Raw genomic sequence first — 111,386 nt, 5'->3', positions numbered from 1 at the left:
GGATCGTCCAGCAGGGCCCGCCCGCCGAACTCCTCGCCGACCCCCGCGGGCGCCTGCACGAACTGGTCCGCCGGCAGCTGCGCTGAACGGTGGGCGCGGTGGCATGGTGGAGAGTGAGCAGCACTTCACCGGTCCTGGAGAACGCCATGATCAAGAGGAATGCGCCGTCCCTCCTTTGGCCCCCGGCCCCGGCCGCGCGGCCCCGTGCGCGGGCGGGCGACGCCGATCCGGGCCGGGTGTGACGGCCGTGCACAGCCGCTTCGAGCCCGACCGGCAGCTCACCGCCCGGATGCTGACCACGGTGTTCCTGCTCGGACTGCTGTACGTGGCGTTCGTCGCCGCACTCCTGGTCCTGCTCAAGTCGACGCTGGTGGTCGTCGTGGTGGCCGCCGCCGTCCTGTGGTCGCAGTACTGGTTCTCCGACAAGGTCGCCCTGTACGCGATGCACGGCCGCGTCGTCACCCGCGAGCAGCAGCCCCAACTGCACGGCATCGTCGACCGGTTGTGCGCTACCGCGGACATGCCGAGGCCCCAGGTCGCGGTCTCCGACATCGATCTGCCGAACGCGTTCGCGACCGGCCGCAACGCCGACCACGCGGTCCTGTGCGTCACCACCGGGCTGCTGCGGCGCCTCGAACCGGACGAGCTGGAAGGGGTCCTGGCGCACGAGCTGTCGCACGTCGCCCACCGCGACGTCGCGGTGATCACGGTCGCCTCGTTCCTCGGCGTCATCGCCGGACTCGTCGTCCGCTTCGCCTTCTACTCCCAGCTGTACGGGGGTCGCGGGCGGCGCGACCAGAACACCATGGCCGTCCTGATGGGCGTCATGGCGGTCTCGGCGCTGGTGTACTCGCTGAGCTTCCTCCTCATCCGGGCGCTGTCCCGCTACCGGGAACTGGCCGCCGACCGGGCCGGGGCGCTCCTCACCGGGCGCCCCTCGGCCCTCGCCTCGGCGCTGACCAAGCTCGACGGGGACATCGCCCGCATCCCGAGCAAGGACCTCAGGACGGCGAGCGCGTTCAACGCCTTCTACTTCGTCCCGGCCTTCGGCGCGGGCAGCAGCCTCGCCCGGCTCTTCGCCACCCACCCGAGCCTGGAGCAGCGCCTGGAGCGGCTGGCGAAGATCTCCGCGGATCTTGGCCGACCCGCCTGAGGCGCGGCCACCGACCCTGCCCCCTTTGAACGAGGACGGAGCGCATGGGCTTCCTGGACATCCTGCTCGGGCGCACCCGGCCCGCCCCGCCCGACCTGGACCGGCTGTTCGCCCTGCCGTCGGCGGCGGTCACCCTGGAGGCGGCCGCCGGGTTCACCCCGACCGGCCGGGGCTCGGTGTGCTTCACCACGGTGGAGGGGGCCGCCTTCGCGCGGATCCGCCAGGACGTGACGGACCTGCTGAACGCGGACGCCGAACGCGACGCGTCCTGCGTCGAGTTCAGCCGCGACTCCTACGGGTACTCCTGGCTGCTGTCCCGCCGCTCCCCCGACGACCTGGCGGCGCTCGTCGGCGATCTGCACGCCGTGAACACCGCGCTGGAGGGAGCGGGCTTCGGCCCCCAACTCCTGTGCTCCCTGATCGGGTTCGAGGACGCCGAGGGCCAGGCGTTCGCCCTGGTGTACCTCTACAAGCGGGGCACCTTCTACCCCTTCGCTCCGCTGTCCGGGGAGCGCCGTGACAACGCGCTGGAGCTGCGGATCAGGGCGGTCGTGGCGGACGACCTGCGCGTCGAGGGCGATCTGTCGCGCTGGTTCCCGGTGTGGGGCGCACCGGGCCTGTGAGGCTCCTGAGCCCCAACGGGCCGGCCGGCCCCCTCCGTTGAACGAAGGGCCGCCCGCTGCCGTACTGGAGGACGTCCCTGTCGCGTACCGACCTCCCGCCCGAAGGGCCCGCTGTGAGGCATGCACCCAAGCGCGTCGCGCCCCGCTGGGCGGTGGCGCTGGCGGCCGTGAGCGCCCTCGCGGGCACCGCGGCCGCACGGCCCGCACGGGGGCCCGCGCCGTCCGTGACGGCGGTCGACGACTGCGCCCGGGGCGGGGTGGACGTCACGGCGAGCAACGGGGGTGACGCGCCGTTCACCTTCCAACTGGCGGGAGTCTCGGCCACCGTGGAGCCGGGCCGGTCGCGGACCATCCTGGTCCCGGTCGCCGAGCGGCAGAGCTACCGTTTCACCGTCCTCGGGCCAGGCGGCTTCCGCCAGGACGTGAGCGGCGTACGGGACTGCGCCTCGGCCTCCCCGTCTCCCCCGCCCATCCCGTCGCCCGCCGCCTCCGCGCCGCCGATGACCGGTGCGGACCGGGCCGCCGGGGCCCGGCCCGCTCCCGTCGCGCCCCGCGACCCGGCGGCGGACGGGCGCGGGCTGCGGGGCGCCGCGTTCAGCGACCTCGACTCCCTGATCACCGGGACGGTGCTGGTGCTGCTCGGCGCGATGCTCTTCGTCGTACGGCGGCTCACGCGCTGAGCGCCGCGCGCCGGGCGGCCGGGCTCAGAAGTCGGCCTGGGCCTTCACATCGGCCCGGCCGACGGATTCGAGCCCGTACATCGAGCAGTACAGGTGGCGGATGTACTCGATGTCGGGGTCGTGGGTGCGGGCCTCGCGCTGGGGATAGAGCACGGTGAGTTCGTAGGAGAGCTCGCGGTTGATGCTGCCGGTCTTGTCCCGCCACTGGCCGCGGCCCTGCTGGATGGTCAGTCCGGACGGGAAGCGGGGTGTCACCACGTCGGCGACGAACTTCATGAACTGCTCGTCGGTTATGGGTGGTTCCCCGTTGTGGCGGCCCGTGCCGAAGTAGAGATGGGTGGCCAGGTACGGACTGCCGTGCGTGGCGGTCTCCGGCTGGGTCGCGGCGGCCCTGCCGTAGGCGACTTCGGACACGGGCCCGCCGGTGGCGAAGAGGAGGACGACCGCCACGATGGCGGCGGCCGCGGGCGTGGACACCCTGATGTGAAGCATGTGGTCCCTGTCTGTCGGGTGGTGGTGGGGTGGAACCTGGCTGGTCCTCGCGGGCCGGGCGGCTCCCGGCCGGCCCTAGCGGGAAGGACGTTCCTGGCCGTCGACGTGCCGGGGGACGGATTCCAGAAGGAAGGCCGCCGCGTTCCGCAGGTTCGGGGGCACCGCCGCGCAGCCGCGTAAGCGGTCGGCGGTGCGGGCGAGGGTCTCGGTCGTCCGGACCGAGCCGATGGCCGCGGCGCGCGGGGCGAGGTCCCTGATGAGGTCCTCGGCCTCGCGCCAGGCTCCGGCGCCGGCCAGGGCGTCGAGGAGCTCCGCGGTGAACAGGTGGCGGTACGAGGGGCCGGGCGCGGTGGCGGCTTCGTACAGCAGGGGGACGGCGCGGTCCCAGTCGCCCAGCCTGGCCAGGACCCACCCGTGGTGGCCCGTGAGTTCGGGCTGGTCGATCCACCAGGCCCAGGGCGGGTCGTGGCGCGAGGCGCCGTCCAGGAACCGGCTGCGGGCCCGGGAGATGAGCCGGTCCGCTTCCCGGTCACCGCCCAGCATCGCGGTCGCGTGCGCCCGGCGGACCAGGACGAGGGTGGCGACCAGGGTGGGCAGCGGGCGGGGCCCGGCCACCCGGGCGGCGCTCTCCAGGGCGGCCCCCGGGCGTCCGGCGCGGGCGTGGAGCATGCTGTCGTTGAGCAGCACCAGGCGGGCGATCGCGAGGTCGCCGCAGCGGTGCGCGAGGTCCAGGGCGCGGGCGTTCATCCGGCGGGCCGCGCCGTTCAGGCCCGCGTCGAACAGGATCCAGCCGATCACTTCGCAGAGTTCGGCGAGCGCGGCGAGCAGGTCGCCGTCCGCCCCGGCCGACCGCGCCGGGTCGGCCGACAGCTCCGGGAGGCTCCGCAGCAGCTCGCGGACCTCGGGCACCGCGGCCGTCGCCCCGTGCGCGGCGTCGAGGGCCACGAGGCGCTCGACTTCCGCCCGCGCGAAGGCGGTCAGCCGGTCGCGGCCGGCGCCGTGGCACGGCGGGGGGCACGCCTGGGTCATGAGGCGATTCTGTCGGGCACGCGCACCGCCCGGCCCTGGGTGAGTGCGGTGAACGAGGACGCCACCTGGGTCAGCCACTCCACCTCGTCACGGAAGTCGTCGTACGGCGGCCGTGCCGGGATGTCGGAGGCGTCGGCCTGCTCGTCGCGCTCCTCGGCCGGGCGGTTCAGGACGGCCCGCACCTGGAGCGCCTCGCCGAGCGGCGACGTGGGGTCCTCGGGCAGGCCCAGCGAGCGGGCCACGCGGGAGAAGTCGGCGAGCGAGAGCGAGGTGCGCAGCATCAGCTGGCCGTCGCGTATCTCGATGACGCGCCGGTAGAGGCTGTAGTGCGGGTCGCGCGGCGGGACCAGGTCGCGGGCCCAGGACCGGGGCGGGTCGAGCGCGATGTCCGGCGAGGCCTGGTACAGCGCCCACCACAGGGGTCGCAGCCGCAGGTAGGAGCGGTAGCTGCGCAGCCAGCCCAGGGCGCGGGTGATGTGGATGCCCCAGGACGGGATGGTCCAGCCGGTGATCTGGAGCAGGGCGCCGATGGTGCCGCACGACCACTGGATGGGGTCGAGGGCAGAGGCGTCGTAGTGCAGCCGGGTGCCGGCGATCTGGATGCTGCGGGTGACGCAGTAGACGAGGATCAGGCTGGCGCCGACCGTCACGGTCCGCATGCCGACCTTCAGCCACTGCCGGTTGGCCATCTTGGTGAAGCGCAGCGAGAGCCGGACCGTCTCGAACTGCCCGATACCGCAGATGACGAGGTAGAACGACATGTACAGCGCGTACCGGCCGTCCTGGATGCTGAGCAGGATCGTCGACGTGGCGGTCTTGGCGCTGGCCACCGGACTGACCGCGAGGGAGGCCACCACCAGGACGCACAGGGCGGCCCCGAAGAACAGCACCCGGTGCCTGGCCCGGCGCTGTGCCTCCTCGGGCGGCGACGACCAGTGGACGAGGACGACCTGCTGGGCGGCGGTGAGGACGACGACGGCGACCTGGACGATCAGCGAGGTGATGTTGGGCAGGCCGAACAGGTCGGAGATGTGCACCCGCAGCGCGTCCAGGTCGACCAGGAAGCTGATCCCGGAGCACAGGAAGTAGACGCACAGCGCCCACAGGGCGACGTCGTGCCTTCTGCGCAGCAGGTCCGGCAGCCGGTAGGCGAAGGCGGCGAGGCCGCCGAGGGAGCAGACCCAGGTGAGTATGCCGTTGACCGCGTTCATGACGGGTCCGGGTGGCCGACGCCGTTCTCGATGCGGGCGACGATCTCCGCGGCCTCCTCCGGGACGCCCCAGGCGGGTTCCAGCCACCGCTTGGTGGCGCGGGCCAGGATCAACGAGGCCATCGTCTCGGCTTCCTGCTCCTCGTCGTCGCTGTAGCGCGAGCGCATCAACATGCTCTGCACGACGGCCGGTTCGACATCCGTGAACAACTGACTCGTATCACTGCGGTCGAATTCCACGGACCCGCGATGCGCGAAGGCGATATGCGACAGTTCATGGGCAATGATGTGTTCTTTGTGCGACGGGGAGGCGGCCTTCTCGTAAGCGATGATGTCGAACTCGTCGAGTTTCAGCCACAGCCCGAAGAGATGGCGTTCCGGGAAGGGCATCGGAATCAGATGGATGGGCCGCTGGTTCTGTGTGCTGAGATAGCGGTGGAGTTCATCAATACCGCACCCGTGCTCCATGCCCCAGTCCGCGAGCAGCGCCTCACAGGTTTGACGAACCTTTTTGAGACGGCGCCTGAGCCGACGGTCCTCCGGCGACGGTAACGCAGAGCCAGACACCTTCATCCTTAGCCTTCCACGCCTTCCACGCTGGAGAAGCAGGCCGTTGCAATGCCGATTCGGTGGTGCCGGGGATTCGGGCTGCCGACCCCCGGCGGACAACGCGGCCATGATGCCACACCCTCAACTCACCGAGCGGGTAAGCACCTTTACCAACTCAGCCGAGAAAACTCAGCCGCACCTGCCGGTTGGCATTGTCCTTGTTCGTGTCCACCAGGCACACCGACTGCCAGGTGCCCAGGGCGAGCCGCCCGCCGATGACCGGCAGGGTGGCGTGCGGCGGCACCAGGGCGGGCAGCACGTGGTCGCGGCCGTGGCCGGGACTGCCGTGCCGGTGCTGCCAGCGGTCGTCAGCGGGCAGCAGCGTGTGCAGGGCCGCGAGCAGGTCGTCGTCGCTGCCGGCGCCGGTCTCCAGGACGGCGACGCCGGCCGTGGCGTGCGGCACGAAGACGTTGAGCAGGCCGTCGCGGCCCGCCGCCCGTTGGCGCAGGAACTCCTCGCAGTCCCCGGTCAGATCGGCAACCGTCTCGCGGGAGCCGGTCGCGATGTGCAGGACGTGGGTGCTGAAGACGTCGGACATGCCCCCATCTTCCCGCCCGCGCCCGGGGTTCGCGCGCGGGCGCACCGGGGTGGCGCCCGATGGGCAAGATCGCGCGTCCGAGGGGCGAGACACCGTTGACCTCGTCCGGAACGGGTCGCTACGTTCGCGCCATGTCGCGTACAGCCCTGCTCACCACGCGCGGTCACATCGACCTGCTGCGGGTGGCCTCCGCCGCCTGTTGTCGCGGCCGCTGACGTCGTTTCAGCCGGAGCCGACGCCTCCGTCCGCCTGCCGCGGCCGGATGTCGCACCCCGCGCCTTCGTACGCCTCTCCTTCCTCCTGAGCCTCACCGCCGCCCGCTGACGCGTCCGGCCGGACGGCCACGCCCGCACCACCGCCCCGTGCCCGCGCACACCGGCGTCGTGGTCGCGGCCGCCGTCGTCCCCCGGGCGCGCCGCGGCCGTCCTCCCCTTCGACCATGGAGTCCCCATGACCGTCGACCACGCGCCGCCGGATATATCCGTCGATTCCGGTAGTTCCTCCTCGGCCCCGCCCACCGGTCCCCAGCTCGAACCGGTCGTTCCGCTCGCCTCCCGCCGCGGCCTGGCGGCCTCCGTGCCGCGCTGGGTGCGCCGTACCGCCGGGCCGCTGACGCTGCTCGTGGTGTGGCAAGTCCTCAGCGCCACCGGGGTGTTGAGCCCCGACACGCTGGCCTCGCCCGGCACCGTGGCTCGCGCCGGGGCCGATCTGATCGCGGACGGCACGCTGCCGTCGGCGATGGGCATCTCGCTCCAGCGGGTGGCCGTCGGGCTGCTCATCGGCGGCGCGGCCGGGATCGGCCTCGCCCTCCTGTCCGGTCTCTCACGCCTCGGCGAGGATCTGATCGACGCCACCGTGCAGATGCTGCGCACCGTGCCCTGGGTGGGCCTGATTCCGCTGTTCATCATCTGGCTGGGCATCGGCGAGGCCCCGAAGGTCGCCCTGATCGCGCTCGGCGTGGCCTTCCACCTGTATCTGAACGTGTACGCCGGGATCCGCGGCGTCGATGCCCAACTCGTCGAGGCCGGACAGGCGTTGGGGCTCGGCCGCTGGGGGCTGGTGCGCCACGTGGTGCTGCCGGGCGCGCTGCCCGGCGCCATGACCGGGCTGCGCTACTCGCTCGCCACCGCCTGGCTCGCCCTGGTCTTCGGGGAGTCGATCAACGCGGACGCCGGCATCGGCTTCCTGATGAACCAGGCCCGCGAGTTCTTCCGCACCGACGTGATCGTCGTCTGCCTGGTCGTGTACGCCTTCCTCGGCCTGCTCGCCGACGCCGTCGTCCGCACTCTCGAAAGGCTGCTGCTCCAATGGCGACCGACCTTCACGGGCCAGTGACCACCGCGAACACCGACGCCGTACGGGTCGAGGGGCTGACTCGGTCCTTCGACGGGCGGCCCGTCATCGACGGGCTCGATCTCACGCTGCGGGCGGGCGAGTTCACCGCGCTGCTCGGCCGCAGCGGGTGCGGGAAGTCGACGCTGCTGCGGGTGCTCGCCGGACTCGACCGGGAGATCGAGGGCACGGTGCTCGTGCCCAGGCGGCGGGCCGTCGCCTTTCAGGCACCGCGGCTGATGCCGTGGAAGCGGGTGTGGCGCAACGTCCTGCTCGGGCTGCCGGGCAAGCCCCGACGGGATGTCGCCGAGGCCGCGTTGGAGGAGGTGGGGCTCGGTCACCGGTCGGGAGCGTGGCCCAAAACGCTGTCCGGCGGCGAGGCCCAGCGCGCCTCACTGGCCCGGGCCCTGGTGCGCGAGCCGGATCTCCTGCTGCTCGACGAACCGTTCGGCGCGCTGGACGCGCTGACCCGGATCAAGGCACAGCAGCTGGTCGCCGAGCTGTGGCAGCGGCGCGGGTGCGCGGTCCTGCTCGTCACGCACGACGTGGACGAGGCGCTGCTGCTCGCCGACCGCGTACTGGTGATGCGGGACGGCGCCATCGCCCATGACGCGCCCCTCGGCCTCGACCGCCCCCGCACGGTCGGTGCGCCCGGCTTCGCGGCCCTGCGGTCCCGGCTCCTGGAGGAACTGGGCGTACAGACGCCCGCCGCCGCCTCCGCCTGACCCTTCACGAAGGAAGTACGTACTCGTGCGACGCCACACCCTGCCCTCCCTCCTCCTGCCGATCTCCCTGCTGCTCGCCGCGTGCGGCGGCAACTCCGCCGCCGACGCCAAGAGCGGGCCGGGCGCGGGGTCCGGCGCGATCACGCTCAACGTCGGTGACCAGAAGGGCGGTTCCGAGGCGGTCCTGAAGGCCGCCGGGGAACTCGACCACCTCGACTACACGATCAAGTGGTCCACGTTCACCTCGGGCCCGCCCCTGCTCGAAGCGGTCAACGCCAAGGCCGTCGACATCGGCGCGGTGGGAAACACACCGCCCGTGTTCGCCGCGGGCGCCGACTCGAAGATCAAGGTGGTGGCGGCCAGCCACGGCTCCTCCGCCGGCGAGAGCATCCTGGTCCCCGAGGACTCCCCGCTGAAGCGCCCCTCGGACCTGCGGGGCAAGTCGATCGCCGTGGCCCAGGGAAGCTCCGCCCACTACCAGCTGCTGGCCGCGCTGAAGAAGGCCGGCCTCACCATCGGCGACGTCCGGCTCAGCTATCTCCAGCCCGCCGACGCGCTGGCCGCCTTCAGCCGCGGCAAGGTCGACGCCTGGGCGGTGTGGGACCCGTACACCGCCCAGGTCCTCGGCGCGCACAAGGGGCGGGTCCTGACGACCGGCGAGGGCGTGGTCAACGGCCTGGGGTTCCAGGTCGCGGCGCCCTCCTCGCTCGGCGACCCGGCGAAGGCAAAGGCCATCGGGGACTACCTCCAGCGCCTCAACCGCGCCCAGGACTGGGTCTTCCGGCATCCCGAGGCCTGGGCGAAGGTCTGGTCGAAGGAGACCGGGCTGCCCTACGACGTGGCACTCGACTCGGTGCGGCGCAGCAACGGCACGCGGGTCGCGGTGGCCGTGGACGCCGCGGCCGTCGCCTCCGAGCAGCAGATCGCCGACACCTTCGCCGACCTCAAGCTGATCCCGCGCCGCTTCTCCTTCAAGGACTACGTCGACACCCGCTTCAACGGCTCCCTTCCCGCCTCCACCACCGCCCCCCGCTCGTACGGAAAGGCCTCCTCCTGATGACCGTCCATCTGCACTGGTTCCTGCCCACCGGCGGTGACGGCCGGACCCTGGTCGACCGGCACGCCTACACCGACGGAGGCATCACACGCTCGCGGATCACTCCGACCGGCGGGGTGCGCGCGCCCGACATCGAGTACCTGGCCCAGATCGCCAAGGCGGCCGAGCAGTTGGGCTTCGAAGCGGTCCTGACACCCACGGGCACCTGGTGCGAGGACGCCTGGCTGACGACGGCCGCGCTGGCCCAGCACACCGAGCGGCTCAAGTTCCTCGTCGCCTTCCGGCCGGGCGTCATCTCCCCCGTCCTCGCCGCCCAGATGGCGGCCACCTACCAGCGCATCACCCGGGGCCGACTGCTGCTCAACGTGGTGACGGGCGGCGACTCGACCGAGCAGCGGCGCTTCGGCGACCACCTCGACCACGACCGCCGCTACGCGCGGACCTCGGAGTTCCTGTCCGTGGTGCGCGGGGTGTGGCGCGGGCGGCCCTACGACTTCAATGGCGTGCACTACCAGGTGGAGGGCGGCCTGACCGCGCTGCCGCCGGACCCGCTGCCGGAGATCTTCTTCGGGGGCTCATCGGCGGCGGCCGGGCCGGTGGCCGCCGACCACGCCGATGTGTATCTGACCTGGGGCGAGCCGCCCGCGCAGGTGAAGCAGAAGATCGACTGGATCCGGGGGCTCGCCGAGGAGCGGGGGCGCACGGTCCGGTTCGGCATCCGGCTGCACACCATCTCGCGGGACTCGGCGCACGAGGCGTGGGCGACGGCCGACCGGCTGCTCGGCGACCTCGACGCCGAGACGATCGCGGCGGCCCAGCAGGCGCTCGGCAGGAGCGAGTCGGTGGGCCAGCAGCGGATGCTCGCCCTGCACGGCGGCTCGCGGGACGAGCTGGAGATCTCGCCGAACCTGTGGGCGGGCGTCGGTCTGGTGCGGGGCGGGGCGGGCACGGCCCTGGTCGGCAGCCACGCGGACGTGGCCGACCGGATCGAGGAGTACCACGAGCTCGGGATCGAGCACTTCGTGCTGTCCGGCTATCCGCACCTGGAGGAGGCGTACTGGTTCGGGGAGGGCGTGACCCCCGAGCTCGCCACGCGGGGGCTGCTGCCGCGGATTCCGGCCTCGCCGCTGCTGGGCGTGCCCGCCGCGAACGGCCGCCCGGCCTCCGCGCCGGGCGGGGCCCCGCTCCTGGTGGGGGGCGGGCGCTGACCCCGGGAAGATCCACGCACCCCGCATGGTTGGTAGAACCGTGAACGACTTCGGGGTGCGAGACGTGGACGTGGTGGTCATCGGCGCCGGGCAGGCGGGCCTGTCCGGCGCCTACCACCTGCGGCGGGCGGGCCTGGAGCCCGGTCGTGACTTCGTGGTGCTCGACCACGCGCCGCGGCCGGGCGGCGCCTGGCAGTTCCGCTGGCCCTCGCTCACGTACGGCAAGGTGCACGGCATGCACGCGCTGCCGGGCATGGAGCTGACCGGGGCGCCGGCCGACCGTCCCTCCTCGGAGGTCGTCGGGGCGTACTTCAGTGCCTACGAGGACGCCTTCGACCTGCGGGTGCACCGGCCGGTCGAGGTGCGGGCGGTGCGGGAGGGCGAGGGGGGACGGCTGCTGGTCGAGACCTCGGAGGGCGACTACGCGGCGCGGGCGCTGATCAACGCGACCGGCACCTGGGACCGGCCGTTCTGGCCGCGCTACCCGGGCCAGGAGACGTTCCGGGGGCGGCAGTTGCACACCGCGACCTATCCGGGGCCCGAGGCGTTCGCGGGGCAGCGGGTGGTCGTGGTCGGCGGCGGGGCCTCGGGCACCCAGCATCTGATGGAGATCGCCGAAGTCGCGGCGGAGACGACCTGGGTCACCCGGCGCCCGCCGGTCTTCCGCGAAGGCCCCTTCGACGCGGAGGCCGGCCGCGAGGCCGTGGCGATGGTCGAGGAGCGCGTACGGCTCGGCCTGCCGCCCAGGAGCGTGGTCTCGGTGACGGGGCTGCCCCTGAACGACGCCGTGCGGGCGGCCCGGGCCAAGGGCGTTCTTGACCGGCTGCCGATGTTCGACCGGATCACCGAGCACGGGGTGGCGTGGAAGGACGGGCGCAGTATCGAGGCCGACGTCATCGTCTGGGCCACCGGCTTCCGCCCGGTCGTCGACCATCTCGCCCCGCTGCGGCTGCGCGAGCCGGGCGGCGGCATCCGGCTGGAGGGGACCCGGGCGGCGAGGGACGAGCGGGTGCATCTGGTCGGCTACGGTCCGTCGGCGTCGACGATCGGCGCCAACCGGGCCGGGCGGGCGGCGGTGCGGGAGATCAAGCGGCTGCTCGACCGCGAGCCCGCCCTCGTCTGACCGGCGGGATACGGCGGGCCCGACCGACCGGGCCCGCGGGGCGCGGCGAGTCCGACCGGCCGGTCCCGCAGTTCAGCCCGCTTCGCCCGTCTTCCTCTGGTTCTCGTTGAACTCCCTTACGTTCAGCTGCTGTTGTGCGTAGCTGTCGGTGAAGCGCGTGTCGCCGGGCGCCACCGTCACGAAGTACAGCCAGTTGCCCGGCGTCGGATCGATGGCGGCGTTCAGCGCCTGCTGGCCCGGGTTCGCGATGGGGGTCGGCGGCAGGCCCTTGTGCTCGTAGGTGTTGTACGGGCTGTCGGTCCTGGTGTCGCCCGCGGTGGTGGTCAGCGTGGAGCGGTTGAGCGCGTAGTTCAGCGTCGAGTCCATCTGGAGCGGCATCCCGCGGGCCAGCCGGTTGCGGATGACGCGCGCGACCTTGCCCATGTCGGCCGTGGAGTCGGCCTCGGCCTGCACGATCCCGGCGACGATCACCGTCTGATACACCGTCAGGCCTCCGCGCCGGGCACCCGCGGCGATGCCGTCCTGACCGAAGTGCTTGTTGGCGGTCTCGACCATGTAGGCGAGCAGACCGCCGGGGGTGGTGTCGTCCGTGATCGGATAGGTCGCCGGGAACAGATAGCCCTCGGGGTTGCCCCTGGCCTCGGCCGGGAGCTTGAGCTCCGCCGAGGCGGCGGCCGCCCTGGTGGTGCCGGGCGGCAGGTCGAGGCGCTTGTCGACGGCCGCGTAGACCTGGGTGGCCCGCCAGCCCTCCGGCACGACGAGGGACCTGGTCGGGGCGCCGGTCTCGCGCAGCACCAGAACGAGCACCACACCGGCCACGACGAGCAGCGCGACCAGCAGCAGGATGAGCCGGCCACGGCGGGTGAGCCGGGCCCGTCGACGGTACGAGGTCTCACTCATGGCGGCACGCTACCCCCAGATATGAGGCAAATCAGACATTCAGCAGGGGCCGACACGCACCACGCCCGGCCTTGGGGAACACACGAACAGGGGATCGGTTGTTCGCTGGTACGCGTGATCGTCTCGGCATTCGTTGCTCAACTCCCTTGTGGCGAAGGATGCTTGAGGGGCGCAAGCGACGGGCTGCAGACCGGCGGTGCGCAGTCCCACACGGCATCTGTCCGATGCCCATCGCACAAGGAGAAAGCACCACCATGAACCTCATCACCGACCTGCTCGCCGGCGTCCTCCACTTCATCGGCTGGCTCGTCTGACGATCGTCACGCCCGGCGCCGTCGTTCCCCGTCCCACGGGAGCGGCGGCGTCGCCGTGTGCGCCCCGAGCCGTCACCCGCGGACGGGGGCCGGCTCGGCGTCCCTGCGGACCAGCGCCGCGTACCGGCCGTCCTGGTCGAGCAGTTCCTCGTGGGTGCCCCGCTCGGCTATCAGGCCGCCGTCCAGGACGACGATCTGGTCCGCGTCGCGCACGGTGGAGAGACGGTGGGCGATGGTGATGGTGGTGCGGCCTCGGGAGAGCGCGTCGATGGCCTGCTGGACCGCGTGTTCGGTACGGGTGTCGAGCGCGCTGGTCGCCTCGTCGAGGATGAGGACGGGCGGGTCGCGCAGGATCGTACGGGCGATGGCCAGGCGCTGCTTCTCGCCGCCGGAGAACCGGTAGCCACGCTCGCCGACGAGGGTGTCGTAGCCGTCGGGCAGCGAGGCGATGTGGTCGTGGATCTGGGCGGCGCGGGCGGCCTCTTCGAGCTCCGCGTCGGTGGCTCCCGGCTTGGCGAAGCGGAGGTTCTCGGCGACCGAGGCGTGGAAGAGGTAGGTCTCCTGGGAGACCACGCCGACCGCGCGGGCCAGGCTGTCGAAGTCCAGCTCGCGCACGTCGATCCCGTCCAGGGTGACGCGGCCGCCGGTCACGTCGTACAGCCGCGGCACCAGATAGCTGAGCGTGGACTTGCCGGAACCGGTGGGGCCGACGACGGCGAGGCTGGCGCCCGCGGGCACGGCCAGGTCGATGCCGGCGAGGGTGGGGCGCTCCTGCTGGTCGTCGTACCGGAAGTCGACGTTCTCGAAGCGGATCTCGCCGCGCGCCCTGTCCAGGCGCACCGGCTCGTCGGGCTCGGTGATGTCCACCGGCAGGTCCAGGTATTCGAAGATCCGCTGGAAGAGGGCGAGCGAGGTCTGCATCTCGACGCCCGTGGACAGCAGGCTCACGGCGGGCCGGAACAGGCCCTGCTGGAGCGAGACGAAGGCGACGAGGGTGCCGATGGAGATCGAGGGGCCTCCGGTCTCCAGGGCCAGGCCGGCCGCCCAGTAGATGACGGCGGGCATGGCGGCCATGACGATGCCGATGGTGGACATGCGCCAGCGCCCGGCCATGTTGGAGCGCACTTGCAGGTCGACGAGGCGCTCGGACTCGGCGGCGAAGTTCTTGGTCAGTGAGTCGGCCCGGCCCATGGTGCGGCCAAGCAGGATGCCGCTGACCGAGAGCGACTCGGTGACCTCGGCGGCCATGGCGGCCATCTGCTTCTGGCGCTGGGTGGTGATCTTCTTGCGTTCGCGGCCGACCCTGCGGCTGATCCACACGAAGACCGGCAGCAGGAGCAGGGAGACCGCGGTCAGCCGCCAGTCCAGCGCGAGCATCGCGACCACGGAGGCGACGACGGCGGTGAGATTGGAGACCAGCGAGGTGGCGGTGGACGTGACGGTCGCCTGCATGCCGCCGATGTCGTTGGCGATGCGGGACTGCACCTCGCCGGTGCGGGTGCGGGTGAAGAAGGCGAGCGGCATCCGCTGGAGCTGGGCGTAGATCGCGGTGCGCAGGTCGTGCATGACGCGCTGGCCGACCGTGGTGCTGATGAGCGTCTGCAGTACGCCGAACACGCTGGTCACGACCGCCGTCGCGATCATGCCGAGGGCGAGCAGGCTCAGCAGGCCCGTGCGGTTCTGCGGGATGGCGACGTCGAGGATCTCGCGGAGCAGGAACGGCGAGGCGACCGAGACGAGCGAGGACGCGGCGACCAGCAGGCCGACGACGGCGAGCCTGCCGCGGTAGGGGCGGAACAGGCCGAGGATGCGGCGGATCTGGGCCGGCTCCTGCGGCTCGGTGCCGCGGGGCGGGGGTGTCCAGGTGGAGTGTTCGGGGCGCATGGGCTCCTTCGACAGGGTGTGAGGGCCTCCGCCCGCGGGCGGAACGGCGACGATTTCGCGAGCATAGCTCATTGTTACCTATACTCACAATGAACGGGGTCCTGTTATTGTTCCCGTATGCAGCCACACATTTCCCGGGCCCCGGACGCCGACGGCCTGCTGGCCGAGCAGCTGCTCCGGCTGACCCGCCGCCTGCACCGCATCCAGAAGCAGCACCTGGAGCCGGTCGGCATCACGCCCGCGCAGTCCCGGCTGCTGCGCACCGTCGCCCACTGGAACGAGCCACCGCGCATGGCCGATCTCGCCGCCCGCCTCGAAGTGGTCCCGCGCGCCGTGACCACACTGGTCGACGCGCTGGAGGAGAGCGGCGACGTGCGCAGGGTGCCGGATCCGACCAACCGCCGGGTGATCCGGATCGAGCTGACCGACACGGGCCGCGCCACGCTGCGCGCGCTGCGCGGCGCGCGCCGGGGCGCCGCGGAGGAGATCCTGGCACCGTTGACCGCCGACCAGCGCGAGGTGCTCGGCGGGCTGCTGACTGCTCTGGTGGACGGATCGCCGGAGCGCCGCTGCTGACGGACCCGAGGAGGCCGTGGTCATGCCGCTGCTGGAGCCCGATCCGCGAGCCCTGCGCCCGAAGGGACACCGCGCGCCGTCGCCCGACCGGGTCCCCGGCCCCCTGGCGAAGGGCACCCCGGAGCCGCTGCGTTCGGAGCTGATCGCGCTGCTCGGCGCGGACAAGGTGCTCTGGAAGGTCTCCGACCTCGTGCGGTACGCCTCGGACGCCAGCCCGTACCGCTTCGTCCCGCGGGCCGTGGTCGTCGCCGAGGACATCGACGACGTCTCCGCGATCCTCTCGTACGCCCGCGGCAAGGGCCGCGAAGTCGTCTTCCGGGCGGCGGGCACCAGCCTGAACGGGCAGGCGCAGGGCGAGGACATCCTGGTCGACGTGCGCCGGCACTGGGCGGGGGTCGAGGTGCTCGACGACGGGCTGCGGGCGCGGATCCTTCCGGGGACCACCGTCGTGCGCGCCAACGCCGCGCTCGCCCGGCACGGCCGGGTGCTCGGGCCCGACCCGGCGAGCGCGATCGCCTGCACGGTGGGCGGGGTCGTCGCCAACAACGCCTCGGGCATGACGGCGGGCACCACCCGCAACTCCTACCGGACGCTGTCCTCGCTCACCTTCGTCCTGCCGAGCGGCACGGTCGTGGACACCGCCGACCCGGCGGCCGACGAGGACCTCGTCCACGCCGAACCCCGGCTCTGCGCGGGTCTGTTGGCGCTGAAGGCGGAGATCGAGGCGGACCCGGAGCTGGTCGCCCGGATCCGCGCCAAGTACGAGATCAAGAACACCAACGGCTACCGACTGGACGCGTTCCTCGACGGCTCCACGCCGGTGGAGATCCTGCGGGGCCTCATGGTCGGCTCCGAGGGCACCTTCGGCTTCATCTCCGAGGTCGTCTTCGACACCCTGCCTCTGGACCGGCTGGTCTCCACCGCGCTGCTCTTCTTCCCCTCGCTGCCCGCGGCCGCTGCCGCCGTCCCGCTGTTCAACGAGGCGGGCGCCATCGCCGTGGAGCTGATGGACGGCAACACGCTGCGCGCCTCCGTCAGCGTCAAGGGCGTGCCCGCCGACTGGGCCGGGCTGCCCAAGGACACCACCGCGCTCCTGGTGGAGTTCCGGGCGCCCGACGAGGCCGCGCGGGAGGCGTACGAACGGGCCGCCGACGAGGTGCTCGCCGGGCTCGAACTCGTCGCGCCCGTGGCCTCGGTGACCAACGCCTTCACCCGGGACGCGGCGACGATCGGCGGGTACTGGAAGGCCCGCAAGGCGTTCGTGACCGCGGTCGGCGGCTCCCGCCCTTCCGGTACGACGCTGATCACCGAGGACTTCGCGGTCCCGCCGGCCGGCCTCTCCGAGGCGTGCGCGGCACTGCTGGAACTCCAGGCCCGGCACGGTTTCGACGCGGCGGTCGCCGGCCACGCCGCCCACGGCAACCTGCACTTCCTGCTCGCCTTCGACGCCTCCGAGCCCGCCGACGTGGAGCGGTACGCCGCGTTCATGGCGGAGTTCTGCCGCCTCACCGTGGAGCGCTTCGACGGATCACTCAAGGCCGAGCACGCCACCGGCCGCAACATCGCGCCCTTCCTGGAGCTGGAGTGGGGGCCCAGGGCGACCGAGCTGATGTGGCGCACCAAGCAAGTCATCGACCCGGACGGGGTGTTGGCGCCGCGCATCGTGCTCGACCGCGACCCGAAGGCGCACCTGCGGGGGCTCAAGACCATCCCGAAGGTGGAACCGATCGCCGACCCCTGCATCGAGTGCGGCTTCTGCGAGCCGACGTGCCCCAGTGGCGACCTGACCACCACTCCGCGCCAGCGGATCGTGCTGCGCCGGGAGATGACGCGCCAGCAGGCCGGCTCCCCCGTCGAGTCCGCTCTGCTCGACGCGTACGGGTACGACGCGGTCGACACCTGCGCCGGGGACTCCACCTGCGCCCTCGACTGCCCGGTCGGCATCGACACGGGCGCGCTGATGAAGGAGTTCCGCCATCGGCGGCACAGCCCGCGCGAGGAGCGGGTGGCGGCGCTCGCCGCCCGGAACTTCAAGGCGGTCGAGGCCTCCGCGCGGCTCGCCGTCGCGGCGGCCGACCGGATCAGCGACCGGCTCCTGACGCGGGCCACCGGGCTCGCGCGGCGGGCCGTGCGCCCCGACCTCGTACCGGACTGGCTGCCCCAGATCCCCGGTGCCGCCTCCGCCGCGCTGCCCCGCACACGGCGCGTCGGTGCCTCGGCCGTCTACTACCCGGCCTGCGTCAACCGCATCTTCGGCGAACCTCACGGCTTCCGGGGTCCCTCGCTCCCCCAGGCCATGGCGGCCGTCGCGGAGCGGGCGGGCCGGCCGGTGTGGATCCCGGACGACGTGGCGGGCACGTGCTGCGCCACGATCTGGCACTCCAAGGGGTACGACCGGGGCAACGCCGTGATGGCCAACCGCATCGTGGAGGCCGCCTGGGGCTGGACCGCCGGGGGCCGCCTCCCGCTGGTCGTCGACGCCTCGTCGTGCACGCTCGGCATCGCGCGCGAGGTGGTGCCCCACCTCACCGCCGACAACCGGGAGTTGCACCGCGAGCTGACCGTCGTGGACTCGGTGGTGTGGGCCGCGTCCCTCCTCCCCGACCTCACGGTCCTGCGCACGGCGCGCTCGGCCGTCCTCCATCCGACCTGCTCCATGCGGCACTTGGGCGACGAGGCGGAGCTGCTGGCCGTCGCCTCGGCCTGCGCGGACGAGGTCGTCGTGCCCGACGACGTCCGGTGCTGCGCGTTCGCGGGCGACCGGGGGATGCTGCACCCCGAGCTGACGTCCTCGGCCACGTCCCGGGAGGCGGCGGAGGTCCGTTCGCGCCCGTACGAGGCGCACCTGTCGGCCAACCGGATGTGCGAGGTGGGGCTGGAGCGCGGTACGGGGCGGCGGTACTACTCCGTGATCCTGGAACTTGAGCGGGCGACTCGGCCCGGTCCGGAGTACCTGCGGCGGAGCTAGGCGCGCGGCGGGGCGGGGATCGGTTTCGGCTGCCGACCGGGCGGGGTTCGTCGCGCCGCCGCGTCGGAGCCGCACGCCGTCACTTCCCTTTGACACACCCCGCGGCCAACGGTGGGAGGCGCCGCTCCGGAGCTGCGACACGCGCCTTCGCGCCGCCGCAAAGCGCGGCCGAAAGTTCGCGGGCCGGTATCAAGAGTTTCGGCGGGGCTCTTGCGCGCCACGGGTCTCACCCTTCAAGGTCCTCACCGAGGTTCGGTAAAGGTCGCGCAAACGTCAGCCCATGGAATTCCAGCCGATCACCTGGAGGTTCGATGAACGACGCGGTACCGGAGCAGCACGACGTCAGTCGGCGGTCCGTCCTGTGGACCGCCGGGGCCGCGGGCGCGGGGCTGGGCCTCGGGGCGTTCGGGGCCCAGCCCGCCGCGGCGGAGGAGGCGTCTGCCCAGGAGCCCCGGCGGCAGGGCAGGACCATGATCGGGGTGCCCTTCCAGCGGCGCTCGACGGTACGGGTCGCGTTGATCGGTCTCGGCAATCGGGGCGGCGCGATGATCGACCTGTACCTGGCGCTGCCCGGGGTCGAGGTGGTCGCCCTGTGCGATCCGGTGAAGGCGAAGGCCGAGCGGGCCGCCGCCAAGGTCACGGCGGCCGGGCGGCCCGCACCGGCCGTCTATGTACACGGTGACCACGACTACGAGCAGCTCCTCCAGCGCGGTGACGTCGACTTCGCCCATGTCGCGACCCCCTGGGACTCGCACTTCGAGATCGCCAGATCGGCGCTTCTGAACGGAGTCCACGTCGGCGTGGAGTGCCCGATCGCGCTCCGGCTCGACGAGTTGTGGGAATTGGTGGACCTCTCCGAGCGGACGCGCAGGCACTGCATGCAGCTGGAGAACTGCTGCTACGGCCGCAACGAGATGCGGGTGCTGCGCATGGCGCACGCGGGCAAGTTCGGGGACCTGCTGCACGGCGCGGGCGCCTACCAGCACGATCTGCGCGGCCTGATGTTCGACCCCGCGTACTACGAGGGCCCGTGGCGCAGGCGCTGGCACACGCGGCTGCGCGGCGACCTGTACCCCAACCACGGCTTCGGCCCGGTCGCCAACTACATGGACCTCAACCGCGGCGACCGAGCGGTGAGCATCGTCAGCGTGGGCTCGCCGTCACTCGGCCTGGCCCAGTACCGAGCCGCCAACATGCCTGCCGGGGACCCGAGTTGGAAGGAGACGTACATCGAGAGCGATCGCACGATCAGCCTCGTGCAGACCGCGAAGGGGCGGGTGATCCGGCTGGAGCACGACGTGTCGACGCCCCATCCGTACAGCCGGATCAACAGCCTCGGCGGCACCAAGGGGCTCTTCGAGGACTACCCCGAGCGGATCTACCTGGAGCCGGACCACAAGAACGACGAGTGGGGCGACTTCTCGAAGTACGCGGAGTGGGACCACTGGCTGTGGAAGGAGCACGCCAACCCGCCGGGCGGTCACGGCGGGATGGACTACCTCCTGGTGTTCCGGCTGACGCAGTGCATGCGCCTCGGCCTGGTGCCCGACTTCGACGTGTACGACGCCGCCACGTGGACCTCGCCCGTCCCGCTGAGCGACCTCTCGATCAAGCAGCGGGGCATGCCGCAGCAGATCCCCGACTTCACCCGGGGCGAGTGGAAGAAGCCACGCGCCGGGATGGACTCCGAGAAGCCCGCCGAGGCGTGAGGGCCGGTGCCGGGCCGCGGCGGGCGGCCCGGCACCGGGGGTCTCAGCAGTGCCGGACGTCCTCGGTGAGCGTGCCCTGGACCGTCTTCAGGCTGCGGTCGTAGCAGCCGTCCGATCCGTACAGGCGGTAGCGCTCGGCGGAGGTACCGACCGCGTGGCGCTGGTCGCGGGGCACGTTCATGGTCCAGGAGGCGTCACCCTGATAGGTGTCGTCGAGGTGCGAGAAGGCGGTGGGACGCGCACCGCGCAGGGTGAGGGCGTCGGCGCGGTCGCCGAGGGTGATGACGGTGCGCAGCCGGTTGTCCGTGCCGATGGTGGTGGTGCCGTCCATCGTGTAGGTGCGATTGTCCCGGGCGGTGACCGCCGGGCCCCGGCCGTCCGTCGTCACGCTCTCGTCGTCGTGCCAACTCCCCTTCAGCGCGTCGGTGTTCTCGCCCTCGGTCCAGCGGTGCACCGAGGCGGCGGAGAGCGAGCGGGTCACCGTCGTGGTGACGCGGCCGTGCGAGGTGTTGAGGTATCCGGCCGTGGTGAGCCGGTGGCTGCTGTTGGCGTCGAGCCGCAGCTCGGCCGGACCCGGCTGGTACGTGGTCGAGTCGACCGGAGCCGTCTCGTCGTGGCGGGTCAGTCCGCCGGTGACGACCTTGCTCCCCTTGTCCTGCCAGATGAGCAGGTTGGTGGGGGTGGACCAGCCCGCCTGCCCGGCCGGGACCCCGGCGACCGCGACCTCGACCTGGTGCGGGCGGCCGTCGTTGAGCAGGGCCGCGTACGGCGTGAGGTCGTACTCGACGGGCTTCACGTCGAAGGCGCGGGGAGCGGGGACGACGTACCAGAGGAAGGGGTTGGACCAGCCGCCCGTCCACACGGTCGGGAACGGGGCCGCGATTCCGGCGAGTTGACCGTCGACCTTGATCTGCACCTCGCGGTTCGGCCCGGCCGGCGCCTTGCAGGAGTACGCGGCGGGGTCGGGGACCGCGAGGTACCAGAACTCCTCGCAGCCGCCGCCCGAACCGGTCGCGTACACCTCGGCGACGACGCGCTCGGCGTTGCGCGGCGTGGTCACCCGCGCGGTGTCCAGCGGGAGCACCCGGTCGGGGGTCGCGGCGGGCGCGGTGCGGCCCTCGGCGGCGTAGAAGGTGAGCGTCACCTTGACGTCGATGACTCCCGTGTAGGTGTCGTCGACGGTGTTGCCGATGAGCATCTCGACGGGCTGCGCGGAGCGGAAGGTGTCGCTGTAGCGCGTGACGTCCTTCTCGACGTTCCAGGCGATGCCCTCCACCGAGGGCTCGGGCGTCGACGTGCGCAGCACCTCGACGCCGCCCACGTGGAGATAGCCGAGGCGGTCGTACTGGCGCCCCTTGACCTTGCCGTCGAGGCGGAGCACCACCTTGCTCCAGCGGTCCCCGCAGCCCTTGGGCGGCGTGTAACTCCCCTTGAGCGGCGTGTAGTCGCGGAACTGGGTCTCGGCGAGGGTGACTTGGCAGGACCTGGTGTGCGGGGTGGCCACCGGCGGCGCCGCGGTCAGCGGGTCGTGCCAGTCGGTGCCGAACTCGGGGGGCGGGGTGTCGGCCGCCGCGGCCGGGCCCGCGCCGAGCACCAGGCCCGCGGCCAGGGTGAGGCCGCCGAGCATGGACATGATCCTTCGTCGTCTCATGGGTCAGGAGTGAAGCGCGAGCGCGGCCGCGGCGCCAGACCCGGGACGCGGACCATGGCGGGTTCTGGGCCCCTACGCGGAAAAATCGATTGAAAACCGCACACGGAAAGGGTGAACCTTGCACGGCTTCAGCCATTCGATGCAAGGACCCCGGACGCCATGCAGATTCGCGATCTTCCCTTTACGGATCCAGGCGAACCGGACGTCCGCTCGGGTCCCCGCTTCCTGTACTGGCTGGGCCGCAACCAGCTCGGCGGCCAGCTCAAGTCCCTGGCCTGGGGGCTGCTGCACCAGTGCGGAATCGCCGGGCTGCCGTGGACCGTCGGTCTCGCCGTGCAGGCGGCCGTCGACCGCTCGGGCCACCGGCTCGCGCTGGCCGCCGCCCTCAACGTGCTGCTCGGCGTCGCCATCGCGGTGGGCGACACGATGCTCCACCGCACCGCGGTCACCAATTGGATCACCGCGGCCGCCCGGGTGCAGCAACTGCTCGCGCGCAAGACGGCCGAGCTGGGCTCGGTGCTCACGCGCCGGGTCGCGGCGGGCGAGGTGGTGGCGGTGTCGACGGGCGACGTCGAGAAGATCGGTTGGTTCGTCGAGGCGCTCTCGCGCTTCGCGGCGGCGGCCGCGGCCCTGGTGATCATCTGCGTCGGGCTGCTGGTCTACCAGCCCACGCTCGGCATCGTCGTGGCGATCGGCGTGCCCGTACTGGCCCTGGCCGTCCTGCCGTTGCTGCCGCGGGCCACCCGGCGCGCGGACATCCAGCGCGAGAAGGCGGGCAGGGCGACGGAGTTGGCGTCCGACACGGTCGCGGGCCTGCGGGTGCTGCGCGGCATCGGCGGCGAGGAACTCTTCCTCGGACGCTACCGCGAGGCCTCCCAGGAGGTCCGCCGGGCCGCGGTGCGCAGCGCGCGCATGTGGTCGCTGATCTCGGCGGTCCAGGTACTCCTGCCCGGCCTGCTGCTCATCACGGTCGTCCTGTACGGCGCGCACCTCGCGCTGGCGGGCCGGATCGCGGTGGGTGAACTGGTCACCGTGTACAGCGCGGTGACGCTGATGCTGTACCCGCTTCAGCACTTCGAGGAGATCGCGATGGCGTACTCGTTCTCGCGTCCCTCCGCGAAGCGGGCGGCGCGCGTGCTCGCGCTCCAGCGGGTCACCGATCCGGCCGGGACGGACACGGGGGTGCCGTCCGGGCCGGAGCGGGCCCTGCCGTCCGGTGATCTGTACGACCCGGCGACCGGGCTCCTCGCACCCGAGGGCCGCTTCACGGCCGTGGTGTGCGGGGACCCGGACGCGGCCGGGCGGCTCGCGGACCGGCTCGGCGGACACGCCGCCGACGGAGACGGGCTGCCCTCGGTCCTGCTCGGCGGCGTCGCGCTCGACGGCCTCGCGCTGGACGACGCCCGCACCGTCGTCCTGGTCCAGGACAAGGACCCGGTGCTGCTCTCGGGCACGCTGCGCGAGCTGCTCGACGTGCCGTCGTCGGGGCAGGTCGAGGCGGCGGACGCACTGGCGGCGGCGCAGTGCGGTGACGTACTGGAGGCGCTCGCGCAGGCATCGGTGGACGGCGGGCAGGACCCGATGGCCACTCGCATTACCGAGCGCGGCCGCTCGCTCTCGGGTGGGCAGCGCCAACGCCTCGCCCTGGCGCGGTCGTTGGTGACCGACCCCGAGGTGCTCGTGCTCGACGAGCCGACCTCGGCCGTCGACTCGCACACCGAGGCGCGGGTCGCGGACGGCATCAAGCGGGTGCGGGCGGGCCGGACGACGGTCGTGTTCACGTCGTCGCCGCTGCTGCTCGACCTGGCCGAGCGGGTCGTGTTCGTGCACGACGGCGAGGTCGCGTCCGTGGGGGTGCACCGCGAGCTGGTGCACACCGACGCCCGCTACCGCGCGGTGGTCACGCGCGAGACGGACGAGGAAGATCCGAAGGCGATGCAGAGAGTGGAGGAGTCGGCATGATCGGCGTGGCAGCACCGGAGTACGACCCGGCGGCGCCGCGGTCGGCCACCACCCTGCCGGTGGGAACCCCGGCGACGGTACGGGCGTACGTGAGGGAGCTCTTCGGGCGCCATCGCAGGGCGTTCTCGGTCCTGGTCGGCGTCAACGCCGTCGCCGTGATCGCCTCGATGGTCGGCCCCTACCTCCTCGGCGGCCTCGTCGAGGACCTCTCGACGGGGGTGCGGGACCTCCATCTCGGGCGGACCGCGGCCCTGTTCGCGCTCGCGCTCCTCGTCCAGACGGTCTTCGTCCGGACGGTCCGGCTGCGCGGCGGCATGCTCGGCGAGGAAATGTTGGCCGATCTGCGCGAGGACTTCCTGGTGCGCGCGGTCGGGCTGCCGCCGGGCGTGCTCGAACGGGCGGGGACGGGCGACCTGTTGTCCCGGATCACCACGGACATCGACCGCCTGGCGAACGCGATGCGCGAGGCCGTGCCGCAGCTGGCGATCGGCGTGGTCTGGGCGGCGCTGCTCCTCGGCGCGCTCGGGGTCACCGCCCCGCCGCTGGCGCTCGCCGTGCTGATCGCGCTGCCGGTCCTCGTCGTGGGCTGCCGCTGGTACTTCCGGCGGGCGCCCTCGGCGTACCGCTCGGAGGCTGCCGGGTACGCGGCGGTCGCCTCCGCGCTGACCGAGACGGTCGACGCGGGACGCACCGTCGAGGCGCACCGCCTCGGCGCGCGCCGGATCGCGCTCTCCGACCAGCGGGTCAAGGAGTGGACGGCCTGGGAGCGGTACACGCTGTCCCTGCGGTCCGTGCTCTTCCCCGTGGTCAGCGTCACCCACATGACGATCATGGTGTCGGTGCTCACGATCGGCGGGGTGTTCGTCCTCCAGGACTGGATCACGGTCGGGCAGCTCACCACGGGTGCGCTGCTCGCGCAGATGCTGGTCGAGCCGGTCGGACTCATCCTGCGCTGGTACGACGAGCTCCAGGTGGCCCAGGTCTCGCTCGGGCGGCTGGTCGGCGTGCGCGACATCGAGCCGGAGCCGGGCGACGCGGGCGTGCGTCCCGACGGGCGGCACGTCGACGCGGACGAGGTGCGCTTCGGCTACCGCGAGGGCGTGGACGTCCTGCACGAGGTCTCGCTGTCGGTGGCCCCGGGCACCCGGGTCGCCCTGGTCGGGCCGTCCGGCGCGGGCAAGTCGACGCTGGGGCGGCTGCTCGCCGGGATCTACGCGCCGCGCGAGGGCCGCGTCACGCTGGGCTCGGTCGAGCTGTCGCGGATGCCTGCGGAGCGGGTGCGCGAGCACGTCGCGCTGGTCAACCAGGAACACCACGTGTTCGTGGGCTCGCTGCGGGACAACCTGCTGCTCGCCCGAACCGGCGCGGACGACGCCGAGCTGTGGGCGGCGCTCGGCGCGGTCGACGCGGACGGCTGGGCCCGGGCGCTCGACGACGGCCTCGGTACGGAGGTCGGCTCGGGCGGGCTCTCCCTCACCCCGGCGCAGGCCCAGCAGATCGCGCTGGCCCGTCTGGTCCTGGCGGACCCGCACACGCTGGTCCTGGACGAGGCCACCTCGCTCCTCGACCCGCGCGCGGCCCGCCACCTGGAGCGTTCGCTGGCCCGCGTCCTGGACGGCCGCACGGTCGTGGCGATCGCGCACCGCCTGCACACCGCGCACGACGCGGACGTCATCGCGGTGGTGGAGCAGGGGCGGATCTCGGAGCTGGGCAGCCACGAGGAGCTGGTCGCGGCGGACGGCGCGTACGCGGCGCTGTGGCGCTCCTGGCACGGTTAGCCTGCGGCGCGGTGCGGGGGGGGTGGGGGCGGGGTGAGGTTCGGGCTCCCGGGCCCGAGGCCCGCATCCCCGATGCCTGTCGTCCTGCGGACCGTGCGGATGCCTGTCGGCCTGCGGACCGTGCGGGGGTGCTCGCGCAGTTCCCGGGCCCGGTTCGTCGCTCGGTGCGGGCCGTCTGTGGCCGGTCGCGCAGTTCCCCGCGCCCCTCCCAGCATCCGGGGCCCCGGACCTCAGGCTCGGCGCCCCTCGCCGGAGGCGGAGGAGGGGCGTCAGATGAAGTTCAGTGCGCCCGCCGCGCCCACGCCGCCAAGGACCATGAACGCCGGCATCAGGACCTTCAGCTCGACCCAGCTGCCGGCCCGGAAGCGCATGCCCTTCGGCGGGCCGAGCGGGTGCCAGCGCTTGCGGCCGAGCGGGATCGGCCACAGGATCGGGCAGCCCGAGACGGTCAGGGCGTCGCCGATGTCGTGGACGAGGGCGCCCAGAATGATCGGCAGGCCGAGCCAAAGGTACTCCTGGCCGGGGCCGCTGAAGAGCCAGTCCGAGCCGTTGCCCGGCTTGTCGAGGACGCCCGCCAGGATCCACGCGCTGGTCGCGCCGAGCGCCCACACCAGGACGTCGCTGGAGACCCGGGCGGCCCGCCACAGCAGGCCTTCCACCGCGAGGACCAGGTGCACGAAGAGGATCGCGAGCACCGCCCAGCGCCCGCCGAACAGAGCCGCAGCGGAGGCGCCCGCGCCTATGAGGACGGCCCACAGCCAGGTGTGGGTCAGGGTGCGGTGGCCGCCGTTGCGGCGCGGGTCGCCGGGACCCCGGGTCGCCTTGTACACGGCGTGCGACAGTTCGTCGACGAGGCCGCACAGGCCCCGGGACACCGGCCCGAAGGCGCGCGAGATGGTCGCCGACTTGTGGTCGAGGTCGGGCGCGAGGGCCGCGCCCGCCGTGATCAGGGCGCCCACGACGAGCACCGGCCACGGCATCGGGTGATCGGCCGCGGCCGCCGCCGCACCCACCCCGAGCCAGGCCGCGGCCCCCGACAGTGAGTGCGCAGGTCCCATCATGACGGTGCCCCGCCCCATTTCTCTTGTTCCGTCGCTCAGTTGACGGCCCGTCCGCAGCCGGGCCGAGCTGGCAGCCTACCCGCGATGATCTTCGTGCCGACGGCCGGTTCCCGCTTCCGGCTCCGCGCCAGGCAAGATGGGGGCGTGACCCTTATCGATCAGCTGCCGCCGAGTGCCGACCCCGATGCCCTTTTCGAGGCCTTCTCCACCTGGGCCGAGGACCAGGGCATCACTCTGTACCCGGCCCAGGAGGAGGCGCTGATCGAGGTCGTGTCGGGGGCGAACGTCATCCTGTCCACCCCGACCGGCTCGGGCAAGAGCCTGGTGGCGGCGGGTGCGCACTTCGCGGCGCTCGCCCGGGACGAGGTCACCTTCTACACCGCGCCGATCAAGGCGCTGGTCTCGGAGAAGTTCTTCGACCTGTGCAAGCTGTTCGGCACCGAGAACGTCGGCATGCTGACCGGCGACGCCTCCGTCAACGCCGACGCGCCCGTCATCTGCTGCACCGCCGAGGTGCTCGCCTCCATCGCGCTGCGCGACGGCAAGCACGCCGACATCGGCCAGGTCGTGATGGACGAGTTCCACTTCTACGCCGAGGCCGACCGCGGCTGGGCGTGGCAGATCCCGATCCTGGAGCTCCCCCAGGCCCAGTTCATCCTCATGTCGGCCACGCTCGGCGACGTCTCGATGTTCGAGAAGGACCTGACGCGCCGCACCGGCCGCGAGACCGCCGTGGTCCGCTCGGCCACCCGGCCCGTGCCGCTCTCGTACGAGTACGTCACCACGCCCATCACCGAGACACTGACCGAGCTGCTCGAAACCCGGCAGTCGCCGGTCTACATCGTGCACTTCACGCAGGCGCAGGCGGTCGAGCGCGCGCAGTCGCTCATGTCGATCAACATGTGTACGCGCGAGGAGAAGGACAAGATCGCCGACCTGATCGGCAACTTCCGCTTCACCACCAAGTTCGGCCAGAACCTCTCCCGCTACGTCCGCCACGGCATCGGCGTGCACCACGCGGGGATGCTGCCCAAGTACCGCCGCCTGGTCGAGAAGCTGGCGCAGGCGGGCCTGCTGAAGGTCATCTGCGGCACCGACACCCTGGGCGTCGGCGTCAACGTGCCCATCCGCACCGTGCTGTTCACCGCCCTGACGAAGTACGACGGCAATCGCGTGCGCACCCTGCGTGCCCGCGAGTTCCACCAGATCGCGGGCCGGGCCGGGCGGGCCGGGTTCGACACCGCCGGGTTCGTGGTGGCGCAGGCGCCCGAGCACGTCATCGAGAACGAGAAGGCGCTCGCGAAGGCGGGCGACGACCCGAAGAAGCGCCGCAAGGTGGTCCGCAAGAAGGCTCCCGAGGGCTTCGTGGCCTGGTCGGACACCACCTTCGAGAAGCTGATCGGCTCCGAGCCGGAGCCGCTGACCTCGCGCTTCAGGGTCACCAACATCATGCTGCTCTCGGTGATCGCCCGGCCGGGCAACGCCTTCGAGGCGATGCGGCACCTCCTGGAGGACAACCACGAGCCGCGCAAGGCGCAGCTGCGCCACATCCGCCGGGCCATCGCGATCTACCGCTCGCTGCTCGACGGCGGCGTGGTGGAACAGCTGGACACCCCCGACGCCGAGGGCCGCACGATCCGGCTCACCGTCGACCTCCAGCAGGACTTCGCGCTGAACCAGCCGCTGTCGACGTTCGCCCTCGCCGCCTTCGACCTCCTGGACCCGGAGTCGCCGTCGTACGCGCTCGACATGGTCTCGGTGGTTGAGTCGACCCTGGACGACCCGCGCCAGATCCTCGCCGCGATGCAGAACAAGGCCCGCGGCGAGGCCGTCGGGCAGATGAAGGCGGACGGCGTCGAGTACGAGGAGCGCATGGAGCGGCTCCAGGACATCTCGTACCCGAAGCCGCTGGAAGAGCTGCTGTGGCACGCGTACAACGTCTACAAGAAGTCGCACCCGTGGGTCGGCGACCACCCGGTCTCGCCGAAGTCCGTGATCCGCGACATGTACGAACGGGCGCTCACCTTCACGGAGTTCACCTCCTGGTACGAGCTGGCGCGCACCGAGGGCATCGTGCTCCGCTACCTGGCGAGCGCGTACAAGGCGCTCGACCACACCATCCCGGACGACCTCAAGACCGAGGACCTGGAGGACCTGATCGCCTGGCTGGGCGAGATGGTGCGCCAGGTCGACTCCTCCCTCCTCGACGAGTGGGAGCAGCTCGCCAACCCCGAGGTGCAGACCGCCGAGGAGGCGCAGGAGAAGGCCGACGAGGTCAAGCCGGTCACCGCGAACGCCCGCGCGTTCCGGGTGCTGGTCCGCAACGCGATGTTCCGCCGGGTGGAGCTGGCCGCCCTGGACAACGTCGACGCGCTGGGCGAGCTGGACGCGGAGTCCGGCTGGGACGCGGACGCGTGGGGCGAGGCGATGGACAAGTACTGGGACGAGTACGACGACCTGGGCACCGGCCCCGACGCGCGCGGCCCGAAGCTGCTCGCCATCGAGGAGGACGCGGCGCACGGCCTGTGGCGCGTCCGCCAGACGTTCGCCGACCCCAACGGCGACCATGGCTGGGGCATCAGCGCGGAGGTCGATCTGGCGGCCTCCGACGAAGAGGGCCGCGCGGTGGTGCGCGTCACCGACGTCGGCGAGCTCTGAACCCGCCACCCACTCCGAGAGGACCGCGACGACATGACCAACCCGGCGGAGAGACTCGTCGATCTGCTCGACCTGGAGCAGATCGAGGTCAACATCTTCCGCGGCCGCAGCCCCGAGGAGTCCCTCCAGCGGGTCTTCGGCGGCCAGGTCGCGGGCCAGGCCCTGGTCGCGGCCGGGCGCACCACGGACGGCGAGCGCCCGGTGCACTCGCTGCACGCCTACTTCCTGCGGCCGGGCCGCCCGGGCCTGCCGATCGTCTACCAGGTGGAGCGGGTCCGCGACGGGCGTTCCTTCACCACCCGGCGGGTCACCGCGGTGCAGCAGGGCCGCACGATCTTCAACCTCACCGCGTCCTTCCACCGCCCGGAGCCCGGCAGCATCGAGCACCAGCTGCCGCCGCGCCTCGACTTCCCCGAGCCGGAGTCGCTGCCGACGGTCAGCGACGAGATCCGCGAACACCTGGGGGCGCTGCCGGAGGCGCTGGAGCGGATGGCGCGCCGCCAGCCGTTCGACATCCGGTACGTGGACCGGCTGCGCTGGACGCCCGAGGAGATCAAGGACGCGGACCCGCGCAGCGCGGTGTGGATGCGAGCGGTCGGCCCGCTGGGCGACGATCCGCTGGTGCACACCTGCGCGCTGACCTACGCGAGCGACATGACGCTCCTGGACGCGGTGCGCATCCCGGTCGAGCCGCTGTGGGGGCCGCGCGGCTTCGACATGGCCTCGCTCGACCACGCGATGTGGTTCCACCGCCCGTTCCGCGCCGACGAGTGGTTCCTGTACGACCAGGAGTCCCCGGTCTCGACGGGCGGCCGGGGCCTCGCCCGCGGCCGGATCTACAACCGCGCGGGCGAACTGCTGGTGTCGGTGGTCCAGGAGGGTCTCTTCCGCCCACTGACCACCACCGGCGAATAATCAACTCACCTTTTTCCAGAAGGAGTTACCGATGAGCCTGTACGACATCCCGCTGCGCACCCTGACCGGCGAGCCGACCTCGCTCGCCGACTACGAGGGCCGGGCGGTGCTCCTGGTGAACGTGGCGTCCAAGTGCGGTCTGACCCCGCAGTACGCCGGACTGGAGCGGCTCCAGAAGGAGTACGGCGACCGCGGCCTGACCGTGCTCGGCGTGCCGTGCAACCAGTTCGGCGGCCAGGAGCCCGGCACCGCCGAGGAGATCGGCACGTTCTGCTCGGCGACGTACGGCGTCACCTTCCCGCTCCTGGAGAAGACCGACGTGAACGGCGAGGGCCGCCACCCGCTGTACGCGGAGCTGACGAAGACCGCGGACGCCGACGGCGAGGCCGGGGACATCCAGTGGAACTTCGAGAAGTTCCTGCTCACCCCGCAGGGCGAGGTGGCCGCGCGCATCCGCCCGCGCACCGAGCCGGAGGCCCCCGAGGTCGTGGCGCTCATCGAGGCGAACCTGCCTGCCTGACCGGCTCCGCCGCGCGAGGCGCTCCCCCTCCTGGCGAGGGCGGGGCGCCTCGCGCGCGTCCGCGGTCAGCCCCGCTCGCGGCGGCCCAGCGCCTTCGCGCGGGTATGGGCGTGCCCGCCGACCAGGGCGCCGGTCGCCGCCAGCGCCAGGTGGGCCGTGAGCTGCGCCGGGAAGCCGCCCGGGACCCAGCCGAGGAATCCGGTGTCGTCGTGGTGCACCAGGATCCGGATGGCGCCCTGGACGAAGACGACCATCAGCGCCGCCCCCACGATCTGCAACACGTCGTACTTCATGCGCCTTCACCCGCTCCGTTCCGCTCGGCCAGTGATACGAACGTATCAGCGCCAGCGCTCTGAATAATGGGGCTGAGGAGCCTTACGTCACACTAATTTCACACCTATAGTCGGTGGGGTGCGTGACGAAAAGGAAGGCCGCTGCGGGCTGTGCGGGACCGCCATCGGTGCGGGAGGGCGCGGCAGGCCGGCCGTCTACTGTTCGCGGAGCTGCCAGGCCAGGGCGTACCGCGCCCGCAAGCGGCCGCCGCTGCCGGAGCCCGAACCGCGCGAGCCCGAGGAGCGGGAGGGGCGGCGCCGGGAGATCGCCGGGGCGGTGTGGCGCATCGCGGCCGGGCGGGGGCTGCACGAGGCGAGCATGCGGGAGATCGCGGCGGAGGCGGGCGTCTCGCTGCGCTCGGTCCAGTACCACTTCGGGAGCAAGCACCAACTCCTCGTGGGCGCACTGCGGTTGCTGCACGCGGACAACGAGCGGCGGGCCCGCGAGCGGATCGACTACGACCCGGGCGACCCGCGCGCACTGCTCGGCGCGATCCTCCAGGAGTTCCTGCCGCTCGACGAGGAGCGCCGCCTCGCGCTGCGGGTCCTGGCGGCGTACTACGCGCGCAGCCTCACCGACCCCGCCCTGGCGGCGGTGTTCCTGAGCGCCGAGCATCCGCTGGAGGACCTGGTCGCGGGGATCATCCGGCAGGCGCAGGACGCGGGCGACTGCCGGCCCGGCCTCGACGCGGGGCACGAGGCCGATCTCCTGGTGTCGGGGGCCGTGGGGCTCGGCGGCGACATGCTGCACGGACGGCGCGGGGCGGCCGAGGTGGCGGCCACCCTGGGCTACCACCTCGACCGGATCTTCCAGCCGCGCACCGAGCGCTAGCGGATCGGCATCCCCGACAGGGTGCGGGCGATGACCAGGCGCTGGATCTCGCTCGTCCCTTCAAAAATCGTGTAAATAGCCGCGTCCCGGTGCATGCGCTCCACCGGGTACTCGCGGGTGTACCCGTTGCCGCCGAGGATCTGGATCGCCTGGGCGGTGACCTTCTTCGCGGTCTCGCTCGCGTACAGCTTGGACATCGAGCCCTCGGCCGACTCGAACTTCTTGCCCGTGGTCGCCATCCAGGACGCGCGCCACACCAGCAGGCGCGCCGCGTCGATCTGGGTGCGCATGTCGGCGAGCTGGAAGGCGACGCCCTGGTTGTCGATGATCGGGCGGCCGAACTGCTCACGGGTCTTGGCGTATTCGAGGGCGTAGTCGTACGCGGCCCGCGCGGTGCCGACCGCCATGGCGCCGACGGCCGGGCGGGAGGCCTCGAAGGTGGCCATGGCCGCGTTCTTCAGACGCTCGCCACCGCCCGCCTTCGCCTTCTCGCGGGCCCGGGCGAGACGCTCGTCGAGCTTCTCCTTGCCGCCGAGCAGACAGTGCCCGGGGACCCGCACGTCCTCCAGCACGACCTCGGCGGTGTGCGAGGCGCGGATGCCGTGCTTCTTGAACTTCTGCCCCTGGGTGAGGCCCGGGGTGCCCGGCGGCACGATGAAGGAGGCGTGGCCCTTGGATCCGAGTTCTGGGTCCACGACCGCGACGACGACGTGCACGTTGGCGATGCCGCCGTTGGTCGCCCAGGTCTTGGTGCCGTTCAGGACCCACTCGTCCTTGGCCGCGTCGTACACCGCCCGGGTGCGCATGGAGGCGACGTCGGAACCCGCGTCCGGCTCGGAGGAGCAGAAGGCGGCGACCTTGACGTCGGTCACGTCGCCGTACATCTGGGGAATCCAGGTCCCGATCTGCTCCTCGGTACCGTTGGCCAGGACGCCGACGGCGGCGAGGCCGGTGCCGACGATCGAGAGCGCGATGCCCGCGTCGCCCCAGAACAGCTCCTCCATCGCCACCGGGATGCCGAGACCGGTCGGGTCGAAGAACTGCTGCGCATAGAAGTCGAGGGAGTAGATTCCGACCTTGGCGGCCTCCTGGATCACCGGCCAGGGGGTCTCCTCGCGCTCGTCCCACTCGGCGGCCGCGGGGCGGATCACATCCTTGGCGAAGCCGTGCAGCCAGTCCTGGACCTGCTTCTGGTCGTCGCTGAGATCCATCGTGAACTCGGCCATGTCCCCTCCACCACTCCATGCGTTACTTGCGGTAACCGCAGTCTGTTACCGACGGGTAGCCGATGTCAACCGACCACCGGCCGACCAGCACCACGGACGGGTGGAGTGTTACGTTGCGCAAGGCTTCCGAGCGAGGGAACCCACGGAAGAACGCGGTACGGGCGGGGAGAAGAACCCATGGAGACCACAGAGCAGGCCGAGCAGCAGCGCACGGCGGCCGAGCGCCGGCGGCGCGAACTGCTGGAGGCGGCGGACCGGGTGGTGCTCCGGGACGGCCCGAAGGCCTCGATGAACGCGATCGCGGCGGAGGCGGGCATCACCAAGCCCATCCTCTACCGGCACTTCGGCGACAAGGGCGGCCTCTACCGCGCCCTCGCCAAGCGCCACACCGACGCCCTGCTCTCCGCGCTGCGGGCCGCGCTCGACGCGCCCGCCGAGCGCCGCGAGCGGGTCGAAGCGACCCTGGAGACCTATCTGGCCGCGATCGAGGCGCGGCCGCAGGTGTACCGGTTCCTGATGCACCCCGCCGAGGACACCCCGGCGCCCGAGTCCGAGCAGGGCTTCGACGTGGGCCGGCACTCCGCGCCGCTGCTGCGGCGGATGGGCGAGGACCTGGGAGTGGTCATCGCCGAGCGGATCGACCTCGGCCCCGGCAGCGAGGTGCTCGCCCGGGTCTGGGGGCACGGGATCGTCGGCATGATGCACGCGGCGGGCGACTGGTGGCTGGGTGAACGCCCCTGCTCCCGCGCCGAGTTGGTGCAGGCACTGGCCGACCTGCTGTGGGGCCGGCTGGCCGCCGCGGGCGACCGGGTGGGCGGCCCGGGCTTCTGAGCCCCAGCCCCTTCCCGCAGCGCCACGCGCGGCTCCGCCGCGTGGCCTCCGGGGGCGGGCCGACCTGCTCGATGCGGGTCGGCATGGGCCCTGCCAGGGGCGCGGGGAACCGCGCGCCCAGCCCACGATGACCCGCAGTCGGCCTACCGCTCCCCTGGCAGCGTCGAAGCCGACGAACACCGACAGCTTCAGCCCGTCCGGCAGGTGAGGGGGTCTGGGGCGGAGCCCCAGGGCCTCAGCTCCAGGGGGCCTTGCGGATAGCACGCTGCAAGCGGGCCCGGTGGCGGCCCGTGACCCGGTCCGCGTACACCACCCCCTCCAAGTGGTCGCACTCGTGCTGCAGGCACCTCGCGAAGAACCCGGTGCCCTCGATCCGGACCGGCGCGCCCGAGAGGTCCACCCCCTCCACCACCGCACGGTCGAAGCGCAAGGTCGGCGCTTCGAGACCGGGCAGCGAGAGGCAGCCCTCGGGGCCGCGCACCTCGACCCCGTCCGCCTCCACCAGACGGGGGTTGACGACGTACCCCAGGTGCCGCACGTCCTCGTCGTCGGGGCAGTCGTACACGAACACCCGTCGCGCGACGCCGATCTGGTTGGCCGCCAGGCCGACGCCGTCGGCCGCGTACATCGTGGCGAACATGTCCTCGACGAGGCGGCGCAGCTCGGGACCGAAATCGGTGACGGGTTCGCACGGGGCGTGGAGCAGCCGGTCACCGAGGAGACTCATCTCTCGTACGGAGCCGGAACTGCCGGGAATGGGGCGGTGGCGCATGGGCGCAAGGGTACGTTCCGGCGGCCGGAGGCCGTTTCGGATGGTGGCGCGGTTCGGGGCGCTGACCGGATCTCGATAGGCTGACACCCGACCCAGGCGCAAGGAGGATCAAGGACGATGTCAGGACACGTTGGAGGTGCCGGGCCCCTGTCACCGCGAGCCAAGCTGGCGGTGACCGCGGGCAAGGCCGCCGCGGCGGTGTCGCGCGCGGCGGGGCGGGGCAGTGGATCGGTGATCGGCGGGCGCGTCGCGCTCAAGCTCGACCCCGATCTGCTCGGGCGGCTCGCCACTCATCTGGACGTCGTCCTGGTGTCGGCGACGAACGGCAAGACGACCACGACCCGGCTGATCGCCGAGGCACTGCGGGCCAGCGGCCCGGTGGTGTCCAACGCGCTCGGCGCCAACATGCCCGCGGGCATCACGTCGGCGCTGGCGGGCGGTTCGGACGCCAAGTACGGCGTGATCGAGGTCGACGAGAAGTATCTGGCGGGAGTCGCGCGCGATGTGACGCCGAAGGCGATCGCTCTCCTCAACCTCTCCCGCGACCAGCTCGACCGGGCCGCCGAGACGCGCATGCTCGCCGAGAAGTGGCGCGAGGGCCTGTCGGGTTCGAAGGCCGTGGTGATCGCCAACGCGGACGACCCGCTGGTCGTGTGGGCCGCGTCCTCCTCCCCCAACGTGGTGTGGGTGGCGGCCGGTCAGGAGTGGAAGGACGACGCCTGGTCGTGCCCCGCCTGCGGCGGTGTGATGCAGCGGCCCGGCGACGACTGGTTCTGCGGCGAGTGCGGTTTCCGCCGCCCGGCGCCGAGTTGGGTCCTCAACGGCGACTACGTCCTGGACCCGCACGGGTCGGCCTGGCCGATCCACCTCCAGCTGCCCGGCCGCGCCAACAAGGCGAACGCCGCCACCTCGGCCGCGGTCGCCGCGGTGTTCGGGGTGCCGCCGCAGGTCGCCCTGGAGCGCATGTACCAGGTGCAGGCGGTCGCGGGCCGCTACGACGTCGTGAACTTCCAGGGGCGTGAGCTGCGGCTGCTGCTCGCGAAGAACCCGGCGGGCTGGCTCGAAACGTTTTCCCTCATCGACCCGCCGCCCACGCCGGTCGTCCTGTCCGTCAACGCGCGCGGCGCGGACGGCACGGACACCTCCTGGCTGTGGGACGTCGACTACACCCGGCTCGCCGGCCACCCGATCTTCGTGATCGGCGACCGCAAGCTGGACCTGGCCGTGCGCCTGGAGGTCGCGAACCTGGACTTCCGGGTCTGCGAGAGCCTGGAGGAGTGCACGCAGCTGGCGCCGCCCGGACGGATCGAGCTGATCGCCAACTACACCGCGTTCCAGGACGTCCGGCGCGTCGTCGGCAACTGACCCAGTAAGGAGCAAGCAAGCGACATGGCAGACAACAGCCTGCGCCTCGTGTGGGTCTACCCCGACCTGCTGAGCACCTACGGCGACCAGGGCAACGCCCTGGTCGTGGAGCGCCGGGCCCGCCAGCGCGGCCTGGACGTGCACCGGCTCGACGTCCGCAGCGACCAGCCGATCCCGACCTCCGGTGACATCTACCTCATCGGCGGCGGCGAGGACCGGCCGCAGCGGCTGGCGGCCGAGCGGCTGCGCCGCGACACCGGGCTGAGCCGCGCCGCCTCCAACGGCGCGATCATCTTCTCGGTCTGCGCCGGGTACCAGATCCTGGGCCACGAGTTCATCAACGACCTCGGCGAGCGCGAGCCGGGCCTCGGTCTGCTCGACGTGGTCTCGACGCGCGGCGAGGGCGAGCGCTGCGTCGGCGACGTGCTCGGCGACATCGACGAGCGGCTCGGCCTGCCCCAGCTGACCGGCTTCGAGAACCACCAGGGCGTCACCCACCTCGGGCCCACCGCCCGCCCGTTCGCGCGGGTGCGCCTGGGCAAGGGCAACGGCACGGGCGACGGCACCGAGGGCGCGTACAACGACACGGTGTTCGGCACGTACATGCACGGCCCGGTGCTCGCGCGCAATCCGCAGATCGCGGACATGCTCCTGAAGCTGGCCCTCGACGTGAACGCGCTGCCGCCGACCGACGACCGCTGGTACGAGGCGCTGCGCGCGGAGCGCATCGCGTCGGCGACGCAGCCCGCCTAGGCGCGAAAGCGACATCGGGCGACACGGCGGACGCCCCGGACAACTCGGTCCGGCTGCTGGACGGTTCGTACGTTCGTACCACGTCCATCAGTCGGACCTCCGATTCGGCCCCCGTCCCCCTGCGCCGGTAGGGTGACGGGGATCCAACCGGACGACGTGGTCCGGTCGTCGGCCCACGTTGCAAAGGTTCTCCGGGCAATGCGAATTGGTGTGCTCACCTCCGGCGGCGACTGCCCCGGCCTCAACGCCGTCATCCGATCCGTCGTGCACCGCGCGGTGGTCGACCACGGCGACGAGGTCATCGGCTTCCACGACGGCTGGAAGGGCCTGCTCGAAGCCGACTACCGCAAGCTCGACCTCGACGCGGTCGGCGGCATCCTGGCCCGTGGCGGCACCATCCTCGGATCCTCCCGCGTCCAGCCCGCGCACCTGCGCGACGGTGTCGAGCGCGCCAAGGGGCACGTCGCCGAGCTCGGCCTCGACGCGATCATCCCGATCGGCGGCGAGGGCACCCTGAAGGCCGCGACCCTGCTGTCCGAGGCGGGCCTGCCCATCGTCGGCGTGCCCAAGACGATCGACAACGACATCGCCTCGACCGATGTCACCTTCGGCTTCGACACCGCCGTGGGCGTGGCGACCGAGGCCCTCGACCGGCTGAAGACCACCGCCGAATCGCACCAGCGGGTGCTGATCGTCGAGGTCATGGGCCGCCACACCGGCTGGATCGCCCTGCACTCGGGCATGGCCGCCGGCGCGCACGCCATCGTCGTGCCCGAGCGCCCCTTCGACATCGACGAGCTCACCGAGCTCGTGGGCCGTCGTTTCTCCGCGGGCAAGAAGTTCGCGATCGTCGTCGTCGCCGAGGGCGCCAAGCCGCGCGAGGGCTCGATGCGGTTCGACGTGGGCGGCACCGACGTCTACGGCCACGAGCGCTTCGCGGGCGTCGCGCGCCAGCTCTCCATCGAGCTGGAGCAGCGCCTCAACAAGGAGGCCCGGCCGGTCATCCTCGGTCACGTCCAGCGCGGCGGCACGCCCACCGCGTACGACCGGGTGCTCGCCACCCGCTTCGGCTGGCACGCGGTGGAGGCCGCCCACCGCGGCGAGTTCGGGATGCTGACCGCGCTGCGCGGCACCGACATCGTCATGGTCCCCCTCGCCGAGGCGACGGCCACCCTGAAGACCGTCCCGGCCGAGCGGTACGCCGAAGCGGAGTGCGTCCTCTAGTCTCCGCCCGCGCGCGGACCGTCTCCGTCCGCTTCCGGATTGTTTTGTACGCAAGGAACCGCCCCCGGCCGCACCACCGGCCGGGGGCGGTTCTAGTCTGGTGCGGGACAACCGGTACGAATCAGGAGTCAGCGGATGGATCACAGCGGGCACGGCATGGACATGAACATGGATCTGCCGCCGTTCACGCTGGCTCGGGGGCTCGCCTGGTCGGCGGACTCCTTCTTCCTCATCGGCTGCCTCCTCGGGCTCGCCCTGTACGCCTGGGGCGTGGTCCGGCTCAGGCGGCGCGGTGACAGCTGGCCCGTCAGCCGGATGATCTTCTGGACCGTGGGCGTCCTGACCATCGCGTTCGTCATGTGCACCAAGCTCAACGACTACGGCATGGTCATGTTCAGCGTGCACATGGTGCAGCACATGGTGATCAGCATGCTGTCACCCATCCTGCTGCTGCTCGGCGCCCCGGTAACGCTCGCGCTGCGCGCGCTGCCGGTGAGCGCGACGCGCGGCCGCAAGGGCCCGCGCGAGCTGCTCCTGATGCTGCTGCACAGCCGGTACATGAAGATCATCACGCACCCGGCGTTCACCATCCCGCTCTTCATCGCGAGCCTGTACGGGCTCTATTTCACGCCGATCTTCGACTTCCTGATGGAGACCAAGACCGGGCACATCGCGATGATGGTCCACTTCCTCGCGGTCGGTCTGGTCTTCTTCTGGCCCATCATGGGCGTGGACCCGGGACCGCACCGGCCCGGCTATGTGATGAGGATGCTGGAGCTCTTCGCGGGCATGCCCTTCCACGCCTTCTTCGGCATCGCCCTGATGATGGCCTCCGAGCCCATGATCGGCACGTACAAGAACCCGCCCGCCTCGCTCGGCATCGACGCGCTCACCGACCAGCAGGCCGGCGGCGGCATCGCCTGGGCGTTCAGCGAGATCCCCTCCGTGCTCGTGCTGATCGCGCTGGTCTTCCAGTGGTACGCCACCGAGAAGCGGCACGCACGCCGCACCGACCGGGCCGCCGAGCGCGACGGCGACAAGGAGCTTCAGGCCTACAACGCCTATCTCGCCTCCCTGAACACGCGCGGGCAGTAGCGCCGGGGCCCCTCGCGGGGAGACCATGGACCTCACGGCACCCGCCGGGAGGAAGGGGACGCGATGCCCCGTTCGACGAAGTCGATGTTGGTGCTCACCCTCGTGATGCTGGTCCTGATCACCGCGTACACGGTGGCGCTCGGCAGCAGTGGCTGGCTGTGGTTCGGCTGGGTGGTGCTCGGCCTCACCGCGATCGGGACGGCCGCGGCCTCCTCGCGCAGCACCTGAGCCTCGCCGCGCGCTCGGCCGAGCCCGACGGTGGTCGTCCGGGCGGTCGCCGTCGCGGGTGGTTACAGGTGCGGGGGCCTCCCCCTACACTGGCCACCCTTCCGCATGGTGAGGAGCTCGCGGGTGCTCTACTACATCCTCAAATACGCAGTCCTGGGGCCCCTGTTGAGACTGCTGTTCCGGCCGAGGCTGGAGGGGTTGGAGCACATTCCGGACGAGGGTGCGGCGATCGTCGCGGGCAACCACCTCTCCTTCTCCGACCACTTCCTGATGCCGGTGATGCTGAAGCGGCGCATCACCTTCCTGGCCAAGCAGGAGTACTTCACCGGGCCCGGCATCAAGGGCCGGCTGACCGCCGCCTTCTTCCGCGCCATCGGGCAGATCCCGGTGGACCGGTCCGGCAAGGAGGCGGGCCGGGCCGCGATCCGCGAAGGGCTCGGTGTGCTCGCCAAGGGCGAACTGCTGGGCATCTACCCGGAGGGCACCCGCTCGCACGACGGCAAGCTGTACAAGGGCAAGGTCGGCGTCGCGGTGATGGCCATCCGGGGCGGCGTCCCGGTGATCCCGTGCGCGATGGTGGGCACCTTCGAGATCCAGCCGCCCGGCCAGGTCGTCCCGAAGATCAAGCGGGTGGCGATCCGCTTCGGGGAGCCGCTCGACTTCTCCCGCTACGAGGGGATGGAGGGCGAGAAGGCCGTCCTGCGGGCGGTCACCGACGAGATCATGTACAAGGTCATGGAGCTGTCGGGCCAGGAGTACGTGGACCGGTACGCGGCCGATGTGAAGGCGGAGGAGTCGCGGAGGTTCCGGGGCATCATGAGCTGATCGGCCGGGTTCCCCGGACGGCTCGGCCCTGGGCTGATCCGCGCAGGGCGAAACGGCCTGGCCGCCGTGAGCGGCGCGGACGTAGCGTCCCCCGCATGACCAAGGGAACCGCGTTCGTCATCGGAGCAACGGGACAGATCGGGCGGGTCGCCGTGCGCGCGCTCGCCGAGGACACCTGGCTGGCCGGGCGCGCCTAGCGCGGAGGGGCGGCCGGAGAACTCCGGCCGCCCCTCCTCAACTGGTCTTTACGGCACGGGAGTCGCGTGCGGGGTGCACGTGAAGTCCGCGCTGTCGGTCTTGCCGGCGAGCAGGTAGTTCTCGACCCGCGAGTTGATGCACGGGTTGACGAGACCGGTCACACCGTGCGAACCGGCACCCTTCTCGATGATGAGGCGCGAGTTCTTGAAGGCCTTGTGCAGCTCGACGGCGCCGTGGAACGGGGTGGCGGCGTCATTGGTGGACTGCACGATCAGGACCTGCGGGAGACCCTTGCCGGTCTTGACCTCGATGGGGTTCTGCTGCTTGGTGTGCCAGGTGGCGCACGGCAGGTTCATCCACGCGTTGGACCAGGTCAGGAACGGGTAGTCCTTGTTCAGACGGGTGTTGTCGCGGTCCCACTTGCGCCAGCTGGTGGGCCACTTGGCGTCCGCGCACTCGACGGCCGTGTAGACCGCGTTGCCGTTCTCCGAGGCGATGTTGCCCGCGATGTCCGACATGTCGGGGGCGGTGGCCGCGATGACCGGCTTGCTGTCGCCCGCGGCGTAGGCGCTGAGCGCCTTCGCGACCGGCACCCAGTACGAGTCGTAGTACGGCGCCTTCTGGAAGTAGCCGAGCAGCTCGGACGGGCCGACCTGACCGCCCAGCGGGCTCTTCTTGGCGTCGGCGCGCAGCTTCAGCCACTGGGCCTCGACCTGCGCACGCGTGGTGCCGAGGTGGAACTTGGCGTCGTACTTGGTGACCCAGTCCTCCCACTCGTTCCAGCGGGCCTGGAAGGCGACGTCCTGCTCCAGGTTGGCCTGGTACCAGATGTTGTCCTGGTCCGGGTTGACCACGCTGTCCACGATCATGCGGCGGACGTGCGAGGGGAAGAGCGTGCCGTAGACCGCGCCCAGGTAGGTGCCGTAGGAGACGCCCAGGTAGTTGAGCTTCTTCTCACCGAGGGCGGCACGGATGACGTCCATGTCGCGGGCGGCGTTCGGGGTGGTCATGTACGGCAGCATCCAGCCGCTGCGCTCGGCACAGCCGTCCGCGTACTCGGCGGCGAGCTTGCGCTGGGCGCGCTTGTCGGCCTCGGAGTCCGGGACCGGGTCGGCCTTCGGCGCCTTGGCGTACTCCTGCGGGTCGACACAGGAGATCGGCGTCGAGTGCCCCACACCGCGCGGGTCGAAGCCCACGAAGTCGTACGCCTTGGAGGTGTTGGTCCACAGCGGGTTCTTGGTGGTCACCCGGGTGGGGAAACGCATGCCGGAGGCGCCGGGGCCGCCCGGGTTGTAGACGAGGGCACCCTGGCGCTCGGCCTTGGTGCCGGTGCTGGCGATGCGGTCGACGGCGAGCTTGATCTGCTTGCCGTTCGGCCGGGCGTAGTCGAGCGGGACGCTGACGTAACCGCACTGGATGGGCTTGGCGATCGCCCAGTCGGCGGGGCAGTCCGTCCATGCGATGCCCTGCTTGGCCGCCCGGTCCGCGGCGACCTGCGCGCCACGCGCCTCGGACCAACCGTGGTCGCGGTTGTCGGCGTTGGCGACCGGAGCCGCTATCGCGCCCACCATCAGCGTGCCCGCGATCAGTGTGCCGGCCGAGCCGAGCACTGCGGTGCGTCTCAAGTGGTACCTCCCCCTGCTGAAGTGCGCTGGCAGTCGCAGCGCGCCGTTTGGACCTGTCGGGGGATCCTTTCGTCTGTGAGCCCACTGTGCACAGGCCGTACAGGTGTTTTTTTACCGAACCGATAGCCGGTGCGTGGTGTTCCGCTGAGCGGTCAGCGTGTCGCGAGGTGCGTCCGCAGGACGTCGTCGAGCGTCCGGCGCAGCAGCCGGGCGTCCTCGGCGACCGCTGTGACGAGGAGGCCGGGACCGGCGAGCGGGGTGAGCACGGCGAGCTCGCCGAGCACCCTGGGCTCCGCGGGCCGGTCGGCGAACTCCGGCCCGACGAGCAGCAGTTGGCCCGCCGCTCGATGCCCGCCGAGCACCGCTCCCCCGTCCCAGCCGCCGGGCGCGCCGGGCCCGTACGCCAGCTCCTGGTCGAGCAGCGAGCGGCCCGCGCGGTGCACGGTGAGGCGGGTGGTGAGGGTGCCGGTCTCCTCGCCGTGGCGGCCGAGCACCTGCTCCTCGCGGAACACGAGACGGGCCCCGGCGGCGAGGTCGATCCTGGTGCGCATCCTGAGGTCGCTGCCGCGCGCCGAGATGAGCTGCTCGGGAAGCCAGCGCAGCTCGGCGCCCTCGCCGACGGTCAGGCGTACGTCGTAGTGCGCCCGCTCGCCGTCGCGGCCGGGCAGCGCGATGGTGGCGGCGGAGGAGTCGACGGCGAGCCGCGCCCCCGGGCGCACCTCCGCCTCGACGGCGATCCGGTCGCCGCCGAGCGGTGCGCTCATCGCCCCCACCACGGTGACCCGGTGGTAGGGACCGCGGGCCCGGGTGCGGCGCAGCGCGAGCGGGCCCTGACCCTCCAGGACGGGCAGGCCTTCGGGGGTGGCGACGATGCGGGCGGTGGCGCGCAGGCCGGGCGCGCCGAGGGTCAGGCCGTCCATGCCGCGAGCTGCTCCCGGACCCATGCCGCGACCTCGGACACGCCTTCCTCGGACCTCAACGACTGGAAGACGACGGGGAGTTCGGCCCGCTGCTCCTTGGCGTCGCTCGCCATCCTGGCGAGGTCCGAGCCAACGTAGGGGGCGAGGTCGGTCTTGTTCACGACGAGCAGGTCGGCGGTGGTGACGCCGGGGCCGCCCTTGCGCGGGATGTCGTCTCCGCCCGCCACGTCGATGACGAAGATCTGGGCGTCGACGAGCCCCTTGGAGAAGGTGGCGGTGAGGTTGTCGCCGCCGGACTCGACGAGGATCAGGTCGAGCGGCCCGACCGCGTCCTCCAGGTCCTCGACGGCTTCGAGGTTGGCGGAGATGTCGTCGCGGATCGCGGTGTGCGGGCAGGCCCCGGTCTCCACGGCCTGGATCCGCTCGGGCGGCAGCACGGCGTTGCGCAGCAGGAACGCGGCGTCCTCGCGGGTGTAGATGTCGTTGGTGACGACGGCGATGGACAGCTGGTCGCGCAGCGCGCGGCAGAGCGCGGCCACGGTGGCGGTCTTCCCGGACCCGACGGGTCCCCCGAGCCCGATGCGCAGGGCCCGGCGGGTGCCGTCGGGGCGGTGGGCGTCCGCGCTGATCGCGGCGGGGCCTTCGTGGGAGTGGTCGAGGTGCATGGGGGCTCCAGGGGGAGATTGAGGACGAACGCCCTTGAGGCGCGACGGGGTCTGAGTGCGGCGGAGCCCCCGGCGAGGAGGCCCGCGCCTAGGACGCGAACAGCCGCACCGGCCAAGCCGCATGGGCTTCCGCCATGATGTCGAGCAGCGGCGCCGACGCGGCGGGCAGCGCGTCGAGTCCTTCGACGACGGCCTCCGCCGCGGCGACGGCGGCCCGCCGCGCCACCGCGTCGAGCTCCGGCGCGAGCCGGGCCAGCACGGCCGTCGCGTCGAACGGGTCGAGGCTCAGCAGCCGTACCGCCGCCGTGGCCGGGCCGCTCACCACCTCGTACGCGACGCAGTGCGCCGCGTCCTCGGGCCCGAGCCCCGCCGCGCGGGCGGCGAGGCCGAGTACGACCGGCTGGTGGACGCCGCGCGGGCGGGCGGCGGCCAGCGCGTCGAGTTCGGCGGACGGCCAGGTGGCCCGGGCCGCCCGCATCATCTGGCGGCCGAGCTTGCGGGCGGTGGCCCGCAGGGCCGGGGACGGGGTGCGGGCGTCGGCGGCCTCGTCCAGGGCCAGCGGGTCGAGGCCCGCGGCCGCCGCCGCGGCCAGCGCGGCGGCGGTGAGGCCCGCGGTGTGCAGCCGGCCACGGCAGAACTCCGCGAGGTCGGCGGCATGGCGGATGCGTCCCGCCTTGACGGCCGGTTCGGCGCCGCCCGAATGGGCGTGGCCACCGGCGGGGAAACGGCCGTCGGCAAGGACGAGCAGGGCTGCGCGGCTCATGTGTTAACGGCCCGTCAGAAGAGGAAGTAGCGCTGGGCCATGGGAAGTTCGGCGGCCGGCGCCGGTTGCACCACGTCGCCGTCGATGCTCACCGTGAACGTGTCCGGGTCGACCCGGACGTCCGGCATCGCGTCGTTCTCGCGCATGTCCGCCTTGCTCACCCGGCGGGTGTTCTTGATGGCCACGAACCGCTTGTCCAGGCCGAGCCGCCCGGGCAGGTCGTCCTCCAGCGCGGCCTGGGAGACGAAGTTCAGGGAGTTGGCGGCGGGCGCCCTGCCCTGCGCGCCGAACATGGGGCGCGGCAGGATCGGCTGCGGGGTGGGGATCGAGGCGTTGGCGTCGCCCATCTGCGCGTACGCGATCTGGCCGCCCTTGATGACCAGCTGCGGCTTGACGCCGAAGAACGCGGGCTCCCACAGCACCAGGTCGGCGAGCTTGCCCGGCTCCACGGAGCCGATCTCGTGGTCGAGGCCCTGGGCCACCGCCGGGTTGATCGTGTACTTGGCGACATAGCGCCGCACGCGGTGGTTGTCGGCCGAGCCGTCGCCCGGCAGCGCGCCCCGCCGGACCTTCATGACGTGCGCGGTCTGCCAGGTCCGCAGCACGACCTCACCGATGCGGCCCATCGCCTGGGAGTCGGAGGAGATGATGGAGATGGCGCCGAGGTCGTGCAGGAAGTCCTCGGCCGCGATGGTGGAGGGCCGGATCCGGGACTCGGCGAACGCCAGGTCCTCCGGGACGGCCGGGTTGAGGTGGTGACACACCATCAGCATGTCGAGGTGTTCCTCGATGGTGTTGAGGGTGTGCGGGCGGGTCGGGTTGGTGGAGCTGGGCAGCACGTTGGGCTGCGAGACCACGGTGATGATGTCGGGCGCGTGCCCGCCCCCGGCGCCTTCGGTGTGGTACGCGTGGATCGAACGGCCCGCGATGGCGGCGAGGGTGTCGCCGACGAAGCCCGCCTCGTTCAACGTGTCGGTGTGGATGGCGAGTTGGGCCCCGGTCTCGTCGCACACGCTCAGGCACGCGTCGATCACGGCAGGGGTGGCGCCCCAGTCCTCGTGGATCTTGAACCCGAGGGCTCCGCCGCGCAGCTGCGAGTGCATGGCCTCGCGCGACATGGTGTTGCCCTTGCCGAGCAGTCCGATGTTGACGGGCGCGTTCTCCAGCGCGGCGAACATCCGGGCCAGGTGCCAGGGGCCGGGCGTGATGGTGGTGGCCTTGGTGCCCTCGGCCGGCCCGGTGCCGCCGCCGACCAGGGTGGTGATGCCCGAGGAGAGCGCCTGGTCGATGAGGGTGGGCGAGATGAAGTGGACGTGGGTGTCGACGGCCCCCGCGGTGAGGATCTTCCCGTTGCCCGCGATGATCTCGGTCTCGGGGCCGATGACGAGGTCGGGGTGGACGCCGTCCATGGTGTCGGGGTTGCCGGCCTTGCCGATGCCGGTGATCCGGCCGTCGCGGATGCCGACGTCGGCCTTGACCACGCCCCAGTGGTCGATGATGACGGCTCCGGTGACAACGGTGTCGGGCGCGCCTTCGGCTCGGGTGGTCCGCGCCTGGCCCATGGACTCGCGGATCACCTTGCCGCCGCCGAACACCGCCTCGTCACCGGCGCGTCCGGGTCCGCCCGAGCGGTCCTCCTCGATCTCGACCAGCAGGTCGGTGTCGGCGAGGCGAATGCGGTCGCCGGTGGTGGGTCCGAACAGGTCGGCGTAGCCGGCACGGTCGAGGTCAGTCATCGAGGAAGCCTCCGGTCTCGCCACGCAGACCCGGCACGATGCGCCGTCCGGCCAGGGGTACGAGTTCTACGTCGACGGGAATGCCGGGCTCGAAGCGGACCGCGGTGCCCGCGGCGATGTTGAGCCGCTTGCCCCGGGCAACCGTTCGGTCGAAGTCGAGGCCGGGGTTGGCCTCGGCGAAGTGGTAGTGGGAGCCGACCTGGACGGGCCGGTCGGCGGCGTTGAGGACGGTCAGCCGCACGGTCGGGCGGCCCTCGTTGAGCACGATGGGGTCCTCGGCGAAGAGGATCTCTCCGGGAATCACGGCCGGGCCCCCGTCAGACGATCGGCTGGTGGACGGTGACGAGCTTGGTGCCGTCGGGGAAGGTCGCCTCGACCTGGACGTCGTGGATCATCTCGGGGATGCCCGGCATGACGTCGTCCCGGGCGAGCAGCTTCCGCCCGGACGCCATGAGTTCGGCGACGGTCCGGCCGTCCCGGGCGCCTTCGAGGATGTGCGAGGTGATGAGCGCGACGGACTCGGGGTGGTTGAGCTTCACCCCGCGGGCCCTGCGCTTCTCGGCCACATCGGCGGCTACATGGATGAGCAGGCGTTCCTGCTCGTGCGGCGTCAGTTGCACGCTTCCCACCTCACAGTCGTGCCCTTCCGTCCACGGACAGGCATGGACGGACCCAGCTGGCGTCGAGGGCGGAGACCGGCGGGACAGCGCGTGCTCCGCCCGAACGCAGCGGAACCGTATCCGACTTCAACATCCTGTTGAGCCGCATCTCCGGGCCCCAAGGCCAGGCATTGCACGTTAGAGCGGAAGTTTTTCCAGCGCGTTAACTGACGCTTTAGGAACACGTGATGATCAAGGACGGATCACACCGGGTCAGATCCGTGCAGAGGGCACCTTTGCCTAGACCGGGCCGCGGGCCGTCAGTCGCCGATGCGGGGACCGCGGTGTTCGGCGGCGATCCCGAAGCGCCGGGACTCCGCGGGAGCGGTCGGCGTGACGGGGTGCACGGTCGAGAGGGAACGCGCCGCCCGCTCCTCGTCCACCTCCTGCCCGGCCTCGAGTTTCTCCAGGTCGGCGGCGGAGACCAGGGCGACGAGCGGCTTGCCGTGGCGCGTCACCACGACCCGCTCACCGCCGTACACCACACGGTTGATCAGCTCCGCGAGCTCTGCGCGGGCTTGCGTCACCGGAATCTCGTAGGCCATGCATCCCAGCTTAGACGCCGCCCACCCGCCGCGTGAGCCCCCTGTGAGACGGCGACAGCGCAGGTCAGCGGCGTGCGAAGGGGCCGCCCCGCACGAGGGGCCCCGGCCGGTGCGGCCGGGGCCCACTCCATCACAACGGACCGGTGCGGGGTCAGGCGGCGGCCGCGCCCACCTCCCGGGCCGCCCGGGCCTCCGCCGCGTACACGTCCACGTACTCCTGCTCCGACAGCTTCCGCACCGCGTACATGATCTCGTCCGTCACGGCCCGCAGCACCAGGCGCTGGTGCTCCATCCCGGCGTAGCGCGAGAAGTCCAGGGGCTCACCGAAGCGGATGGTGATCGGCACGCGGCGCGGCAGCCTGCGTCCCTTCGGCTGCGCCTCGAACGTCCCGATCATGGCGACCGGGACCACCGGGGCGCCGGACCGCAACGCCATCGCCGCCACGCCGACCTTGCCCTTGTACAGGCGCCCGTCGTGGGACCGCGTCCCCTCGGGGAAGACCCCCAACACCCCTCCTTCGCCGAGGACTTGGAGCGCGGTGTCGAGCGCGGCCCGCGCCGCGTCCTTGCCGGAGCGGTCGACCGGGATCTGCCCGAGCGCCCGGAAGAACGCCGCGGTCGCGCGGCCCTTCAGGCCCGGCGCGGTGAAGTACTCCTGCTTGGCCAGGAAGGTGAGGCGGCGCCTGAGCGTCACGCCCAGCAGGAACTGATCGGTGAACGACTGGTGATTCCCCGCGAGGATCACCGCCCCTGTCCCGGGCACCCGCCCGGCGCCCTCGACGCGCGGGCGGAACACCCAGCGCAGCAGCGGCACCAGCACCACAAGACGGAACGCGAAATAGAACACTTCAGTGAGCCCTCTCCCCAGGTGACCCCCGTGCCGGGGACGCTAGCCACCCGCGCGGATCACCGGGAGAGCGCCTATTGAGCCAGGACCCAGGGCTCCTCGACGGCCGAAACGGTCCGCTCGCTCCCAGCGAAACACCCTCCGACCTGCCGCTTCTCGCGGATCTTCAGCGTCGCCGTATCCAGCGGACTGTACGTCCTGTACGTTTTTTACAGAGGCTCTGAGGCCTCCGGTCGAGGAGAGGTATGTCATGAACCACCACCGCCCCGCCGCCCGTCATGTGGTGCCCGAGTTCGAGGAGCGCACCGCCTCCGGCGTCCGCACGCTCGATCCGTACTCCAAGCTCTTCGAGGAGCGGATCGTCTTTCTCGGCACCCCGGTCGACGACGCCGCGGCCAACGACGTCATGGCCCAGTTCATGCACCTGGAGCACGCGGACCCGGACCGGGACATCTGCCTGTACATCAACTCCCCCGGCGGCTCGCTCACCGCGATGACCGCGATCCACGACACGATGCGGTTCGTCACCTGCGAGGTGCAGACGTTCTGCCTGGGGCAGGTGAGCTCGGTGGCCGCGGTGCTGCTCGCGGCCGGCACCCCCGGCAAGCGCGTCGTGCAGCCCGGCTCCCGGGTGCTCCTCAAGCAGCCGGCCGTCGAGGAGGCGGTGCGGGGCCGGCCCTCCGATCTGGAGATCCAGGCGGCCGAAGTCCTGCGCGGCCGGGCGCTGTTGACCGGGCTCCTGGCCCGGTACACCGGGAAGACCGCGGAGCGGGTGGCCGCCGACATCGAGCGCGACCTGGTCTTCGACGCCGCGGGCGCGGTGGCCTACGGGCTCGCCGATCACGTCCTGGAGAGCCGCAAGACGTCGCCGCGCGGGAGGTGAACCGCCGTGCTGCCACCGGAGCTTCCGCCGCTGCCCGCGCTCACGCGCGCCGAGGCCGGGTTCATCGACTCCTACCTAGAAGTGGTCGACCTGCTGGGCCGGATCAATCCCGCCCACGGCCATGACACCTACACCGCCCTGCGGGCCGCTCAGGCCCTGGTCGGCCGGGCGGCAGCGGTCAGGGACGCCCTCACCCTGATGCACCTGCGCGGGGAGACGCGGGTGCACGGCGAGACGCTGACGCGGGCCCTGCGCGTCCTGGACGGCGAGCGGCGCACGGGACGGCTCACGGTGCCGCCGGGGACCTCGACTTGAGGGTGCCGGGCACCGCGAGGGAGGCCCGACGCGCTCACGGGGCCGGTGAAACGGACCAGACGGGGTACCCCCGTTCGGCCCACCGGCGGCTCCTTTCCCTGGCCCTTATGAGCCGCTTACGGGCGGTGGACAATCTGCGGAATCGATCCTTCCGTTGCTGGTACGAGGCTCGTCAGCCCCGTTTGGAGGTATGTCGAACCGCCCGTGTCCACCCGAACGGGGCAGTCGTGAGCAGCCTCACACAAAGCCGTTTCGGGTCGGAAATACGACAGTCGGTGCGTGAAGATCCCTGAGACGACAAGCCCCCGCCACCGCGGCGGGGCGGTCCGGGCGGACGCCGAGTCCTGCCGCCGCTCCGGACGTCTGGTCGACAGGAGTGGACCGGCAGGAGTGGAGGACCCGAGTACTTCGGGAGGGCCGGACCCGGCCGTCCCTCGGGGTGTAGCCGTTCGCGCGGCCGGGCATCTTCGCCAGTCCGAACCCGACAGGTCATCCTTCGCAGGCGGTTTGACGAAGGGTTGCGCATGGCTGCGCAGACACACGTCCCGTCCCTGGCCGTCCGCCTCGGTACCGTCTGTGCCCTCACCCTCGCCGTGACGGGCGCGACGACACTGGCACCGGGCAGCACGCCCGAGGCGAACGCCGCGGCGGTGGCCGCGAGGGCCCTGCACGTGGCCGCGTCGAAGAAGGGGGCGCCCTACCAGTACGGCGCCACGGGCCCCTACCGCTTCGACTGCTCGGGGCTCACGCTCTACTCGTTCAAGGAGGCGGGCCGCAAGCTGCCCCGCTCGGCCCAGCAGCAGTACAACAGCTCCCGGCACGTCACCGCGTCCTCCCGCAAGGCGGGCGACCTGGTGTTCTTCCACTCGGGCGGTGGGGTGTACCACGTGGGGATCTACGCCGGGGACAACAGGATCTGGCACTCCCCCAAGACCGGGGCCGTGGTCCGCCTGGAACGGATCTGGAGCAACAACGTCTGGTACGGGCGCGTGGGCTGAGGCAGCGCCGGCCCGGGCGTCCCGGTGCGGTCCCGCGCACCGGGACGCCTCCGTACGCCCACAAGCGCCGCTAGCCGCTCTGGACCGGGGCCATCCACGGCAGGGCGATCCACACCGTCTTGCCGCCGTCCGCGGTGGGCGCGACCGAGAGCCTGCCGCCGCACTCGGCCGCGAGCCAGCGGATGATCACCATGCCCCGGCCGTTGTCCTGCTGGACGGCGGCGGGCAATCGTTTCGGCCAGCGCGGGTGGCTGTCGGTGACGCCGATCCGCAGCTCCTCCTCCCGCTCCAACTGGACGTCCACGGTGAAGGTGGGCGACTGGCCGAAGGTGTGCTGGACCGCGTTGGTGGCGAGCTCGGAGACGATGAGCCGCACCGTGTCGGCGGCCTCGGCGTCGGACGGCAGTCCCCAATCGGTGAGGACCTCGGCGACGTAGCGCCGCGCCGCGGAGACCGAGGCGGGATCGCTCGGCAGGGTGACAGTTGCTTCGAGGTGGTCTGCCATGGCGACGCTGTCCCTTTCCCACCCGGGCCGGCTTGAGGACTCGTAGCGGTTGAGCGCTCGCGGAGACGACATCGGCCTCGGATTGTGCTTCGCGCCAGAGTGCCACTCATCGTGCCGTTCTCGGGTGCGATCCACCAAGATATGCATATATCTGTCGCTCAAAGCGGTGAACTCTCCGACGGTAGACCGTATTTGGGCTCACACTTACCCATCGCCGGACATGAAGGAGGCGGCCATGGGGAACGGGCCGGCGGTGCGCAGACGCAAGCTCGGCGAGGAACTGCGGCGGCTGCGCGACCGTACGGGACTGACGAGCGGGGAGGCGGCCGGTCTTGTCGGCTGGCACCAGTCGAAGGTGAGCCGGATCGAGACCGGTCGCAGCGGGGTGAAACCGGCGGACGTCGCCCGGCTACTGGAAGCATACGGGGTGAGCGACCCCCAACTCGTCGCGCTGCTGGCGGCCTTGGCCGACTCGGCGGGCGGCGCGGGGGCGGACTGGGCGCACGCGTACCGCGGCCTGCTGCCCACGCAGTACCGCGACTTCATCAGTCTGGAGTCGCAGGCGCGCACGGCCCGCACCCTGGAGACCTCGGTGGTGCCCGGGCTCCTGCAGACACCGGCGTACGCGCGTGCGGTCACCCGGGCCGCGCTCGGGGGGCTGCCGCAGGAGAAGGTCGACTCCCTCGTGGAGGTGCGCATCGCCCGTCAGGAGGTGCTGCGCGGCGATCCGCCGCTCACGCTCAGCGCCGTGCTCGACGAGGCGGTGCTGCGCCGGCGGGTGGGCGGCCGGGCGGCCATGCGGGAGCAGTTGCGGCACCTGCTGGAGCTCGCCGCCCTGCCGCACGTGCGGGTGCAGGTCATCCCCTTCCGGTACGGCGGCTACGTCGGCCTCACCGGCCCTTTCATTATCTTTTCGTTTCCGGCCATTTCAGATCTGGATGTGGTCGTTATCGACCACTTGACGAGTAGCCTCTACCTCGAACGGAGAGAAGACCTTGAGGCGTACAGTGCCGCGTTCCAGACCGTTCAGGCACTCGCGCTTTCCTCCGAGGACTCGTTGGATCTCATCGCCCGGACGGCCCGGGAAGGACCGGGTTAGTTCAGGGCGAGTGGGGAGGCTTGATGTCCGCACACCCTGCGCACGTTCCTTCCAGTACTTCCCTCACCGGTGCCACGTGGCGGCGCAGTAGCCGCAGCGTGGGCATGAACAACTGTGTCGAGACGGCCCGGCTCAACGGCGAGCTGCTGGCCGTGCGCGACTCCCAACGGATCGACGGGCCCGCGCTGCTCTTCGGCGCCCGGACCTGGCAGCGCTTCATCTCTCTGTACGCACAAGCTGATTGACGGCTCGTCAGGCGGTGGGCGCGGTCCGGAGGATCACGTCCACCGCACTGTCGACCTGTCGCGGCGTCAGATCCGCCCGCGCGGTCAGCCGGATCCGCGAGATGCCGTCCGGCACCGACGGCGGCCTGAAGCACCCGACCACCAGACCGGCCGCACGGCAGTCGGCGGCCCAGGCCACCGCGGCCTCCGGCGAGGGAGCCCGCACCGAGACGACCGCCGCGTCGGGCCGCACCGCGAGCTGCCCGGCCGCGGTGAGGCGGCTGTGCAGTTCGGCGGCGACGGCACGGGCCCGGCCCGCGAGCTCCGGCTCCTCCCGCAAAAGGCGCAGGGCCGCGAGCGCCCCGCCCACTGACGCGGGTGCTAGGCCGGTGTCGAAGATGAACGTGCGCGCCGCGTTCACCAGATGGCGGATCACGCGGGCCGGGCCGAGCACCGCGCCACCCTGGCTGCCGAGCGACTTCGACAGGGTGACGGTGGCGACCACGCCGTCCGCGCCCGCGAGCCCCGCCGCGTGCGGGGCGCCGCGCCCGCCCTCGCCGAGCACCCCGAGCCCGTGCGCGTCGTCCACCACGAGCGCCGCGCCGAACTCCCGGCAGATCGCGGCCAGTTGGGGCAGCTCAGCCGCGTCGCCGTCCACCGAGAACACCGAGTCGGACACGGCGAGGCCGGGGCCGTCGTGCGCGTCCAGCGCCTTGCGGACCGCCTCCGGCGCGGCGTGCGGCACGACCTCCGTCCGGGCGCGGGCGAGCCGGCAGCCGTCCACGATCGAGGCGTGGTTGCCCGCGTCCGAGACGATCAGCGAACCGTGCGGGCCGAGCGCGGTCAGCGCGGCCAGGTTCGCCGCGTAACCGGAGGAGAAGACGAGCGCCGCCTCGAAGCCGCAGAAGGCGGCGAGTTCGCGCTCCAGCTCCGTGTGCAGCGCGGTGGTTCCGGTGACCAGCCGCGAGCCGGTGGCGCCCGCGCCCCAGCGGTGGGCCGCCTCGGCCGCGCCGGCCGTGACCGCCGGGTGGCGGGTGAGCCCCAGGTAGTCGTTGCTCGCCAGGTCCAGGAGGTCCTGGTCGGCGGCGCGCGGCCGCAGCGTGCGGACCAGGCCGGCGCGCTCGCGGCGCTCCGATTCTCCATCGATCCAGTCGAACGGCGCTCGCGGCATGGTCGAGTCCCTTTTTGTAGGCTGCCGACAGACCCTAGCCGGTGCCATGCCAGGTCAGGGTGTGGCGATACACACACCTCAAACGGCCCGTGTTGTGGGATCCCTACCTTGGCCGCAGGCGGTGCCGTGCGCGAAGATCGGCGCCATGGACCTGCTGAACACGCTGGTGGACAAGGGGTTGCGGCGCGAACTGCCGACCCGCGAAGAGGCACTCGCCGTACTGGCGACCTCGGACGACGAACTGCTCGATGTGGTGGCCGCGGCCGGCAAGGTGCGCCGCCAGTGGTTCGGACGCCGGGTGAAGCTCAACTATCTGGTGAACCTGAAGTCGGGCCTGTGCCCCGAGGACTGTTCGTACTGCTCCCAGCGGCTGGGCTCCAAGGCCGACATCCTGAAGTACACCTGGCTCAAGCCCGACGAGGCCTCCAAGGCCGCGGCCGCCGGTGTGGCGGGAGGCGCGAAGCGGGTCTGCCTGGTGGCCAGCGGCCGCGGCCCCACGGACCGCGACATCGCCCGGGTCTCCGAGACCATCGAGACGATCAAGGAGCAGAACGAGGGCGTCGAGGTCTGCGCCTGCCTCGGTCTGCTCTCCGACGGCCAGGCCGAGCGGCTGCGCGCCGCCGGGGCCGACGCGTACAACCACAACCTGAACACGTCCGAGGGGACGTACGGGGACATCACGACCACGCACACCTACCAGGACCGCGTGGACACCGTGACCAAGGCGCACGACGCGGGTCTGTCCGCCTGCTCCGGCCTGATCGCGGGCATGGGCGAGTCCGACGAGGACCTGGTGGACGTCGTCTTCTCGCTGCGCGAGCTGGACCCGGACTCGGTGCCGGTGAACTTCCTCATCCCGTTCGAGGGGACCCCGCTCGGCAAGGAGTGGAACCTCACGCCGCAGCGCTGTCTGCGCATCCTGGCCATGACCCGGTTCGTGTGCCCCGACGTCGAGGTGCGGCTCGCGGGCGGCCGCGAGGTGCATCTGCGCACGATGCAGCCGCTCGCGCTGCACCTGGTCAACTCGATCTTCCTCGGCGACTACCTCACCAGCGAGGGCCAGGCCGGCCAGGCCGACCTCGACATGATCGCGGACGCGGGCTTCGAGGTGGAGGGCGCGGGCACCACGACCCTCCCGCGGCACCGCGCCGACGCGGCCGCCGCGGCGGGCTGCGGTACGGGCGCGGGCGCCTGCGGTACGCACGAGGAGAGCGGCTGCGGCTCGCACGAGGGCGGCGCCGGTTGCGGCCCCTGCGGCGGCCACGCCGTGCCCGAGCAGGCGCCCGCCGACCAGGCGCGCACCGATCTGGTGGCCGTGCGGCGCCGGGGCCCGGGGACGGATCTCGCGCCCAATGCGTGAGTACTCCCCCGCCGACCTGCTCGACCTGGACCGCCGCCACGTCTGGCACCCGTACGGCCCGATGCCGGGCCGACAGGAGCAGCTCCTGGTCGAGTCGGCGTCGGGCGTACGGCTGCGGCTGGCCGAACCGGCCCACGGGCAGCACGAGTTGGTCGACGGGATGTCCTCGTGGTGGTCGGCCGTGCACGGCTACAACCACCCGGTGCTCAACGAGGCGGCGCGCACCCAGCTCGACCGAATGAGCCACGTGATGTTCGGCGGGCTCACCCACGAGCCCGCCATCCGCCTCGCCGCCCGCCTCGTCGAGATCACGCCCGAGCCGCTCCAGCACGTCTTCCTCAGCGACTCGGGTTCGGTCGCGGTCGAGGTCGCCGTGAAGATGTGCCTGCAGTACTGGCGGTCGGTCGGGCAGCCGCGCAAGCAGCGGCTCATGACCTGGCGCGGCGGCTACCACGGCGACACCTGGCAGCCGATGTCGGTGTGCGACCCCGAGGGCGGGATGCACGAGCTGTGGCAGGGCGCGCTGCCCCGCCAGCTGTTCGTGGGGGCGCCGCCCGCGGAGTTCGACGAGGCGTACGCCGACGAGCTGCGCACGGCGGTCGAGCGGCACGCCGACGAGCTGGCCGCGGTGATCGTGGAGCCGGTGGTGCAGGGCGCGGGGGGCATGCGCTTCCACTCGCCCGCGTACCTGCGGGTACTGCGCGAGGCCTGCGACGAGCACGGCGTACTGCTCGTGTTCGACGAGATCGCGACCGGCTTCGGCCGCACCGGAGCGCTGTTCGCGGCCGGTCATGCCGCGCTCTCGCCCGACATCATGTGCGTCGGCAAGGCGCTCACCGGCGGCTATGTCTCCATGGCCGCGACGCTCTGCACGAGCCGGGTCGCCGACGGCATCTCGTCGGGCGAGGTCCCGGTGCTCGCCCACGGCCCCACGTTCATGGGCAACCCGCTGGCCTCCGCGGTGGCGCTCGCCTCGATCGACCTGCTGCTCGGCCAGGACTGGCAGAGCGAGGTCAAGCGCCTGGAGGCGGGCCTGCTCGACGGGCTCGCGGCGGCCCGCTCGATCGAGGGCGTCCGGGACGTCCGGGTGCTCGGCGCCATCGGCGTCGTGCAGCTGGACCACGACGTGGACATGAAGGCCGCGACCGCCGCCGCTGTGCGCGAGGGCGTGTGGCTGCGGCCGTTCCGGGACCTGATCTACACGATGCCGCCCTATGTGACGGGCGACGACGATCTGGCGCGCATCTGCCGTGCAGTGTGCGCGGCTGCGCGGGAGGGCTGAGATGGCGATTCTGGTCGTGAGCGGTACGGGGACCGAGATCGGCAAGACGATCACGACGGCCGCCGTCGCCGCGCTGGCGCTGGCCGCCGGCCGGTCGGTGGCGGTACTCAAACCGGCCCAGACGGGGGTCGCGCCGGGCGAGCCCGGTGACGTCTTCGAGGTGCGGCGGCTCGCCGGCGAGGCGGTGACCGGCCTCGAACTGGCCCGCTTCCCCGAGCCGTTGGCCCCCAACACCTCGGCCCGCCGCGCCGGCATGGCGCCCGTGGGCCCCGAGCAGGTCGCCGAGGCCGCCGCGAAACTGGCCACCGAGCACGATCTGGTCCTGGTCGAGGGGGCGGGCGGGCTCCTGGTCCGCTTCGACGACGAGGGCGGCACGCTCGCGGACGCCGCGCGGCTGCTCGGCGCGCCCGTCCTGGTGGTGACGCCCGCCGGACTGGGCACACTGAACTCGACGGCCCTGACCGGCGAGGCCCTGCGGGCCCGGGATCTCGAGTTCGCCGGGGTCGTCGTGGGCAGCTGGCCGGCCGAGCCGGATCTGGCCTCGCGATGCAATCTGGTGGACCTGCCGGAGGCGGCCGGTGCACCCTTGCTCGGCACCGTGCCCGAGGGCGCCGGACGACTGGCGCCCGCCGACTTCCGTACCCGAGCGGCCGGTTGGCTCGCCCCGGCGCTCGGCGGCGTTTGGAGTATCTGATGGCTGTGTTACGGGCCCGCCTCGGGCAGCTCGTCGTGGACTGCGCGGACCCGGGGCGGCTCGCCCGGTTCTGGGCCGGGCTGCTCGGCGGGCGTCCGGTGGTGCGGAACCCCGCGTGGGCGCACCTCGATCCGCCGGGCGCGCCGCGGCTCGCCTTCCAGCGCGTACCGGAGGCGAAGCCGGGCAAGAACCGGCTGCACCTGGACCTCGCGGTCGAGGACGTGCGCCGGGCGCGGGCGGCGGCCGTGCGGCGCGGTGCGGTTCCGGTGGGGGCGACGGTGACCGACGCGCAGGGGGCCTTCCAGGTGATGCGGGACCCCGAGGGCAACGAGTTCTGCTTCGTGGAGTCCGCGGACGGGTGAGCGGGCGCGGCGCGGGGACAATGGCGGTAACCGGCCGTCCGCCCGCAGGCTCAGGAGGTCCGCCATGGCGCAGCGCACCAAGATCGCCCCGGATGCCGTGCACCACCCCGTCTTCGCCCGCTTCTACGCGCGGTTCAGCGAGGCGATGGACCTCAGAGCCGGGATCGCCGAGCACCGCAGGGACCTGCTCGACGGGCTCTCGGGGCGCGTCATCGAGATCGGCGCCGGCAACGGGCTCAACTTCGCGCACTATCCGGCGGCCGTGGCCGAGGTGGTGGCCATCGAACCCGAGCGCACCCTGCGGCAGTTGGCGGTGCGCTCCGCACTCCAGGCCGAGGTCCCGGTGGACGTGGTGCCGGGCGCGGCGGAGGCGCTTCCGGTGAAGAGCGAGGCCTTCGACGCGGCGGTCGCCTCCTTGGTCCTGTGCTCGGTGCGGGACCTGTCGAGGGCGCTCGGTGAGATCCGCCGGGTGCTGCGGCCGGGCGGCGAGCTGCGCTTCTTCGAGCACGGCCGGGCCGAGGGGCGGGCGCTGGCCACGGTGCAGCGCGGCCTGGACCGCACAGTGTGGCCGGCCCTGTTCGGAGGCTGCCACACGGCGCGCGATCCGCTGGGCGCGATCGAGGGGGCGGGCTTCGAGATCGTCGGCTACCGCCATCTGCGGGTGCCCGCCAAGGGCGTCGCCTCCCCGTCCTCGCCGTGCGTGCTGGGGGTAGCGCGGCGCCCCGCGCTCGGCCCCGGCGAATAGCAGCCCGGGCCGCCGAGCGGCCCTTGCGCAGGCCTCCGGCACCGGGCTCCCCGACGGATGGCCCATCCCCGGCGCGGCCCCTACTCTCATATGCGGTACGGGAGTTGGAACGGCCATGACGCCACAAACGGGGAGGCGGCCTTGTCCACACCTGCAACGGAGCCCTCGGCGCCGGTCGCCGCGCGGGCGCGCGGACTCACCAAGGCGTACGGCAGCGGCGAGACCACGGTGCTCGCCCTGGACTCGGTCGACGTGGACATCGCGCGCGGCGCCTTCACGGCGGTGATGGGGCCCTCGGGTTCGGGGAAGTCGACCCTGATGCACTGTCTGGCCGGGCTCGACACGGTGTCGGCGGGGCAGGTCTGGCTCGGGGAGACCGAGATCACCGGACTCAGGGAGCGCGAGCTGACCCGGCTGCGGCGGGACCGGATCGGCTTCATGTTCCAGTCCTTCAACCTGCTGCCGACGCTCACCGCGGCCGAGAACATCACGCTGCCGATGGACATCGCGGGCCGCGCCCCGGACCGCGCGTGGGTGGACCGGGTCATCGACACGCTGGGCCTGCGCGACCGGCTGAAGCACCGGCCGGCGCAGCTGTCCGGCGGTCAGCAGCAGCGCGTCGCGTGTGCGCGGGCGCTCGCCTCCCGGCCCGAGCTGATCTTCACGGACGAACCGACCGGCAATCTCGACTCGCGGGCGGGCGCGGAGGTCCTGTCGTTCCTGCGCGATGCGGTGGACACGCTGGACCAGACAGTGGTGATGGTCACCCACGACCCGGGCGCCGCTGCCCACGCCGACCTGGTGCTCTTCCTGGGCGACGGCAAGATCGTGGACCGGATGGCACGGCCCACCGCCGAGGCAGTCCTGGAGCGGATGCGGCTCTTCTCGGGCGTCCGGCCGCGCCCCGGGGAACAGCCCGCCCCTCGGGCCGACCCGCTGCGGAAGAGCTGACCGGCCGTGCTGAAGGCGACCCTGCGCGGCTTCCTCGCGCACAAGGGGCGGCTGCTGCTCTCGGCGCTCGCGGTAGTGCTCTCGGTGGCCTTCGTCGCCGGTTCGCTGATCTTCTCGGACACCGTGGCGCGCACCTTCGACCGGCTCTTCGCCTCGACGTCCGCCGATGTCACGCTCTCACCGAAGAAGGAGATCGACACCGCGCTGCCGTCCGGCGAGACACCCACCGTGCCCGCCGCGCTCGCCGGCCGGCTCGCCCGCATCGACGGCGTCGCGGCCGCCCACGTGGACACCGCGGTCTCCGGCATCACCGTCGTCGACGCCCACCACAAGGCGGTGGGACCCACCACCGGCGGGCCCACGATCGCCACCAACTGGTACGTCACCCGGCGCAGTCCGGTGAAGCTGACGAGCGGTCACGCCCCGAGCGGTCCGGGCGAGGCGCTGCTCGACCGGGACACCGCGGACAAGAGGAAGGTGCGCATCGGCGACACCCTGACGGTGCTCGCCCAGCCCGGTTCGTTCACTGTGAAGGTGGTCGGCATCGCGACGTTCACCACCACCAACCCGGGCGCGGCGCTGGTCTTCCTGGACACGCCGACCGCCCAGGCCAGACTGCTCGGCAGGCCGGACGCGGCGACCGGCATCTCGGTGGACGCGGCCCCGGGGGTCGGCGACGACGTACTGAAGCAGCGCATCGCCGCCCAGGTGGGCGGGGCGTACGACCTCAAGACGGCCGCCGAGCAGGCCACCTCCGACGCCGCCCGGCTCGGCGGGTTCCTCGACGTCGTCAAGTATCTGATGCTGGGCTTCGCGGGCGTCGCGGTACTCGTCGGGATCTTCCTGATCGTGAACACCTTCTCCATGCTGATCGCCCAACGCACCCGGGAACTGGGCCTGTTGAGGGCGCTGGGCGCGGACCGCGGCCAGGTGCGCCGCTCGGTGCTCCTGGAGGCGCTGCTGCTCGGCCTCGTCGGGTCCACTGTGGGGCTCGCCGCGGGCGTGGGCCTGGCCGCCGGGCTGATCGCGCTGATGAGCCTGTTCGGGATGAACCTGAGCGCCGCCGAGATGGTGTTCCACTGGCCCACCCCGGTGGTCTCCTACGCCGTGGGGGTCGGGGTGACGTTCGTCGCGGCCTATCTGCCCGCGCGCCGGGCCGCCCGGGTCTCCCCCATGGCGGCGCTCGCGGACGCCGAAGTGGCGGGCGCGGGGCGGCCGTTGCGGGTGCGGGCGTGGGTGGGCGCGCTCGTCGGCGCGGCCGGGGCCGCCGCCCTGGCGGGGTGCGCGGCCGCCCAGAAGGCGGCGACCGCCTCGTCCCTGCTGGGGGTGGGCCTGGTGCTCACGCTGATCGCCACGGTCGTCGCGGGCCCGCTCCTGGTGCGTCCGGTGATCAGGGTGCTCGGCGGCGCGTTCCCCAGGCTGTTCGGCCCGGTGGGCCGGATGAGCCAGCGCAACGCCCTGCGCAATCCGCGGCGCACCGGGGCCACCGCGTCCGCGCTCATGGTCGGCATCGCGCTGGTCACCGGGCTCTCAGTGGCCAGCACCTCGATGTCCAAGTCCTTCGACCAGCAGATCGACAAGGTCCTCGGCGCGGACTTCGTCATCCAGAACGCCACCTTCCAGCCGTTCCCGCGGGAGATCACCGAGCGCGTCCGGGCCACCAAGGGTGTGGGAACCGTGGTCCGCCAGCGCTTCGCACCGGTGCGGATCACGCTGCCGGACAGCCGGCGGGCCGACACGACGGTGTCCGGCTACGACCCGAGGCTCGACGAGGTCGCCCACCTGACGTACGCGAGCGGCGGCACGGCCCGGGCGCTCGCCGACGGCGGCCTCGCGATGGACCGGACGTACGCACGGGACCACGACGTGCGGCTCGGCGACTCGCTGCCCGTGCTGTTCTCCTCCGGGCAGCGGGCGCGCCTGAACGTCGCCGCACTGACCGACATGGGCCAGGGCAGCGGGGGCTTCGGGACCGAGGGCGCCCTCTTCATGGGTCTGCCCACGCTCGAACGGTACGTGCCCGGCGGCCAGGACGCCGCCGTGTACGTGAACGCGGCCGACGGCACGCCGACCGGCCGGCTGCGCGCCGCCCTGGAGTCGTCGCTCGCCTCGTATCCACAGGTCGAGGTGAGGAACCAGGCGGACTACAAGAAGCTGGTGCACGACCAGATCGCCGTGCTGCTGTATCTGGTGTACGCGCTGCTCGGGCTCGCGATCGTGATCGCGGTGCTCGGCGTGGTCAACACCCTCGCCCTGTCGGTGGTCGAGCGGACCAGGGAGATCGGCCTGCTGCGGGCCATCGGGCTCTCCCGGGTGCAGCTGCGGCGGATGGTGCGGCTGGAATCCGTCGTGATCGCCGTGTTCGGCGCACTGCTCGGACTCGTCCTGGGCATGGTGTGGGGAGTGGCGGTGCAGCGGGTGCTGGCGCTCCAGGGGCTCGACGCGTTCGCCGTGCCGTGGTCCACGATCGCCGCGGTCGTGGTGGGTTCGGTGGCGGTCGGCCTGGTGGCGGCGCTGCTGCCCGCGCTGCGGGCCTCGCGGATGAGCGTGCTCGCCGCCATCGCACACGAGTAACCACCCTTCACCGGAGGAGAGTCGATGACCCGGCCGTTCCGATTCGCTGTGAACATGGTGACTCCCGCGGTGGGCGAGGAGTGGCGCAAGCGCTGCCGCCGGGCCGAGGAGCTGGGCTACGACGTGATCCAGGTGGCCGACCACCTCGGCATGCCCGCCCCGGGCCCCGCGATGGTCGCCGCGGCGTACGCGACCGAGCGGCCCCGGGTCGGGATGTTCGTGGTCAACACGGCGTTCTGGACGCCGGAGTTGCTGGCCCGCGAGATCGCCACGGTGGACGCGCTGACCGACGGCCGCCTGGAGATCGGGCTCGGGGCCGGATACGCGCAGGAGGAGCACGAGCGGGCCGGGGTCCCCTGGCGCACACCGGGCGGCCGGGTGGACCATCTGGCGCACACCGTACGGGAGTTGGACCGGCTGCTCGGCGACGAGGCGTACGCGCCCCGGCCCGTGCAGCGGCCCCGGCCGCCGCTGCTGATCGGAGGCAACGGGGACCGCATCCTGCGGCTGAGCGCCGAGCACGCGGACATCGCCGCCTTCACCGGCGCGCGCAAGTCGCCGGAGGACGGGGCGCTGAGGATGACGACCGCCGACGGGCTCGCGGAGCGCGTCGCCACCTACCGGCGGTTCGCGGCCGGCCGCACGGCCTCGGCCGAACTCAATCTGCTGATCCAGCGTGTGGCCGTGACCGACGACCGCCGGGCCGCGGCGCGCGCAGCGCTGCCCCTGCTCCCGTACCTCACCGAGGACGAGATCCTCGACCTGCCGATGCTGCTGATCGGCACGGTCCGCCAGCTGGCCGACCAACTGCGCGCCCAGCGCGAGCGGTACGGCTTCTCCTACCTCACCGTCCTGGACCCGCAGATGGAGGCGTTCGGGCCGGTGATCGAGGAGCTCCGAGGCGAGTGAGCGGGCGGGGCGCCGGCCTGCCCGAGCCGGGCGTCCGCATGCCAAAACGGTTCGCCGTCGGCAGCGGCCCGGTGATGGGATGGCGCCATGAACGAGTTGCGCATCCGGCCCGCCGGGCCCGAGGACCTGGACGCGGTCCTGGGCTTCTGGAAGACGTCGGCCGAGGGCACCAGCATCAGCGACGACCGCGCCGGCGTGGAGGGCCTGGTCTCCCGTGACCCCGGCGCCCTGATCCTCGCGGAGGACGGGGGCGAACTGGTCGGCACCGTGATCGCGGGCTTCGACGGGTGGCGCTGTCATCTCTACCGCCTCGCCGTGCACCCCGGCCACCGCCGCCGGGGCATCGGCGGGGCGCTCCTGACCGCGGCCGAAGAGCGGTTCGTCCGGCTCGGCGGGCGGCGCGCGGACGCCATGGTGCTGGTCCGCAACGAGCTCGCCCAGCACGCCTGGCGGGCCGCGGGCTACGGGGCCGAGGAGCACTGGCGCCGCTGGGTGAAGCCGCTTGACTGACCGGCCGGACCGCCCTTTGCCAGTGCTTTACCATGGGTGGACCACTGCCCACCGACTGAAAGGTGTGAGCGTCCGCCCATGGGCGAGCCTCCCAGTACCAGTACCGCCGCGCGAGATCGCGCGCCGCACCTCCCCCTGGCCGATCATGGGACGGAGGTGACCCGATGACCGAAGTGCTCCTGCTCCTGGCGGCCGTACTGCTCTCGCTGGTCTGCGCGCTCTTCGTCGCGGCCGAGTTCTCCCTCACCACCGCCGAGCGCAACGATCTGGAACGGGCCGTCGAGCGCGGCGAACGCGGCGCCTCCAGCGCCCTCAAGGCCGTACGCAGCCTCACCTTCCAGCTGTCCGGCGCCCAGCTCGGCATCACCGTCACCGGCCTCGTCATCGGCATGATCGCCAAACCGTCGATCGCCTCGCTCCTGAGCGGCCCGCTCGAAGCGCTCGGGCTGACCCCGACGACCGCGGGCTCGGTGGCCCTCGTGCTCGGCATGGTGATCTCCACCGTGTTCCTGATGGTCGTCGGCGAGCTGGTGCCGAAGAACTGGGCCATCTCCTCGCCGCTCGCCGTCGCCAAGGTCGTCTCGGCGCCGCAGCGCGCGTTCAGCGCGGCCTTCCGCCCGCTGATCAGCCACCTCAACACCTCGGCCAACCATCTGGTGCGCCGCTTCGGCCTGGAGCCCGCCGAGGAGCTGGCCTCCGCCCGCAGCCCGCAGGAGCTGGTCGCCCTCGCCCGGCACTCGGCCAAGGAGGGCGCTCTCGAGGCGGACACGGCGGAGCTGTTCGTGCGGACCCTCAACCTCGCCGAGCTCAACGCCGAGAACGTGATGACGCCCCGCGTCCAGGTCACCGCGCTCGACATCCAGGCCACCGCCGAGGACGTCGCGAACGCGACCCGGGCCACCGGCCTGTCCCGCTTCCCCGTCTACCGCGGCAGCCTCGACTCGGTGGTGGGCATCGCGCACATCAAGGACGTCCTGGCCGTTCCCGCCGAGCGCAGGCGCCTGCACCCGGTGTCCTCGCTGCTGCGCGAGCCGCTGCTCGTGCCCGAGACCCTCACCGTGGACCGGCTCCTGGACCAGCTGTCCGGCAAGCGGACCATGGCCGTCGTCATCGACGAGTACGGCGGCACCGCGGGCGTCGTCACCCTTGAGGACATCGTGGAGGAGGTCGTCGGCGAGGTGCGCGACGAGCACGATCCGCACGAGACGCCCGACCTCGCACCCGCCGGACAGGACGCCGACGGCCGCACCCTGTACTCCGCGGACGGCGCCGCCCGTGACGACCAGCTCGCCGCCATCGGGCTGCGCGTCCCGGACGGCCCGTACGAGACGCTCGCCGGTCTGGTGGCGACCGAGCTCGGCCGGATCCCGGCGGTCGGCGACCGCGTGGAGCTGGCGGGCTGGCTCATGGACGTGGTCGACGCGTCCGGCCGGCGCGCGGCCCGCGTCCTGCTGCACGCCCCCCTGAACGCCGACGGCGACGACGAAGAGGCTGGCCGATGATCGCGATCCAGATCCTGATCGGCCTCGCGACCCTGGTCGTGAACGCCTTCTTCGTCGGGGCCGAGTTCGCGCTGATCTCGGTACGCCGCAGCCAGATCGAGCCGCTCGCCGAGGACGGCAACCGCCGCGCCCGCAGTGTCGTCTGGGGCCTGGAACACGTCTCGGCCCTCATGGCCGCGGCGCAGCTCGGCATCACCCTGTGCACCCTGGTGCTCGGTGTCGTCGCCGAACCGGCCATCGCGCACCTGGTCGAGCCGGTCTTCGACGCGGTGGGCGTGCCGGACGGCCTCATCCATCCGGTGTCGTTCGTGCTGGCCCTGGCGGTCGCCACGTATCTGCACATGCTGCTCGGCGAGATGGTGCCGAAGAACATCGCGCTCGCCGAGCCCGCCCGCACCGCGCTGCTGCTCGGCCCGCCGCTGGTGACGCTGGCCCGCGCGCTGCGCCCGGTGATCTTCGCGATCAACGCGTTCGCCAACGCGATCCTGAAGCTGCTCAGGGTGGACGCCAAGGATCACGTCACGGCGACCTTCTCCGACGACGAGCTGGCCCGCCTGGTCACCGACGCGGGCGACGCCGGGCTCCTGGACGGCCGGGCGGCCGAGCGCCTGCACGACGCCCTCGAACTGGGCCGCCGACCGGTGCAGGACGTGGTCGTGCCGCTGGACAAGGTGGTGCGGGCCGCGGTCGGCACGACCCCGGAGGAGTTGGAGCGACTCGCCGCGAGCTCCGGGTTCTCGCGCTTCCCGGTCGTCGACGAGGACAGCCGCATCCTCGGCTATCTGCACGTCAAGGATGCCCTGGACGCGGCGCCGCGCGAGGTGGCCTTCCCGGTCTCGGCCCTGCGGCCGATCGCCCGGGTGCGCGCCGCAAGCCCGCTGGACGACGTGCTGACCGCGATGCGGCGCAGCCGGACACATCTGGCGGCGGTGCTCGGCGAGGACGGCAAGCTGGCCGGTCTGGTCACGATGGAGGACGTCCTGCGCGAGCTCGTGGGCCGACCGCCCGCGGCCACGGCCTAGAGAACGCCCCGGGGGGCCGGGGGCGAGCCCGGCCCCCCGGGCGCCCCTCGGCTCCGGCTCAGAGGACGGGGTTGGCGGGGTGGCTCGGGTTCGGGGTCTCGGTGAGACCCGGCCCCTGCTGCCCCAGCTGCGAGGTGCCGACCGCCATCAGCACGGCGAGCACCGCGGCCATGCCCGCGGTGGCGAACGCCGCGGTCCAGTGGACGTCGAGGAGATTGGTCGCCCCGGCCGTCAGGACGGCGGCGAGTGCCTGGGCGAAGGTGCGGATGGCACGCTCGGCGGTGGCCTTCCAGAAGGCAGCGGTGAACAACATCGCACGCTCGCTCTCTCACGGGCCGGTCCCGGCCGGGGCCCCGGACATGTTGATGTGTTCCTGGCATACTGCGGAACGGGCCCGGCCGACAGGGGCCGAGCAGCGTCTTCAGCACGGCCGCCGCCGTGTCGCGCCGCCGACGGGGCAGCCTCCGGCCGGTCCGCGTGCGATCACCGCGCCGGGCGGGCGCCCGGCCGCCCCGGACACCCCTGGCTACCGCGCGGTACGATCGCTCCGCCATGGAGATGAATGCCTCATACACCAGCTTCGCCGCGATCGGGGACTCCTTCACCGAGGGCATGTCCGACCGGCTACCCGACGGGTCCTACCGGGGCTGGGCCGATGTGCTCGCCACCCGTCTCGCGGCCCGCACGCCCGGGTTCCGGTACGCGAACCTCGCCGTGCGCGGCAAGCTCATCGGGCAGATCGTCGAGGAGCAGGTGGCCGCCGCGGCGGCGCTGCGCCCGGACGTCATCACCCTGGTCGGCGGCCTCAACGACACGCTGCGGCCCAAGTGCGACATGGGCCGGGTCCGCGGCCTCCTGACCGAAGCGGTCGAGCAACTGGCCCCGTCCTGCAAGCAGTTGGTCCTGATGCGCAGCCCCGGGCGCAACGGCCCGGTGATGGAGCGCTTCCGCCCGCGCATGGAGGAGCTCTTCTCCCACGTCGACGAACTCGCCGCCCGGCACGGCGCGCTCGTCGTCGATCTGTACGGCGCCCCGGCGCTCGGCGATCCCCGGCTGTGGGACGTGGACCGGTTGCACCTGACGGCACAGGGGCACCGCCGGGTGGCCGAGGCCGTCTGGCAGACGCTCGGCCTCGGCCCCGAGGACGACTGGCGCTCGCCGCTGCCGCCCGCCGTCCTGCCCGGCTGGACCGCCCGCCGCGGCGCCGACCTCAGTTTCGCCCGCCAGCACCTGGTGCCGTGGATAGGGCGCCGGGTGACCGGACGCTCCTCCGGCGACGGCCGCAGCGGGGCCCACTTCAGCGCCGAGGAGGGCCGCGCGTTCTGGGTCACGCCCCCGGCGGGCGCGATGCGGCCGGTGTCCGACTGGGTGCGGGTCGAGGACACCGAGGGCTGAGCCCGCCCGCGGCGAGTCCCGTGGCCGTGCACGGGAGCTGACGGTACGTCAACGCCGCTCTGCGGCACGTGCGTTGAGCGCGCCCCGCGCGACCTTGGGGGGCCGTCAGACGGCCGGGCTCGGCTCCGGCACCCGGGCTCCGAGGAATCGCGTGGTGCGGCGGAGCCGGAAGCCCAGCGACTCGTAGAGCCTGATGGCTCCGGTGTTGGCGGCCGCGGTGTGCAGGAACGGGGTCTCGCCCCGCTCCCTGATCCCCGCGGCGACCGCGCGGACCAGCCGGGAGCCGAGGCCCTGGCCGCGGAAGGCGTCGTCCGTGCAGACCGCGCTGATCTCGGTCCAGCCCGGCGGGTGCAGTCGCTCGCCCGCCATCGCGATCAGGCGCCCGTCCCGGCGGATGCCGAGGTAGGTGCCGAGTTCGACGGTGCGGGGCAGGAACGGCCCGGGCCGCGTGCGTTCCACCAGGGCGAGCATGTCGGGCACGTCGTCCGCGCCGAGCGGTATCGCCTCCTCGTCGTGCCGGGCGTCCACCCCCTCGTCGACGAGCTGGACTCCCGCCACGTCGAAGGTGACCTCCCAGCCCTCGGGCAGCGCGACGCGCACGCCCGGGAGCGCCACCTCCGCGCCGGGCCCGACGAGCGTGGCGAGGTCCGCCCAGTCGGCGGCGTCCGTGTCCTCGGGCAGCCCGAGCCAGGGCGAGACATCGGTCTGGTAGCGCAGGACCCTTCCGCGTGACTCGGCGAACCGCGCGTGCGGCCCGGTGAGCGCCGCGTAGGCGGGGTTGTCCAGCGGATGCGCCGGGATCTCGGCGCGCAGGGACGCGTGGGGCATGGTCTCCTCGCTCGAACGGGCAACGCCGGCGGGGCGGCGTCGGTGGGACGGTTTCGGTAGTGCGCTGCCCGGCAGGGGGCCTGAGGGGCGGGCGCATCCTCCTGCTCCGTAGAGGCGGCCGCCCGCCGCCCGCGCGCACCGTGGGGCGGGCGGCGCACCGTTACAGGAAAGACCCGATTCCTGCCGCGCATTCCCGGAAGGCCGGATTGTTCACAAGGCGGACATGAACCCGGGCGCCCGCCGGGTGATCGTTCTTGGCATGCTGTGCGCATGTCGTCCCCCGCGCTCACCGACCTCGTCGACGCCCTGCTCGCCGCCCCGGGCCCCCTGCCGATCGTGTCCGCCGGCGACCCCGTCCTGCGGCGGCCCGCCGAGCCGGTGGACGGCCGTCTCGACCGTGGGCGCCTCGACCGCCTGATCGAGGCGATGCGCGAGACGATGCACGCCGCCCCGGGTGTCGGTCTCGCCGCCCCGCAGGTGGGGCTCCCGCTGCGCCTGGCGGTCATCGAGGACGCCGCCGAGGTCTCCGAGGAGATCCGGCACGCCCGCGGCCGTGTCCCGCAGCCGTTCCGGGTTCTGGTCAACCCCTCGTACGAGCCGGTCGGTCCGGCGGTCGCCACGTTCTTCGAGGGCTGTTTGAGCGTGCCCGGCTGGGGCGCGGTCGTCGCCCGGCACGAGACCGTACGCCTGCGGGCACTGGACGAGCGGGGTGGCGCGGTGGACGAGGTGTTCACCGGCTGGCCTGCCCGCATCGTCCAGCACGAGACCGACCACCTGAACGGCACCCTCTACCTGGACCGCGCGGAGCTGCGCTCGCTGTCCTCGCGGGAGGCGATGGCCGAGCGCTGGGCCCAGCCGACCCCGGCCGCGGCGGCCGAGGCGCTGGGGTTCGAGCTGCGCGACGCCGCGCGGAAGTGACCACGCCCGTCACCGCGAGCCGATTAGGCGTGCCACTCCGTGAGCGATGTCCGCCCTCGTAGCAAGGCACAAACCGGGGTGGGGCGCTGGCCTGCAGAAATCGCCAGTAGACTCTGGACACGTGACTGCTGTGTCTGCGAAGCCTCGCATCCCGAACGTTCTGGCCGGCCGCTACGCCTCCGCGGAGCTCGCCGTCCTCTGGTCCCCCGAGCAGAAGGTCAAGCTGGAGCGCCAGCTGTGGCTCGCCGTGCTGCGTGCCCAGAAGGACCTGGGGATCGAGGTGCCCGAGGCCGCACTCGCCGACTACGAGCGCGTCATCGACCAGGTCGACCTCGCCTCCATCGCCGAGCGCGAGAAGGTCACCCGGCACGATGTGAAGGCCCGCATCGAGGAGTTCAACGCCCTCGCGGGTCACGAGCAGGTCCACAAGGGCATGACCTCCCGTGACCTGACCGAGAACGTCGAGCAGCTCCAGATCCGGCTGTCCCTCGAACTGATGCGGGACCGCACGGTGGCGGTCCTCGCCCGCCTCGGCAAGCTGTCCGGCGAGTACGCCGAGCTGGTCATGGCCGGGCGCTCGCACAACGTGGCCGCGCAGGCCACCACCCTGGGCAAGCGTTTCGCGACCGCCGCCGACGAACTCCTGGTGGCGTACGGCCGCCTGGAGGACCTGCTCGCCCGCTACCCGCTGCGCGGCATCAAGGGCCCGGTCGGCACCGCTCAGGACATGCTGGACCTGCTCGGCGGCGACGCCTCGAAGCTGGCCGACCTGGAGCAGCGCATCGCGGGCCACCTCGGCTTCGCCCACGCCTTCACCTCGGTCGGCCAGGTCTACCCGCGCTCGCTGGACTACGACGTGGTGACCGCGCTCGTCCAGCTGGCCGCCGCCCCGTCCTCCGTCGCCAAGACGATCCGGCTCATGGCGGGACACGAGCTGGTCACCGAGGGCTTCAAGCCCGGCCAGGTCGGCTCGTCCGCGATGCCGCACAAGATGAACACCCGCTCCTGCGAGCGCGTCAACGGCCTGATGGTGATCCTGCGCGGCTACGCCTCGATGACCGGCGAGCTGGCGGGCGACCAGTGGAACGAGGGCGACGTCTCCTGCTCGGTGGTCCGCCGGGTCGCGCTGCCCGACGCGTTCTTCGCCTTCGACGGCCTGCTCGAAACCTTCCTGACGGTCCTCGACGAGTTCGGCGCGTTCCCGGCCGTCGTCGCCCGTGAGCTGGACCGCTACCTGCCGTTCCTGGCGACGACGAAGGTCCTGATGGCCGCCGTCCGCTCGGGCGTCGGCCGGGAGGCCGCGCACGAGGTCATCAAGGAGCACGCGGTCGCCTCCGCCCTCGCGATGCGCGAACAGGGTGCCGAGCGCAACGAGCTCCTCGACAAGCTGGCCGCCGACGAGCGCATGCCGCTCGACCGCGCCCAGCTCGACGACCTGATGGCCGACAAGCTGTCCTTCACGGGTGCGGCCGGCGACCAGGTGACCGCGGTGGTCTCCCGCATCGAGGAGATCGTCAAGCAGCACCCCGCGGCCGCCGGTTACGCGCCGGGCTCGATCCTCTGATGCGGCGCCCGTGCTGAGCCCCGAGGAACTCCAGGCCGCTCGCGACACCGTCATTCCCGACGTGATCGCGGGCGGTCTGTCCGTACTCTTCTGCGGCATCAACCCCGGCCTGATGTCGGGCGCCACGGGCCACCACTTCGCCCGCCCGGGCAACCGCTTCTGGCCGGTGCTGCACCTGTCCGGCTTCACCCCCCGGCAGTTGAAGCCCTCGGAGCAGAACGAACTCCTCTCCTACGGTCTCGGCATCACCAATGTCGTGGCCCGGGCCACCGCGCGTGCCGACGAAATCGATGCCGATGAGTTCCGCGAGGGCGGGCGCCTGCTGACGGCGAAGGTGGAGCGACTGCGGCCGAACTGGCTGGCCGTCGTCGGCGTGACCGCGTACCGCACGGCCTTCGGTGACCGCCGAGCCAAAATCGGCCCGCAGGACCGCACGATCGGCGCGACCCGGGTGTGGGTCCTGCCCAATCCGAGCGGCCTCAACGCCCACTGGACCGCCGGGACGATGGCCGAGGAATACGCCCGCCTGCGCGTCGCCTCGGAGACCTCCCCCACCCAGCCCGACTAGCCGAACTCCCCCACCCCATGCGGGAGTTCATGGGCGGGTCCACCTCGGCCACCGCGCCGCCCACGCCGCAGCCCCGGCCCCGATCCCGCCGACCACCTGCCGGGGGTTCAAGGAGTTGACCTAGGCCACCGTGACGCTCATCCCCCCAGCCCGGGCCCCGAACTTGCGGACCGCTTGGGGGCGTTCACGGCGGGTCGACCTCCGTCACCGTGACGCTCAGGTCCCAGCTCGGGACCCGAACTCTCCGACCACCTCCGGAAGTTCAGGGAGGATCAAGCTCCGCCACCGTGACGCTCACCCCTCCAGCCCGGGCCCCGAACCCGCCGACCGCTTGCGGACGCTCACGGCGGGTCAACCTCCGTCACCGTGACGCTCAGGTCCCAGCCCGGGCCCTCCTCCTCCAGGTCGAGGCCCACGGCGATCCACCGGCCCCCGACCCTCCACAGGTGCAGGAAGTCGAAGCCGACGGCGAACTCCGCCCAGGGCTCCGGTATCACCTCGCCCGCGACCAGCCGGGCCTGAGCGCTCCAGAGGCTGATCCACTGGGGCTCCTCCCAGCGCCGGGTGAGCTCGGCCACCAAGGCATCGTGGTCGGCGACGCATTGGGCGCGTTTCTCCCATCGCTCCGTCAGATCCTCCCATTCCTCCTCGTCGGCGCTCAGGCATGCGCTGTGGTATCCCGGCCCGCTCACATCCGTGCCGCTTCGGCTGCGCTCCGCGGGGAATTCCCGAGTGCGCAGCCAGTCGATGTGCTGGAGATACAGAGCGGTGGTCATGTCGTCAGTAAACCGCCCGGCACTGACAATTGGCGGGCCATCAATCGCCGCTCGGCCACTCACCGGTCAGGCGTCGCGCCGCCGCAGTGCCCACCAGCCGATGGCCACCGAGAGCACGGTCCAGCCCGCGAGGACGGCCATGCCGCTCCACGGGCCCAGCGGCCCGACCGGGTCCTGGAGCAGGGCCTTCTGGCCCGCCCGGTCCGGCAGGAAGTCGGCCACGCTGCCGCCCTTCGACACGTCTCCCACCACGAATGGCACGACCAGGAACAGCGGCACCAGCACGCTGAGGGCGCCGGTAACACTGCGGAGCAGGGCGGCGACTCCCGCCGCGAGGAGGCTGATCAGCGCCAGATACAAGGCACAGCCGACGATCGCTCGCGGCGCGCCCGGATCCCCGATGCCTATGCCGAAGCCCTGGTCCATCAACGCCTGACCTCCGAGGAAGCTGACCAGACTGCCCACCAGGCCGACCGCGAGAACGCAGACCCCGACGACCGCGAGCTTGGCCCCGTAGAACAGCGACCTGTTGGGCACGGCCGCCAGGGATATCCGGATCCCCGCGTTCTTGTATTCCCCGGCCATCGCGATGACGCCGAAAATGATCGCGGCCAACTGACCGAAATTTAGGCCGTAATAGGAGAACAGAACCGGGTCGAAGTCCGTACGGTCGGGCTCCGGGCGGCCGAGCATGGCACACGCGAGGAGGGAGAGCCCGGCCGTAGCCACCGGCACGGTGAGCAACGCGCCCACCAGAGAGCGCAGTGAACGGATCTTGATCCACTCGGTGTGGAGGACTGCGGACAGTGACATGGTTCAGGCCTCCCGGCTCAGCGGTGCGCGGGCGGAGGCGTACTCCGCCTCCTCGGCGGTCAGGTCGAGATAGGCCTGCTCCAACGTGGCCTCCTCGTTGGCGAGTTCGAGAATCGGTATGCCCTCGTGGGCGGCGATGGGGCCGATCTCGTCGATCCGGGCACCCTCCACCGTCCAGAGCCCGCCCTCTCCCTGGACCGGGTCGAATCCCCTGCCGCGCAGGAGGGCTCGCAGCCTGGCGCCTTCCGCGGTGCGCAGCCGCACCTTGGGCCGGATGCGGGAGTCGATGAAGTCCCGCATCGGGGTGTCGGCGAGGAGCCTCCCGCGGCCGAGGACGACGAGGTGGTCGGCGAACGAGGCGGTCTCGTTCATCAGATGACTGGAGACGAGGACGGTCCTGCCCTGAGCGGCGAGGGAGCGCATCAACTCCCTTGTCCAGATGATTCCTTCGGGATCCAGACCGTTGGACGGCTCGTCCAGGATCACCACCGCGGGCTCACCCAGGAGGGCGGCCGCGATCCCCAGCCGCTGCCGCATCCCGAGCGAGAACGTCCTGATCCGCCGGCCCGCGACCCCCGCGAGCCCGGATTCCTCGAGGACTTCGTCCACCCGCCGCACCGCTATGCGGTTGCTGACCGCGAGGGCCAGCAGATGGCTGCGGGCCGTGCGGGAGCCGTGCGCGGCCTGGGCGTCGAGCAGGGCGCCCACTTCACGCAGCGGCTCCGCCAGCTCCTCGTACCGCCGTCCGTCGATCAGCGCGGTGCCCGACGTCGGGCGGTCAAGGCCGAGCAGGATGCGCAGGGTGGTGGACTTGCCCGCGCCGTTGGGACCGAGGAAGCCGGTCACCCGGCCGGGCTCGACCGCGAAGGTCAGCCCGTCCACGGCGCGGGTGGCCCCGTATTGCTTGCGGAGGTCTTGCACGTCGATCCGTGTCATGTCGCAAGCCTCGCCGTCCGGGCAGGTCAGCCACCTCCCCCGGGCGTGGGGAGCTTCTCCCCCGCGCGGGGGAGCCGCGGCGATCGGCGCGCTGCGACGATGAGCGCATGCACCGCTTTCTTCGCCTGCTGACCCGACCGGTCACCTACACACGCTGGCTGCATCTGCTGATCCCCATCGCGTTCGTGGCGATCTGGCTGTTCATCGACATGCGGCGGGTGTGGGTCCTCGGACTGCTCGTCGTGCCGCTCGGGCTGATACCGGCCGTGCGCCTCGAAGAAGGCATTCAGGCACAGCTCCTCCTGACGCCCCGCGAGCGCGGCAGGCCCGACGCCTCGATCGCGGTCGCGCCGTCGGTCACCTGGCAGGACCGCTGGCGGACCGTGCTCTGGCTGGAGGCGCGGCTAGTCCTGGCGGGTGTGGCGACGGTCGGGACGGTCTGGCTTCCCGCCATGTCCGTGGACCTGATGGCATGCGGTCTCGGCGGGCGACCGATGGTCTTCGGGTGGCTCGCGTCCTGGACGTCCACGCAGTGGTGGCTCGTGCCGCTCGCGGTCGTTCCGATCGGGCTCATGCTGGTCTGTCTGGTGCTGGCCGGCAACCTCGTCACCTTCATCGCCCGCCAACTGCTCGGCCCCTCCGCGGGCGAGAGGCTCACCGCGCTCGAAGAGCGGACGGAGCTGCTCCTTGAACGCAACCGCATAGCCCGCGAGATCCACGACTCCATCGGCCATGCGCTGACTGTCGCGGTGGTGCAGGCGGGTGCGGCCCGGGCGGCCGGAGACCCCGCCTTCACCGACCGGGCGCTGGCCGCGATCGAGGAGACCGGCCGCGCCGCCCTGGAGGATCTGGAACGGGTCCTGCTCGTACTGCGGGAGACGGGTCGGCCCGCCAGCCAGCGCCCCACCCTCTTGGAGGCCGACCGGCTCATAGAGTCGGCCCGCGGCTCGGGCGCCGAGGTCGACGCGGAGTTCTCCGGCCCGCTGGAACAGGTGCCTGGTCCCGTGTCACGGGAGGGCTACCGCATTCTCCAGGAGGCGCTCACCAATGTGCTGCGGCACTCGGGGCCCGTGCCCGTGCGGGTCCGTATGGCCGTCCTGGGCAAGCGACTTGAGATGGACGTGACCAATCCCCTGGCCGACGGGATGCCAGGCGGCAAGGGCGGCAGCGGTCTGCGCGGCATGCGCGAGCGGGCCGCGCTGCTCGGAGGGGAGGCGGACACGGGAGCGTACGAAGGCGAGTGGCGGGTGCGGGTGCGGCTGCCGTTGGACACCCTGATCTGACGGCTGGCCCGATGGCTCAGGCCGACCATCGGATCAGGCCTCGCCGGATGGCCCCCCGGCACGAGCTGACCCTCAGTCTGACCGCTCAAGGCCCATCGATACGGCCCTGCCCCGTGACCCGCAGCATGACCTGACGTCTGGTCTGGTTGCTGAGGGCCCCGGGGCTGGCCCCCGCCCGATGACTCGCGCTGGCGTCCGGTCTGGCTGTTGAGGGCTGCGACGGGCCTCCGCCCGACGGCCGGCCGCCCGGGCTGAGGCTGGTCTGGTGGCTCAGCGGCGGGGGCCGCCCGCGGGCCTCTGTGGCGTGAGCCGATGGGCCGGCTGACGGGTTGTCCACAGGGCTCGGGGTGCCTGCGTGACCTGCGACTAGGCTGGCACGATGCCGGTAACCGTACTTCTGGTCGACGATGAGCCCCTGGTCCGCGCGGGTCTGCGGGCCGTGCTTGAGGCACAGCCCGACATCGAGGTGGTGGGCGAGGCGGCCGACGGCGCGGCCGTGATCCCGCTCGTGCGGCAGCTGCGGCCGGACGTGGTGGCGATGGATGTGCGGATGCCGCTCCTGGACGGGATAGAGGCGACCCGGGCCGTGCTGCGTACGGTGCAGGACCCGCCCAAGATCCTCGTCGTGACGACCTTCGAGAACGATGAGTACGTGTACGAGGCGCTGCGGGCCGGGGCCGACGGCTTCCTGCTCAAGCGGGCCCGGCCGGCCGAGATCGTGAACGCGGTGCGCCTGGTCGCGGAGGGCGACTCGCTGCTGTTCCCGGCGGCGGTGCGCGCGCTCGCCGCGGAGTACGGCAACGGGGCAGCGCGCACCGCGCTCGCCGAGGCCGCGCTGACCGACCGGGAGGAGGCGGTGCTGCGGCTGATGGCCCGGGGGCTGTCCAACGCGGAGATCGCCGGGAAACTCGTCGTCGGCACGGAGACCGTGAAGACGCATGTCAGCGCGGTGCTCGCGAAGTTGGGCGCCCGGGACCGCACGCAGGCGGTCATCGCCGCGTACGAGTCGGGTTTCGTGGCCCCGAGCTGATGCGCCTCCGTTACCGGCCGCCGCTCGCCGTACACCTGACCAGCGAGTACGATCCGGCAGACACGCGCACGAGCTGGGAGGACACACGTTGGGGCGGCTGACCGGCGGGGATCCCTCTCTGCTGCGGAGGATCAATTCCGCGGTGGTGCTGCACGCCCTGAGGGGCGCGGAATCTCCCACACTGACCGATCTGACCCGGATCACCGGTCTGTCCCGGCCGACGGTCGAGGGCGTGGTCGACGGCCTGATGGAGGCCGGGCTCGTCGTCGAGTCCGCCCCCGAGGAGGGCGAGGCGCGGCGGCAGGGACGGCCCGCGCGGCGCTTCCGGTTCCGGGCCGAGGCCGGGCATCTGCTCGGCATAGAGATCGGCCCGCACCGGGTGGCCGCGTTGCTGTCCGGCCTGGACGGCCGGATCTTCGGGGCGGGCTCCCGCGAGGTGCCCGAGACGGCGTCGGCGGACGAACGTCTGGAGCGGGTCCGTCTGACCGTGGCCGATGTGCTGCGCCGGGCCGGTGTGGCACGCAGCTCTTTGCGGGCGGTCGGCGTGGGCAGCCCGGGCATCGTCGAGGCCGACGGCACCGTGAGGCTCGGCACCGCGCTGCCCGAGTGGACGGGGCTGGCCCTGGGCGAGCGACTGCGGCGTTCCTTCCGCTGTCCGGTCCTGGTCGAGAACGACGCCAACGCGGCAGCCGTGGCCGAGCACTGGAAGGGTGCGGCGGCCGACTCCGACGACATCGTCTTCGTGATGGCCGGGCTGAGTCCGGGCGCGGGTTCGCTGATCGGCGGTCGGCTGCACCGCGGCTTCGGCGGCGCGGCGGGCGAGATCGGCGCGCTGCACCTGCTCGGCCGCGACGTCACCCCCGAGAAGCTGCTCTCGACGACGGACGAACCGTTGCACCCGCTGGACGAGCAGGCCGTCGCCGATGTGTTCGCGCTGGCCCGCGAGGGCGACGCGCGGGCCCAGGCCGCGGTGGAGCGGTTCCTTCAGCGGCTCGTGCACGACGTGGCCGCGCTGGTGCTCGCCCTCGATCCCGAACTGGTCGTCGTGGGCGGCTGGGCGGCCGGTATCGACGGCGTACTGGAGCCGCTGCGCAGGGAGTTGGCGCGCTACTGCCTGCGCCCTCCCCGCGTGGTGCTCTCGATGCTGGGCGAGGCGGTGGTGGCGACGGGCGCGCTGCGCCTGGCACTCGATCACGTGGAGGAAGAGCTGTTCGCCGTCGAGGGCACGGTGACGGCGCGGCGCTGAGCGCCCCGTACGACCGGCGGAAAGCGTCGCGGCCCGCAGCTTCGACAGCTGCGGGCCGTGACGCTTTCCGGCGCTTGGCCTGAGGTCAGGAGGCGCGGCGCTGCTGGCCGGGGTGGCTGATCTCCACGTCACCCGAGTCGCCGAAGGTGAGGCGGCAGGTGTCCGCGCGGTAGGTGGCGACCGAGACGGCCACCGTGCGGCCCTCGGCGACGTACCGGGTGGTCACGACGAGGACGGGGGCGCCGGGCAGCCGGTCGAGCTCCTTGGCGTCGTCGGCGCGCGCGGAGCCCAGCTCCACGGCGCGGTCCTGGCCTTCGAGCTCCAGGCGCTGCAGTTCGCGCAGGACGGCGCGGCCGCGGGCCGGGCCCGAGGGAACGTCGATCGCGGACAGTTCGGGAACCGAACCGGCCGGGACGTAGAGGAGCTCGGCGGCGACGGCCTGGCCGTGGACCACGCGGGTCCGGCGGACGGTGTGCATCTCCTCGCCGCGGGGGGCGTCGAACAGGCGGGCCACCGCCAGAGGCGGCACGGCCGACGTCGCGTCGGCGGTCTGCCAGGCGTCCCCGGGCGCACCGGGCCAGTCGTGCTGGGCAGTGCCGACCGAGACGGCGGTGCGCGGCGGGGCGACGGTGGTGCCGACGCCTCGACGCCGCTGGAGCCGGCCTTCGAGTTCGAGCTGTTCCAGTGCCTGGCGGAGCGTGGCCCGTGCGACACCGAACCGGGCGGCGAGGTCACGCTCGTTGGGAAGGATCTCGCCCACGGCGAAGTCCGAGTCGAGCGCCTCGCTGAGTACCGTCTTGAGGTGCCAGTACTTCGGTTCCGGCACCGATTCCAGCTGCGTGGTCCCCACCCTGATCCTCCGCAATCGCCGTGTTCGCGGCGGCTTTCCGTGCCCTTGTTTATTAAAGGTTCCTGCACTAACTCTGCGACCATAGGGCGGCCCACCCCCTTGGTCAAGACCAATCCTCGTTCCGTTACGGAGCGCGCACGAGGGTTGCCGCAGAGCGTTCACACGACGTTCGTGCGCCGGTGACGGCCACGCGGCACGAGCCCCTCCGGGCGTGATCAAGGGCGGGGGAAGTCACCGCGCGCGAGCGGCCTGTCCGGTATGCCTCTTGAACTCCAAGCTACTGAGCGGTAGTTGTTGCTGACAGGATGTCTAAGCGCGGATCCCAGGACAGGGAGCAGCACCATGACGGCAGAGGTCTCGTTCACGATCGACACTCCCCGGGGGACCCGCTCCGCCTCGGTCGCCTACCGGCGCGCGGGCACGGGTGAGCCGCTCCTGCTGCTCCACGGCATAGGCCACCACCTACAGGCCTGGGACCCGGTCTTCGACCTGCTCGCCGCGGACCGCGACGTGATCGCGATCGACCTGCCGGGCTTCGGCGCCTCGCCCGCCCTTCCGGACGGAGTCTCCTACGGCCTGGCCACCGTCGTGCCGATCCTCGGCGCGCTGTCCACGGCCCTGGGCATCGACCGGCCCCACGTCGCGGGGAACTCGCTGGGCGGCCTGCTCGCCCTGGAGCTCGGGCGCGAGAGGCTCGTACGCTCCGTTACGGCGCTCTCCCCCGCCGGGTTCTGGACACCCTCGGAGCGGCAGTACGCCTTCACGGTCCTGCGGACGATGCGGCAGGTGGCCAGGGCGCTTCCGCTCCCGGCCATCGAGCGGATGTCCCGCACACCCGCCGGGCGCACCGCACTGACCAGCACCATCTACGCGCGGCCCGCCCGGCGGGCACCCGAGGCGGTGGTGGCCGAGACACTGGCGCTGCGCCACGCGCCCGGCTTCGAGCAGACCCTGGCCGCCGGGCAGGGCGTCCTGTTCACGGACGACGTGCCCTCGGTGCCGGTCACCGTCGCCTGGGGCAGCAGGGACCGGCTGCTGCTGCGCCGCCAGGGCGTCCGCGCCAAGCACACCATCCCGGGCGCCCGGCTCGTGCGACTGCCCGGCTGCGGCCATGTGCCCATGAACGACGACCCGGCGCTGGTCACCCGGGTCATCCTGGACGGCAGCCGCCCGGTCGGCGCGCTCGCCCGCCCGGCGGCCCAACACGCCTGAGCCCGGGCCGACTTCGGCCCGGGCCAGGTCGCGCGGTAGCGCTGGTCAGGCGTTGGACCAGCCGCGCTCGCAGAGCACGAGGCGGTACCCGTCCGGGTCGGCCACCGTCACACCCCATTCGTTCCAGTACGGGTTCGGCGACCGCACCTGCACCCCGCCGTGCGCCACCAGGCGGTCGACAAGGTCCCGGGGCACCTCCTCGTCGAGGTAGACGACCAGGAGGTCCTCCTCGGTGGGTCGGGGCTCCACCGGGTGAGCGGCCTCGTGGACCAGCTCCAGATGCCAGTCCGCGTCCGCCCAGCCCAGCATCAGGAGATCGTGTTCGCCCGGTTCCGCGCCGCCCTCCGCGCGGTAGACGACCTTCAGGCCGAGTCCCTCGACCCAGAACCGCTCCGCGGCCGCCAGATCGCGGGACGGCCGGGCGATGCGGATGTGTGAACGGCCACCGATGGGCATCCGGTCCTCCTCGTGCCTCACGGGACGCCGTCCGACGCCCCGGTACCGGCAACCTAGTCAACGAAGATCGACGGGTCGATCGTCCCTTGGTCCCCGTCCTTTCGGCCTAAGGCCCGCCCGGCGCGAGGACGCCTTCACGGCGTGCCGCGGCGGCACTTACGGCTTGTGGGGCGCCCGGAGCGGTGTCCTTCGTCAAGCGGGCCGAGGGCTCCTGGGGCAACGCCACGGTTCCGGCCGGCCCTCGCGGGGCCGCCGGGCGGGCCCCGGGCCCGCCGTGTTCACCCCGCGTTCGCGTCCGCGCCGCGACCGGCCAGTAGGCATGGCGGGGCGAACCCGTGACCCACCTGCCAGGAGGAGATCCCCATGCCCGACCGCCGTACCGTACTGAAGGGTTCGCTCGCCGCGTCGGCGGGCCTCGCCCTGCCGACCGGGCTCGCCGCGGCGCCCGCCTTCGCCCGCTCCGGCAGGCCGAGCGCCTCCTGGGGTGTGCAGGCCGGTGACATCACCGCCTCCTCCGGTCTCGTCTGGGCACGCTCCGACCGGCCGGCCCGGATGATCGTCGAAACGTCCGCGACGGAGTCCTTCCGGCGCGCCCGCAGATGGCAGGGCCCCCTGCTCGGGCCGGGCACCGACTTCACCGGCACGACGCCGCTGCACGGACTCCCGGCGGGCGAACAGATCCACTACCGCGTCACCCTGACCGACCCCGACGACCCGACACGCGGCGGGCAGCCGGTCTGCGGCACCTTCCGCACCGCCCCCGACAGCCGGCACGACGACGTGCGGTTCCTGTGGTCCGGGGACATCGCCGGGCAGGGCTGGGGCATCAACCCGGACCTCGGCGGCTACCGCGTCTACGACGAAATGCGGCGCCTGGACCCGGACTTCTTCCTGTCCAGCGGGGACAACATCTACGCCGACGGCGTGATCCTGCCCAGCGTCACGCTGCCGGACGGCCGGGTCTGGCGCAACATCACCACCGAGGAGAAGTCGAAGGTCGCCGAGACCCTCGCCGAGTACCGGGGCAACTTCCGCTACAACCTGCTCGACGAGAACGTCCGCGCGTTCAACGCGCAGGTGCCCTCCATCGTGCAGTGGGACGACCATGAGGTGCGGAACAACTGGTACCCCGGCCAGATCCTGGACGACGCCCGCTACACGGAGAAGAACATCGATGTGCTCGCGGCCCGGTCGAGGCGGGCGTTCAGCGAGTACTTCCCGATCTCGTCCCTGGGCACCGGCCCCCGCGCGGGCCGGGTGCAGCGGGTGCTGCGGCACGGGCCGCTCCTCGACGTGTTCGTGCTCGACATGCGCACGTACCGCGACGCAAACTCGCCCGACCGTCAGCCCGACGACCGGGTCGGCATCCTGGGCGCCGAGCAACTGCGCTGGCTGAAGCGGGAGTTGGCGGCCTCGCGGGCGGTGTGGAAGGTGATCGCCGCCGACATGCCGCTCAGCCTGGTCGTCACGGACGGTGCCACCGACTTCGAGGCGGTCTCCCAAGGCGACCCGGGCGCCCCGCTCGGGCGCGAGTTGCAGATCGCCGAGCTGCTGCGCTTCATCAAGCACCGCCGTGTCACGGGCACCCTGTGGCTCACCGCGGACGTGCACTACACCGCCGCCGAGCACTACGACCCCGCCCGGGCGGCGTTCAAGGACTTCGCGCCGTTCTGGGAGTTCGTGTCGGGGCCGCTCGCGGCGGGCGGCTTCCCCGCGAACAAGCTGGACGCCACGTTCGGTCCCCAGCAGGTCTTCGTGCACGCACCGGCCACGGCCAACGCCTCCCCCATGGAGGCTCCACCGAACTTCGGCGAGATCGAGATCGACGGCGGCTCCGGCGAGTTGACCGTGCGACTGCGGGCGCAGGGAGGTTCGGTACTCTTCACCCAGGTGCTGCGGCCCGGCCTCGTGGGCCAGTGACCCAGGGGACCGGCGGTGGGCATGCCGGGCAGCGGACGCGAACACTCCGCGCCACGCTCGGCAAAAAACAGCCAAAAGAGCATCAGAAGCACACTTAACCCGTCAGTCACAAAGCGTTCGTGATCACGCAACACCGTTGAGTCACAGTGATGCCATGACTGATATGCAGGGATCGATCTCCCAGAAGCAGGCCCGCCGCCGTCACCACTGGCGGCGGGACCTCGTCGAACTCGCCGCGCTCTTCATGGCCGTGGCCGTCGCCGACGGGCTCGCGAACCTGGTCGCACACGGCCCCGACGGGCCTTTCATGCTGATCGCCTCGGCGGTGGCACTGGTCGCCACGGCGGCCTTCCACACCTGGTGGGCCCGGCGCCACAGCCATGCGCCCCCTCTCCACGACACGGGCGGCCCCCGTGATACCGACGGCACGACGACCGCACCCGGGAGCCGGAACACGCCCCGCGAGACGGCACTGTGGCGGATGCGGACGACCGTACGGGACGAGCCCGGCAGCCTCGCCGCGCTGTGCACCGCGCTGGCCGGGCACCGCGTGGACATCCTCACGCTTCAGACGCACCCGCTCGCCGACGGCACGGTCGACGAGTTCCTGCTGCGTACCCCTGCCGAGCTCTCGGCCGCCGAGCTCTCCCGAGCGGTCTCCCAGGCCGGCGGGCACGACACCTGGACGGAGCGGGCCGACGCCCACGACCTCGTGGACGCGCCGACCCGGGTCCTCGGCCTGGCCACCCGAACCGCCCTCGACGCCGCCGAACTGCCGCTCGCGTTGCGCCAGTTGCTGGGCCGCTGCACCATCCACTCGCTGCCCGCGGTCTCGCTGTCCGGCCGACCCACCGGCGAGACGGCCCCGGTCGAGGGCGTGCTGGAGTCGACCGTCATGCGGCTGCGCGACCCGAGCGGCGGCGTGATCACCATCGAGCGGCCCCATCTCCCGTTCACCCCGACCGAGTTCGCCCGGGCCCGGGCGCTGGTCGAGCTCGACGCCCGCCTCGGCCCGCGGGTCCCGCGCAGCGAGGACGTCCTGACGCTGCCCGAGGGCAACGAGATCACCGTGCGGCGCGCCGACCAGAGCGACCTCGCGGCCGCCAAGGCCATGCACGAGCGCTGCTCCGACCGCACGCTCGGCCTGCGCTACCACGGCCCCGTCGGCGACGCCGACCGCTACCTCGGCCATCTGCTGAGCCCGCGCTTCGGCCGCACCGTCGCCGTGCAGACCGCCTCCGGCCGCCTGGTCGCGCTCGGCCACCTGCTGTGGGACGGCGACGAGACCGAGGTCGCGCTCATCGTCGAGGACTCCTGGCAGCGCCGCGGCATCGGCTCCGAACTGCTGCGCCGGCTGGTCGACCTGGCCGTCGAGGCCCGTTGCGACAGCGTGTACGCCGTCACCCAGGCCTCCAACACCGGCATGGTCGCGGCCATGCGCGGGCTCGGCCTGCCCCTGGATTACCAGATCGAGGAGGGCACGCTGGTGGTCACGGCCCGCCTCGACCAGGTGGCCCCCCTTGGCTCCGCCGCCCGGCGCGGGCACTTCGAGCAGCGCTGAGCGGAAGGGGCGCGGCGACCCGGTCAGGCGTTCCGGCAAGATTGGTGGTGACGCGGAGCCCTCGCTCGGAGAGGATGTCCGCATGTCAGTCACTTCCAGCAGCGCGCTGCCCCGCCAGGTCGCCGACGCGTATGTCGACGCACTCATCGAACTCGACCCGATCACCGGGAGCTATCTGGGCGTCCGGGCCAGCCATGCCCTGCTTCCCGACTTCTCCCCCGCAGGACAGCAGGCCGTGGCCGACCTCGCGCGCACGACGCTCGCCCGCCTCGACGAGGCCGAGCGGCAGCCCGGTGCCGACAGCGACGCCGAGCGACGCTGCGGCCGGCTGCTGCGGGAGCGGCTGACCTCCGAACTCGCCGTGCACCAGGCGGACGAGGGGCTCCGCACGGTCAGCAATCTGCACTCGCCGGCCCACAGCGTGCGGATGGCGTTCACGATGAACCCGACCGAGACCGACGAGGACTGGCAGGCGCTGGCCTCCCGTCTGCGCGCGGTGCCCGCCTCCCTCGAGGGCTACCGTGCCTCGCTGGAGCTGGGCCTGGAACGCAAGCTGTACGGCGGTCCGCGCGCCACCGCCACCGTGATCGGCCAGCTCGGCGAGTGGGTCGACACCGGCTTCTTCGAGGGGCTCGCGGCGCCCGGCCCCGAGTCGCTGCGTGCCGGACTCGACACGGCGGCGGGCGAGGCGTCCGCCGCCCTCGCCGCCCTGCGCGACTGGCTGCGCGACGTGTACGCCCCGGCCGTCGAGGGCTCCTCCGACACGGTCGGCCGCGAGCGGTACCAGCGCTGGTCGCAGTACTACAACGGCACCGCGCTCGACCTGGACGAGGCGTACGCCTACGGCTGGGCCGAATACCACCGGCTCCTCGGCGAGATGAAGACCGAGGCCGCCAAGATCCTGCCGGGCGCGGGACCTTGGGAGGCGCTGGCCCACCTCGACGAGCACGGCACCCACATCGAGGGCGTCGACGAGGTCCGCGCGTGGCTCCAGTCGCTGATGGACGAGGCCATCGAGGCGCTGGACGGCACGCACTTCGAACTCGCCGAGCGGGTACGGAAGGTGGAGTCGCGCATCGCGCCTCCCGGCGGCGCCGCTGCCCCGTACTACACGGGCCCCTCCGAGGACTTCTCCCGGCCGGGCCGCACCTGGCTGCCCACCATGGGCGAGACCCGCTTCCCGGTGTACGACCTGGTGTCGACCTGGTACCACGAGGGCGTGCCGGGCCACCACCTCCAGATCGCGCAGTGGGTGCACGTCGCCGACCAGCTCTCTCGCTACCAGGCCACCGTGGGCCACGTCAGCGCCAACGCCGAGGGCTGGGCGCTGTACGCGGAGCGCCTGATGGACGAGCTGGGCTTCCTCACCGACCCCGAGCGCCGGCTCGGCTACCTGGACGCACAGATGATGCGCGCCTGCCGGGTGATCATCGACATCGGCATGCACCTGGAGCTGGAGATCCCGGCGGACTCGCCGTTCCACCCGGGCGAGCGCTGGACGCCGGAGCTGGCGCACGAGTTCTTCAGCGGGCACAGCAGCCGACCCGCCGACTTCGTGCGGAGCGAGCTGATCCGCTATCTGTCGATGCCGGGGCAGGCGATCGGTTACAAGCTGGGCGAGCGCGCCTGGCTGCTCGGCCGGGAGAACGCGCGGGCCCGCCACGGCGACGCCTTCGACCCGAAGGCCTGGCACATGGCGGCCCTGTCCCAGGGCTCGCTCGGCCTCGACGACCTGGTCGACGAGCTGTCCAAGCTCTGAGGCCCCCGGCGAGGGCGGCGCGTTCAACGAGCCGCCCTCGCACGGCGGTTCAGCAACCGCAGTCCTCCGCGTCGACCGGCGCAGTCAGCGGGTCGGCGGCGCGCTTCTCCGCGCCCTCCCACGTCTCGAACGCGAAGCCCTCGCGGACCCAGTACTCGAAGCCGCCCAGCATCTCCTTGACCTGGAAGCCGAGCTCGGCCAGCGCGAGTGCCGCCCGGGTGGCGCCGTTGCAGCCGGGTCCCCAGCAGTACGTGACGACCGGCACGGACTTGTCCAGGAGCTGTTCGGCCTGGTCCGCGATCAGCGCGGTCGGCAGGTGGACGGCGCCCGGAACGTGGCCCTGGTCCCAGGACGCGGTGGAGCGGGAGTCCACGACCACGAACCCCGGGTCGCCGTCGGCGGCGAGCGCGGCGGCCACGTCGGAGACGTCGGCGTGGAAGGCCAGGCTGGCGCGGAAGTAGGCGGCGGCGTCGGCGGGGGCGGCCGGGGCCACGCGCAGGACGGCGTTGGCGGGGGCGGTGAGCTGTGTCGTCATGGCTGAAAACCTATGTGCCGGTGATCAACTCCAGGAAGGTCCGATCCCCGGAACATCTCTTGATCTGCCGGGGATTCCACGGTTGTCTGTCCGCCATGACCGCGTATTCCCCCGACGCCACCGACTGGCGCATTCTGGAAGCCCTCCAGCAGGAGGGACGGGCCTCCTTCGCCGAGCTGGCCCGCACCGTCTCGATGTCGGCGAGCGCCGTCACCGAGCGGGTACGGCGGCTCGAAGAGGCCGGGGTGATCGCGGGCTACACGGCCGTCGTCGACCAGGAACGCCTGGGCCGCCCCATCCTCGCCTTCGTGCGCCTGCGCTACCCGAACGGCCACTACAAGCCCTTCCACGACCTGGTGGAGGCGATGCCCGAGATCATGGAGGCCCACCATGTGACGGGCGACGACTGCTTCGTGATCAAGGTGAGCGCGCGCTCGATGAGTCACCTGGAGGAGATCTCCGGGAAGATCGGCACGCTGGGGTCGGTGACGACGAGCGTGGTGTATTCGTCCCCGCTGCCGCGGCGGGCGATCGGGCGCTGACCGGGCCGCGGGGGTGCGCTGGGGCTCGGCCCCCAAGGACTTAAGAACCAGAGGGACCCCCATGACAGGCTGAGTGCTCTGGTCCGGTCCGGCACCGACCCTGCCGGGGGCGCGGGGAACTGCGCGAGCAACCAGGCACGGTCCGCAGCCGACCTGTTCCGCCGGAGGCTTTCGGGAAGGGGTGGGGCGGGGCGTTCTACGGGGTCCGGGGCGGAGCCCCGGCGAGCGTGCCCCGCAGCCGCACCGACGACCCCGCCCGGTCCTTCACCACCTCCAGCTGCGCCGGGATGCGGCGTCGCAGGTCGCCCACGTGGCTGACGATGCCCACGCTGCGGTCGCGTTCGCGCAGCGAGTCCAGCACGTCCAGGACCTCGTCGAGGGTCTGGTCGTCGAGGCTGCCGAAGCCTTCGTCGATGAACAGGGTGTCCAGCCGCGCCCCGCCCGCCTCGTCGGTGACCACGTCGGCCAGGCCCAGGGCCAGGGCGAGGGAGGCGAAGAACGTCTCGCCGCCCGACAGCGTCGCGGTGTCGCGTTCGCGGCCCGTCCACGCGTCCACCACGTGCAGCCCGAGCCCCGAGCGCCCGCGGCCGCCCCGCGCGTCGGAGTGGACCAGCGTGTACCGCCCGCCCGACATGCGCTGGAGCCTGGCGGTGGCGGCCGCCGCGACCTGTTCGAGGCGGGCGGCGAGCACATAGGACTCCAGACGCATCTTGCGCTCGTTGTCGGCGGAGGTGCCCGCGGTGAGCCCGGCGAGGCGGGCCACCCGCTCGTACTCCTCGCGCAGCGGGCCGATCCGGCGGGTCTCCTCCGTGGCCCGGGCGCTCAGTGTGCGCAGTTCCGCGCAGCGGGCGCGGGCCGCCGAGAGCGCCGACGCTGCCTCCCGCAGGGCCCGTTCGGCCGCGGCGGCCTCGGCGTCCGCCTGCTCGGTGCGGGCCGGCGGGAGCTGCCCGGCCGCGGCCGTGTCCGGCTCCGCGAGGCGCGCGGTGACAGTGGCCCGCTGCTGCTGCCACTCGTCGAGCCGGTGCTGGATGTCGCGCTGGCCCCGCTCGTCGATCAGCGCCGCCGATGCCGCGGCCGGGGTGTCGAACCCGGCCCGGAACGCCGCCTCCGAGAGCCGCCCGTCCGCCTCCTTGAGACGCTCGGCGCTGTCCTCGACGGCGCGGACCGCCTCCACCGCCTCGGCGAGGATGGCCGCGCGGTGTTCGAGCAGCCCGGCCTGCTCCGCCACGCTGGCCGCGCCCGCCCGCACCTCGCTCAACTCCCTCTCCAGCGCGGCCTGTTCACGGTCGAGGGCCTCGCGGCTCGCGGTGCGGGCTGCGATGTTCTGCTGCGCGGTGCGCTGGGCGTTCAGCCGCCGCTCGTGCTCCCGTTCGGCAGCCGCGAGCGCCTCGCGGGCCGCGTGCAGCCCGGCCGCCCCGTCCCGCGCCCCCGCGAGCGCCCGCTGCAACTCGTCGGCCGCGTCGGCCAGTTCGGCCGCGCTCGTCTCGCCCGCCTCGGCCCGCGCGACGGCGAGCTCCTGCCGTACGGCCAGGAGCGCGGCCTCGGCCTCGGCGCGGGCCCGATCGGCGCCGCGGTAGGCCTGCTGCGCGGCCTCCTCGCTCGCGCGGTCGACCTGGCCGGTGGCGGGGCGCGCGGGCGCGGGGTGGTCGACCGAGCCGCACACCGCGCAGGCCTCTCCCTCGCGGAGCCCTGCCGCCAGCTCGGCCGCGATGCCGCGCAGCCGCTCCTCGCGCAGCGCGAGCCAGTGTTCGTGCGCCGCGTTGGCCGCTTCGCGGGTGTCGCTGTGGCGCCGGTCGGCGGCGGTCAGACGGGCGGCCAGCGCGTCCCGCTCGCGGGCCGCGGCGAGGCGGCGCCGGGCCGGTTCGAGCTGACCGGCGAGCTGCTCGGCGCGGGCCGCCGCTTCGTGAGCGGCGTCGATGCGTTCCTGGTGGCCGAGGCGGGCGGCCTCCCAGCCCGCGAGCCAGCCGAGGCTGTCGGTGAGGACGTCCTCGTCGGCGCGGGCCTGCCGGTCGAGGCGGGCGCGCTCCTCGTCGATCTGCGCGCTGCGGCGCTCGGCCCGGCGGGCGGACTCCAGGGCGCCGAGGTCCTGGCGCATCCTGCGCTCAAGGGCGGCGAGCTGCTCGGCCCCGGCGTCGGCGAGCTCGGGGTGCAGCCGGGCGCGGGAGCGGTCCCGTTCGGCCGCGGCCGTGCGGTGCGCGCGCTGGGCCTGCTCCCACCATTCGAGCGCGGGCGAGACCAGCTCCGCCTTGCGGGCCGTCTCCAGGCGGGCGCGCAGCGCCTCCAGTTCGGGGCCGCGGGCCGCCAACTCGTCGGCGCCGCGCCGTGCTTCGGCGTACCGCTCCTGGAGGACGGCCAGCTGCCGGGCCTCTTCGGCGACGCGGCGGGCCGCGGCCTGGCGGCTCTCGGCGGCGGCCACGGCGGCCGACGCGATGTCGAGCCGCTCCTGTGCCCCGGCGCGCGCGACGGCCGCCCATTGCAGGACGGCCGACGCCAGACCCGGGTCGCCCGGCCGGGCCTCCGGCAGCGGCCACGCCCGCGCGTCGGCGCCGTCGCCCGCCGCCTGCGCCATCCGCTGGGCGAGGGCGAGCAACTGCTCGTCGCCGTCCTTCACCTGGCGCTCCGCGGTCTTGCGCAGCTCGGCGAGACGGTCCTCCACGGCGGCGAACCGGCGGGTGTCGAAGAGCCTGCCGAGGAGCCGACCCCGGGCCTCCGCGTCGGACCGGAGGAACTTCGCGAACTCCCCCTGCGGCAGCAGCACCACCTGGCAGAACTGCTCCCGGCTCATCCCGATGAGCTGCCCGAGCTCCTCGCCGATCTCCTGGTGCGAGCGGCTCAGCGCCTGCCAGGCGCGGGCCACCGGGTCGTACTCGCGCAGCCAGGTCTGCGCCTTCTCGGTGGTGAGGCCGTTGCCGCGCTTCTTGGGGCGGTCCTGCTGCGGGCGGCGGGTGATCTCCAACCGCCTTCCGCCCACGGTCAGTTCGAGCTGCACCTCGGTGAAGACGTCGGGGGCCGCGTGGTCGCTGCGCAGGGGCGTGCCCGGGCTCTGCCGGGCGCCGGGCACCGCTCCGTACAGGGCGAAGCACACGGCGTCCAGGACCGAGGTCTTGCCGGCGCCGGTCGGTCCGTGCAGCAGGAAGAGACCCGCGGCGGACAGCGCGTCGAAGTCGATCTCCTGGCTCCCCGCGAACGGGCCGAAGGCCGTGACGCGCATGCGGTGCAGCCTCACCGGGCCACCTCGCGCACGCCCTCGTCCACGCGTACGGCGTCGAACGCCCCGCGCAGCACCGTGCGTTCCCGGTCGTCCGGGCCGCTGCCACCGCGCACGTGCGCCACGAAGTCCTCCGCGATCTGCTGGTCGGTGCGGCCGCGGAGCCGCTGCGCGTACGAGGCGTGCGGGTCGTCGTCGGCCCGCTCGGGGTCGAAGGCCAGGCTCAGCGTGTGCGGGAAGCGGGTGCTGATCCTCGCCATGGCGTCGGGGGGACGCACGGCGTCGGTCAGCGTGGCCTCCACCCAGGCCTGTTCGTGGCGGGTCAGCGCGGCGTCTTCGAGGAGGCCTTCGAGGTGTCCCCGGATGCGGGCCAGGGGGCGGGGCACCGGGCAGTCGAGCCGTTCGGCGGTGACGGCTCCGTCCGCGGCGAGGTCCACCAGCCACATGGACTTGCGGTGGTCGGTCTCGGAGAAGGAGAAGGCGAGCGGCGAGCCCGAGTAGCGGACCCGGTCGGTGATCACCTGGCTGCCGTGGAGGTGGCCCAGGGCCACGTAGTCGACGCCGTCGAAGACCCCGGCGGGCACGGCGGCGACGCCTCCCACGGTGATGTCGCGCTCGCTGTCGCTCGGCTCGCCCCCGGCCACGAAGGCGTGCGCGAGGACGACGGACCGGGTGCCGTCGGGGCGGGTCGCGAGGTCGGCCCGCACCCGCTCCATGGCCGCGGCCAGCACCGCCTCGTGCCCGGCCTTCGGCGCTCCCAGCTCGTCACGGACCAGGGCGGGTTCCAGGTAGGGCAGGCCGTAGCAGGCCACGTCGCCGATCATGACCGGGGTGCCGCAGCCCGCCGGGTCGGTGCGCAGATGGATCCCGGCCTGCCGGATCAGCCCGGCGCCGACGCCGAGCCTGCGCGCCGAGTCGTGGTTGCCGGAGATCATCACGGTGGGCACCCCGAGGTCGGCCAGGCTGTGCAGGGCCCGGTCGAAGAGGTCGACGGCGGCCAGCGGCGGCACCGCGCGGTCGTACACGTCGCCCGCCACCAGCACCGCGTCCACACCCCGGTCACGGACCGTCGCCACCAAGTGGTCGAGGAACGCCGCCTGGGCGCCGAGCAGATCGACCCGGTGGAAGGACCGGCCCAGGTGCCAGTCCGAGGTGTGCAGGAATCTCATGATCCTCGAGGGTAACGGTGGGGTCTGACATCACGGGTGGTAACCGGGACATCCGATGGTTGCCCACGTCTCGCGCACCCCGTGCGGTACGCCTCAGCCATCCCCGTACGCTTCGCCGCCCAGCTCCAGGGTCGCCGTGCCCGCGGTCGCGTCGGCGAGCCAGGCGCGGAACGTCTCGACCTCGGCCTCGGGCAGCCCGAGCCCGATGCTCACCGCCTCCGCGTACCGCACCTCGCGCACCGCGCGGCCCATCGCGCGCAGGTCGTTCTCCAGTTTGCCCGCGCGCTGGTGGTCGACGGTGACGGTGACCAGGCGGAAGCGTCGGCGCACGATGGTGCCGAGCGCGTCCAGGGCCTCGCCGACGACTCCGCCGTACGCCCGGATCAGCCCGCCCGCGCCGAGCTTGACCCCGCCGTAGTAGCGGGTGACCACGGCGACCGCGTACCGCACCTCGCGCCGGGTCAGCATCTGGAGCATGGGCACTCCGGCGGTGCCGCCGGGCTCGCCGTCGTCGCTCGCCTTCTGTACGGAGGCGTCGGCTCCGATGACGTACGCGAAGCAGTTGTGGGTGGCCGTCGGGTGCTCCTTGCGGATGCGGGCGACGAAGTCCTGCGCCTCCTGTTCGGTCGCGGCGGGCGCGAGCGCGCAGATGAAGCGCGACCTGTTGATCTCGCTCTCGTGCACGCCCTCTCGGGCGATGGTGCGGTACTGCTCCTGCATCCGCCCAGCCTATGCGCCCGTCCCGCCCCGGCGGACCGGGGCGGGACGGGCGGGCGGCTACCGGGCCGCCAGGGCGGCGACGACCGCGGCGGGCACCGGCGCGAGGGGCGCGGGCCGGGTGGTGAAGGTGCCCCGGCCCTGGGTGCGTCCGCGCAGCCGCGAGGCGTACCCGAAGAACTCGGCCAGCGGCACCGTCGCCGTGATCACCGCGGTTCCGGCCGCGGCGGTGGACGCCGTCACCTGACCGCGGCGGGCCGCGAGGTCGCCCAGGACCGCGCCGACGCCGTCCTCCGGCACGGTCACCGTGACCTCGACGACCGGTTCGAGGAGCCCCATCACGCTCGCCCGCAGCGCCTCGCGCAGGGCGAACCGGCCCGCCGTACGGAACGCCATCTCCGAGGAGTCCTTGGAGTGGGTCGCCCCGTCGGTGAGCGTGACCCGCAGGCCGGTGACCGGATGGCCGCCGAGCGGACCCTCGGCGAGGGCGTCACGGCAGCCCGCCTCCACGGCGCGCGCGTACTCCTGCGGCACCCGGCCGCCGACCACCGTGGAGCGGAACTCGAATCCCGGCTCCGCCAGAGGCTCCACGTCGAGGACGACGTGGGCGAACTGCCCTGCTCCGCCGTCCTGTTTGACGTGCCGGTACACGAGGCCGGTCACGCCGCGCACGACGGTCTCGCGGTAGGAGACCTGGGGGCGGCCGACGGTGACCTCCACGCCCTGGTCGCGGCGGATCTTCTCCACCGCGACCTCCAGATGGAGTTCGCCCATGCCCGACAGGACCGTCTGGCCGCTCTCCGGGTCGGACCGCACCACGAGGGAGGGGTCCTCCTCGGCGAGGCGCGCGAGGGCCGCCGCGAGGCGCCCTGTGTCGGTGCCGAGGCGGGCCTCGACCGCCACGGAGACCACCGGCTCGGCCACCGAGGGCGGTTCGAGCAGGACGGGCGCGTCCGGTGCGCACAGGGTCGCGCCGGGCCGGGCGGCCTTGAGGCCCACCACGGCGACGATGTCACCGGCCATCGCTTCCTCCCTCTCCTCGTGCCGGTCGGCCTGGACCCGCAGGATCCGGCCGACGCGTTCGACGCGGCCGGTCGCCGCGTCGCGTACGGAGTCCCCCTTGCACAGGATTCCGGAGTAGACGCGTACATAGGTGAGGCGTCCGCGTGCCGTGGCCGCCACCTTGAAGGCGAGGGCCGCGAACGGCTCCGCCGGGTCGGGTGCCCGCTCCTGCTCGACGCCGTCGACCGTGCCGCGCACCGGCGGCATGTCGGCGGGCGAGGGCAGATAGGCGAGGACCGCGTCCAAGAGCGGCTCGACGCCGCGGTTGCGGTAGGCCGAGCCGCACAGGACCACCACCGCGTCCCCGGCGAGGGTCAGCTCGCGCAGGGCCCGGACGAGGGTCCGGGCGGTCAGCGCCGAGGCGGCGCAGAACTCCTCGAAGGCGTCCGGGTGGAGTTCCGCCACCGTCTCCTCCAGGAGGCGGCGCCGTCGGACGGCCTCGTCGAGCAGCGCCCCTTCGACCTCTCCCCTCACGCAGACGTCGTCGTGCCACACCAGGGTGCGCATCCGCACCAGGTCGACGACGCCGGTGAAGCCGTCCTCGCGTCCGATGGGCAGCTGGACCACGAGCGGCACCGCGCCCAGCCGTTCCCGGATGGAGGCGACCGCCGTGTCGAGGTCCGCGCCTGCCCGGTCGAGCTTGTTCACGAAGGCGATCCGCGGCACACCGTGCCGGTCCGCCTGCCGCCACACCGACTCGCTCTGCGGCTCGACCCCGGCCACGGCGTCGAACACCGCGACGGCGCCGTCGAGCACCCTGAGGGAGCGCTCGACCTCGTCGGCGAAGTCGACGTGGCCCGGGGTGTCGATGAGGTTGATCCGGTGTCCGTCCCACCGGCAGCTCACGGCCGCCGCGAAGATCGTGATGCCGCGGTCCCGCTCCTGCGCGTCGAAGTCGGTGACGGTGGTCCCGTCGTGGACCTCGCCCCGCTTGTGGACGGCGCCGGTCGCGAACAGGATGCGTTCGGTGACCGTGGTCTTGCCCGCGTCGACGTGGGCGAGGATGCCGAGGTTGCGGACGGCGGAGAGGGAAGTCGCGGTGAGGGGACGCCTGTTGGTGCGCATGGCCTGAGGCCTTTCGGGTGCTTTCGCGGAGGGTGCCCGGAGGATTCGGGCGGACTGGCAGCGCGATTCGGGACGGCGTCAGGCCGGTCGGCGCGGCCGTGAGGGCACGGCAACAGCGCTGCTGGCAAAGGGGCCTGACGGAGCGTCACGCAACTGCGGTGAGGGCCGCGCAGCCATCACCGGGCGATGCGAGACACCAAAATCACGTCGTACCGGGACGAGGGGGCGAAGGCCGCGGTGTGCTGCGTACGCATGGCCCGGCTCCCCTTCTCTTCGCTCGGCGGTCGTCACTCGACATGAGGCGCGCTGCCCGGTCGGCGGCGCGCAGGGCGAGTGTAGGGAGCGGGGCGCCGCGGCCGCACGGGGTTTTTCGCCCGCCCTGCGGCAGCACCGTCTTGGGCGTTGACTCGCTCTCCGCACCGGAGCTACCTTGAGCCCCGCTCCCGAGGTTCCCGTATGTGAGGGCTGTTCAAATAGCTGAATTCTTCAGCCGGATCGCTCCCTCCGGCCACGACCCGACGTGAGGACGCGCGATGTCGCTTGATCGCCGAGAAGTACTGCGTTACGGAGCCACCGCGGCCCTGACCACCGCGATCTCCCTCCGCCTGGGCGAGTCCGCGCTCGCGGCAGCGGGGCCGTCGGACGCGTCGGACCACGCCAGGATCGTGGCGGCCTACCGCGAGCTCCAGACGGGCCGCGGGCGCGCCTCCGCCCGGCGCGCCCGGGCCGTGGCCGCCCTTGACGAGGTGGCACTCGGCTACGACGCCACCATGGACGTGACCGGCGTCCAGCTCTGGGCGGACCTGCCGGTCGGCCCAGGCAGCACCTACTTCCCCACCATGTACTACCGGTTGAGGACCATAGCCGTGGACTGGGCCACCCCCGGATCCGCCCTGTCCGCCCGCCCAAACCTGCCCGGCCGCGTCGTGACCGCGCTCAACACCCTCTACCGCACCCAGTACAACGAACACACCCCGGAGAGCGGCAACTGGTACGCGTACGAGATAGGCGTGCCGTACTGGCTCCTCCAGACCGTCGTGGCGCTCGGCGACCAGCTGTCCGGCACCGACCGCGCACGGGTGCTGCGGCCCGTGCTGCGCTTCGTGGCCGACCCCAACCTCCGCACCGCGACAGCGGGGTTGGTGGAGACCGGCGCCAACCGGGCCGACAAGGCGCTGATCACCGTGGTGTCCGGCGCGCTGGCGGGCGACGCCGCACGGGTCGCCGCCGGTCTCGCGGCCGTGACCGACACCGCGGGCCACGGCGCCGCCGACCTCACCAAGCGGTCCACCGCGGGCGACGGTTACCGCACCGACGGGTCCTTCATCCAGCACGAGGTGGTGCCCTACCCCGGCCACTACGGCCTGGTCCTGCTGAGTGCGATCGCCGCGCTGACCTATGTCACCGACGGGACCTCCCGCCAACTCGCCCCGGACGTACGGGAGACGTTCGACCGGGCCGTCACCGAGACGTACGCGCCGTTCCTGTTCGCCGGGTCGATGATGGAGCCGGTCCGCGGGCGGATGCTGTCCCGGCAGGGCGAGACCGGGCACGACGCCGGGCACCAGTTCATCGCCGCCGTGGTGCTCCTCGCCAGGACCGCCGCCGAGCCCGCCCGCTCCCGGCTCGCCCGGCTCGCCGCGCGCTGGATCGCCGAAGGCACCTGGGCGCCCTACCCCGACGTCTCGGGCCTGGCGCGGTTCTCGGGCGGGCTCCAGCCCGTCGGGGTGCCCGAGGTGGAGTTCGCCGAGCAGCTCCCCGCCCTCCGGCCCGGGCCCGCCGTCCGCGAACACCGGGTGTTTCCCCAGATGGACCGGATGGTGCACACCGCCGACGGCTGGTCGGCGTCGCTCGGGGTCGGCTCGCGGCGCATCTGCCGGTACGAGTCCCTCAACGGCATGAACCTGCACGGCTGGTACACCGGCGACGGCGTGCTGTACACCTTCCTGCCCGGCCGGCAGGGCCACTACAGCGACGCCTACTGGCCGACCGTCGACGCCACGCTCCTGCCCGGCACCACGGTGAAGGACGCGGCGCCGCCCCCGCTCCTGACCGACCCGCCGCGCACGACCACGGCGTACGCGGGCGGGGTCCGCTTCGACGCCGCGCACGGCGCGCACGGGCTGGACTTCGTCTCCCAGGACGGCACCCTGACGGCCAGGAAGTCGTGGTTCTTCGCCCCGGACGCGGTGATCTGCCTCGGCGCCGCCGTCACGGACGGCTCCGGCGCCGCCGTCCGGACGGCCGTCGAGAACCGCAACCTGGGCGAGCGCGGGACCGCCCGGCTCCTGGTCGACGGCCGCCCCGTCGAAGCCACGCCGGGTGTGACCACCGTCGTGCCCCGGGCCCGGTGGCTGCACCTGGAGGGCACGGCGGGTTACGTGCTGCTCGGCGGGCAGCCGGTGACCCTGCTGCGCGAGGACCGCACCGGCACCTGGCTCGGCGTCGACACCGGGGCCAACACCCATGGCACACCCGACCCGTACACCCGCCGCTACCAGAAGATCGTGCTCGACCACGGAGCCCGCCCCGCCGGCGCGCGCTATGCCTACGCGGTGCTGCCCGGCGCCTCGGCGGCCGCGACGCGCCGGGCGTGCGGGCGCTGGAAGGTCCTTGCCAACTCGGCCGCAGTCCAAGCGGTGCGCATGGACGGGCAGTTGACCGCCGCGACCTTCTTCGGGGCGGGCGCGGCCGAGCGGGTCCACGTCTCCGGGCCCGCGGCCATGATGTGGGGCCGCACCACGCACGGGCGGACGTTCGCGCTCTGCGACCCCACCCAGACGCAGGACACCGTACGCGTCACCGTGGCCGGGCCCGGCCACCGCGTCCTGCACGCCGACCCCTCCGTCACGGTGATCGCCACTCGCCCCTCGCTGGTGGTGGACGTCGAGGTGGGCGGGTCGTACGGGGCCACCCACACGTTCACGACGGCCTGACCCGCGCCCCGCCACCCCGCCGTGATCAACTGGTCCCGGGGGCGCCAGAGCCCCGGCGTGACGGAACGGCCGCCCGTGCGGGACCCATGGCGGCCCAGAGCGGGAGACGGAACAGATGAGCGCGTGGAATCAGGCACTCGACGCTGCGGGGATCCACGACCCCGGGCTGCGCGACGACTACACGCGCCAGCGTGAACTGACCTCCCGCTTCCGGCGCAGCGCCTATGTGGCCGCGAAGATGCTGCTGCCCGGACCGCTGTTCCCCCACGTGGTCGCGGCGACCGCCTTCATGCACCACGGCGACAACCTGCTCGACAGCGGCCCGAAGGACGGGCGCGCGGCGGCGTTCGCCCTCTGGGAGAGCCAGGTGCGCGAGGCCTTCACCAAGGGTGACAGCGACCACCCCGTCATCCGCGCACTGCTGCACACCAGCACGGCCCATCCCACCCTGCGCGGCCACGTCGAGGATTATCTGCGCACGGCCCGCGCGGACCTGGAGTTCGCCGGATTCGCCACCGAGGCGGACCACCAGGCCTACATCGACGCCTACTCGCTCCCCGCGTTCATGCTGGTCGCCTGTCTGCTCGCCCCCGACGGCGACGGGGCGGACTTCCGCGCGGCCTGCCGTACGTACATCGACGCCAGCCAGCGGCTCGACTTCGTCAACGACCTCGCCGAGGACCTGGCGGACGGGCGGCTCACCCTGCCGCGCGAGACGCTGGAGCGCTGCGGGGTCACGCGCGAGGACCTGGAGCAGGCCCGGGACCTGCCCGGGACACAGGAGTTGATCGGCCTGGTGCTCGGGCAGGCCCGCGACACCCTCCTCGCGAGCCGACCGCTGGTGCGGCTCGTCCCCGCGCCGGGGCGGCCGCTCGTCCGCGCCCTGATGGCGCTCGACGACCTCACCGCGACGGCGGCCGCCCGCAAGGGGACGGGGCTGCTGAAGGGGGCGGCCCGGCCGTCGGTGGTGGGGGTCGCGCGCGTGCTGCTGCGGGAGTACGGCGAGGCCCGGCGGCTGCGGCGGGTCGGACCCGTCGGCCGGGAGGGCCTCGCGTCCAGGGTCTGACAGGAATGCCGCCCCGCCCGGGCGCGTTGTCCCGGTGACCGTGGACCGAGCGAGACATCCGGGAGAGCCCGTGCACGCCGATCAGGAAACCGTTCGCAAGATCCTCACCGGGACCGGGGACACCTGGGCCGTGGTCGGTCTCTCCACCAATCAGGACCGCGCCGCCTACGGAGTGGCCCGGGTCCTTCAGCGCTTCGGCAAGCGGATCGTGCCCGTCCATCCCAAGGCGGAGACCGTCCACGGCGAGCAGGGCTATCCCTCGCTCGACGCCATCCCGTTCCCCGTCGACGTCGTGGACGTGTTCGTCAACAGCGAGCTCGCCGGAGCCGTCGCCGACCAGGCCGTCGCCATCGGGGCCCGGGCCGTCTGGTTCCAGCTCGGCGTCATCGACGAGCACGCCCGCGACCGCACCCGCGCGGCCGGGCTCGACATGGTCATGGACCGCTGCCCGGCCATCGAGATCCCCCGCCTCGGCTGAGCGGAGCGGCGCCCGCCGCCCGCATTCGACGAGTGCGGGTATGTACCACTGAATCGCACACGCTCATACTGTCGCCTACCAGACCTACGGGGAGGCACCAGTTGGGGGAGCTGATTCGTACCAGGGACGGGCGGGACTTAGCGGTCGAGAACTACGGTAACCCTCAGGGAAGACCGGTGTTCCTGTTGCACGGCACCCCGGGGAGCCGGCTGGGCCCGGCGCCCCGCAGCGCGGTGCTGTACCGCCTCGGGGTCCGCCTCATCACGTTCGACCGGCCGGGGTACGGCGATTCGGACCGGCTGCCGGGCCGCCGGGTGGCGCACGCGGCGGCCGACGTGGAGGCCATCGCGGACGCGCTGGACATCGACGAGTTCGCCGTGGTCGGCCGGTCCGGCGGAGCCCCGCACGCACTGGCCTGCGCGGCGCTGCTCCCGGACCGCACGGCGCGGGCGGCGGCCCTGGTGGGGCTCGCGCCACGCGACGCGCAGGGGCTCGACTGGTTCGAGGGGATGACCGAGTCCAACGTACGGGAGTACATCAACGCCGCAGCCGGACAACGGCAGTTGACCACGGCCCTGGAGATGCGGTCGATCACGATCCGGTCCGATCCGCGCCGCTCGGTCGACGACATGCGGCACGGCCTGCCCAAGCCGGACCGGCCCATCGTCGCGGACGCCGGGATCAGGGCGATGCTGGAGCGCAACTTCGAGGAGGGGCTGCGCAGTTCGGCCGACGGCTGGGTGGACGACGTCATGGCGTTCAGCAACGACTGGGAGTTCCAGCCGCAGGACATCACCGCACCGGTCCTGCTGTGGCACGGCGAGCAGGACGTGTTCGCCCCGGTGCAGCACACCCGCTGGCTGGCCGAGCGGATCCCCGGCGCCCAGCTGATCGTCGAGCGGGGCGCGGCACACTTCGGGGCGCTGCGGGTGCTCACCCGCGTGCTGAGCTGGGCCACCTGGTGAGCGGCGGGCAGCGCCCGGGCCGGTGGGCCCGAGCACTCCCCGCGTCCCTCACACCGGCTGCGGCTCCAGATCCCGGTTGATCCGGCGCCAGGCGCGCGCCGCCTCGGCGATCGGGTGGTCCACGCCCAGCTGCTTCGCGGCCGGTTCCAGGATCGAGGCCCGCAGCCGCTGGGCCTCCTCCTCGCGGCCGGCCGCCCGCAGCGTGATCGCCAGGTTGGAGCGGCAGGCGAGCACATCGGGGTGCGTGGGCCCGAACCGCTCCAACAGGCCCTTGAGCGCGGTCCGTTCCCAGCGCTCGGCCAGGTCCGGGCGGCCCAGGTCGCCGTACGCGTTGGCGAGGTTGATCGCCGCGCAGAGCGTGAACGGGTGGCGCGCCCCCAGGACTTCCTCCAGGGCGGCCCGCACGTCCTCCCCGCCGCGCACCGCCTCCTCGGCCGCGCCCAGGCCGCGTTGGTAGATGCAGACGTTGTTGCGGCAGGCCAGCGTGAAGGGGTGCTCCTCCCCCAGCGTGTTCTGGTATCCCTCCAGGGCCTGCATCGCCAGGTCGAGGGCGGCCTGCTTGTCACCGGTCGCCGAGAAGTCGGCGGCCAGATTGAGGCAGCAGGCGAGCGCGTCGGGCGCCTTGGTCCCGTACCGGCCGCGGTAGCGGTTGTACGTTTCCTCCGTCAGCCGCTTCGCCTCGTGCGGATGGCCCGCCTTGCGCAGGGACACCGCGAGGCTCTTGGCGGTGCGCAGCGCCTCGGGCACGTCCGCGTTGAGCACCCGCTCGAACGCCGAGACGACCTCCCGCAGCACCTGCACCGAGGCCGTGTACTCGCCGCTCTCGCGCAGGTCGCGGGCCAGGTGGCCCTTGGTGGTGAGGGTGAAGGGGTGCTCGTCGCCGAGTAAGGCGCTGCGGCGCTCCACGGTCTCCTCGTCCAGCCTGCGGGCCGCCTCGCTGTCGCCGCTGAGCCGGTAGTCGATGGCGAGGTTGTTGGCCGCGATCAGGGTGCGCGGATGGTTCTCGCCGAAGATCTGCCGCAGCCCCTGGAAGATCCGCAGGTCGCGGGTGAGGGCCTCGTCGAACCTGCCGAGCGCGCGCAGATCGGCGGCGAGGCTGCCGGTGGTGATGAGGATGCTGGGGTGGTCGTCGCCCGGGTGGTCCTTGTGCAGGACGCTGATCTGCCGGGCGAGGGTGTCCTCGTCCATCGCCCGGGCCTCCTGGTACTTGCCCTGGGCACGCAGCGCGTTGGCGAGCTCGAAGCGGATGTTGAGGGTCTGCAGGTCGTTCTCGCCGAGCTCGCGGGTCCAGACCTTGTTGAGCTGGGTGCCGAGCACCCGGGCGCTCTCCAGCTCACCGCGCTTGAGCAGGTAGCGGATGCGGTCGACCATGAGCTGGCGGACCTTCTCCTCGTCGCAGTCGGCGATGCCGGAGGCGCTCAGATGCGGCCAGATCAGCTCGAAACTGGGCCAGCTCTTGGGGTCGTTGACCGGGTTGTCGCGGTCGACGCCCTCGACCGGGCGGGCCTCCGCCAGGATGCGGTGCACCTCGTGCTTGGCGGTGTCGGCCTCCTCGTCGCTGAGGCCGGCCCGGACCGCGGCCTGCACGAGGCGGTGCACCTGGATGCTGCTGTCCGCCGGGTCGACCTTGGCGAGCGCGAACCGGTTCAGCGTCTGGATGACCTTGCCCAGCATGTACCGCTCGCGCAGGTCCGGGTCGTACGGCAGCAGGGACTCGAACATCGAGTCACTGCCGATCAGGCGCATCGAGATCGGCTCCGCCGAGAAGAACGAGCAGAGCTCCAGCAGGCGTACCGCCGCCTTGGACTCGTCGCGCAGACGGCTGATGGAGATGTTCCAGGTCGCGCCGATCTGCTCGGAGTAGTCCTCGGGCTTGCCCAGCGAGAGGACCTTGGTGCTCTGCTCCTTGAGCTGTTCCACGTAGGCGTCCACGGGGGTGGCCGTCTCGGCGAGCCAGGCGGCCGCGACCTCGACCGCCAGGGGCAGGTCGCCGACCGCGTCGGCGACCCGGTCGGCGTCGGCCGCGGGCAGTTTGGTGACCCGGCGGCACAGGTGCTCGACGCTCTCGGGGCGGGTGAAGACCTCCACCTCGATGGCCTCCACCTTGGTCGAGGCCGGTTTGTTGCGGCAGGTGGCGAGGATGTGGCCGTAGGTCTCGCCGGGAATGGGCTCCATGTCCTCCGGGAGCAGCTTCAACGCGCGGTCGAGGTCCTCGACGTTGTCGAAGATCAGCAGCCAGCGGGAGTACGGGGCGCCGCGCCGCAGCGCCTGGAGGGCGGCCGTGGCGGCCTCGGCCACCACGTCACCGGCCCTCAGGTCCATCTCGGCGGCGAGCTCCGCGAGCGAGGACACCACGCGGTCGGGCTGCTCGGCCTCGACCCACCACACCAGGTCGTAGTCGGCGCGGAAGCGGTGCGCGTACTCCCGGGCCACCTGTGTCTTGCCGACGCCGCCGAGTCCGTACAGGACCTGCGGGAAGCGCTGGGCGGACCGGCTGTCGCCGCGCAGCTGGTCGCGCAGCCGCTCCAGAACGGAGGTACGGCCGGTGAACCAGGCGTGCCGGGGCCGTACGTTCCAGATCTTGGGCACGCTGCCCGGATAGCGGGGACCGGCCGGCCCGGTCGCCAGCGCGGTGACCGCCTCGGCCCGGTCGAGCGCGTGCAGCACGGCGGCCCCCGCGTCGTTCTCGTCGAGGCGGACGAGGTCGATGACGCCCCGGCTGCTGAGCGGCGGGCTGAGCCGCACGTCGCCGACGCGGACCGGCAGGATCTGGCGCCGCCCGCCCGCGGCGTCGAGCCCGGCGCCGGTCTCCCAGAAGCTCCGGGCCCGCTCGGTGTTGAGGTAGGCCTGCGAGACCACGGGGATGACGCGGTATCCGGCTCCGGTGGTGAACTCGGCCTCCACGGTGGCCGCCCGGGGCGTGCGGACGTCGATCGGCACGACGTGGAATCCGGCCGTCGTCAGGACGTGCACCAGCCAGTCCGCCCACATCTGGTCCTCGGCGACATGGGTCAGGACCAGGTTCGACGGCGGCATGGGGCGGCGCCGGGTGTAGGCGGCGACGTGGGTGAGCCGGTCGGCCTCGTCCATGGGGGGCAGCGAGTTCACCAGGCCGCCGGTGAGGACGGAGGTGAGCCGTTCGCAGGCGCTGAGCATGGAGCTGCCGACGTTGGGCGCGTCGCCGAAGGTGGCCAGGATCTCCTCGTACGCGTAGAACGGGCGGTAGGGCACCTCCACCGTGCCCCAGTAGTTGCCCAGTTCCTCCGCGCTGAGGCCGCTGGGGAAGCCGGGGAAGCTCTCGCGGGCCAGCGCCCGTCCGGCGTCCGCCTTCTCCTTCTCGCCGTCGTCGATGCGCATCGGCACGGGCAGGATGCGGATGCGCCGCTCGTGGTAGCGCTCCTCGATGTCGCGGGCGACCGCCGAGGCTCCGTCGATGCTCTGGTCGCTCAACGTGAAGCAGACCACGAGGACTTCGGGCATCTGGACGGTGCAGATGTCGGCGATGTCGCTGAGGCCGGTGCGGCTGTCGATCAGGGTGTAGTCGTAGTGGCGCTGCATGTCGTCGCGCATGGCGTCGAAGAACTGGCCGCCGCCGAACCGCTCGTGGAAGTCGTCCCAGTCCATCTTGCCCACGATGGAGGGGTAGTCGCGGTTGCGGCGCCCCGCCGAGAGGAAGTCCAGGCTGCCGCCGTGCGGGAAGTTCCAGTTGAGGGAGGTGGCGTGGGGACGCACGCGCGCGTAGTCGCGGTGCCAGTCGGGATCGCGGTCGGCGGGGCGGCGGGCCTCGTCCTGATAGTCGGTGATCAGGTTGATCAGGCCGGGGGTCGCCTCCAGGTCGGCGAGGTCGAGGAAGGGGTGGAAGAACCGGTGCAGTCCCGGCGCCTCCAGGTCCCAGTCGACCGCCAGGACCCGGTATCCGTTGGCCGCCAGGATCCAGGCGCAGTTGGCCAGCGCCATGGTCCGTCCGGTGCCGCCCTTGTACGAATAGAACGTGACGACGGTCCCGTTGCGGTTCTCAGTCATCTGATGAGCCCTCCGCCTTATCCCCGTTGTTCTTGTCCTGGTCCGTGTCCTGGCCGTCCGTGTTCTCGCCGGTCCCGTAGATCTCGCCGCTCTCGCCGATCCCGTCGGTCCGGTCGATCTCGTCCAGGTCGTCGTCCATGCCGTGACCGCGGCTGCCCGCGCCGCTGACGCCGTAGCCGATGCCGCCCGGAAGCACCCGGGGCATCGGCCCGCCGCTGCCGGGCGGTGGATAGGTCGGCGCGTTGGCCTCGTAGTGTCTGACCGCCGCCTTCACGGCCGCGGGGATCGCCTTGCTGAAGGCTTCCAGGGTGGGAAGGCCCGCACTCGGCGTGCGGTGCCCGTCGGCCTCGTTGACCCGGGCGGCCAGCGCGGCCTCGGTCCGCTGCGACAACTCCTCGTGGTGCGCGCGGCTTTGGGGGTCGGCCTCGTTTCCCGGAACCATGACGCTGATCCACGGCCGGGGGGTGACGGACAGCTGCGCCATCAGATCGCGGCGCTCCCGGGCGTCCAGGGCCCAGCGGTCGAGCAGCAGCAGTCCGGGGCCGGTGGGCGGCCCCGCGGCCAGCAGCCGCTGGGGCTCGGCCTCGAAATCGCTGAGGTGCACGGTGTAGCTCAGTTTGCGTACGACGTCGGCGGTGTGATCGGCGAGCGGTCTGGAGGACGCCGCGTGGTACGGGTTCCAGTCGAGGGACTCGGACCCGTAGTAGTTGGGGCTGCGTCCGGTGGGGAGGCTGGAGCGCGAGCAGGCGAGGACGGAGACCTCCATTTCGCGGGCGGGCCCACTGGTGGGACCGAAGGCGGGCGGCACCTTGGCATAGTCCTGGTAGGGGTCACCCGGCTCCAGCCGGGTCTGCTGGGCCACGCTCACGATGCGTTTGGCCAGCCGGTAGACGGCCCGTTCGTACTGGTCCCGCAGGTAGTTGAGCTTGATGAGCCCGTAGAAGCCCTCGTCGGCGTACTCGTCGCCGAAGGTGGCGTGGTTGAACTGGAGCCGCTCGGCGGGCTGCGGCAACTGCCGGGCGGGGACGGGCACCCACAGCGCGGGCACGATTCCCATCACCGGGCCGCTGTTGTTCATGCCGGGAGGCGGCCGGTGCACGGCCCGGCTGGAGAAGGCGAACCACTCCCGGCCGCACTGCTCGCTGAGGAAATAACGCGGCGAATAAAGCGGAACGAAGACCTTGCAGAACGCCAGCGCCTCCGAAAGGCGCTCCTGCCAGCCCTCGCCGGGCTGCATCTGCTGGTCCATGAAGCCGGCACTGCCGGCCGGAAGGGGCGTCAGCTGCATCACATGGGCGCAGAGGTCCCGGAAGAAACGCTGGACCCACAGGTTGGGATCCTTGTCCTTGGGGTCGCTCTTCGGCGTGTGCGCGTAGCTGAGGAAGAAGTATGGCTTCTGCTCGTCTCCCCCGGCCCCCACTGATCCCTGCACCACTGTCTCCCCCGGTCCAAGTGGATGGGACCTCAGTGTAGGAACGGAGGATTCTCCGGCGGAACAGAACGAACAAACCCATTGGCTGATCCACTCAAGGAGTTTCGATCAGATCATGACCGAAATCATGCGGCACCCGTCGAGTGGATCAATCAATGAGGGGGAGAATTCGCTCAATTCGCAGGGGAATTCACTCAGCGCCGCCTTCGACGCGGGTTTTCCAGGCCGCCCGATGGCGTCGGGCGGAGCCGGCCGCGGCGGTGAGAGCGGCCCCGGAGACGGGCTCGTCGAGCCAGCCGCACACCGTCTCGCCCATCCTGGCGACGAAGCGTTGCCCCAGGTCGGTGAGGGATCCCGAGCCGAGCAGCTCCTCGACGGCCTCCGCCGTCTGCTGCCGCCAGCGGGCGAACTCGGCGTCCGCGGCGCTCCGTTGACCGGCGCCGTCCGCCGTCGTGCGGCGCACCCGCCAGAAGTCGGTCACGGCGATGTGGGCGTACGTGCCCTGGAGCAGCCCGCCGATCGGCCGCGGATCGTCGCGCCAGGGGGCGTAGTAGAGGTTCCGGTCGCTCTTGTCGTACAGGTCGACGGCGTCGAGCACCGCCGCGAGCTTCACGTGCTGGAACTCGTGGACGATCAGCAGGGCGAGCTGGTCGGGCGAGGCGGGCCGCGCCACGCCGATCGCGCCCCAGGCCTCCTTGCAGGCGGCGCTGACGTTGCTGCCGTGCGGCGCGTGCAGGGGGGTGATCAGGCCCAGTCCGGCGGCCACGCCGTCGGCGTAGGCGGGCAGTTCGCGGCGGATCAGGGACCAGGCGCCGGTGAGGTCCTCGGCCCACAGCTTGGCCTCGTCGGCCGCGAGCCGCTCGGCCACCGGCCATTTGTGGCAGTCCCTGAGCGGGTCGGTGTCCTCGATGGCCACGCTCCAGCCGTCCCCCTCGAACAGGCGCACCGGGTGCCAGTGCGGGGTGGGCCCGTCGAGGCCCTCGTGCCAGCCGATGTCGAGCCTCCGGGTACCCGCGCGCACCGTGAATCCGTCGGTGCCGGCGGTCACTTCGGCGTGTTCGGCCCCGCCGTCGAGCCGGACGCTGCCGAGCCCGGGCAGGCGCAGCGTTCCGTCGCGCAGCGGCACCGTGACGCTGCGGTCGAGGCGGGCCCGCAGCGCCGTGGCGGCCGCGATCTCGGCGAGCCCGCCCGCGGGGGCCGCCCGGCCTTCGAGCACGGCGAGCGCCCAGGGCCGGGTGTAGGGATGGGCGAGGACGGTGTCGAGCTCGGCGGGGGCCTCGGCGTCGAGGTCGGTCACCAGCTCCCAGGCCGCCGCGCCGTCGCGGTCGGAGAGCGCGACGCACTCGCTGACGGCGGCGAGGAGTTCCTGGTTGATGTCCAGCTGGGCGGCGGCCAGCCGCGTGACGGTCCCGGCCCCGCCGAAGCCCGCGGCCAGTTCCGCCACGTCAGCCTGTTCCAGGGGGAGTTGAGCGGGCGTCGGCGTAGGTGCGGACACGGCCGCCTCCCGGTCTCGGATGGTGGTGACCAGCGCCAGCAGGTCGGGGCAGAACACGGAGGGGTTGTCGAACGCGTTGCCGGTGCGGTAGCGGTGGGCGTAGAGGCCGCCCCCGCAGGACCGCACGACCGGGCAGCTCCGGCACTGGGCGCACAGCTGCTCGGCACCCTGCTGACGGGCGAGCATGCCGGGGTGCTTCAGGACGTCGTCGAGCGAGTGTGTGAAGACGTCCATGCCGGTGGCCGGGGCGCCGTCGTACGACGTCTTGAGGCTGTCGGCCTGTTCGAAGGTGCCGTCGGTCTCGATCACCACGAGGTCGGCCGGAGCGAGCCCGAGCGATTCGGTGAGGCTGCTCTCGCCCCGCAGGGTGCGCAGCACGGAGTCGAAGATGCGGACCGGCACCGGGCGCCCGGCCGCGTCCCAGCGCCGGTAGATCGCGTCGAGCCAGTCCGCGTAGGGCGTGGCCGCACCGCCGGGGCGGGGCGGCGGCGTGTCCCAAGTGGCGTGCGGCAGAAGGAAGTCGATGCGGGGCGGCGCGAGGGCGACCAGCGCGTCGTAGACCGCGAGCGGGTCGTTCTCGACGTCGATGGTGCACAGCAGTCCGGCGAACAGGGGCCGGTAGCGGGGGCGGTTGAGCAGCTCCACCGCGCGGATGACCTTGGCGTGGCTGCTGCGGCCGTCGGCGTAGCGGCGGTGGCGGTCGTTGGAGACCTTGTCGCCGTCGAGGGACACCCCGACCTTGATGCCGAGTTCGAGGAAGAGCTCGCAGAACTCCTCGTCGAGCAGCACCCCGTTGGTGTGCATGCGGAGATCGAGGGCGCTCACGTGGCGCAGGGCCCGCTGGAGTTCCTCGGCGGCCCGCCGCAGCCGGCCGGGCCCGGCGAGCAGGGGCTCGCCGCCGTGCAGGACGACGTGGACCGTGGGGAGCCGGTGGCGCCGGGCGTGTTCGGCGATCCGGTCCGCCACCTGGGCGAGGATCTCCTCCGAGACGGCCCTGGGCCGCCCGCGCCAGCTGGTGTCCGCGTGCTCGTAGACGTAACAGTGATCGCAGGCCAGGTCGCAGCGGCTGTGAACCTTCAGCACGAACTGCGACAGGGCAGGCGGAATCGGCCGGTCCATGGGTGGGGTCGTTCCGCCCGTCAGAGCGCCGACTGGAAGGCGGACGTGCCGGGGACGCCGGGTGCCGAGCCCGCTGCCGTCACCCTGATCAGGCTCGCCGGAGCTTTCCCGGCGCTCTGCGCCGCCGCCCGCTGCACCAGCGGCAGCCGCCTGCCGACCGGCCTGTGGGGGGCGGGGCCGGGCCGTTCGGCCGCCGAGACGAGAGCTTCCACGAGAGCGCCTTTCGGTCGGAGCGCCGTTTGCGCAGCAGGGGCTTCCTGGATCACTGCGTAAGAACACGGCTCAAGAACATTGCATGGGCATTTCGTTCGTCGTGCAATTCGGGCCGCACGCCGTGCCCCTGTGCGCTCATGCGCCACGAGCGACCGGTCCGACCACTGCCGCCTCCCCCGGGACACCACAACTGCGTTGGCCCGTGCCCAGGTTCGGCGGTGGCGCAGAAACCACTCGCACGAGTGGTTTCGTCCGAGATGAACTCCGCCGTCGCCGCTCCCGTAGACGGGAGTGCGACATGAGTCAGCCTCCACCCGACTCGGCCCCGATGACCAGATACTGGGCCGAAATCGTCCCGACGCGCTGGTGACCGATCACGGTGCGCGCCCCGGGGGCGCGATCCGGCTCACGGTCGGACGCGGACACCGCGCCCCTCCCCTCGGTGCGCGTGTGCATCACTACCACGCTAACAGGCCCTGGGCGCAAGCCTGTTGAGCGTCTCAGCGTTCGAACGGCACCGAGATGGCCATGGTCATGGCGACCGGCTCGGATCCCTCGTTGCGGTACGTGTGCGCCGCGTTGGCCTCGAACGATGCCGAATGGCCCGCGGGGACCAGGTGGTCGACGCCGTCCACGCCGAGGGTGAGCGTGCCCCGCGTCACATGGATCAGCTCGACCGTGCCCGCGGGATGCGGGTCCGAGCCGCTGGTGTCGCCCGGCACCAGATGCCAGTGCCACATCTCCAGCGGGCCGGGCGCCTCGGTCCCGGCGAGCAGCGTGCTGTAGCTCCCCCGCTCGGTGGACCACAGCCGTACGGCCTGGTCGGGCGGGACGATGCGCACTTTGGGCCCGCTCTCGTAGTCGAGCAGGGTGGTGACACTCACGCCGAGCGCGTCACCGATCTTCACCACCGTGCCCACGCTGGGGTTCGTCCGGGCCTGCTCGATCTGGATGAGCATGCCGCGGCTGACTCCGGCGCGGGTCGCGAGCGCTTCCAGGGTGAAGCCGCGCTCGGTGCGCCAGCGCTTGACGTTGCGGGCCAGTGACTGGGTCAGCAGTTCGAGGTCCGACACATTCCGTCCATGAGGTGGGCCCCGGGGAGGAGCCGTCCAATATTTTTGATGACAGGGTCCAGTTCATTGCACTACGGTGTAGTGCACCCCACTGCTCCCCCGCGTCACCCGCACTGTACTGCGAGGCTCCCCATGACAGCACTGTTCGCCCTGGCCACCAGCCTCCTGTGGGGGCTGGCCGACTTCGGCGGCGGGCTGCTCACCCGGCGCATGCCCGCCCTGACGGTCGTGGTCGCCTCGCAGACCGTCGCCGTGGTGGTCCTCGGCGCGGTCGTCGCCGCCACCGGCGGATGGCACGAGGCCGGGCCGCAGCTCTGGTTCGCGGTCGCGGCGGGGGCCGTGGGCCCGGTCGCCATGCTCAGCTTCTACAAGGCCCTCGCGCTCGGCCCCATGGGCGTCGTATCGCCGCTGGGCTCCCTCGGCGTCGCGGTGCCGGTCGGTGTCGGACTCGTCCTCGGCGAACGCCCCGGCGTCCTCCAGTTCGCCGGGATCGCGGTGGCCGTGGTGGGCATCCTGCTGGCGGGCGGCCCCGAGTTCCGCGGCGCCGCGGTGCGACGCCAGGCCATCCTGCTCACCCTGCTCGCCGCCTTCGGCTTCGGCGCGGTGATGGCGCTGATCTCCGAGGCGTCCACGAACGTCACCGGGCTCTTCCTGGCCCTCTTCGTGCAGCGCGTGACCAACGTCGCCGTCGGCGGCACCGCCCTGTTCGTCTCGGTGCGGCGCGGCGCCCGCGCGCTGCCCGAGGACGGCGGGCCGCGCCTGGTGTGGCTCTCGCTGCCCGCGCTCGCCTTCGTGGGCCTCGCCGACGTGGCCGCCAACGGGACGTACTCGATCGCCGCCCAGCAGGGCCCGGTCACCATCGCGGCGGTGCTCGCCTCGCTCTACCCGGTGGTCACCGCCCTCGCCGCCCGCGGGGTCCTCAAGGAGCGGCTTCGCGCGGTGCAGGCGGCCGGGGCGGGGCTCGCCCTGGTCGGCACCGTGCTGCTCGCCACTGGCTGATCAGGCCTCTTCGGGGCTCAACTCCGCGAGGGCGAGGAGCTGTTCGGGCGTGACGCCCGCCGGGATGGGCACCGGGGCGGGGGTGCGCAAGGGCGGCTGCCAGCCGCTCTGCTCGTCCCAGGTGCGCACGATCCGCGCGGGCGCCCCGGCCACCACCGCGTGGTCGGGCACCTCGCCGCGGACGACCGCGCCCGCCGCCACGACCACGTTGCGGCCGAGCCTGGCGCCCGGCAGCACCACGGCGCCCGTGCCGAGCCAGCAGCCGGGGCCGATCTCGACCGGCTCCATGCGCGGCCACTGCTTGCCCACGGGCTGGTGCGGATCGTCGTAGCTGTGATTGGTCGAGGTGATGTAGACGTACGGGCCGCAGTACGTGTCCGAGCCGATGGTGACCGTCGTATCGGCGATGACGTGGCTGCCCCGGCCGAGCACGACGCCGTTGCCCAGGGTCAGTATCGGCTCGGCGCCCAGGTCGAGCCCGGGCATCATCCCGGCCGTGAGCGTGACCTGTTCGGCGATGATGCAGTGGTCGCCCAGCTCGATCCAGGGCTCGCCGAAGACCGTGCCCTGCGGGAAGGCGAGGCGGGTGCCGGTGCCGATCCGGCGGAAGCGGAGCCTGCCCGGATGTTCGGCCGTGACCGCCCCGGCCTCCTTGATCCAGCCCCAACCGCCGTGGACCGCGCGGGAGGCGATACGGCGCCGCCAGGCGGTCAGCGATGAGAACGTGTTTCTGTTCTTGGGCACCCGCTCACGGTACTCATCGCCGACCGCGCCGATCAGGGCCGACGCCTGTGATCTTCCGCTCAGCCGCCGTGCGCCTTGCGGTGGTCCTCGGCCAGGCCCAGGTACATCAGGGCGTTGACCTTGATCCCCTCGCGTTCCTCGTCGGTCAGCTCGCGCCGCACCTTGGCCGGTACGCCCGCGACCAGGGAGCCGGGAGGCACGACCATGCCCTGCGGCACCAGCGCGTGCGCCGCGATCAGCGAACCGGCGCCGATCCGGGCGCCGTTGAGGACGGTGGCCCCCATGCCGACCAGCACGTCGTCCTCGACGGTGCAACCGTGCAGCACGGCGTTGTGCCCCACGGTCACCCGCTCGCCGACCGAGACCGGGAAGCCCGGGTCGACGTGCACCGTGCAGTTGTCCTGGATGTTGCTCTCGGCGCCGATCACGATCGGCCCGCAGTCGGCCCGCAGGACCGCGTGGTACCAGACGCTCGCGCCCGCGCCCAGCGTGACCTCGCCGAGCACCACGGAGGTGGGTGCCGTGAATGCGGTCGGGGCGATCTCGGGGGCCTTGCCGCCCACTGCCACGACCAACGCCTGCTCTGCCATGCGCCACTCCTCGTACGGATTCCATCGCGCCGGGTGTCACGCTAAGCGACCGCGCCGCGGCCCGCTCGGTCGGGGGGCCGCTTACGATCGCGCGATGGCACTCTTCCGGATCGACCGCCGCACCCGTCTCACCCCCGCCGAGGCGTGGCGCCGGCTCACCGCCTGGGAACGGCACGGCGACGGCGTCCCGTTGACCCGGGTCATCGTGCGCACCCCGCCGCCGGTCGGCGCCGGCACCGTGTTCGTCGCCCGCACCGGGCTCGGCCCGCTGGGGTTCGACGACCGGATGGAGATCGTGCGCTGGGAGCCGCCCGCCGGGGACCGGCCGGGCCGGTGCCGCCTGGAGAAGCGCGGGCGGGCCGTCACCGGCTGGGCCGAGATCGAGGTCGGCCCGGCCGGGTCGGGGGCATACCTGGTGTGGCGCGAGGACCTGCGGGTGCGCGGACTGCCGCGCGCGCTGGACCCGTTGACGGCGAGGGCGGGGCAGGTGGTGTTCGGCCGGGCCCTGAAGGTTCTGCTGCACGACGGCACGCCCTGAGGGCTCGGGCGGGCCCGATCGGGACGTCCTTGAGCGGAACGGATCCGCTCAAGCGATCAGTCTCCGGCGGGCACGTTCTCCTTGGCGGCGTTCGCCTCCGCCTCGGCCATCGACTTCTTCGCGCGGTTCTTGACGACCAGCATCGAGACGACGCCGATGAGCAGGGCGGCCACCAGGCCCAGGTAGGAGAAGTTCTTCAGCCAGGACTCGGCGACGATGCCGAGGTAGTAGATGACGGCCGTCGTGCCGCCCGCCCAGCAGATGCCGCCCAGCACGTTGGCGATGAGGAACTTCCAGTACGGCATGTGCAGGACGCCCGCGAGCGGGCCCGCGAAGATGCGGAGCAGGGCGATGAAGCGGCCGAAGAAGACGGCCCACATGCCCCACTTCTGGAAGGACCGTTCCGCCATGGCGACATGGCCCTCGCTGAAGTGCTTGGGGAACTTGCGGCCCAGCCAGGCGAGGAGCGGCCTGCCGCCCTTGCGGCCGATGGCGTAGCCGATCGAGTCGCCCACCACCGCGCCGGCCGTGGCGCAGGCGCCGAGCACCACCGGGTTGATGTGGCCCTGCTGGGAGGCGAGCAGGGCCGAACTGACCAGGACGATCTCGCCGGGCAGCGGGATGCCGAGGCTCTCGACCCCGATGACCAGCGCCACCAGGAGATAGACGCTGACGGCGGGGATGTGCTCCAGCCACTCCTGGATGTGCAACGCCGCTTCCTCCCGCTCGCACCGGGCCGGGGCCCGGCGTGCGCCCCCCTGGCGCACGCCGGGAAGCCTACCCGGTCAGGCTCGGTCGCCCGCGGGGCGCGGTGGGACCAGGCCATGCCCCACGAGGCGGGGATCGCGCGCCGAGACGCCCACGCTCACCTCGCGCCTTCCGGTGCCGAGGACCCAGCGGTGCCGGTCGGGGTCCCACGAGGAGAGCGAGCGGGCGGAGATCCGTACGGTCACGTGCCGCGCGCGGCCGGGCGCCAGTTCCAGGCGGCGGTAGCCGGCCAGCGCGCGGCGCACCTGGTCGAGACCGAGGTCGGGCGAGGGGCCGAGGTAGACCTGGGCCACCGTGATGCCGGTGCGGCGG

At 72.4% G+C, this 111,386-nt stretch carries 105 protein-coding genes (2 of these 105 only partly in view); 60 read left to right on the top strand and 45 right to left on the bottom strand.

Features of this window, described 5'->3' with window-relative positions; translation table 11 throughout:
* From AC07F3_RS18260 to AC07F3_RS18245, 4 genes are all read left to right on the top strand, one after another.
* Nucleotides 1-86 carry the end of an NHLP bacteriocin export ABC transporter permease/ATPase subunit gene (locus tag AC07F3_RS18260; RefSeq protein ID WP_479115852.1) on the top strand. 2,749 nt of this gene lie to the left of the window's left edge, so the window shows 86 of its 2,835 coding nt (coding positions 2,750-2,835); the start codon falls outside the window, past its left edge; its stop codon occupies nucleotides 84-86.
* A gap of 161 nt (nucleotides 87-247) precedes the next feature.
* Nucleotides 248-1,153: a zinc metalloprotease HtpX gene (gene htpX, locus AC07F3_RS18255; RefSeq protein ID WP_479115211.1), complete on the top strand. Its 906-nt coding sequence runs from the start codon at nucleotides 248-250 to the stop codon at nucleotides 1,151-1,153.
* 44 nt (nucleotides 1,154-1,197) lie between these two features.
* Entirely contained in the window at nucleotides 1,198-1,776 is a 579-nt protein-coding gene (gene pspAB, locus AC07F3_RS18250; protein ID WP_479115209.1) for a PspA-associated protein PspAB, read from the top strand.
* A gap of 113 nt (nucleotides 1,777-1,889) precedes the next feature.
* Nucleotides 1,890-2,456 carry a phospholipase domain-containing protein gene (locus tag AC07F3_RS18245; RefSeq protein WP_479115207.1) on the top strand — a complete coding sequence of 189 codons (567 nt, stop codon included), beginning with the start codon at nucleotides 1,890-1,892 and terminating at the stop codon, nucleotides 2,454-2,456.
* A gap of 24 nt (nucleotides 2,457-2,480) precedes the next feature.
* Here AC07F3_RS18245 and AC07F3_RS18240 read toward each other — a convergent pair whose 3' ends face one another.
* The 5 genes from AC07F3_RS18240 to AC07F3_RS18220 all read right to left on the bottom strand — a co-directional run bounded on the left by AC07F3_RS18240 (nucleotide 2,481) and on the right by AC07F3_RS18220 (nucleotide 6,334).
* Nucleotides 2,481-2,948, bottom strand: coding sequence for a DUF3574 domain-containing protein (locus tag AC07F3_RS18240; RefSeq protein WP_479115205.1), 468 nt, complete (start codon nucleotides 2,946-2,948; stop codon nucleotides 2,481-2,483).
* Between the two features lie 75 nt (nucleotides 2,949-3,023).
* Nucleotides 3,024-3,977, bottom strand: coding sequence for a DNA-binding protein (locus AC07F3_RS18235; protein WP_479115203.1), 954 nt, complete (start codon nucleotides 3,975-3,977; stop codon nucleotides 3,024-3,026).
* Nucleotides 3,974-5,188: an MAB_1171c family putative transporter gene (locus AC07F3_RS18230; protein WP_479115201.1), complete on the bottom strand. Its 1,215-nt coding sequence runs from the start codon at nucleotides 5,186-5,188 to the stop codon at nucleotides 3,974-3,976. Before AC07F3_RS18230 ends, AC07F3_RS18235 begins: the two co-directional genes overlap by 4 nt.
* A complete protein-coding gene (locus tag AC07F3_RS18225) occupies nucleotides 5,185-5,760 on the bottom strand; it encodes a hypothetical protein (protein ID WP_147267272.1) in 576 nt (191 codons plus the stop codon). The genes AC07F3_RS18230 and AC07F3_RS18225 overlap by 4 nt, the downstream gene beginning before the upstream one ends.
* A gap of 151 nt (nucleotides 5,761-5,911) precedes the next feature.
* Nucleotides 5,912-6,334, bottom strand: a complete 423-nt coding sequence (locus AC07F3_RS18220; RefSeq protein ID WP_479115199.1) for a YjbQ family protein — start codon at nucleotides 6,332-6,334, stop codon at nucleotides 5,912-5,914.
* A 59-nt stretch (nucleotides 6,335-6,393) separates the two neighbouring features.
* On the opposite strand from AC07F3_RS18220, the gene AC07F3_RS18215 reads away from it, so the two are divergent.
* From AC07F3_RS18215 to AC07F3_RS18190, 6 genes are all read left to right on the top strand, one after another.
* Nucleotides 6,394-6,549, top strand: a complete 156-nt coding sequence (locus AC07F3_RS18215; RefSeq protein ID WP_479115197.1) for a putative leader peptide — start codon at nucleotides 6,394-6,396, stop codon at nucleotides 6,547-6,549.
* Nucleotides 6,550-6,784: 235 nt separating this feature from the next.
* Nucleotides 6,785-7,669, top strand: a complete 885-nt coding sequence (locus AC07F3_RS18210) for an ABC transporter permease (RefSeq protein WP_479115196.1) — start codon at nucleotides 6,785-6,787, stop codon at nucleotides 7,667-7,669.
* Entirely contained in the window at nucleotides 7,642-8,391 is a 750-nt protein-coding gene (locus tag AC07F3_RS18205; RefSeq protein WP_479115194.1) for an ABC transporter ATP-binding protein, read from the top strand. Before AC07F3_RS18210 ends, AC07F3_RS18205 begins: the two co-directional genes overlap by 28 nt.
* A 25-nt stretch (nucleotides 8,392-8,416) precedes the next feature.
* A complete protein-coding gene (locus AC07F3_RS18200; protein WP_479115192.1) occupies nucleotides 8,417-9,448 on the top strand; it encodes an ABC transporter substrate-binding protein in 1,032 nt (343 codons plus the stop codon).
* Nucleotides 9,448-10,656 carry an LLM class flavin-dependent oxidoreductase gene (locus AC07F3_RS18195; protein WP_479115190.1) on the top strand — a complete coding sequence of 403 codons (1,209 nt, stop codon included), beginning with the start codon at nucleotides 9,448-9,450 and terminating at the stop codon, nucleotides 10,654-10,656. Before AC07F3_RS18200 ends, AC07F3_RS18195 begins: the two co-directional genes overlap by 1 nt.
* Nucleotides 10,657-10,681: 25 nt before the next feature.
* Nucleotides 10,682-11,779, top strand: coding sequence for an NAD(P)-binding domain-containing protein (locus AC07F3_RS18190; protein WP_479115188.1), 1,098 nt, complete (start codon nucleotides 10,682-10,684; stop codon nucleotides 11,777-11,779).
* 72 nt (nucleotides 11,780-11,851) lie between these two features.
* Here the strand turns inward: AC07F3_RS18190 and mltG are convergent, their stop codons facing one another.
* Nucleotides 11,852-12,679, bottom strand: a complete 828-nt coding sequence (gene mltG / locus AC07F3_RS18185; protein WP_479115186.1) for an endolytic transglycosylase MltG — start codon at nucleotides 12,677-12,679, stop codon at nucleotides 11,852-11,854.
* Nucleotides 12,680-13,065: 386 nt separating this feature from the next.
* A complete protein-coding gene (locus AC07F3_RS18180) occupies nucleotides 13,066-14,877 on the bottom strand; it encodes an ABC transporter ATP-binding protein (protein WP_479115184.1) in 1,812 nt (603 codons plus the stop codon).
* A 117-nt stretch (nucleotides 14,878-14,994) separates the two neighbouring features.
* Between AC07F3_RS18180 and AC07F3_RS18175 the strand changes: the two genes are divergently transcribed.
* The 3 genes from AC07F3_RS18175 to AC07F3_RS18165 all read left to right on the top strand — a co-directional run bounded on the left by AC07F3_RS18175 (nucleotide 14,995) and on the right by AC07F3_RS18165 (nucleotide 20,130).
* Nucleotides 14,995-15,453 carry a MarR family winged helix-turn-helix transcriptional regulator gene (locus AC07F3_RS18175; RefSeq protein ID WP_469837023.1) on the top strand — a complete coding sequence of 153 codons (459 nt, stop codon included), beginning with the start codon at nucleotides 14,995-14,997 and terminating at the stop codon, nucleotides 15,451-15,453.
* 22 nt (nucleotides 15,454-15,475) lie between these two features.
* Nucleotides 15,476-18,421 carry an FAD-binding and (Fe-S)-binding domain-containing protein gene (locus AC07F3_RS18170; protein WP_479115182.1) on the top strand — a complete coding sequence of 982 codons (2,946 nt, stop codon included), beginning with the start codon at nucleotides 15,476-15,478 and terminating at the stop codon, nucleotides 18,419-18,421.
* A 311-nt stretch (nucleotides 18,422-18,732) separates the two neighbouring features.
* Nucleotides 18,733-20,130, top strand: coding sequence for a Gfo/Idh/MocA family protein (locus AC07F3_RS18165; protein WP_479115180.1), 1,398 nt, complete (start codon nucleotides 18,733-18,735; stop codon nucleotides 20,128-20,130).
* Nucleotides 20,131-20,173: 43 nt separating this feature from the next.
* On the opposite strand, the gene AC07F3_RS18160 is transcribed toward AC07F3_RS18165, so the two are convergent.
* Complete coding sequence (locus tag AC07F3_RS18160; protein ID WP_479115178.1) at nucleotides 20,174-21,781, bottom strand: peptide-N4-asparagine amidase; 1,608 nt, start codon at nucleotides 21,779-21,781, stop codon at nucleotides 20,174-20,176.
* A gap of 159 nt (nucleotides 21,782-21,940) precedes the next feature.
* Between AC07F3_RS18160 and AC07F3_RS18155 the strand changes: the two genes are divergently transcribed.
* Together AC07F3_RS18155 and AC07F3_RS18150 are read left to right on the top strand one after the other, a co-directional pair.
* The gene (locus AC07F3_RS18155) at nucleotides 21,941-23,743 is read left to right on the top strand and encodes an ABC transporter transmembrane domain-containing protein (protein ID WP_479115176.1); all 1,803 of its coding nucleotides are present in this window, start codon (nucleotides 21,941-21,943) and stop codon (nucleotides 23,741-23,743) included.
* The gene (locus AC07F3_RS18150) at nucleotides 23,740-25,521 is read left to right on the top strand and encodes an ABC transporter ATP-binding protein (protein ID WP_479115174.1); all 1,782 of its coding nucleotides are present in this window, start codon (nucleotides 23,740-23,742) and stop codon (nucleotides 25,519-25,521) included. Before AC07F3_RS18155 ends, AC07F3_RS18150 begins: the two co-directional genes overlap by 4 nt.
* Before the next feature lie 269 nt (nucleotides 25,522-25,790).
* On the opposite strand, the gene AC07F3_RS18145 is transcribed toward AC07F3_RS18150, so the two are convergent.
* A complete protein-coding gene (locus tag AC07F3_RS18145; RefSeq protein WP_479115172.1) occupies nucleotides 25,791-26,582 on the bottom strand; it encodes a metal-dependent hydrolase in 792 nt (263 codons plus the stop codon).
* 84 nt (nucleotides 26,583-26,666) lie between these two features.
* Between AC07F3_RS18145 and AC07F3_RS18140 the strand changes: the two genes are divergently transcribed.
* The 3 genes from AC07F3_RS18140 to AC07F3_RS18130 are packed head-to-tail and all read left to right on the top strand — an operon-like array spanning nucleotide 26,667 to nucleotide 30,675.
* Entirely contained in the window at nucleotides 26,667-29,240 is a 2,574-nt protein-coding gene (locus AC07F3_RS18140; protein ID WP_479115170.1) for a DEAD/DEAH box helicase, read from the top strand.
* 33 nt (nucleotides 29,241-29,273) lie between these two features.
* A complete protein-coding gene (locus AC07F3_RS18135) occupies nucleotides 29,274-30,155 on the top strand; it encodes an acyl-CoA thioesterase (protein ID WP_479115168.1) in 882 nt (293 codons plus the stop codon).
* 31 nt (nucleotides 30,156-30,186) lie between these two features.
* The gene (locus AC07F3_RS18130; protein ID WP_479115166.1) at nucleotides 30,187-30,675 is read left to right on the top strand and encodes a glutathione peroxidase; all 489 of its coding nucleotides are present in this window, start codon (nucleotides 30,187-30,189) and stop codon (nucleotides 30,673-30,675) included.
* A gap of 65 nt (nucleotides 30,676-30,740) precedes the next feature.
* On the opposite strand, the gene AC07F3_RS18125 is transcribed toward AC07F3_RS18130, so the two are convergent.
* Nucleotides 30,741-30,968 (bottom strand): hypothetical protein, encoded by a 228-nt coding sequence (locus AC07F3_RS18125; RefSeq protein WP_479115164.1) that lies wholly within the window; start codon nucleotides 30,966-30,968, stop codon nucleotides 30,741-30,743.
* A gap of 118 nt (nucleotides 30,969-31,086) precedes the next feature.
* On the opposite strand from AC07F3_RS18125, the gene AC07F3_RS18120 reads away from it, so the two are divergent.
* On the top strand, nucleotides 31,087-31,839 hold the full coding sequence (locus tag AC07F3_RS18120) for a TetR/AcrR family transcriptional regulator (protein ID WP_479115162.1): 753 nt from the start codon (nucleotides 31,087-31,089) through the stop codon (nucleotides 31,837-31,839).
* Here AC07F3_RS18120 and AC07F3_RS18115 read toward each other — a convergent pair.
* On the bottom strand, nucleotides 31,836-33,065 hold the full coding sequence (locus AC07F3_RS18115; RefSeq protein WP_479115160.1) for an acyl-CoA dehydrogenase family protein: 1,230 nt from the start codon (nucleotides 33,063-33,065) through the stop codon (nucleotides 31,836-31,838). The two genes, AC07F3_RS18120 and AC07F3_RS18115, sit on opposite strands and share 4 nt — an antisense overlap.
* 177 nt (nucleotides 33,066-33,242) lie before the next feature.
* On the opposite strand from AC07F3_RS18115, the gene AC07F3_RS18110 reads away from it, so the two are divergent.
* Nucleotides 33,243-33,896, top strand: coding sequence for a TetR/AcrR family transcriptional regulator (locus AC07F3_RS18110; protein WP_114035117.1), 654 nt, complete (start codon nucleotides 33,243-33,245; stop codon nucleotides 33,894-33,896).
* Nucleotides 33,897-34,131: 235 nt separating this feature from the next.
* Here AC07F3_RS18110 and def read toward each other — a convergent pair whose 3' ends face one another.
* A complete protein-coding gene (def, locus tag AC07F3_RS18105) occupies nucleotides 34,132-34,668 on the bottom strand; it encodes a peptide deformylase (protein WP_479115158.1) in 537 nt (178 codons plus the stop codon).
* Nucleotides 34,669-34,785: 117 nt separating this feature from the next.
* Between def and AC07F3_RS18100 the strand changes: the two genes are divergently transcribed.
* The 6 genes from AC07F3_RS18100 (at nucleotide 34,786) to AC07F3_RS18075 (ending at nucleotide 40,158) form a co-directional block, all read left to right on the top strand.
* Nucleotides 34,786-36,033 carry a MurT ligase domain-containing protein gene (locus AC07F3_RS18100; RefSeq protein WP_479115156.1) on the top strand — a complete coding sequence of 416 codons (1,248 nt, stop codon included), beginning with the start codon at nucleotides 34,786-34,788 and terminating at the stop codon, nucleotides 36,031-36,033.
* Nucleotides 36,034-36,057: 24 nt separating this feature from the next.
* On the top strand, nucleotides 36,058-36,786 hold the full coding sequence (locus AC07F3_RS18095) for a type 1 glutamine amidotransferase (RefSeq protein WP_114035120.1): 729 nt from the start codon (nucleotides 36,058-36,060) through the stop codon (nucleotides 36,784-36,786).
* Nucleotides 36,787-36,984: 198 nt separating this feature from the next.
* The gene (locus AC07F3_RS18090; protein ID WP_479115154.1) at nucleotides 36,985-38,010 is read left to right on the top strand and encodes a 6-phosphofructokinase; all 1,026 of its coding nucleotides are present in this window, start codon (nucleotides 36,985-36,987) and stop codon (nucleotides 38,008-38,010) included.
* A 135-nt stretch (nucleotides 38,011-38,145) separates the two neighbouring features.
* Nucleotides 38,146-39,105, top strand: coding sequence for a cytochrome c oxidase assembly protein (locus AC07F3_RS18085; RefSeq protein ID WP_479115152.1), 960 nt, complete (start codon nucleotides 38,146-38,148; stop codon nucleotides 39,103-39,105).
* A 63-nt stretch (nucleotides 39,106-39,168) separates the two neighbouring features.
* Nucleotides 39,169-39,333, top strand: coding sequence for a hypothetical protein (locus tag AC07F3_RS18080; RefSeq protein ID WP_479115150.1), 165 nt, complete (start codon nucleotides 39,169-39,171; stop codon nucleotides 39,331-39,333).
* A gap of 123 nt (nucleotides 39,334-39,456) precedes the next feature.
* A complete protein-coding gene (locus AC07F3_RS18075) occupies nucleotides 39,457-40,158 on the top strand; it encodes a lysophospholipid acyltransferase family protein (RefSeq protein ID WP_479115851.1) in 702 nt (233 codons plus the stop codon).
* A 245-nt stretch (nucleotides 40,159-40,403) separates the two neighbouring features.
* On the opposite strand, the gene AC07F3_RS18070 is transcribed toward AC07F3_RS18075, so the two are convergent.
* From AC07F3_RS18070 to AC07F3_RS18030, 9 genes are all read right to left on the bottom strand, one after another.
* Nucleotides 40,404-41,927 (bottom strand): alpha/beta hydrolase, encoded by a 1,524-nt coding sequence (locus AC07F3_RS18070; RefSeq protein ID WP_479115850.1) that lies wholly within the window; start codon nucleotides 41,925-41,927, stop codon nucleotides 40,404-40,406.
* 206 nt (nucleotides 41,928-42,133) lie between these two features.
* On the bottom strand, nucleotides 42,134-42,901 hold the full coding sequence (locus AC07F3_RS18065) for an urease accessory protein UreD (RefSeq protein WP_479115148.1): 768 nt from the start codon (nucleotides 42,899-42,901) through the stop codon (nucleotides 42,134-42,136).
* Entirely contained in the window at nucleotides 42,889-43,566 is a 678-nt protein-coding gene (gene ureG / locus AC07F3_RS18060; RefSeq protein ID WP_479115146.1) for an urease accessory protein UreG, read from the bottom strand. Before ureG ends, AC07F3_RS18065 begins: the two co-directional genes overlap by 13 nt.
* Nucleotides 43,567-43,654: 88 nt before the next feature.
* Entirely contained in the window at nucleotides 43,655-44,329 is a 675-nt protein-coding gene (locus AC07F3_RS18055) for an urease accessory protein UreF (protein WP_479115144.1), read from the bottom strand.
* Between the two features lie 14 nt (nucleotides 44,330-44,343).
* Entirely contained in the window at nucleotides 44,344-46,065 is a 1,722-nt protein-coding gene (locus AC07F3_RS18050) for an urease subunit alpha (RefSeq protein WP_479115142.1), read from the bottom strand.
* Entirely contained in the window at nucleotides 46,058-46,369 is a 312-nt protein-coding gene (locus AC07F3_RS18045; RefSeq protein WP_479115140.1) for an urease subunit beta, read from the bottom strand. Before AC07F3_RS18045 ends, AC07F3_RS18050 begins: the two co-directional genes overlap by 8 nt.
* A gap of 13 nt (nucleotides 46,370-46,382) precedes the next feature.
* On the bottom strand, nucleotides 46,383-46,685 hold the full coding sequence (locus AC07F3_RS18040; RefSeq protein WP_114035303.1) for an urease subunit gamma: 303 nt from the start codon (nucleotides 46,683-46,685) through the stop codon (nucleotides 46,383-46,385).
* 299 nt (nucleotides 46,686-46,984) lie between these two features.
* Nucleotides 46,985-47,269, bottom strand: a complete 285-nt coding sequence (locus tag AC07F3_RS18035; protein ID WP_479115138.1) for a type II toxin-antitoxin system Phd/YefM family antitoxin — start codon at nucleotides 47,267-47,269, stop codon at nucleotides 46,985-46,987.
* Nucleotides 47,270-47,420: 151 nt separating this feature from the next.
* Complete coding sequence (locus AC07F3_RS18030) at nucleotides 47,421-48,116, bottom strand: lysophospholipid acyltransferase family protein (RefSeq protein ID WP_479115136.1); 696 nt, start codon at nucleotides 48,114-48,116, stop codon at nucleotides 47,421-47,423.
* Between the two features lie 250 nt (nucleotides 48,117-48,366).
* Between AC07F3_RS18030 and AC07F3_RS18025 the strand changes: the two genes are divergently transcribed.
* The 3 genes from AC07F3_RS18025 (at nucleotide 48,367) to AC07F3_RS18015 (ending at nucleotide 50,312) form a co-directional block, all read left to right on the top strand.
* Entirely contained in the window at nucleotides 48,367-48,999 is a 633-nt protein-coding gene (locus AC07F3_RS18025; protein ID WP_479115134.1) for an ATP-dependent Clp protease proteolytic subunit, read from the top strand.
* Between the two features lie 6 nt (nucleotides 49,000-49,005).
* The gene (locus AC07F3_RS18020; RefSeq protein WP_479115132.1) at nucleotides 49,006-49,314 is read left to right on the top strand and encodes a hypothetical protein; all 309 of its coding nucleotides are present in this window, start codon (nucleotides 49,006-49,008) and stop codon (nucleotides 49,312-49,314) included.
* A 524-nt stretch (nucleotides 49,315-49,838) separates the two neighbouring features.
* Nucleotides 49,839-50,312: a C40 family peptidase gene (locus tag AC07F3_RS18015; protein WP_479115130.1), complete on the top strand. Its 474-nt coding sequence runs from the start codon at nucleotides 49,839-49,841 to the stop codon at nucleotides 50,310-50,312.
* A gap of 70 nt (nucleotides 50,313-50,382) precedes the next feature.
* Here the strand turns inward: AC07F3_RS18015 and AC07F3_RS18010 are convergent, their stop codons facing one another.
* Complete coding sequence (locus AC07F3_RS18010) at nucleotides 50,383-50,817, bottom strand: ATP-binding protein (RefSeq protein WP_479115128.1); 435 nt, start codon at nucleotides 50,815-50,817, stop codon at nucleotides 50,383-50,385.
* Between the two features lie 235 nt (nucleotides 50,818-51,052).
* On the opposite strand from AC07F3_RS18010, the gene AC07F3_RS18005 reads away from it, so the two are divergent.
* Both AC07F3_RS18005 and AC07F3_RS18000 read left to right on the top strand, forming a co-directional pair.
* Nucleotides 51,053-51,916 (top strand): helix-turn-helix domain-containing protein, encoded by an 864-nt coding sequence (locus tag AC07F3_RS18005; protein WP_479115126.1) that lies wholly within the window; start codon nucleotides 51,053-51,055, stop codon nucleotides 51,914-51,916.
* A gap of 23 nt (nucleotides 51,917-51,939) precedes the next feature.
* Nucleotides 51,940-52,161, top strand: coding sequence for a DUF397 domain-containing protein (locus AC07F3_RS18000; protein WP_479115125.1), 222 nt, complete (start codon nucleotides 51,940-51,942; stop codon nucleotides 52,159-52,161).
* Nucleotides 52,162-52,168: 7 nt separating this feature from the next.
* Here AC07F3_RS18000 and AC07F3_RS17995 read toward each other — a convergent pair whose 3' ends face one another.
* The gene (locus AC07F3_RS17995) at nucleotides 52,169-53,311 is read right to left on the bottom strand and encodes an 8-amino-7-oxononanoate synthase (RefSeq protein ID WP_479115123.1); all 1,143 of its coding nucleotides are present in this window, start codon (nucleotides 53,309-53,311) and stop codon (nucleotides 52,169-52,171) included.
* A gap of 145 nt (nucleotides 53,312-53,456) precedes the next feature.
* On the opposite strand from AC07F3_RS17995, the gene bioB reads away from it, so the two are divergent.
* The 11 genes from bioB to AC07F3_RS17940 all read left to right on the top strand — a co-directional run bounded on the left by bioB (nucleotide 53,457) and on the right by AC07F3_RS17940 (nucleotide 65,222).
* Nucleotides 53,457-54,671, top strand: coding sequence for a biotin synthase BioB (bioB, locus tag AC07F3_RS17990; RefSeq protein ID WP_479115121.1), 1,215 nt, complete (start codon nucleotides 53,457-53,459; stop codon nucleotides 54,669-54,671).
* Entirely contained in the window at nucleotides 54,664-55,953 is a 1,290-nt protein-coding gene (locus AC07F3_RS17985; protein ID WP_479115119.1) for an adenosylmethionine--8-amino-7-oxononanoate transaminase, read from the top strand. Before bioB ends, AC07F3_RS17985 begins: the two co-directional genes overlap by 8 nt.
* 1 nt (nucleotide 55,954) lies before the next feature.
* A complete protein-coding gene (gene bioD / locus AC07F3_RS17980) occupies nucleotides 55,955-56,647 on the top strand; it encodes a dethiobiotin synthase (protein ID WP_479115117.1) in 693 nt (230 codons plus the stop codon).
* Nucleotides 56,647-57,009, top strand: coding sequence for a VOC family protein (locus tag AC07F3_RS17975; RefSeq protein WP_479115115.1), 363 nt, complete (start codon nucleotides 56,647-56,649; stop codon nucleotides 57,007-57,009). Before bioD ends, AC07F3_RS17975 begins: the two co-directional genes overlap by 1 nt.
* Before the next feature lie 64 nt (nucleotides 57,010-57,073).
* Nucleotides 57,074-57,754, top strand: coding sequence for a class I SAM-dependent methyltransferase (locus tag AC07F3_RS17970; RefSeq protein WP_479115113.1), 681 nt, complete (start codon nucleotides 57,074-57,076; stop codon nucleotides 57,752-57,754).
* 141 nt (nucleotides 57,755-57,895) lie between these two features.
* Nucleotides 57,896-58,705, top strand: coding sequence for an ABC transporter ATP-binding protein (locus AC07F3_RS17965; protein WP_479115111.1), 810 nt, complete (start codon nucleotides 57,896-57,898; stop codon nucleotides 58,703-58,705).
* Nucleotides 58,706-58,711: 6 nt separating this feature from the next.
* Entirely contained in the window at nucleotides 58,712-61,279 is a 2,568-nt protein-coding gene (locus AC07F3_RS17960) for an ABC transporter permease (protein WP_479115109.1), read from the top strand.
* A 24-nt stretch (nucleotides 61,280-61,303) separates the two neighbouring features.
* Nucleotides 61,304-62,188 carry a TIGR03621 family F420-dependent LLM class oxidoreductase gene (locus AC07F3_RS17955; protein ID WP_479115107.1) on the top strand — a complete coding sequence of 295 codons (885 nt, stop codon included), beginning with the start codon at nucleotides 61,304-61,306 and terminating at the stop codon, nucleotides 62,186-62,188.
* A gap of 87 nt (nucleotides 62,189-62,275) precedes the next feature.
* On the top strand, nucleotides 62,276-62,698 hold the full coding sequence (locus tag AC07F3_RS17950) for a GNAT family N-acetyltransferase (RefSeq protein WP_479115105.1): 423 nt from the start codon (nucleotides 62,276-62,278) through the stop codon (nucleotides 62,696-62,698).
* A gap of 164 nt (nucleotides 62,699-62,862) precedes the next feature.
* Nucleotides 62,863-64,200, top strand: coding sequence for a hemolysin family protein (locus tag AC07F3_RS17945; RefSeq protein ID WP_479115103.1), 1,338 nt, complete (start codon nucleotides 62,863-62,865; stop codon nucleotides 64,198-64,200).
* Nucleotides 64,197-65,222, top strand: a complete 1,026-nt coding sequence (locus AC07F3_RS17940) for a hemolysin family protein (protein WP_479115101.1) — start codon at nucleotides 64,197-64,199, stop codon at nucleotides 65,220-65,222. Before AC07F3_RS17945 ends, AC07F3_RS17940 begins: the two co-directional genes overlap by 4 nt.
* A gap of 58 nt (nucleotides 65,223-65,280) precedes the next feature.
* Here AC07F3_RS17940 and AC07F3_RS17935 read toward each other — a convergent pair whose 3' ends face one another.
* Complete coding sequence (locus tag AC07F3_RS17935) at nucleotides 65,281-65,535, bottom strand: holin (protein ID WP_479115099.1); 255 nt, start codon at nucleotides 65,533-65,535, stop codon at nucleotides 65,281-65,283.
* Between the two features lie 239 nt (nucleotides 65,536-65,774).
* On the opposite strand from AC07F3_RS17935, the gene AC07F3_RS17930 reads away from it, so the two are divergent.
* The gene (locus AC07F3_RS17930) at nucleotides 65,775-66,617 is read left to right on the top strand and encodes an SGNH/GDSL hydrolase family protein (RefSeq protein WP_479115097.1); all 843 of its coding nucleotides are present in this window, start codon (nucleotides 65,775-65,777) and stop codon (nucleotides 66,615-66,617) included.
* Nucleotides 66,618-66,722: 105 nt separating this feature from the next.
* Here the strand turns inward: AC07F3_RS17930 and AC07F3_RS17925 are convergent, their stop codons facing one another.
* A complete protein-coding gene (locus AC07F3_RS17925; RefSeq protein WP_479115095.1) occupies nucleotides 66,723-67,445 on the bottom strand; it encodes a GNAT family N-acetyltransferase in 723 nt (240 codons plus the stop codon).
* A 270-nt stretch (nucleotides 67,446-67,715) separates the two neighbouring features.
* Between AC07F3_RS17925 and AC07F3_RS17920 the strand changes: the two genes are divergently transcribed.
* The 3 genes from AC07F3_RS17920 to mug all read left to right on the top strand — a co-directional run bounded on the left by AC07F3_RS17920 (nucleotide 67,716) and on the right by mug (nucleotide 70,495).
* Nucleotides 67,716-68,363 carry a peptide deformylase gene (locus AC07F3_RS17920; RefSeq protein ID WP_479115093.1) on the top strand — a complete coding sequence of 216 codons (648 nt, stop codon included), beginning with the start codon at nucleotides 67,716-67,718 and terminating at the stop codon, nucleotides 68,361-68,363.
* A 121-nt stretch (nucleotides 68,364-68,484) separates the two neighbouring features.
* Nucleotides 68,485-69,927: an adenylosuccinate lyase gene (gene purB, locus AC07F3_RS17915; RefSeq protein ID WP_469490349.1), complete on the top strand. Its 1,443-nt coding sequence runs from the start codon at nucleotides 68,485-68,487 to the stop codon at nucleotides 69,925-69,927.
* Between the two features lie 13 nt (nucleotides 69,928-69,940).
* On the top strand, nucleotides 69,941-70,495 hold the full coding sequence (mug, locus tag AC07F3_RS17910; RefSeq protein ID WP_479115849.1) for a G/U mismatch-specific DNA glycosylase: 555 nt from the start codon (nucleotides 69,941-69,943) through the stop codon (nucleotides 70,493-70,495).
* A gap of 341 nt (nucleotides 70,496-70,836) precedes the next feature.
* On the opposite strand, the gene AC07F3_RS17905 is transcribed toward mug, so the two are convergent.
* From AC07F3_RS17905 to AC07F3_RS17895, 3 genes are all read right to left on the bottom strand, one after another.
* Nucleotides 70,837-71,271, bottom strand: a complete 435-nt coding sequence (locus AC07F3_RS17905; protein ID WP_479115091.1) for a hypothetical protein — start codon at nucleotides 71,269-71,271, stop codon at nucleotides 70,837-70,839.
* A gap of 66 nt (nucleotides 71,272-71,337) precedes the next feature.
* Complete coding sequence (locus tag AC07F3_RS17900; protein ID WP_479115089.1) at nucleotides 71,338-72,084, bottom strand: ABC transporter permease; 747 nt, start codon at nucleotides 72,082-72,084, stop codon at nucleotides 71,338-71,340.
* A gap of 3 nt (nucleotides 72,085-72,087) precedes the next feature.
* Nucleotides 72,088-73,020 (bottom strand): ABC transporter ATP-binding protein, encoded by a 933-nt coding sequence (locus AC07F3_RS17895; RefSeq protein ID WP_479115087.1) that lies wholly within the window; start codon nucleotides 73,018-73,020, stop codon nucleotides 72,088-72,090.
* A gap of 107 nt (nucleotides 73,021-73,127) precedes the next feature.
* On the opposite strand from AC07F3_RS17895, the gene AC07F3_RS17890 reads away from it, so the two are divergent.
* From AC07F3_RS17890 to AC07F3_RS17880, 3 genes are all read left to right on the top strand, one after another.
* Nucleotides 73,128-74,303, top strand: coding sequence for a sensor histidine kinase (locus AC07F3_RS17890; protein WP_479115085.1), 1,176 nt, complete (start codon nucleotides 73,128-73,130; stop codon nucleotides 74,301-74,303).
* 379 nt (nucleotides 74,304-74,682) lie between these two features.
* Nucleotides 74,683-75,333 (top strand): response regulator transcription factor, encoded by a 651-nt coding sequence (locus tag AC07F3_RS17885; protein WP_479115083.1) that lies wholly within the window; start codon nucleotides 74,683-74,685, stop codon nucleotides 75,331-75,333.
* 88 nt (nucleotides 75,334-75,421) lie between these two features.
* On the top strand, nucleotides 75,422-76,579 hold the full coding sequence (locus AC07F3_RS17880; RefSeq protein ID WP_469490358.1) for an ROK family transcriptional regulator: 1,158 nt from the start codon (nucleotides 75,422-75,424) through the stop codon (nucleotides 76,577-76,579).
* 85 nt (nucleotides 76,580-76,664) lie between these two features.
* On the opposite strand, the gene AC07F3_RS17875 is transcribed toward AC07F3_RS17880, so the two are convergent.
* Nucleotides 76,665-77,429, bottom strand: coding sequence for a GntR family transcriptional regulator (locus AC07F3_RS17875; RefSeq protein WP_479115081.1), 765 nt, complete (start codon nucleotides 77,427-77,429; stop codon nucleotides 76,665-76,667).
* Between the two features lie 342 nt (nucleotides 77,430-77,771).
* On the opposite strand from AC07F3_RS17875, the gene AC07F3_RS17870 reads away from it, so the two are divergent.
* Nucleotides 77,772-78,641 (top strand): alpha/beta fold hydrolase, encoded by an 870-nt coding sequence (locus AC07F3_RS17870; protein WP_479115079.1) that lies wholly within the window; start codon nucleotides 77,772-77,774, stop codon nucleotides 78,639-78,641.
* A gap of 45 nt (nucleotides 78,642-78,686) precedes the next feature.
* Here AC07F3_RS17870 and AC07F3_RS17865 read toward each other — a convergent pair whose 3' ends face one another.
* Nucleotides 78,687-79,097 (bottom strand): VOC family protein, encoded by a 411-nt coding sequence (locus AC07F3_RS17865; protein WP_479115077.1) that lies wholly within the window; start codon nucleotides 79,095-79,097, stop codon nucleotides 78,687-78,689.
* A gap of 363 nt (nucleotides 79,098-79,460) precedes the next feature.
* On the opposite strand from AC07F3_RS17865, the gene AC07F3_RS17860 reads away from it, so the two are divergent.
* The 3 genes from AC07F3_RS17860 to AC07F3_RS17850 all read left to right on the top strand — a co-directional run bounded on the left by AC07F3_RS17860 (nucleotide 79,461) and on the right by AC07F3_RS17850 (nucleotide 84,337).
* Complete coding sequence (locus AC07F3_RS17860; protein WP_479115075.1) at nucleotides 79,461-81,017, top strand: alkaline phosphatase D family protein; 1,557 nt, start codon at nucleotides 79,461-79,463, stop codon at nucleotides 81,015-81,017.
* 154 nt (nucleotides 81,018-81,171) lie between these two features.
* Entirely contained in the window at nucleotides 81,172-82,578 is a 1,407-nt protein-coding gene (locus AC07F3_RS17855) for a GNAT family N-acetyltransferase (RefSeq protein ID WP_479115073.1), read from the top strand.
* 82 nt (nucleotides 82,579-82,660) lie between these two features.
* A complete protein-coding gene (locus tag AC07F3_RS17850; RefSeq protein ID WP_479115071.1) occupies nucleotides 82,661-84,337 on the top strand; it encodes a DUF885 domain-containing protein in 1,677 nt (558 codons plus the stop codon).
* Between the two features lie 49 nt (nucleotides 84,338-84,386).
* On the opposite strand, the gene AC07F3_RS17845 is transcribed toward AC07F3_RS17850, so the two are convergent.
* A complete protein-coding gene (locus AC07F3_RS17845) occupies nucleotides 84,387-84,872 on the bottom strand; it encodes a rhodanese-like domain-containing protein (RefSeq protein WP_479115069.1) in 486 nt (161 codons plus the stop codon).
* 95 nt (nucleotides 84,873-84,967) lie between these two features.
* Between AC07F3_RS17845 and AC07F3_RS17840 the strand changes: the two genes are divergently transcribed.
* Nucleotides 84,968-85,414 carry an Lrp/AsnC family transcriptional regulator gene (locus AC07F3_RS17840; protein ID WP_479115067.1) on the top strand — a complete coding sequence of 149 codons (447 nt, stop codon included), beginning with the start codon at nucleotides 84,968-84,970 and terminating at the stop codon, nucleotides 85,412-85,414.
* A 196-nt stretch (nucleotides 85,415-85,610) separates the two neighbouring features.
* On the opposite strand, the gene AC07F3_RS17835 is transcribed toward AC07F3_RS17840, so the two are convergent.
* The 4 genes from AC07F3_RS17835 to fusA form a co-directional block, all read right to left on the bottom strand.
* Complete coding sequence (locus AC07F3_RS17835; protein WP_479115065.1) at nucleotides 85,611-88,640, bottom strand: AAA family ATPase; 3,030 nt, start codon at nucleotides 88,638-88,640, stop codon at nucleotides 85,611-85,613.
* Nucleotides 88,637-89,791, bottom strand: a complete 1,155-nt coding sequence (locus AC07F3_RS17830) for an exonuclease SbcCD subunit D (RefSeq protein ID WP_479115063.1) — start codon at nucleotides 89,789-89,791, stop codon at nucleotides 88,637-88,639. Before AC07F3_RS17830 ends, AC07F3_RS17835 begins: the two co-directional genes overlap by 4 nt.
* A gap of 93 nt (nucleotides 89,792-89,884) precedes the next feature.
* Nucleotides 89,885-90,511, bottom strand: coding sequence for a YigZ family protein (locus tag AC07F3_RS17825; RefSeq protein WP_479115061.1), 627 nt, complete (start codon nucleotides 90,509-90,511; stop codon nucleotides 89,885-89,887).
* Nucleotides 90,512-90,568: 57 nt separating this feature from the next.
* On the bottom strand, nucleotides 90,569-92,635 hold the full coding sequence (fusA, locus tag AC07F3_RS17820; RefSeq protein ID WP_479115059.1) for an elongation factor G: 2,067 nt from the start codon (nucleotides 92,633-92,635) through the stop codon (nucleotides 90,569-90,571).
* Nucleotides 92,636-93,168: 533 nt separating this feature from the next.
* On the opposite strand from fusA, the gene AC07F3_RS17815 reads away from it, so the two are divergent.
* The 4 genes from AC07F3_RS17815 to AC07F3_RS17800 all read left to right on the top strand — a co-directional run bounded on the left by AC07F3_RS17815 (nucleotide 93,169) and on the right by AC07F3_RS17800 (nucleotide 98,080).
* Complete coding sequence (locus AC07F3_RS17815) at nucleotides 93,169-95,571, top strand: polysaccharide lyase 8 family protein (protein WP_479115057.1); 2,403 nt, start codon at nucleotides 93,169-93,171, stop codon at nucleotides 95,569-95,571.
* Between the two features lie 115 nt (nucleotides 95,572-95,686).
* Nucleotides 95,687-96,637 carry a squalene/phytoene synthase family protein gene (locus AC07F3_RS17810; RefSeq protein WP_479115055.1) on the top strand — a complete coding sequence of 317 codons (951 nt, stop codon included), beginning with the start codon at nucleotides 95,687-95,689 and terminating at the stop codon, nucleotides 96,635-96,637.
* Nucleotides 96,638-96,707: 70 nt separating this feature from the next.
* Nucleotides 96,708-97,115: a CoA-binding protein gene (locus tag AC07F3_RS17805; protein WP_479115053.1), complete on the top strand. Its 408-nt coding sequence runs from the start codon at nucleotides 96,708-96,710 to the stop codon at nucleotides 97,113-97,115.
* A gap of 101 nt (nucleotides 97,116-97,216) precedes the next feature.
* Complete coding sequence (locus AC07F3_RS17800; RefSeq protein WP_479115051.1) at nucleotides 97,217-98,080, top strand: alpha/beta fold hydrolase; 864 nt, start codon at nucleotides 97,217-97,219, stop codon at nucleotides 98,078-98,080.
* Between the two features lie 48 nt (nucleotides 98,081-98,128).
* Here the strand turns inward: AC07F3_RS17800 and fxsT are convergent, their stop codons facing one another.
* The 6 genes from fxsT to AC07F3_RS17770 form a co-directional block, all read right to left on the bottom strand.
* Entirely contained in the window at nucleotides 98,129-102,103 is a 3,975-nt protein-coding gene (gene fxsT, locus AC07F3_RS17795) for an FxSxx-COOH system tetratricopeptide repeat protein (protein WP_479115050.1), read from the bottom strand.
* Nucleotides 102,096-103,535 (bottom strand): TIR-like protein FxsC, encoded by a 1,440-nt coding sequence (locus AC07F3_RS17790; protein WP_479115048.1) that lies wholly within the window; start codon nucleotides 103,533-103,535, stop codon nucleotides 102,096-102,098. Before AC07F3_RS17790 ends, fxsT begins: the two co-directional genes overlap by 8 nt.
* Nucleotides 103,536-103,725: 190 nt before the next feature.
* Nucleotides 103,726-106,149: an FxsB family cyclophane-forming radical SAM/SPASM peptide maturase gene (locus AC07F3_RS17785; RefSeq protein ID WP_479115046.1), complete on the bottom strand. Its 2,424-nt coding sequence runs from the start codon at nucleotides 106,147-106,149 to the stop codon at nucleotides 103,726-103,728.
* 20 nt (nucleotides 106,150-106,169) lie between these two features.
* Entirely contained in the window at nucleotides 106,170-106,361 is a 192-nt protein-coding gene (locus AC07F3_RS17780) for a hypothetical protein (protein ID WP_479115044.1), read from the bottom strand.
* 304 nt (nucleotides 106,362-106,665) lie between these two features.
* Nucleotides 106,666-106,818: a hypothetical protein gene (locus AC07F3_RS17775; protein ID WP_479115042.1), complete on the bottom strand. Its 153-nt coding sequence runs from the start codon at nucleotides 106,816-106,818 to the stop codon at nucleotides 106,666-106,668.
* A gap of 44 nt (nucleotides 106,819-106,862) precedes the next feature.
* On the bottom strand, nucleotides 106,863-107,435 hold the full coding sequence (locus AC07F3_RS17770; RefSeq protein WP_479115040.1) for a helix-turn-helix domain-containing protein: 573 nt from the start codon (nucleotides 107,433-107,435) through the stop codon (nucleotides 106,863-106,865).
* Nucleotides 107,436-107,567: 132 nt separating this feature from the next.
* Between AC07F3_RS17770 and AC07F3_RS17765 the strand changes: the two genes are divergently transcribed.
* Nucleotides 107,568-108,434, top strand: a complete 867-nt coding sequence (locus AC07F3_RS17765) for an EamA family transporter (RefSeq protein WP_479115038.1) — start codon at nucleotides 107,568-107,570, stop codon at nucleotides 108,432-108,434.
* On the opposite strand, the gene AC07F3_RS17760 is transcribed toward AC07F3_RS17765, so the two are convergent.
* Together AC07F3_RS17760 and AC07F3_RS17755 are read right to left on the bottom strand one after the other, a co-directional pair.
* Entirely contained in the window at nucleotides 108,435-109,178 is a 744-nt protein-coding gene (locus AC07F3_RS17760) for an acyltransferase (protein ID WP_479115036.1), read from the bottom strand. It lies immediately after the preceding gene.
* A 59-nt stretch (nucleotides 109,179-109,237) separates the two neighbouring features.
* Nucleotides 109,238-109,768 carry a gamma carbonic anhydrase family protein gene (locus AC07F3_RS17755; protein WP_479115034.1) on the bottom strand — a complete coding sequence of 177 codons (531 nt, stop codon included), beginning with the start codon at nucleotides 109,766-109,768 and terminating at the stop codon, nucleotides 109,238-109,240.
* Between the two features lie 94 nt (nucleotides 109,769-109,862).
* On the opposite strand from AC07F3_RS17755, the gene AC07F3_RS17750 reads away from it, so the two are divergent.
* Complete coding sequence (locus AC07F3_RS17750; RefSeq protein WP_479115032.1) at nucleotides 109,863-110,306, top strand: SRPBCC family protein; 444 nt, start codon at nucleotides 109,863-109,865, stop codon at nucleotides 110,304-110,306.
* A gap of 56 nt (nucleotides 110,307-110,362) precedes the next feature.
* Here AC07F3_RS17750 and AC07F3_RS17745 read toward each other — a convergent pair whose 3' ends face one another.
* Together AC07F3_RS17745 and AC07F3_RS17740 are read right to left on the bottom strand one after the other, a co-directional pair.
* Nucleotides 110,363-111,016, bottom strand: coding sequence for a DedA family protein (locus AC07F3_RS17745; protein WP_479115848.1), 654 nt, complete (start codon nucleotides 111,014-111,016; stop codon nucleotides 110,363-110,365).
* Between the two features lie 75 nt (nucleotides 111,017-111,091).
* A protein-coding gene (locus tag AC07F3_RS17740; RefSeq protein ID WP_479115030.1) for a beta-glucosidase crosses the window boundary here: on the bottom strand, nucleotides 111,092-111,386 show its final stretch. Its footprint extends 2,186 nt past the window's final position; 295 of the gene's 2,481 nt are visible here — the last part of the coding sequence; its start codon lies beyond the right edge, outside the window; the stop codon is at nucleotides 111,092-111,094.

The organism is Streptomyces sp. NPDC045846 (genome assembly GCF_056431605.1).
The sequence above is the reverse complement of the archived record's forward strand: the minus strand, read 5'-3'. Positions and strand labels throughout refer to the sequence as shown.

Excerpts from the sequence above, each read along its gene's own strand:
- bioD (WP_479115117.1), top strand. The coding sequence starts at position 55,955 with ATGGCGATTCTGGTCGTGAGCGGTACGGGGACCGAGATCGGCAAGACG.
- AC07F3_RS18175 (WP_469837023.1), top strand. The coding sequence starts at position 14,995 with ATGCAGCCACACATTTCCCGGGCCCCGGACGCCGACGGCCTGCTGGCC.
- AC07F3_RS17870 (WP_479115079.1), top strand. The coding sequence starts at position 77,772 with ATGACGGCAGAGGTCTCGTTCACGATCGACACTCCCCGGGGGACCCGC.
- AC07F3_RS17775 (WP_479115042.1), bottom strand. The coding sequence starts at position 106,818 with ATGCACACGCGCACCGAGGGGAGGGGCGCGGTGTCCGCGTCCGACCGT.
- AC07F3_RS17865 (WP_479115077.1), bottom strand. The coding sequence starts at position 79,097 with ATGCCCATCGGTGGCCGTTCACACATCCGCATCGCCCGGCCGTCCCGC.
- AC07F3_RS17755 (WP_479115034.1), bottom strand. The coding sequence starts at position 109,768 with ATGGCAGAGCAGGCGTTGGTCGTGGCAGTGGGCGGCAAGGCCCCCGAG.
- AC07F3_RS17995 (WP_479115123.1), bottom strand. The coding sequence starts at position 53,311 with ATGCCGCGAGCGCCGTTCGACTGGATCGATGGAGAATCGGAGCGCCGC.
- AC07F3_RS18240 (WP_479115205.1), bottom strand. The coding sequence starts at position 2,948 with ATGCTTCACATCAGGGTGTCCACGCCCGCGGCCGCCGCCATCGTGGCG.
- AC07F3_RS18145 (WP_479115172.1), bottom strand. The coding sequence starts at position 26,582 with ATGATGGGACCTGCGCACTCACTGTCGGGGGCCGCGGCCTGGCTCGGG.
- AC07F3_RS17815 (WP_479115057.1), top strand. The coding sequence starts at position 93,169 with ATGTCGCTTGATCGCCGAGAAGTACTGCGTTACGGAGCCACCGCGGCC.
- AC07F3_RS18235 (WP_479115203.1), bottom strand. The coding sequence starts at position 3,977 with ATGACCCAGGCGTGCCCCCCGCCGTGCCACGGCGCCGGCCGCGACCGG.
- AC07F3_RS18155 (WP_479115176.1), top strand. The coding sequence starts at position 21,941 with ATGCAGATTCGCGATCTTCCCTTTACGGATCCAGGCGAACCGGACGTC.
- pspAB (WP_479115209.1), top strand. The coding sequence starts at position 1,198 with ATGGGCTTCCTGGACATCCTGCTCGGGCGCACCCGGCCCGCCCCGCCC.
- AC07F3_RS18110 (WP_114035117.1), top strand. The coding sequence starts at position 33,243 with ATGGAGACCACAGAGCAGGCCGAGCAGCAGCGCACGGCGGCCGAGCGC.
- AC07F3_RS17785 (WP_479115046.1), bottom strand. The coding sequence starts at position 106,149 with ATGGACCGGCCGATTCCGCCTGCCCTGTCGCAGTTCGTGCTGAAGGTT.
- AC07F3_RS18140 (WP_479115170.1), top strand. The coding sequence starts at position 26,667 with ATGATCTTCGTGCCGACGGCCGGTTCCCGCTTCCGGCTCCGCGCCAGG.
- AC07F3_RS18165 (WP_479115180.1), top strand. The coding sequence starts at position 18,733 with ATGAACGACGCGGTACCGGAGCAGCACGACGTCAGTCGGCGGTCCGTC.
- AC07F3_RS17955 (WP_479115107.1), top strand. The coding sequence starts at position 61,304 with ATGACCCGGCCGTTCCGATTCGCTGTGAACATGGTGACTCCCGCGGTG.
- AC07F3_RS18230 (WP_479115201.1), bottom strand. The coding sequence starts at position 5,188 with ATGAACGCGGTCAACGGCATACTCACCTGGGTCTGCTCCCTCGGCGGC.
- AC07F3_RS17975 (WP_479115115.1), top strand. The coding sequence starts at position 56,647 with ATGGCTGTGTTACGGGCCCGCCTCGGGCAGCTCGTCGTGGACTGCGCG.
- AC07F3_RS18170 (WP_479115182.1), top strand. The coding sequence starts at position 15,476 with ATGCCGCTGCTGGAGCCCGATCCGCGAGCCCTGCGCCCGAAGGGACAC.
- AC07F3_RS18090 (WP_479115154.1), top strand. The coding sequence starts at position 36,985 with ATGCGAATTGGTGTGCTCACCTCCGGCGGCGACTGCCCCGGCCTCAAC.
- AC07F3_RS18220 (WP_479115199.1), bottom strand. The coding sequence starts at position 6,334 with ATGTCCGACGTCTTCAGCACCCACGTCCTGCACATCGCGACCGGCTCC.
- AC07F3_RS17925 (WP_479115095.1), bottom strand. The coding sequence starts at position 67,445 with ATGCCCCACGCGTCCCTGCGCGCCGAGATCCCGGCGCATCCGCTGGAC.
- AC07F3_RS17855 (WP_479115073.1), top strand. The coding sequence starts at position 81,172 with ATGACTGATATGCAGGGATCGATCTCCCAGAAGCAGGCCCGCCGCCGT.
- AC07F3_RS18035 (WP_479115138.1), bottom strand. The coding sequence starts at position 47,269 with ATGGCCTACGAGATTCCGGTGACGCAAGCCCGCGCAGAGCTCGCGGAG.
- AC07F3_RS18225 (WP_147267272.1), bottom strand. The coding sequence starts at position 5,760 with ATGAAGGTGTCTGGCTCTGCGTTACCGTCGCCGGAGGACCGTCGGCTC.
- AC07F3_RS18115 (WP_479115160.1), bottom strand. The coding sequence starts at position 33,065 with ATGGCCGAGTTCACGATGGATCTCAGCGACGACCAGAAGCAGGTCCAG.
- AC07F3_RS18050 (WP_479115142.1), bottom strand. The coding sequence starts at position 46,065 with ATGACTGACCTCGACCGTGCCGGCTACGCCGACCTGTTCGGACCCACC.
- def (WP_479115158.1), bottom strand. The coding sequence starts at position 34,668 with ATGCGCCACCGCCCCATTCCCGGCAGTTCCGGCTCCGTACGAGAGATG.
- AC07F3_RS17950 (WP_479115105.1), top strand. The coding sequence starts at position 62,276 with ATGAACGAGTTGCGCATCCGGCCCGCCGGGCCCGAGGACCTGGACGCG.
- AC07F3_RS17765 (WP_479115038.1), top strand. The coding sequence starts at position 107,568 with ATGACAGCACTGTTCGCCCTGGCCACCAGCCTCCTGTGGGGGCTGGCC.
- AC07F3_RS18135 (WP_479115168.1), top strand. The coding sequence starts at position 29,274 with ATGACCAACCCGGCGGAGAGACTCGTCGATCTGCTCGACCTGGAGCAG.
- AC07F3_RS18100 (WP_479115156.1), top strand. The coding sequence starts at position 34,786 with ATGTCAGGACACGTTGGAGGTGCCGGGCCCCTGTCACCGCGAGCCAAG.
- AC07F3_RS17985 (WP_479115119.1), top strand. The coding sequence starts at position 54,664 with ATGCGTGAGTACTCCCCCGCCGACCTGCTCGACCTGGACCGCCGCCAC.
- AC07F3_RS18015 (WP_479115130.1), top strand. The coding sequence starts at position 49,839 with ATGGCTGCGCAGACACACGTCCCGTCCCTGGCCGTCCGCCTCGGTACC.
- AC07F3_RS18085 (WP_479115152.1), top strand. The coding sequence starts at position 38,146 with ATGGATCACAGCGGGCACGGCATGGACATGAACATGGATCTGCCGCCG.
- ureG (WP_479115146.1), bottom strand. The coding sequence starts at position 43,566 with ATGCACCTCGACCACTCCCACGAAGGCCCCGCCGCGATCAGCGCGGAC.
- AC07F3_RS17945 (WP_479115103.1), top strand. The coding sequence starts at position 62,863 with ATGACCGAAGTGCTCCTGCTCCTGGCGGCCGTACTGCTCTCGCTGGTC.
- AC07F3_RS17970 (WP_479115113.1), top strand. The coding sequence starts at position 57,074 with ATGGCGCAGCGCACCAAGATCGCCCCGGATGCCGTGCACCACCCCGTC.
- AC07F3_RS18190 (WP_479115188.1), top strand. The coding sequence starts at position 10,682 with ATGGTTGGTAGAACCGTGAACGACTTCGGGGTGCGAGACGTGGACGTG.
- AC07F3_RS18215 (WP_479115197.1), top strand. The coding sequence starts at position 6,394 with ATGGGCAAGATCGCGCGTCCGAGGGGCGAGACACCGTTGACCTCGTCC.
- mltG (WP_479115186.1), bottom strand. The coding sequence starts at position 12,679 with ATGAGTGAGACCTCGTACCGTCGACGGGCCCGGCTCACCCGCCGTGGC.
- AC07F3_RS18070 (WP_479115850.1), bottom strand. The coding sequence starts at position 41,927 with ATGGTGGGCGCGATAGCGGCTCCGGTCGCCAACGCCGACAACCGCGAC.
- AC07F3_RS17830 (WP_479115063.1), bottom strand. The coding sequence starts at position 89,791 with ATGAGATTCCTGCACACCTCGGACTGGCACCTGGGCCGGTCCTTCCAC.
- fusA (WP_479115059.1), bottom strand. The coding sequence starts at position 92,635 with ATGCGCACCAACAGGCGTCCCCTCACCGCGACTTCCCTCTCCGCCGTC.
- AC07F3_RS17825 (WP_479115061.1), bottom strand. The coding sequence starts at position 90,511 with ATGCAGGAGCAGTACCGCACCATCGCCCGAGAGGGCGTGCACGAGAGC.
- fxsT (WP_479115050.1), bottom strand. The coding sequence starts at position 102,103 with ATGACTGAGAACCGCAACGGGACCGTCGTCACGTTCTATTCGTACAAG.
- AC07F3_RS17860 (WP_479115075.1), top strand. The coding sequence starts at position 79,461 with ATGCCCGACCGCCGTACCGTACTGAAGGGTTCGCTCGCCGCGTCGGCG.
- AC07F3_RS18005 (WP_479115126.1), top strand. The coding sequence starts at position 51,053 with ATGGGGAACGGGCCGGCGGTGCGCAGACGCAAGCTCGGCGAGGAACTG.
- AC07F3_RS18065 (WP_479115148.1), bottom strand. The coding sequence starts at position 42,901 with ATGGACGGCCTGACCCTCGGCGCGCCCGGCCTGCGCGCCACCGCCCGC.
- AC07F3_RS18205 (WP_479115194.1), top strand. The coding sequence starts at position 7,642 with ATGGCGACCGACCTTCACGGGCCAGTGACCACCGCGAACACCGACGCC.
- AC07F3_RS17905 (WP_479115091.1), bottom strand. The coding sequence starts at position 71,271 with ATGACCACCGCTCTGTATCTCCAGCACATCGACTGGCTGCGCACTCGG.
- AC07F3_RS18000 (WP_479115125.1), top strand. The coding sequence starts at position 51,940 with ATGTCCGCACACCCTGCGCACGTTCCTTCCAGTACTTCCCTCACCGGT.
- AC07F3_RS17850 (WP_479115071.1), top strand. The coding sequence starts at position 82,661 with ATGTCAGTCACTTCCAGCAGCGCGCTGCCCCGCCAGGTCGCCGACGCG.
- AC07F3_RS17840 (WP_479115067.1), top strand. The coding sequence starts at position 84,968 with ATGACCGCGTATTCCCCCGACGCCACCGACTGGCGCATTCTGGAAGCC.
- AC07F3_RS17935 (WP_479115099.1), bottom strand. The coding sequence starts at position 65,535 with ATGTTGTTCACCGCTGCCTTCTGGAAGGCCACCGCCGAGCGTGCCATC.
- AC07F3_RS17920 (WP_479115093.1), top strand. The coding sequence starts at position 67,716 with ATGTCGTCCCCCGCGCTCACCGACCTCGTCGACGCCCTGCTCGCCGCC.
- AC07F3_RS18080 (WP_479115150.1), top strand. The coding sequence starts at position 39,169 with ATGCCCCGTTCGACGAAGTCGATGTTGGTGCTCACCCTCGTGATGCTG.
- AC07F3_RS18055 (WP_479115144.1), bottom strand. The coding sequence starts at position 44,329 with ATGAGCCGCGCAGCCCTGCTCGTCCTTGCCGACGGCCGTTTCCCCGCC.
- AC07F3_RS17885 (WP_479115083.1), top strand. The coding sequence starts at position 74,683 with ATGCCGGTAACCGTACTTCTGGTCGACGATGAGCCCCTGGTCCGCGCG.
- bioB (WP_479115121.1), top strand. The coding sequence starts at position 53,457 with ATGGACCTGCTGAACACGCTGGTGGACAAGGGGTTGCGGCGCGAACTG.
- AC07F3_RS18210 (WP_479115196.1), top strand. The coding sequence starts at position 6,785 with ATGACCGTCGACCACGCGCCGCCGGATATATCCGTCGATTCCGGTAGT.
- AC07F3_RS18010 (WP_479115128.1), bottom strand. The coding sequence starts at position 50,817 with ATGGCAGACCACCTCGAAGCAACTGTCACCCTGCCGAGCGATCCCGCC.
- AC07F3_RS17845 (WP_479115069.1), bottom strand. The coding sequence starts at position 84,872 with ATGACGACACAGCTCACCGCCCCCGCCAACGCCGTCCTGCGCGTGGCC.
- AC07F3_RS18130 (WP_479115166.1), top strand. The coding sequence starts at position 30,187 with ATGAGCCTGTACGACATCCCGCTGCGCACCCTGACCGGCGAGCCGACC.
- AC07F3_RS17895 (WP_479115087.1), bottom strand. The coding sequence starts at position 73,020 with ATGACACGGATCGACGTGCAAGACCTCCGCAAGCAATACGGGGCCACC.
- AC07F3_RS18125 (WP_479115164.1), bottom strand. The coding sequence starts at position 30,968 with ATGAAGTACGACGTGTTGCAGATCGTGGGGGCGGCGCTGATGGTCGTC.
- AC07F3_RS17930 (WP_479115097.1), top strand. The coding sequence starts at position 65,775 with ATGGAGATGAATGCCTCATACACCAGCTTCGCCGCGATCGGGGACTCC.
- AC07F3_RS17890 (WP_479115085.1), top strand. The coding sequence starts at position 73,128 with ATGCACCGCTTTCTTCGCCTGCTGACCCGACCGGTCACCTACACACGC.
- AC07F3_RS18160 (WP_479115178.1), bottom strand. The coding sequence starts at position 21,781 with ATGAGACGACGAAGGATCATGTCCATGCTCGGCGGCCTCACCCTGGCC.
- AC07F3_RS18025 (WP_479115134.1), top strand. The coding sequence starts at position 48,367 with ATGAACCACCACCGCCCCGCCGCCCGTCATGTGGTGCCCGAGTTCGAG.
- AC07F3_RS18150 (WP_479115174.1), top strand. The coding sequence starts at position 23,740 with ATGATCGGCGTGGCAGCACCGGAGTACGACCCGGCGGCGCCGCGGTCG.
- AC07F3_RS18180 (WP_479115184.1), bottom strand. The coding sequence starts at position 14,877 with ATGCGCCCCGAACACTCCACCTGGACACCCCCGCCCCGCGGCACCGAG.
- AC07F3_RS17750 (WP_479115032.1), top strand. The coding sequence starts at position 109,863 with ATGGCACTCTTCCGGATCGACCGCCGCACCCGTCTCACCCCCGCCGAG.
- AC07F3_RS17940 (WP_479115101.1), top strand. The coding sequence starts at position 64,197 with ATGATCGCGATCCAGATCCTGATCGGCCTCGCGACCCTGGTCGTGAAC.
- AC07F3_RS18195 (WP_479115190.1), top strand. The coding sequence starts at position 9,448 with ATGACCGTCCATCTGCACTGGTTCCTGCCCACCGGCGGTGACGGCCGG.
- AC07F3_RS17900 (WP_479115089.1), bottom strand. The coding sequence starts at position 72,084 with ATGTCACTGTCCGCAGTCCTCCACACCGAGTGGATCAAGATCCGTTCA.
- AC07F3_RS17810 (WP_479115055.1), top strand. The coding sequence starts at position 95,687 with ATGAGCGCGTGGAATCAGGCACTCGACGCTGCGGGGATCCACGACCCC.
- AC07F3_RS18095 (WP_114035120.1), top strand. The coding sequence starts at position 36,058 with ATGGCAGACAACAGCCTGCGCCTCGTGTGGGTCTACCCCGACCTGCTG.